Source organism: Streptomyces sp. WMMC500, assembly GCF_027497195.1.
Taxonomy (GTDB): domain Bacteria; phylum Actinomycetota; class Actinomycetes; order Streptomycetales; family Streptomycetaceae; genus Streptomyces.
Window position 1 is genome coordinate 4,733,014 of record NZ_CP114905.1, and the last position, 110,420, is coordinate 4,843,433.

Here is a 110,420-nt window from a genome sequence, read left to right on the forward strand (position 1 = left end):
TGCAGCGGGGTGGTGATGCCCGCCTGGTGCGGGCCGTGGAACGGCACGCCGTTCGCGCCGATCGACGTCAGCGGCGCGGGGGGCGCGTCCCGCAGCGCCTCGGCGGCCACCGCGCCGGAGGCGCCGCCGGCGACGAGCCCGGCCGCCCCGGCGGCCCCCGCCGCGCCGAGGAGGCGGCGGCGGGAGACGGGGTGCCGGGGGGCTCCGGCGGACGTGCCGGTGTCCGGTGCCGCGTCGGGCGCTGGGTCGGGTGCGGTGTCCGGTCCGGTTTTGCGGGTGGAACGTGTCGTACTCACGGGATCGTCAACTTCTTCTCTTCTGTCACCTGGTCGATGGGCGAGGTGCGCACGGTCATCCGGAGGGTCCACTCCCCGGCCATCGGGAGCTGCACGCCGGTGGCGGCCCAGTGCCCGTTCTCGACGGGGGTGGGCGTGACGTCGAGCGGGCCGACGTCCTTCTCCTCCAGGGTGAAGGAGAGCCGCAGCTCGGGGACGTTGAGGAGCTGGTTGTTGGCGTCCGTGAGGTAGATGTGCAGTTGGTTGTCGCCGGTCCGGCCGGGGTCGACGGTGATCTCCGCGGTGCCGGCGCCGCCCTGGCCGCCGGTGTCGTACGGGATCCTCACCTTGACCGGCCCGGCCGGCTGCTGCTGCGCCGACTCGGCCGCGGCCTGCTCGGTCTCGGCCCGGCCCGGCTGGGTGCCCGTCAGCAGGGTCACGACGGACAGCAGGACGACGGCGAGAACGGTCTCGACGAGGACGGACTGGCGCAGGCCCCGGCGCACGGGGTCGGCGTCGCGCTCCTTGCGCGCGCGGGTGGCGTCGACGGCGGCCCGCTGGCGGGCGAGCTGGGCGGCGCGGTCGGGGCCGGTGCCGCTGCCCGCCTCGGCGTCGCCCTTGCCCCCCGCCTCCGCGGTGGCGGCGGCGTGCACGAGCGGCGCCCCGGCCGCCTCCTCCGCCGGCTCCGCGCGCGCCGACAGACCGGAGCCCGCCAGCCGCTGCGTCCACCGCCGCGACGTCCAGCCCGCGGTGACCAGCACCGCGACCAGCCCGACCTTCACCAGCAGCAACTGCCCGTACGTCGTGTCCGTCAGCGCGGCCCAGGTGCCCAGCCCGCGCCACGCCTGGTACAGCCCCGTCAGGGCGAGCACCGTCACCGACGTCAGCGCCAGCCGCGAGAAGCGGCGGATGACGTACGACGGAACCCACGGCCCGAGACGCAGGCTCAGCGTGAGCGAGGCGAGGCCGCCGAGCCAGACGGCGACGGCCAGGAGGTGGGCCATCGTCATCGGCACGGCCAGCCACGGCTGGATGCCGGTGGAGGCGTGCTCGGCCATGCCCCAGGTCGCGGCGAGGCCGACGGCGACCACGCCGCCGCCGAGCCCGAGGCCGATGGCCAGGTCGCGGCTGCGTGCCTCGTCGTCACCGGTTGCGGCGTCGGCCGCCGCGCCGGAGCCGGAGTCCGGGCCCGTACCCGTATCCGCAGCCTCGTCGGCACCCGCGCCCGCGCCCGCAGAAGTGCCCGCCTTCGCGCGCGCGCCCTTCGCGCCGGGCGCGTTCTCCCGCGTGTACACCCCGAACAGCACCGCCAGCACCACCGCGGCGGCGCCCAGCAGCAGCAGCCGCGACAGCAGCGCCGTGCCCGGCCGGGTCTCCAGCACGTCGCGCATCGAGTCGAGCCCGAAGTCCGCGCCCGTGTACGGCCCGCGCAGCAGCAGCAGCGCCACGGTGGAGGCGAACAGCAGCGCCCACCCGCCGCTCGCCACCCGGCGCACGACCCGGCCCCGCCCGCCGCACACGCCCGCGAACACGCCGCCGCCGACGAGCAGGACGAAGCCCGCGTACGCCACGTAGCGCCCGGTGTCGTAGAGCGCCGTGGCGCTGCCGTTGTCCTCGCCCGCCTCGGACACCGCCACCTTCGTCTCCGACGGCTTGCCGACGGAGAAGGTGTACGCGCCGGAGATGGGGTGGCTGTCGGCGGACACGGCCTTCCAGACCACGGTGAACGTGCCGTCCGGCAGCCCCGGGCGCAGCGCGGTCGTCGCCGTCGAGGCATCGCCGTCGGCGTGGCCGCTGCCGCCCTTGGTGACGTCGTTGCCGTCCGGATCGAGGACGCGGATGGCGTCGTCGCTCAACTGCACGCCCTCGGAGAACTCCAGTGAGACGGCCCGCGGCGCCTCCTGGACGACCGCGCCCTCGGCGGGGTCGGTGCCGGTGAGCGCGGCGTGCGCCGCGGCCGGGGTGGCGCCGGGGACGAGGACGCACAGCACGGCGGCGACGGCGGCGCACAACGCCCCGAGCGCGCGCCCGCGGGATATCGAGCGCCGGCGCGTCGGTGCGCGGTGGGCTCGGTGGAGCTGTCCGGTTGCGGTCATGGCACGCCTCTCACTCCGCGGGGCGGTACGTTCTCGGCTGTACGGGCACGTCGACCTCGATCGGCTCCGACTCGGCGAAGTGCAGCACGAGGGAAACCTTCTCGCCGATCTCCGGTTTGCGCTCCAGCCTCTCCAGCATCAGATGGCTTCCACCGCGGGCGAGCTTCAGCTCGCCGCCCGCGGGCACGTCCAGGCCGTCGACGGCGCGCATCCGCTCACCTTCTGTGGTGTGCAGGGTGACGTCGTCGGCGACGTCGGTGCTGACGGCGGTGAGGCGGTCGCCGGCCACGCCGTCGTTGCGTACGGTCAGATAGCCGGCGGCGAGGTCCTTCAGCACCGGCTGCGGTACGAAACCCGCCTCGGCGCGCAGCCGCGGGCCGGAGCCGGAGCCGTCGCGGGACTCCGCCTTCGTACCCGTACCGGAATCGTCACCGGAACATGCGGTCAGGAACGTCAGGGCGCCGGACAGGGCAGCCGCAGTAACTACTGCGGCCCTCCGCGTACGCCTCACGGGTTCTCTCCCCTGACCAGCTTCGGCATGTCCTTCGCGTACTGCTCGGCCGTCACTCCGGCCAGATACAGCACGTGCGCCTTGTCGTCCTTGGGCGAGTACGCCAGCACCTCCGCGCCGTGGCTGACGGTGATGCTGCCGTCCTTCTCCTTCTCCGGCGCCTCCAGGTGGACGCCGACGCTCTTCGCGGCCGCCTTGACCGCGGCGAAGTCGCCCGTGAGGCCGACGAAGTCCTTGTCCTGGGCGTCGAGCCACGTGCCCATCCGGCGCGGGGTGTCGCGCTCGGGGTCGGTGCTGACCATGACGACCTGCAACTTCTCCTGCTCGGCGCGGGGCAGCTTCTGCTTGGCGATGGCGATGTCGCTCATCGTCGTGGGGCAGACGTCGGGGCAGTTGGTGTAGCCGAAGAAGAGGAGGGTGGGCTTGCCCGCGGTCTCGGCGACGAAGTCGTACTCCTCGCCCTCGGTGTCGGTCAGGACGAGGTCCGGCTTCGCCTTGGGGGTGTCGAGGACGACGCCCGGCTTGCTGTTGCCGCCGGAGATCTCGACGGCGGGCTTGGCGCCGTCGTCGGCGGCGTCGGAGCCGCAGGCGGTGAGGGTGAGGGCCGCGGCGGCGGCGAGGGCCGCGGCGGCGTAGAGGGTGCTCCTACGGGTTGTGCGCATGCTGTGTTTCCTTGCGTGCCCGGGTGGCCCGCCCGGCGCCGCCGGCCGGGCCACCGCTTGCGTATGACCTGCCGAGTGCCGTTACGCGGCGGACGAGCCGCCCGTGCCGCGCCGCCGCGACATCACGCCGAACGCGACGCCGCCGGCGCCGAGCACGATGCCGACGATGCCCAGCGTGCGGGCGGTGGTGTCGGAGGAGCCGTCGTCGTCGGCGGCCGTGTCGTTCGTGCCGTCGCCCTCGGCGGCGGCCGGCTCGGTGTCGTCGCCGTTCCCGGCGTCGTCGTCGGCGGCGTCGTCACCGGCGCCGCCGTGGCCGCCGTCCGCGGCGGGCGTCAGGGCCAGCACGGGCGCCGGCAGCTCCGGCTCCTCCGCGCCCTCCTCGGGGATCTCGATCCAGCGGACGACCTCGTCGCTGTCGTACGTCTGGACCGCCTTGAACACCAACTGGTCCGCGTCCTCGGGCAGTGCGCCCATGGAGACCGGGAACTGCTGGAACGTCCCCGGCTCGATCTTCCCGCCGGACCAGGTGACCTTGCTGGCAGCCTCGGTGATCTGCTCGCCGTGCGATTCGATCGGGGTGTCGAGCTTGGCCTTCTCCACCTTCACGTCCCAGCCGGGCACGGGCTGGGGCATGACGGACGTCAGCGGGTGTTCGGCCGGCAGGGTGACCTCCAGCTTGACCGTGGAGGCGTCGTCGCGCTCGTTGGGGACCTTGAAGTTGACGGTGGCGTAGCCGCCCTGCTCGGCCGCGTCGGGATCGACGGTGACATGTGCGGCGGCCGGCCCGGCGAGGAGCAGGACGGCGCCGGCGGCGACGGCGGTGGCAAGGGACATACGCCGCATACGGGATGACTTCATGACTGACACACTCCGGTGGCTGGTGATGGGTTGGGGGGTTGGCGCGCGTGCGGCAGCGGCGCGACCACCCGCTCACCCGAAGCCGACGCCGCCGCCCGCCCGTGCGTGTCGTACGGGGGCGTGCGGTGCGTGGGCCGAAGCCGGAGGGGTGCCGTCGCGTCAGGCCGCGAGGGCGAGCGCCGGGGGCCCGCGGCGTACGACGGTGTGCTGCAGTTCGCGTACGGTACGGGCGCTCCGCTCGTCGTACGCCGGCACCGCCCGGGGGCGCGCGACCGGCCGGCCGGCGCCGCGGAACCCGGCGTCGAGGGCCCGCACGTAGCGCACGGCGGCGCGCAGCGGGGCGAGGGCGGCGTCGCCGGCGGCGATGCGCAGCAGGGTCGTCAGGGCCGCGTCGCCGCGGCGCAGCAGCCAGCCGGCGGCGAGGGCGGCGAGGAGGTGGCCGAGGATCATCGGCAGCGAGTACGTGGACAGGTCGAACACGGTGCCGAGGCCGTCGCCGGCCCCGCCGCCGTGCGCGGCGTGCGTGCCCGCCGCGCCTCCCGCACCGCCGATGCCGGCGTCCGGGTCGAGGCCGGCGTCGGTGACGATCTCGCGGGCGCGGCCCTCGGTGAGGTGCATCCCGGCGTCGTTGCAGAGCAGCCGGCGGGCGAGCTCGACGGCGGCACCGCCGCCCTCGCCGCCCGCACCGCTCGCGCCGCCCGCGTGCGCGCCGTGGCCCGTAGCCGCCGCGCCGCCGACGGCGCACTGCTGCCCGAACCCGAAGACCCCGTGCAGCCCGGTCTGCCCCACCGCCAGCAGCGCCGCGATCCCCGGCAGCGACCGCTCCCGCCCGGCCAGCGGCACGGCCAGGGCGAACACCAGCGCCGCGGAGACGCCGAGGGACCACAGCGGCACCGTCTCGTTCGAGGCCAGCACGTGCCCGCCGGCGGACAGCACGACGCAGACCGCGGTGAACACCGCGGCCCGCAGAAGGCGCAGCTCCGTACCGGCGGAAGCGTGAGGGGCAGCCATGGCGGGCGCTATCATCTCACCGCACGGCCGTACGGACCCTGCCGGGGCGCCGATCGGCCGGATCCGGGCCATGTCATGTCCCACTCCATTCGGCGGAAGAAACCCCTCCGCCGAATGAGGGTTCTCACGCAACTCGCGTGCTTATGGTGCCGACACAAGGGTTATACGTACCGTATGTCGGGGTGGCGGCCAGGAGGCTGACAGCATGAGCATGTGGTGGTCCCTGCGCCTGCGCCGGGAGGCGGCCAGCGTCCCGCTCGCCCGCCGCCTGCTGGTCGGCGCCATGGAGACGGCCGGGGTGGACCCGGACGTCGCCTTCGACCTCTCTCTCGCCCTCACCGAAGCCTGCGCCAACGCCGTCGAGCACGGCGACGCCGCGGCCGGCGACGACTACCGCGTCACCGCCTGGTTCGACGGCGACCGCTGCCACATCGAGGTCATCGACTCCGGCCCGGGCTTCGCCACCGCCACCCCACCCGCCGACCCCTCCCGCACCCCGGCCGCGCCCCTGACCGACACCGGCGCGGAGGGCGGCCGCGGCCTGTTCCTGATCGCGGAGCTGAGCGACCACGTCGACATCCGCGACCGCCCGGGCCGCGGCGCGGTGGTGAGCTTCGACAAGATCCTCAAGTGGCGCGAGGACGCCCCGCTCCAGGCGGCGTGACGGGCAAGATGGCGCTCTGATCTGCTATTTTCCGCGGATTCCTGAGGCTGTAGGCCACATCGCGGTGCCGAGTTCGCGGCTGTCGACGGCCTTGGTCAGGACGTCGCCGCCGCCCGTGCGGAGATGGCGTCCGAACTGCGTGTGTTCACGCTCCCGGGTCTGGGGCGACAGCGCGTTGTACGCAGTCCCGGAGCAGGGCGCGCCGCTGGTCGTGCACGGCCGTGCTCTCCTCCGCGGAGGCGGCGTAGACGTTGCTCACCGGCGACCAGGCCATGGACATGGCGATGACCACGGCCATCATGTCGAAGGGGTCTCCCTGCCTGATGCGCCCAGCGGCCTGGGCCTCTGCGATGACACGGAGTTTGTGGTCGTCATAGCGGTCGTGGTCCGCCACGAGATTCCCGGTCGGGCGCCGCTCCAGGCGCGCCCAGGTCGCAAGCCGGATCAGATCCGGGCGGCTGAGGTACTCGTCATAGAGGCGCACCGCCCAGTCGGCGAGATCCGCGCCGTCGATGGGGACGACATTGGTGATCCGTTCCAGCGAGGCGAAGAAGATCGCATCGAAGAGCGCGTCCTTGTTGCCGAAGTAGCCGTAGAGCTGCGCCTTGTTGGTGCGTGCTGCGGCGATGATCCGCTCGATGCGTGCGCCGGCGATGCCGTACTGGGCGAATTCCCGGGTGGCCGCGTCCACGATGCGCTGGTACGTCGCGGCTCCGCGGCTGCTGGATGGCTGCTCAGGCATGTGCCGAATCTTACAGACCGACCTGTCTGTTTGCCCCCCTGTTCCCGTGCACGTATGGTGAAACAGACCGAACAGTCTGTCTGAGGAGATGGTGATGCGCCCTACGACCGGATGGCGGGCGGACAGCGCGACGCGGACCCTGCGCCGCACGGCGCTGGAGCGCCGGGACCTGCGCCCGGACGACATCGCGGTACGTGTCGAGTACTGCGGCGTCTGCCACACAGACCTCCAGGCGCTCCGCGCGCACGAGAGCGACGCGAACGGCGTGCTCGTACCCGGGCACGAGTTCACCGGCGTGGTCACCGAGGCCGGCAGCGCCGTTTCCGGCTTCTCCCCGGGCACCCCCGTGGCCGTCGGCAACATCGTCGACTCCTGCCGCATCTGCCGCATGTGCCAGGCCGGCCAGGAGAACTTCTGCCGTGAGTTTCCGACACTGACCTACGGCGGAGCCGACCGGCAGGACGGGACGACCACCCTGGGCGCATACTCCCGCGAGTACGTGGTGAGCCATCAGTTCGCCTACCACCTCCCCGCGGGCCTCGACGCGGCCGCCGCAGCCCCCCTGCTCTGCGCCGGGGTCACCGTCTGGGAACCGTTGCAGGCGCTCGGAGTGGGCCCAGGCAGCACCGTCGCCGTGGCCGGACTGGGCGGCCTGGGGCACCTCGCGGTCAAGATGGCGACCGCTCTCGGCGCCACGACCTCCGTCATCAGCCGGACTCCGGACAAGGCCGGCGAAGCGCGCGGCCTGGGGGCGCAGGGATTCGTCGTGTCCACCGACTCCCGGCAGACGGAAGCGGTCCGCGACCGGTTCGACGTGGTCATCGACACCGTCTCCGCCCCCCACGACCTGGCCCCTTACCTGCGGATGACCGCCATGGACGGCACCCTCAGCCACCTCGGCCACCTCGGAACGGTCACCGTGGACACCATGGACCTGCTCGTCGGCCGCAAGAAGGTCAGCTCCGCCGGCAGCGGCGGCCGCCCGTCCACCGCCGCCATGCTGCGCTTCTGCGCCGAACACGACATCACCGCAGACATAGAACTACTGCCGTCGTCCCAGGTGAACCGCGCGCTCGAACGCCTGGAGCGCAACGATGTCCGCTACCGCTTCGTACTCGACATGTCCGACCTGGACTGACCGACGGCGCGGCGGGACTCGTCTCAGCTACATGCGGACCTGGATCAGCGCGTGGGTGCCGCTGGTGCGCCACGCCGCACCGGACCGTTCCAGGGTCTCCAGGGTCTCCTGCTCCAAGCCCACGATCACATCGGACTTCAAGGTGCGGAGCGCCGCGACCGCCCCCGGGAAGTGGGCGGTGCGCTCCGCGAACGGCACCGTGGCGTCCCACTTCCGGTCGCCCACGAGGCGGCGGTAGTTGAGGTCGCCCTTGAAGACCGTGAGCGGGACGGCCTCGAACTCCCTCCGGAGGTCCTCGGGCATCTCCTCGTACGGCAGCGGAGCGCAGAAGAACGCGTGGGCACGTACCTCCAGGCGTCCCGTCGCCATGGCCGCCCACAGGCGAGCGCCGGTCCTGCCGGCTTCGCCGGGCGCCCGGGCGAGGCGGCGGAGGCAGTCGACGACGTCCGACGTCGTCGCGTCGGAGACGTAGTAGGGGTGGGGCTTGACGTGGAGCACGGCGTGCTCGGCGTGTCCGTGCTCAAGGAGGTGGTCGATGAGGACCAGGTCCGGGATCAGTTCGCGCCCCGCGTTGTCCGCCACCACGGCGACGCCGGCCGGGGCTCCGGCGGGCAGCAGCCTCCAGAGCGCGGCGCTGTCGTCGGCGACCAGGGCCTCGGCGGCGTCGGCTGCCGGCTCCGCCGCCGTGACGCGGAAGCCGAGGTCCGCGCGGTTTCCCCAGAGCGCGGCGTGGAGCAGTGCCGTGGCCCGCTCGGCGGCCGGGGCGTCGGCGAGCGCGTCGAGCGCCCGCAGTTCCTCGTCCACCGCCGCGTCGCGCAGTTCAGCCTGTTTGAAGGGCGCGAAGGGGTCGATTCCCTGCCACGGGCCCGGGCCGAAGTAGCCGACGGTGCCGAGGAGCCTGCGGTAGAAGTAGCTCTCGGCCCACAGGAACGGGATGTCGAACCACGATCGCCCGAAGTACTCCCGCCCCCAGGCGGACCAGACCTCGTGATCATGTGCGGAGGGGGCGAGCGGTTCGACGACACCGTCGGTGATCTCGTCCAGCAGGGCGTCGAGGGCGCTGTGCTGGCGAGGGCCGTACGGGAAGGCTTCTCGTACCCGCTGGATGAGGGCCGGATGGCGTTCGGCCAGGACGCCCCGGGCGAACGAGCCCGGCTCGTTGCTCAGGATGACCGGAGCGCTGCTTCCGGCAGGCGTCTCCCTCATGGTGTCCAAGCCTCCGCTTGTCGCTCGTGGCGTCCCACCTGACCTTAGCGATCTCGCGGTGAAGGCGGGGTGCCTGGCTTCAGGCAGGGGGTTTGCGGGCCACGGCGCCGAACTGCGGGACGACGGCCGGCGCGCCGAAGGCGTTGGGCTCCGGCCGCCACCGGGAGCAGGAGACGATGCCCGGGTCCAGCAGCTCCAGGCCGTCGAAGAACCGCGTGACCTGGTCGAGGCTGCGGGCGGTGATCGGCGGGGTGGCGTTCTCGTTCCAGAACTTCATCGCCGCCACGTTGCCCTCGCCGCCCAGTTCCACCGTGGGGTGGGTGAGGACCAGGTAGCTGCCGGGGGGCGTCGCCTCCATCAGTTCGCGCACGACCCGCTGTGCGGCGGCGTCGTCGAGGACGAAGTTGAGGATCCCCAGCATCATGACCGCCACCGGGCGGCCGAAGTCGAGGGTGCGCGCCGCCTCGCGCAGGATCGCCTCCGGCTCGTGGGCGTCGGCGGCGACGTAGGCGGTGGCCCCCTGCGGGGTGCTGGTGAGCAGGGCGCGGGCGTGGCTGAGGACGAGGGGGTCGTTGTCGACGTAGACGATCCGGGACGCCGGCGCCACCTGCTGGGCGACCTCGTGGGTGTTGTTCGCGGTCGGCAGGCCGGTGCCGATGTCGAGGAACTGGCGTATCCCCGCCTCGCCGGCGAGGAACCGCACGGCGCGGCCGAGGAACACCCGGTCGGCGCGGGCCACGTCGCGGATGAGGGGGAACATGCCCGCCACGTGGTCGCCCACCTGGCGGTCGACCTCGTAGTGATCCTTGCCGTTCAGCCAGTGGTTCCAGACCCGGGCGTTGTGCGCCACGCTCGCGTCCACCGGGCCGCCCGGCTCCTGGTCCTCCGCCATCGTCCGCCCCTCCCCGGCCGGCCCTCCTCGGCCGGACCCGCCGACGCCATTCTGCTCCGCGGGTCTTCCCGCCCTTCTCGCGGGGCGTACACCCGTCCGCTACGCCGGTCATGCGGCCGATTTGCCCTGAATATACGATTCTGGCGTTGCTGTTTCCTCCTGGAAGGAAGCCCGATGCCCCGTACGCGGAAAGCGACCCTCGGCGCCCTCGGTGCCACGCTCTGCGCGACCGCCCTGGTCGGCACCGCGGGAACCGCTCAGGCACAGGACGACAACGGCGTCGCGAAGAAGAGCGCCGCCGACATCGCCACCCAGGCCACGGACACCTTCAACGGCGCCAACTCCATGCACGTCACGTCCAGCAGGGACGGCTCCGGCCTCGACCGTACGGAGCCCGCCCGGCTGGAGGTCTCCGCCGACCGCTCCGACAACTGCGTCGGCAGCGTCGACTACGCCGCCGACGGCGGCAGCCTGGAGATCATCAGGCACGCCGACAAGGTGTGGGTCAGGCCGGACTCCGCCTGGCTGAGGAACAACCTTCCCTCCGGGGCGGAGGACCTGCAGAAGCTGGAGGGCAAGTACCTCCAGGGCACCGCCCAGGACCAGGGCCTGTCCGACCTGGCCAGGGTCTGCAGCATCAACGAGCACCGCGACACCCTCAAGGACGCCACCTCCGCGGGCCCGCTGAAGAAGGGCGGCGAGACGACCGTCGACGGCGTGCCCGTCGTCGAGGTCACGGGCACGCACGACGGGATGGACCTGACGCTCTCCGTCGCCACCCAGGGCAAGCCGTTCCCGGTACGGGCCACCTCGTCCGGCGACGGTGAGCAGCAGACCACGAACTTCTCCTTCGACCAGCCCGTCCCCGACCAGACCCCGGAGCCCGGCGACACCGTCCCCTGGGGCGGCTGACGCCGGCGCTGTCCGGCCGTCCCGGCCGTCCGCCCGCGCCCGCTCATTCGCGCCTGAGCGGGCGCGGGCGGGCGAGGGGTGCGCCGGGGCGAGAGGAGCCGCACCGTGGCCCTGCACCAGACCGACCGCGGCGTCGCCGGACCGTACGACGACGTCTACGCGATGCCCATCAGCGAGCACGCCCTGCCCAGGTACCGGATGCCGGAGAAGGTCTCCGACCCGCGCGCCGTCCACGCCCTCATCCGCGACGAGCTGGCCCTCGACGGCAACGCCGCGCAGAACCTCGCGACGTTCTGCACCACCTGGGCCGAGGCCGAGGTGCACGAGCTGATGGACGAGTGCCTCGGCAAGAACATGGTCGACAAGGACGAGTACCCACAGACCGCCGAGATCGAGAACCGCTGCGTGCACATCCTCGCCGACCTGTGGCACTCCCCGCACGGCGAGACCACCATGGGCTGCTCGACCACCGGCTCCAGCGAGGCCGCGATGCTCGGCGGACTGGCGCTCAAGTGGCGCTGGCGCAAGCGCCGCGAGGCCGAGCGCAAGCCCGCCGACCGGCCGAACCTGGTGTGCGGCCCCGTGCAGGTGTGCTGGGAGAAGTTCGCCCGCTACTTCGACGTCGAGCTCCGCCAGGTGCCGCTGGAGGCGGACGCCACCGGGCTGCGCCCGCACCAGTTGCGCGCGTACGTCGACGAGAACACCATCGGCGTCGTCGCCATCCTCGGCGTCACGTACACCTGCGACTACGAGCCCGTCAAGGAGATCGCCGCCGAACTCGACGCGATCCAGGCCGACACCGGCCTGGACGTGCCGGTGCACGTGGACGCCGCCAGCGGCGGCTTCGTCGCCCCGTTCCTCCGCCCCGAGCTGGAGTGGGACTTCCGCGTGCCGCGGGTGGCGTCCATCAACGCCTCCGGCCACAAGTACGGCATGGCGCCCCTCGGCGTCGGCTGGGCCATCTGGCGCTCCGCCGACCTGCTGCCCGAGGACCTGATCTTCCGCGTCTGCTACCTCGGCGGCGACATGCCGACGTTCGCGCTCAACTTCTCGCGGCCCGGCGGCGAGGTCGTCGCGCAGTACTACAACCTCCTGCGACTCGGCCGCGAGGGCTACCGCCGCATCTACCGCGCGGGGGCCGCCAGCGCCGCGTGGCTGGGCGAACAGATCGCCGGCATGGGCCCGTTCACGCTGCTGTACGACGGGCGCGGCGCGCTGCCGGCGGTGTCGTGGACGCTGACGGACCCGGCGGGCACGGGCTTCACGCTGTACGACCTGACGGAGCAACTGCGGCTGCGCGGCTGGCAGGTGCCCGCGTACCCGCTGCCGCCGCGGCGGCAGGAGACCGTCATCCAGCGGGTGCTGATCAGGCACGGGATCAGTCACGACAAGATCGAGCTGCTGGCGGGGGACGTACGGGCGGCCCTGGCGCGGCTGAAGGACGGGACCGGCACGCCGGCGCCGCACCGGCCGGGCTTCCACCACTGAGGCACGGACGGGGCCTCGACGGGGCCTCGACGGCGGCTCGCTGTCGGTGGGGCGGCCTACCCTGGGGCGGGCGTGCGGGCAGAGGTCAGGCCGGGTCGGGTCAGGCCGGGGGAGGCCAGATCAGCGCGGGTCAAGGCGGATCAGGACGGGTCAGGACGGGTCAGGACGGGTCAGGACGAGCGCATCGTGGGGGAGCGCCCGGTGTCCGCCGGGCCGACGCGCGCGAAGACCAGCGTCAGCACCGCCCCGCCCACCGCCCACACCCCCAGCACCAGCAGCGGACCCGCCACCGACCGCCCGTCGAAGTACGCGATCGACCGCGCCGTCCACGTCCCCGCGCCCGGGATCAGCGCCGGGCCGATCTCCCGCCAGAACGGCGGCAGCAGCGGATACGGATACGCCCCGCCCGCGCTCGGGTTGCCCGCGATGATGATCACCAGCAACGTCACCCCGATCCCGAGGACGCCCAGCATCGCCTGGAACGCGAACGTCGTCGCCCCCGCCGCGCACACCACCAGCGCCCCGAGCGCCGCCAGCCCCACCACGCTGCCCGGCAGCGCCCCCAGCACCGGCCCGATCACCACCGCGCCCAGCACCCCCAGCGTGATCGCGTACAGCACCAGCACCGCCAGCCGGATCACCGCACGCCCCTGGTCCGCGGGGCGGGCGCCGTAGCTGACGGCGAGGACCGCCGCGCACAGATACCCGCCCACGCACCAGCCCACGACCAGGTAGAACGCCGACAACCCCCGCGCGTCCCCCGGATCCGCCGGCGCCACGTCCACCGTCCGTACGTCCCGGCCCCGCTCCCGCTCCGCCGCCGCCACGACATCCCGCACCGCGTCCGCCAGCGACTGCCCCGCGCCGCTCGCGACCAGCAGCAGGTCCCTCGACCCCCGCGGGTCGACGACCAGCGCGCCGTCCAGCTCCCGGTCCCGGATCTGCCGCAGCGCCGCCTCCCGCGACGCCACCGCCCGCGCCGACAGCGGCGAGCCCCGCAGCCCGTCCAGCCCGGCGACCGTCTCCGCCCGCGTCTGCGCCGGGGCGACCACCCCGAACGGAACGTCCCGCGGCTTCGGCGCGTGGAAGGCACCCGCGTACGACGCGATGAACAACACCCCCAGCGCCAGCACCCCGAGCACCAGCAGCGCCGAACGCGGCGTCACCGCGTCCCTCACCTCCGCCCGGAAACTCCCCCCGCCCGCGCCGCCACCGTCACCGCCTCCGGGCACCCCGCCGTCGGCCGCCCCGCTGCCACCCAGGCCGTCCCCGCTGTCCAGAAGCATGACCTCAGCGTCCGCGACACCCCCCGCCCCCGCACCGCGGATACACCCGAACGAGCCGCACCCGGCTCACGGCATCACCGCCAGCACCAGATACGCGCAGAACAGCGCCAGATGCACCCCGCCCTGCTGCAGCGTCGCCCGCCCGTGCGTCACCGTCAGCGTCCCCACCACCACCGTCATCGCCAGCAGCACCAACTGGCTCTCGCCCAGCCCCAGCTTCAGCGGCCCCGCCAGCCAGATCGACGCGATCGCCACCGCCGGGATCGTCAGCCCGATGCTCGCGATCGCCGACCCGTACGCCAGGTTCAGGCTCGTCTGCACCCGGTCCCGGCCGGCCTCCCGCACCGCCGCGATCGACTCCGGCAGCAGCACCAGCAGCGCGATCGCCGCACCCACCGCCGACCGCGGCAGCCCCGCCGAGTCCAGCCCGTCCTCGATCGACGGCGACACCCCCTTCGCCAGCCCCACCACACACACCAGCGCCAGCAGCAGCAGCCCCAGACCCCTGCGGGCCGTACGCGCCGACGGCCGGTGCGCCGGGTCGTCCAGGTCGTCGATCACCTCGCCGCCCGGCGTCACCGGCAGGAACTTCTCCCGGTGCCGCACCGTCTGCGTCGCCACGAACATCCCGTACAGCGCGATCGACGCCAGCGCGGCGAACGCCAACTGCCCGGTCGCGAACACCGGGCCCGGCTCGCTCGTGGTGAACTTCGGCAGCACCAGACTCAGCCCCGCCAGCGTCGTCACCGTCGCCAACTGCGTCCCCGTACCCTCCGCGCTGAAGAACGCCTCCCCGCGGCGCATGGCCACCAGCAGCAGACTGAGACCGACGATCCCGTTACAGGTGATCATCAGGGCGGCGAAGACGGTGTCACGGGCCAGCGCGCTCGCCTTGGCGCCGCCGTCGGCCATCATCGTGACGATCAGCGCCACCTCGATGACCGTCACCGCCACCGCCAGCACCAGCGCCCCGTACGGCTGCCCGATCCGCTCCGCGACCACCTCCGCGTGATGCACCGCGGCGAGCACCGCGGCGATCAGGAAGAAGCCGACCACGCCGGTCAGCACCCCGGAGAGCGAACGCTGCCAGGAGAACACGAGCACCACGGCGGCGGCCGGCGGCACCACGGCCGACCAGTGGAGGCGCCGGGCGGCCGTGGGTACGGTCATCCTCCGACACTGGCACGCGGCACACACCCCTGCTCATCGTGCGCGGCCGGACGGCGGTCCCGCACGCCCGCGCCCGTACGCGCCCGGCGCCCGCGCCCCCACGCGCCAGCCCCGGCCCCGCCCTACGCCCCCGGCCCCGCCAGCCGGTGCTCCTGCGGGCTCACCCCGTGCATCCGCTTGAACGCCGTGCTCAGCGCGAACGGGCTCCCATACCCCACCCGCCGCGCCACCGCACCCACCGTCGCGTCCGGCTCCCGCAGCAGATCCGCCGCCAACGCCAGCCGCCACCCCGTCAGATACGTCATCGGCGGCTCCCCCACCAACTCCGCGAACCGCCGCGCCAGCGCCGCCCGCGACACCCCCGCCCGCGCCGCCAGCTCCGCCACCGTCCACGGATGCGCCGGGCTGTGGTGCAGCAACTTCAGCGCCCGCCCCACCACCGGATCCCCCTGCGCCCGGTACCAGCCCGGCGCCTGCGCCTCCGGCCGCGCGAACCACGCCCGCAGCGCCGCCACCGTCAGCAGGTCGAGCAGCCGGTCCAGCACCACCTCCTGAGCCGGGTCGTCCCGCACGATCTCCTCCTCCAGCAGCGGCAGCAGCGGGCAGTCCCACGTGTCCCGGCGCAGCACCACCAGCCGCGGCAGCGCGTTCAGCAGCCGCGCGCCGATCTCGCCGGTGTTCTCGTACGAGCCGATGAGCATCTTCGCCGCGCCGTCGCCGAGGCGCCCCCAGGTCCGTACGCCCAGGCCCATCTCCTCGGCGAGGCTGTGTCCTTCCGGCGTCTCGCAGCGCCCGCCCGGGTGGATCAGCGCCTGCGGCTCGGTCGCAGGGTCGTCGGAGAAGACGTACGGGTCGGGGCCGCGCAGGATCACCAGCTCGCCCTCGTGCACCGGCACCGGCTCCGCGTCGTCGTACGTCACCCACGCCGTGCCGCTCGCCAGCGCCACGACGCACAACGGCGCCCGGTCCACGATCCGCACCGACCACGGCGGGTCCAGGATCGCGCGCATCATGAACGCGCCGCGTGCGCGAGGGCTGTCGAGGAGTCCGGCGAGCGAGTCCATACCCAGCAGCGTAGACGCTCACGTATGCGAGCGAGCCTCTGAACCATGGAGCGTCCAGCCCGGCGCGGCTTCACTGGCCTCATGACACACCACAGCGCATCCACCGAGCCACACGTCCACCTCGTCGTCGGCGGCACCGGCAAGACCGGCCGCCGCGTCGCGGAGCAGTTGACCGCCCGCGGCCTCGCCGTCCGCGCCGTCTCCCGCCGCGGCGACGTCCCCTTCGACTGGCACGACCGCACCACCTGGGAGCCCGCACTCCGCGGCGTCCGCGCCGCCTACCTCACCTACGCCCCCGACCTCGCCGACCCCGCCGCCGCCCCCGCCGTCCGCGCGTTCACCGAGACGGCCGTGCGCGCCGGCGTGGAGCGCCTCGTGCTGCTCTCCGGGCGCGGCGAGCCCGAATGCCACCCGAGCGAGGACGCCGTCCGGGAGTCCGGCGCGCAGTGGACGATCGTCCGCTGCGCCTGGTTCATGCAGAACTTCGACGAGGACTTCCTCCTCGACCCGGTGCTCGCCGGCGAACTCGTCCTGCCCGCCGCCGACGTCCCCGAGCCGTTCGTCGACACGCGCGACATCGCCGACGTCGTGGTCGCGGCCCTCACCGAGGACGGGCACAGTGGGACCACGTACGAGCTGAGCGGCCCCCGGCTGCTCACGTTCGGCGAGGCCGCGGCCGAGATCGGCAAGGCCACCGGCCGCGACGTGCGGTACGTGCCCGTCAGCCCCGAGCAGTTCCGCGAGGTCGCCGCCGGACACCTGCCGCCCGACCTCGTCGAGCTCTTCGCGGACCTGTTCACGCGCATCCTCGACGGGCGCAACGCCCACCTGTCCGACGGCGTGCGACAGGCCCTCGGGCGCGCGCCCCGCGACTTCACCGACTTCGTCCGCGAGGCGGCCGAGAGAGGAGCCTGGAATGTCTGACCTCCGCACGGCGGTGCTGTTCGCGGCCGCCCTCACCACGGGCCTGAGCGCAGGGCTGTTCTACGTCTGGTCGTACTCGGTGATGCCGGGCCTCGCCCGCGCGAGCGACCGCAGTTTCGTCGAGACCTTCCAGCACATGAACCGGGCCATGATGAACGGCTGGTTCGCCCTCAGCTTCGGCGGCGCGCTCGTCTTCCTGCTCCTGGCCGGCGGCCTGCTCCTCGGCGCTTCCGGCGACGAGAGGTCGAAGGCGCTGCCGTGGCTGATCGCCGCGCTCGTCCTGTACGTGGCCATGCTCGTCATCACCTTCGCGATCAACGTGCCGATGAACGACGACCTCGACGCGGCGGGCGCCGTCGACCAGATCAAGGACCTGGCGGGCGTGCGCGAGCGGATGGAAGACAGGTGGGTGCGCTGGAACAACGTCCGCTCGGTCGTCACGGTGCTCTCCTTCGGCTGCGTGACCTGGGCGCTGCTGCAGTACGGACGCGCCACCGGCAAGGGGTAGCGGGTGGCGGCACGAGGCCGGCGCCGGGGGCACGGGGCTCCGGGGCCGGCCTCCGTCGTGCGGAGGGCCGAGCCGGGCGGGCCGGGAGGAGGGCGCGTACGGGGAAGCCCCCGGCGGGGCGCCTCCGCGCGACTGGGGAATGCCGCGGGGCGGCCCGCCGGGGGCCGGGGGGATGGTTTCGGGGGGATGCGGGGACCGGGTGTGCGGCGGTCTGCCGGCTGCCTCGGCCCAGGTGCCTCGGCCCGGTGTCAGCCGGGGCTCGGGATGCCGGGTCAGTCGTCGCCGCGGTCGTCGGAGTCGTCGCCGGAGTCGTCGCCGCCGCGGTCGTCGCCGTCGTCGTCGCCACCGCGGTCGTCGCGGTCGTCGGACGTGTCGTCGTCACCCCGGTCGTCCGTGTCGTCGTCACCCCGGTCGTCGGAGTCGTCGTCGCCGCGGTCGTCACGGCCGTCGTCGTCGCCGCGCTCCGCGACCACCTCACCGCTGTCGGCGTCGACCTTCACCTCGTACCACTTGCCGTCGTCGCCGAGGACGTCGATCTCCCACGTGTGGGCCCCGCCGCGGGCGTCGTCCCCGTCGAACTCGGCCGACTCCACCGTGCCGGCCCGCTGCTGCAGCGCAGCCGCGACGGCGTCGTCGACGCCCACCTTCGCGGCGGCGAGCGCCTCGGCCTCGGCGCGGTCGTCGGCCCGGTCGTCGCCGTCGTCGTCCCCGCGGTCGTCGCTGTCGTCGTCGCCGCCGCGGTCGTCGCGGTCGTCGCCGTCGTCGTCCCGGCCGTCGTCGCCGCCCATCTGCACGTCCGCCGGCAGCGCGGCGGCGTCCGCCCCGCCGTCGCCGTTCGAGACCGCGACCGCGGTCACCGTGCCACCCGTGACGAGCGCTGCGCTGGCGACGGCGGCGATGACGATGTTGCGCTTCATGAGGGTCCTCCCGTTTTCGGCGGCTCGTTCCGCTGTGTCCTGACGAAGACCAAGCTGCCTGAACGACCCTGAAGGCACCCTGAAGGAACCTGAAGGGTTCTTCAGCTTCCGTTTGCGACCCTTGGGGAATGCGACTGCTGATAGTCGAGGACGAACGACGCCTCGCCACCTCCCTCGCCCGCGGGCTCGCCGCCGAGGGCTTCGCCGTGGACGTCGTCCACGACGGCGTCGAAGGTCTGCACCGGGCCACCGAGACCGACTACGACCTCATCGTCCTCGACATCATGCTTCCCGGCCTGAACGGCTACCGCGTCTGCGCCGCCCTGCGCGCCGCCGGCGACGAGACCCCCATCCTCATGCTCACCGCCAAGGACGGCGAGTACGACGAGGCCGAGGGCCTCGACACCGGCGCCGACGACTACCTCACCAAGCCCTTCAGCTACGTCGTCCTCCTCGCCCGGGTACGCGCCCTCCTGCGCCGCCGGGGCCGCACCGCCGCTCCCGTCCTGCGCGTCGGCGCCCTCGCCGTCGACCCCGCGGCGCGCCGCGTCCACGTCGGCGAGACGGAGGTGACGCTGACGACCAAGGAGTTCGCGGTCCTCGAAGTGCTGGTGCAGCGCGCCGGCGAGGTCGTCGCCAAGTCGGAGATCCTCGACCACGCCTGGGACTTCGCGTACGACGGCGACCCCAACATCGTCGAGGTCTACGTCAGCGCCCTGCGCCGCAAACTCGGCGCCCGCACCATCCAGACCGTACGCGGCGCCGGCTACCGCCTCACCGACCCGGACGCCGGCGGCGGTGCCCGTGCGTAGCCCGTTCTCCTCCGTACGCGCCAAGGCCGCGGTCGGCGCGACGGCCGTCGTCGCCGTGGCGCTCGTCGCGGCGGGCGTCGCCGTCCTGCTCGTACTCCGCGCCAACCTGCACGACCAGGCCGCCCTGCAGGCCGAGGTCGACGCCCGCCGCGTCGCGGCCGAGCTGAGCAACGGTGCGCCGCTCGCCGATATCGACCTCCCCGACGACGAACCCATGGTCGTACGCGACGACCGGGAGAAGATCCTGCTCGCCAGCGACGACCTGACCATCATCAACGGCGCCGGCGGCCCCGCCGCCGCACCCCCGCCGGAAACCCGCGCGGAGCGCACCGCGACCCCGAGCCCGACACCGAGCGGTGCGGGGGACTCCGCGGACTCCGATGACGACGGCGGCGACGACGATTCCGGCGACGACTCGGGCGACGACTCCGGCGATGACGCGGACGACGACTCCGCCTCCGCGTCCGACGACTCGAACTCCGACAACTCCGATAACTCCGACGACTCGGATGACTCGGATGACTCCGGGGACTCCGGGGACGACGACCAGGCGCCGCGCCGCGGCGAGGTCGAGGACACACCGGACGTCAAGGACGGCTCGGCCGTACTCGACGGCGAACGCGCCGACTACACCTTCGCCGGCCTCAAGACCACCTCCCCCGACGGCCGGACCTACACCGTCTGGGCCGGCCACCCCCTCGCCACCGAGCAGAACGCCGTCGGCACCGTCGGCCGCGCCATGCTCGCCGGCCTCGTGCCGCTGCTCGCCGTCGTGGCCTGTGTGACCTGGCTGGTCACGCGGCGTGCGCTGCGCCCGGTCGAGGGCATCCGGGGCGAGATGGCCGCGATCACCGCCTCCACGGACCTGTCCCGCCGGGTCCCGGAGCCCGCCACCCGCGACGAGGTCGCCCGGCTGGCCCGTACCACCAACGAGACGCTGACCGCGCTGGAGGAGTCCGTCGAACGCCAGCGCCGCTTCGTCGCCGACGCCTCCCACGAGCTGCGCAGCCCCATCGCCTCCCTGCGCACCCAGCTCGAAGTCGCCGCCGCCCACCCGGAACTCCTCGACCTGGACGGCGCGGTGGCGGACACCGTGCGGCTCCAGCACCTCGCCGCGGACCTGCTGCTGCTGGCCCGGCTGGACGCCGGGGAGGAGCCGCTCGGCAAGCCGGTCGCGCTGGGCGGGCTGGTGCGGGAGGACGTGGCGCGGCGGGCCGGTGCGGATGGTGCGGACGGCGCGGGGGCCGGTGCGGAGGGCCGGGTGGCGGTCGTGGCCGGGGAAGTGGCGGACGCGACGGTGGCCGGTTCGCGGAGCCAACTGGAGCGCGTCCTCGGCAACCTGCTGGACAACGCGGAACGGCACGCCGCCGGCGGGGTCGACGTCCGTCTGCGCCGCGAGGGCACGTGGGCGGTGCTGGAGGTCGCGGACGACGGCGCGGGGGTGCCGCCGGCGGACCGGGAGCGGATCTTCGAGCGGTTCGTACGCCTCGACGACGCGCGCAGCCGCGACGACGGCGGCGCGGGCCTGGGGCTGGCGATCGTCCGGAACGTGGTCGTACGCCACGGGGGCTCGATCGAGGTCGGTGAGGCGCCGGAGGGCGGGGCGCTGTTCACCGTGCGGCTGCCGCTGAGTGGATCGACAGACAACGACTGACGGCTGGTGATTGACGGCTGACGGATGTCAAAGTCTGTCAGCCGTCGACCGGTCGAGCACGGCCGGCAGCCCACCACGCCCCCACGGGCGGCGGGCAGAACTCGTGCAAACCTTCCGCGCCCGGATTGCGTCTACTCCAGTGCACCGGCCGGTGTCCGCCCGTACGCACCGGCCGGTGCTCCGTGCCGCCCCGGCCGCACCCGCCCCGGCCTCACCCCCGCAGGCGGGCCATCCAGGCTTCCACCTCGTCCGCCTGCCGCGGCAGGTGGGCCGACAGGTTGCGGCAGCCGTCCTCCGTCACCAGGATGTCGTCCTCGATCCGCACCCCGATGCCCCGGTACTCCTCCGGCACCGTCAGGTCGTCGGGCTGGAAGTACAGGCCCGGCTCCACCGTCAGGCACATCCCCGGCCGCAGCGTGCCGCCCACGTACTCCTCCGTGCGGGCCGCGGCGCAGTCGTGGACGTCGATGCCGAGCATGTGCCCCGTGCCGTGCAGGGTCCAGCGTCGCTGGAGCCCCAGCTCCAGCACCTTGTCCACGTCCTCGACCTGGAGCAGCCCCCACTCGATGAGCTTCGCCGCCAGCACGCGCTGCGCCGCGTCGTGGAAGTCGCGGTACGCCGCCCCCGGCCGGACGGCCGCGATGCCCGCCTCCTGCGCCTCGTACACGGCGTCGTAGATCCGCCGCTGCAGCGGCGTGTACGTGCCGTCGACGGGGAGGGTGCGGGTGACGTCCGCGGTGTAGAGGTTGCGGGTTTCGACGCCCGCGTCGAGCAGAAGCATGTCGCCGGAGCGGACGGCGCCGTCGTTGCGTACCCAGTGCAGCGTGGTGGCGTGCGGGCCCGCGGCGCAGATGGAGCTGTAGCCGACGTCGTTGCCCTCGACGCGGGCGCGGAGGAAGAACGTGCCCTCGATGTAGCGCTCGCCGGTGGCCTCGGCCCGGTCGAGGACCTTCACGACGTCCTCGAAGCCGCGCGCGGTCGACTCGCACGCGTACTCCAGCTCCGCGATCTCGAACTCGTCCTTGATGAGCCGCATCTCGGAGAGGAACACGCGGAACTCCTCGTCCCGCTCCTTGGTGACCTTGTCGTGGAGCGCCTTCTCGACGCCCGCGTCGTAGCCGCGCAGCAGCCGTACGGGGCCGGTGGCCTCCGCGAGGTGCTCGGTCAGTTTGCGCACGTCCTTGACGGGCAGGCCGAGCAGCTTCTCGTTCTCGGTGAGGCTGTTGCGCCGGCCGACCCACAGTTCGCCCTGGCCGGAGAGCCAGAACTCGCCGTTGGTGCGGTCGGAGCGCGGCAGCAGGTAGGCGGTCGCCTCGTGGCCCGGTGTGCCGTCGTCGGCGGTGACGGGCTCCAGGACGAGCACGCCGTCCTCGGTCTGGTCGCCGGTGAGGTAGGCGTAGTCGGAGGAGGGCCGGAAGGGGTATTCGGTGTCGTTGGCCCGGACCTTGAGGTTGCCGGCGGGGACGACGAGCCGTTCGCCGGGGAAGCGGGCGGAGACCGCGGCGCGCCGGTCGGCCGCGTACCGGGCCTGCGGGACGGGCTGCAGGTCGTGGCGTTCGGTGTCGGCCCAGCCGGACTTCATGTTCTCGGCGAGCTCGTCCGAGAGGCCGCCGTACAGGCCGTTCTTGCGCTGCTTGACGGGCTGCTTCCCGGCGCCCTCCGCGCCCTCGGCGCCTTCCGCGGTCTCCCCGGCCGGGGTCTCCGCGGGCTCGGGCGTCCGGGTCTGCGGCTGCTCCTCGGTCACGGCTTCCTCCTCTGCGATGCGTCGGCCGCTTCCCAGCGTACGGCGGCATGCGCGGCGCGAAGACCCCGCGAGCAGTGACGTTTCGAACGACGGCGGACGCACTGCCGGCAGGTCGGCGCCCGGACCGCGGTCAGCCCGCGGTCAGTCCGCGGTCAGCCCGTGAGCTGGACGGCGAGCAGGACGACGTCCTCGGGGTGGCCGGCGCCGTCGTCGGGCCCGGCGGGCAGCAGGCGGGCGAGTACGTGGTCGGTGAGCGCCTCGGGGTCGTCGCGTACGGGGGCGGGGGCGGTGGCGGCGGCGTGGTGGAGGCGGTTCATGGCCTGGTCGGTGGGCCGGCCGGTGCGGTGGAGGAGGCCGTCGGTGTAGAGCAGGATGGTTTCGCCCGGGGCGGGGTCGATGGTGACGCTGGGCGCTTCCCAGCAGGTCAGCATGTTCAGCGGCGCGGACAGGGAGGTCTCCGCGTACTCGGTGCGCCAGGGGCCGGTGACGAGCGGCGGGCAGTGTCCCGCGCCGGCGACGACCATGCTGCGGCGGCCGGGTGGCGCGTACGCGAAGAGGGCGGTGGCGCGGCGGCCGGGTTCGGTCAGCCGCATGAGGAGTTCGAGGTCGGACAGGACGGCGACGGGGTCCTCGCCTTCCATGACGGCGTACGCGCGCAGCCCCGCGCGCAACTGGCCCATGGCGGCGACGGCGGCCGGGCCGCCGCCGCCCGCGGAGCCGACGGCGAGGCCGAGGGCGCCGTCGGGGAGGGGGAGGACGTCGTAGAAGTCGCCGCCGCCGAGGGGCCCGGTGCGGTGCCGGACGGCGACGCGGGCGCCGGGGACGCGGGGGAGGCGGGCGGGGAGCAGGGCGGCGCGTACGGCGTCGGCGGTGGTGCGGGCGCGGGCGAGGTCGAGGATCCGGGCGAGGTGGTCGCCGGCGTGGCGGGCGTAGAGGCCGGTGATGCGGCGTTGCCGTTCGGTGGGGCGGGCGGGCCCGTCGTAGAGCCATTCGACGGCGCCGAGGAGGGCGGGGGGCGGGCGTCTGCGCTGTCCGGTTCCCGTCTGGCCCGGTTGTGCCATACCGCCCTGGTCCGGCTGTCCCGGTCCCGGGGGTCGCGGACCGGCCGGTGCGCGTCCCGCCGGCCCTCCGCCGCCTGCCGGCCCGGCCCTGCCCGGAGCCCGCGTGGCGCCCGTCGCCGTGCCCGTGCCGGCCGCCGTGGCGGCGAGCGGCACCGCATAGCCGGCGGCGTAGCCGAGGCGCATGGCGACGTCGCGGTGGCGGGGGTGGAGGTCGGGTTCGGCGGCGAGGTCGGGGCGGCAGACGTCGGCGGGGCGGGTGGCGGCGGGGGCATCGAGGATGCGCCCGTACGACGTGGACGCGCGTGGCACGGTCTCCATGGCGCCGAGTTCCGCGGCGCCGATGCCGTACCCGACGCGGGTGTCGGGGCTGCGGCCGTCGGCGGGGTGCAGGACGGCGAAGCCGCGGCGCGCGCCGATGAGTTGTGCGCCGGCGCGCACGATCTCGTAGAGCGCCTGTTCCAACTCCGTCGTGCGGGCGAGACGTCCGGTCAGTTCGTGGAGTGCGGTGAGGTCGCCGGCCCAGGCGGAGAGGCGGTCGTACGAGGCCGCGGGGGACTCGGCGGGGTGGGCGATAGCGGGTCGCAGCAGTCGCTGCAGCTCAATTCCGGCCACATTCGGGAACGGTGGGGTGCTCAACGTCGGCGTCTTTCCGGCAGCGGTTCCGCACCCGCGGCCCGTGCTCCGGCGCGGCCCGTCGGTACGGGCCTGACCGGCGCAGGCATCGCGCTCAACAGCATCGCAGACCCCCATCTCATGCTGTACCACTCGCAATAGATCCACATTTACACGGACTGATGAGGCGATGTCCAGCGTTGTCGGCTCGCACAGGGTGGTGTCCGCGAGGCATCTGTGTTTGGCTGAAAATCGATGGGTGCTCTGTTCAACTGCGGTCGACTGGATTTCGACACGGAGGTCCCCACACAAGCCGGCAACGGCAGGAACCCGCCCAGGCGGCACTGCGTCCTACAGAACAGAGCCCGGGCCCCGCCGACGCGTGGCGCGCCATCGCACGACCGACGCACGCACCGACGCACCGAGAAGCGCACCGACGCAGCACAGACACCGCACCGAGACCGCAGTGACTGTATGACCCTCGCAAGGTGATCGGCCAGCAGACCCTGGTGCCACGGAAGGATGAGCGCTTATGCGCGAATATCCCGGAAAGCGGCGCAGGCGTAACGGGCAGCGGGCGCTGCCTGACGCGGCGCTGACGTTCGCTTCGCAGTGGCAGTGGCCCGTCGTGCCCGGAGCGGGCCTGGAACCGCGGCGGCCCGGCCGCCGCGACCGGACGCGGGAATCGCAGGAATCGCAGCATTCGCAGGAATCACAGGGATCCCTGCAACCGGCGGCCCGGCCGCATGACCGCGAGTGCACCTGCCCCTATGCGGAGTGCGCCGCGCCCGGAGCACATCCCTACGACCCCGGCGTGCTCGCCGCGACCACGGACCCGCGCATGGTCCGCTGGTGGTGGGAGCAGCGGCCGGACGCGCCGGTGCTGCTCGCCACCGGTGGCCGCGCGCCGAGCGCGGTGAGCCTGCCGGCGGTGACCGCCGCGCGGGCGCTGACCCGGCTGGACCGGCTCGGGGTGCGTACGGGCCCGGTGGTGGCCACGCCGGAGCGCTGGGCGCTGCTGGTGGCCAGCTACGGCTACGACGAGCTGGGCGAGCTGCTCGGCGAGCACGGCTGGGTGCCGGCGTCGCTCGGTTTCCACGGCGAGGGCGGCTATCTGGCCCTGCCGCCGTCGCAGACGGGCGCGGGGCGGGTCCGCTGGGAGCGGGCGCCGCGGCCGGACGGCGGGGCGCCGTGGCTGCCGCCCGTGGCGTCGGTGGTCGACGTGCTCGTGGCGGCGGTGGTGGCGGCCCCGGGCGAGGGCAGCAGGTTCGTCGGCTGAAGGTTCGCCGGCTGGTTCGCCGGCTGACGTGACGGCGAATCGTCCGCCGCATCACGGGCGGTTCGCCGGCGGAGGGACGCGCGGGGGTCGCGCGCCGCGTACGGGCGCGCGGCCCTCGGCCGGGACCTCGGGCAGACATGCCGTAAGGCGATCCGCGCGCGCCGCCTGACCTTTGCGTTCCGCGGCCCCGCGCCTTCGGCGGCGAAAGTCGCCGGGGCCGGGCATGTAATGACCCGGCCGCTGGCGACGGGGGATGCACCAGCGACCGGGCTACAGCGACCGTAACAACTCTTCGGCGTTTCGCAAATTCGAACGCCGGAATTCCCGTCAAATGATGGACCCGCCATACCGCACGGTATGCAGGTGATCAGCTCAGCGTCACCTGGCGGTTGGAGAGGCCGCCGCGGGCCTTGCGTTCCGCCCCCGTCAGCGGCTCGGTGACGGCCAGCGCCTCCGCCAGCCGCTCGCCGAACCGGGCGGCGGGCTTCTCGCAGTCCTCCGCCGTCATGGACGACGGGAGGTCCCACACCGGCACCACGAGTCCGTGCGCGCGGAAGGACCCGACGAGGCGGGTGTCTTCGGCGAGCGCGGAGCCGCCGGCGGCGTGCAGCCGGGCGAGGGCGTCGAGGAGCTGTTCCTCGGGGTGGGGCATGACCCAGCGCAGGTGGTTCTTCTCGGGTGCCTCGCACCAGTACGCGGCCTCGACGCCGCCCAGGCGGGCGGTGGGGATCGCGGCGGCGTTGGCCCGTTCCAGCGACGCGGCGACCTCGCCGGAGGCCGACTCCGCGTCGTCCAGCCAGAACTCGAACCCGTCGTGTACGACGGGCCGCAGGGCCTCGGTGGTGTCGAGGAGGTCCTGGAGCCGCGGGCCGTCGCCGGCGCCGGTGAGCGCGGCGGGTTCGACGGGGGAGCCGGGGGTGGTGGTCAGCGCGCGCTGCAGTACGTCGGCGAGGTCGCGGCTGATGTCGCCGGAGGAGGTGTCGTTCTGCAGCCCGAGGAGCACGGCGCCGTCGTCGCGGCGCAGCGCGGGCCAGGCCATGGGCAGCACGGTGGCGAGGGTGAGCGACGGTACGTCGTCGGGGAGGCCCGCGGTGAGGGTGAGGGGGGCGGTGCCGGCGGGGACGAGTTCGCGCAGCGCCACCCAGTCGCACTCGCCGGGCAGCCCTTCGAAGGGCCGGCGGACCAGCTCGGTGACGGCCTGCGCGGCGGCGCGGCCGTGACATGCCTTGTACCGCCGGCCGGAGCCGCACGGGCAGGGCTCGCGCGCGCCGACGACGGGGACGTCGCCGTCGGGCACGGTGGCGGGCTGGGATGCCTTCGTACGGGGGCGGCGCTTCTTCGCCATGGCTGGAATGCTCCGTTCGGGCGCGGACGGTGTCACGTGCGGACGGTGTCACGTACCGCACGGAGCCTAGTCGCAGGGGCCGCTGCGCGGCCGTGGACCCGCCTGCCGCCCGGTTTCCGCCCGGGGTTCGGGGGCGGGTGCCGCCCGCGTCGGTGCGGGTCGGTGCGGGTCCGGCCCGGGTCAGTGGCCGGGCAGGGACGCCCAGACCGTGACCTCGCCGAGGGGGCCGGCGTCGTAGCGCACGCCCCAGTCGGAGGCGAGGGAGGAGATGATGGCCAGGCCGCGGCCGCCCTTGGCGGTGACCGAGGGTGTGGCGGGAAGTGGCCGGGTGGGTCCGCCACCGTCGGTGACGGCGACGGTGACGCGGCCGTCCGGATCGATGTGCCAGTCGGCCCGTACGCGCGTGTCCGCGGTACCGGGGCCCGCGGCGGCGGGCGAGTCTTCGGAGTGCTGGACAGCGGCGGGCGCGGCTTCCGCGCCGGGCGCCGGGTCCTGGCCGGGGACGGCGGCGGGCCGGGCGTCGGCGCGGACGGGCACGAGCAGTTCGGCGTCCGCGGTCGCCGCCGGTGTGGCCAGCGGTCTGGCGTGCCTGCACGCGTTGCTGAGCAGTTCGGACAGGACGAGTACGGCGTCGTCGACGGTCGCCTCGGCGGCGCCCCGGGCGCGCAGGTCGGCGCGCAACCGGCGGCGCGCGAGCCCTACTCCGTCCGGGCCGTGGGGAACGGCCATGGACGAAGCCGGCGCCTGCTGTGCCACCACGAACATCACCACCCCCAGCGATCTCCTCGCCCCGCAACAGGGAGTCAATGCCCCCGCGGGGTGGATCGGAAACCGGCCAACCGCCCACCGTTGATGCACTCGTTACGTAACCGTACGCAGTGCGCGCGCCGCCGTACTACGCGTAGTCATGCATCGCCGGTCGGCGGTGTGTCGTAGCCGAGGCGGTCGAGCTGGGCGCGGACCTGGCGGGGGCGGTTGGTGATGACGGCCTCGACGCCGAGGCGGGCGCACAGCGCGACGTCGTCGGGCTCGTCGACGGTCCAGACGTGGACGCGGTGGCCGGCGCGGTGAAGTCGGGCGACATAGCCGGGGTTGGCGCGGACGATGCGCAGGCTCGGTCCCGCGATGCCCACGCCGCGCGGGAGGCGGCCGTCGCGGAAGCGGGGGAGGAGGAACTGCATGAGGAAGACGGTCGGGACGGCGGGCGCCGCGGCGCGGACGCGGTGCAGGGAGCGGGCGGAGAAGCTCATCACCCGTACGAGGGAGGCGGCGTCGTCGCCGTCGTCGCCGGCGGGGGCGGCGCCGGGGGCTGTACGGAGCGCGCCGCCGCCGCCGTGGGCGCCGGGCGCCGGCGGGCCGGCGAGGCCGAACCGGCGCAGCAGCTCGACCAGCTTCTCTTCCACCTGCCCGGCCCAGCGGGTGGGGTGCTTGGTCTCGATGGCCAGCTCCACCCGGCGCCCGGCGTCGGTCACCAGCTCCAGCAGGCGCTCCAGGGTGAGTACCGAGGTACGTTCCCAGTCGGGCTCCTCCGGCGTCTCGCGCTGGCGCCGGCCCACCTCGTCGCGGCGTGCCTCGCGGGCCTTCCAGGAGCCGAAGTCGAGGGCGGCGAGGTCGGCGAGTTCCAGAGCGGAGACGGCGCCGCGGCCGTCGGAGGTACGGTTGACGCGCCGGTCGTGGACGCAGACGAGATGACCGTCGGCGGTGAGCCGTACGTCGCACTCCAGCGCGTCGGCGCCCTCTTCGATGGCCGTGCGGTACGCGGCGAGCGTGTGCTCCGGCGCCTCCTCGGACGCACCCCGGTGCGCGACGACGGCGGGCGGTCCCGGCTCCGTACGCCCGTACGGCCGATCCGCTGGTACATGGCTCACCGGCCCATCCTGCCACCGGGCGCGCCGGTCGGCCCGGCCCTCGCCTGCCACCCAGGGGATGCGCCGGGAATGTCCGAAGTAAAGGATGTCAGCCAAAGACTAGGTCCGGTTTACCGTCCGCTGACAGGCCGTGCGGGACTCTGGTGGGGCGGGTAGGCGCAAACCTGCACCTGGTGAGAGACGCGAAGGAGAGAGCTGTGAGCACCGAGAACGACGGCGCGACGCCTCCGCGGCCGGACTTCCCGCCGCCGGATGCGGGAGCGAGGTCTCCGGTCGAGTCTCCCGAGCGCTCGCACCAAGCGGCCGGCGGCGCCTGGCCGGCGGGACCGGAGGGGCCGGGTGGTTCGGACGCTGCCGGCTCCCCCGGTGGTCCGGGTGCCGGGGGGCACGGTGAGGCGCGTACGGAGCAGTTCGCCGCGGTCGGCGCCGCGGGCGGCAGGGGCTCCGACGGCGACCGCACCGGGCCCGCCGGAGGTCAGACCGGGCCCAGCGGCGCCGCCGGCTCGTCCGGCGGCGCCGGCCCGCAGTGGCCCCCGCCCCCGCCGCCGGCGGGCACCTCCCCGGCGGGCGCCACACCGGCGGAACCCGCGGGCTCGCCGCCCCCCACCCAGCCGGGCTGGGGCAGCGCCCCGCCGCCCGGCGGCAGCGGCTGGGAGTCCGGCCCCCGGCCGCCGGGGAACGGCGGCCGGCGCGTGGGCACGGTGGTCGCGGCCACGCTCGTCGCCGCACTGATCGGCGGCGGGATCGGCGGCGGCATCGGGTACTGGGCGGCGGAGGACGACTCCAGCGGCACGTCCACGACCGTCTCGGGCACGCAGGACGGGCAGGAGATCGAGAACCCGCCCGGCTCGGTCGCCGCCATCGCCGACAACGCGCTGCCCAGCGTCGTCACCCTGGAGGCCGGCGGCGCGTCCGGTGACACCGGCACCGGCGAGGAGGGCGGCGCCGCCACCGGCACCGGCTTCGTCTACGACAAGCAGGGCCACATCCTCACCAACAACCACGTCGTGGCGGGCGCCGAGGGCAGCGGGTCGCTGACGGCGACGTTCTCCAACGGCAAGACGTACGACGCCGAGGTCGTCGGCCAGGCCAGCGGCTACGACGTGGCCGTCATCAAGCTGACCGACGCCTCCGACGCCAATCTGACGCCGCTGCCGCTCGGCGACTCCGACAAGGTCGACGTCGGCGACCAGACCATCGCCATCGGCTCCCCGTTCGGCCTGTCGGGCACGGTCACCACCGGCATCGTCAGCGCCAAGAACCGCCCGGTGGCCTCCGGCGACGCGAGCGGCCAGACGGACTCGTACATGAACGCCCTGCAGACCGACGCCTCCATCAACCCCGGCAACTCCGGCGGCCCGCTGCTGGACCACGACGGCAACGTCGTCGGTATCAACTCCGCGATCCGGCCGGCGGACAGCGGCAGTCCGTTCGGGGGCGGCCAGGGCGGCAGCATCGGGCTGGGCTTCGCCATCCCCATCAACCAGGCGGACCGGGTGGCGCAGGACCTCATCGACACCGGCGAGCCGGTCTACGCGATCATCGGCGTCTCCGTCGACAACTCGTACCAGGGCAAGGGTGCGAAGGTCAGCGAGTCGGGCAGCGACGCGGCCGGCGACCCGGTGACGCCCGGCGGCCCGGCGGCCGACGCGGGACTGCAGCCCGGCGATGTGATCACGAGGCTGGACGACACGATCATCGACAGCGGGCCGACGCTGATCGCCCAGTTGTGGGCGCACAAGCCGGGCGACACGGTGGAGATCACCTACGAGCGCGGCGGCGACCAGAAGACCGTGGACATCACCCTCGGCGAACGCGAGGGCGACGACTGACGGACCCCGCTTGACGCGAGCGGCCGGGCACCCCGAGGCGGGGTGCCCGGCCGTCGCGGTGCGGAGGGGGCGGAGTACGGGAGAGCGAGGGGCAGGGAACGGAGGGCCGGGAACGGGGGGATGGGGGGCGGCGCTACAGAGCGGGGGAGGTCCGGGCCGGGTGTCGGGGCCGTCCCTCATGCGGCCCCGCCCCTCACCCGACCCGGACCGGCTCTCGGCCGGAACCCGTCACTGCCCCGGCCGGAACCTCCCCGCACCCGGCCCGCCGGACCGGCCGTCGGACCGGCCTGCCCTCCTGACCGGCCCGCGCCGGGCCCGTCCCCTGTTCGGGCCCGGCCCGGTCGCGACCCGTACACCGGCCCGTACGGCATGCGTCTCCTCCGTACCTCCACCGGCCGTCATCCCCTGCGGGCGGCCTCCGCCCGCGCCTGCGCCCAGGCCGCTTCCTTGAGCGCCATCCGGGCGGACGGCAGCCGGCCGCCCGCCGTCTGCCAGTACGGATGCGTGGACACCCGCACCGACAGCCGCAGCAATCGCCGCCGCAGGACCGCGGTTTCGCTGGCGCTGTGCCGCGGCTCCTCGGCGAGCCTGCGGTACACCGCGTACCAGTCGCGCTGGGTCTGGACGAGGTCTTCGGGGAAGGTGTGGGTCACGGGAGTTATTCTGACACGTGTTCGATTTTCGAGTCACGCGTATTCCCCGGAACCCATCCCGTCACTTCTGCCCACCGCTCCGCCGCGATCATCAGGACCTCCGTCGCCGGCGCCTTGACCTGCCCGTACGCCCTCAGCTCCGGAAACCCGTCCGCTAGCCGCGACTTGAACTCGCCCCACGCCCGGCGCGCCGCGCCGTCCGCGCGCAGGTAGTCGCGGAAGAGCAGCGCGAAGCGGGCGTTCGGGGCGCCGTCCTCGCGTACGTGGACGTTGCACCGCCGCGCGCCGACCGGCGGCGCGAACACCAGCTTGCGGCACTCCCGCCCGCCGGAGACCTCGGTGCGGTTCCAGGGCTCGGGGCGGCGGCGGTAGCCGGCCGCGCCGAGCAGCCGGACGAGAGGCTCCTCGCCGAGCGGCGCGGCCACCCGTATCTGGATGTCCACGCAGTCCTTCGCCGGCAGCCCCGGCACGGACGTGGACCCGATGTGGTCGACGGCGTGCGCGTACGGGCCGAGGGCGGCCCGTAGTTCACCGGCCAGCCGCGCGAAGTCCCGCGGCCACGCGGGCCGGTACGCCAGCACGGCCGCCATCTGCGGTTCGTCAGGGAAAGGCATGCCGCCAGTCTGACGGCGGCCGGGCGCCGGGCGGGCGCGGCGGAAAACCGTTCGACAGCGCGGGCGTCCGGGGGATGGGATGAGGCGGACCGCAGGACGGGAGGAGAGTCGTTTGCCGTCCGAGACCACCGCCGGCGCCCCCGCGGCCGGCACCGCCGGCACTCCACCCGTCACCCCCGCCGTCGACGAGGCGCTGGCCCGGCGCCTGCTGGCATCGCAGTTCCCGCGGTGGGCGCACCTGCCGCTCCGCCCCCTCCGCCCCGGCGGCTCGGACCACGTGATCTTCCGGCTCGGCGAGGCCATGACCGTACGCCTCCCGCGCGGCGACTGGGCGGCGGGCCAGGCCCAGAAGGAACACCTGTGGCTGCCCCGCCTCGCCCCGCACCTGCCGCTGGCGGTGCCGGCGCCGCTGGAGGTGGGCGAGCCCGCGTTCGGCTACCCGTGGCACTGGTCGGTGTCGCGGTGGCTCGACGGCCGGACGGCGGCCCCCGGCGGCCTGGCGGACGCGGCGGAGGCGGCGGCCGACCTGGCCGCGTTCCTCGGCGCGTTGCGGAGTCTGCCGCTGCCGCCCTCCGACGCGTCGTACGCGCTGCTCTCGCCCGCGGTGCCGCTGCGGGACCGCGACCGTACGACGCGGGCGGCGATCGCGGCGGTGGGCGCGGCCGGCGCGTTCGACGCCTGCGCGCTGACGGCGGTGTGGGAGGCGGCCGTCGAGGCGGGTGACCCGGACGGGCCGCCGGTGTGGTTCCACGGCGACATGCACAACGGCAACATCCTCACCAGGGCCGGCCAGTTGAGCGCCGTCCTCGACTTCGGCGGCCTGGGCGTCGGCGACCCGGTCTGCGACCTGGTCATCGCCTGGACCCTGCTGGACCCGGGCCCCCGCGCCGCGTTCCGCGAGGCGCTGGGCGCGGACGACGCGGCGTGGGCGCGGGGGCGGGGCTGGGCGCTGACGACGGGGCTCAGCGCGTACACGGCGTACGCGGCGACGAACCCGCACGTGGCCCGCGCCACGACCCACCAGATCACCGAGGCGCTGGCGGACAGGACGCCGTAGCGGCGACGAGGGAGCGACGGCATGACCATCGAGGGCACGCGCATCGGGCCGGCGGACGCGGACGACTTCCACCGGGTGCTCGCCGACCACCCCCGCTACTGGGGCGAACGCGACCTCCGCGCGCTGCACCTGCTGGCGATGGTCCAGGAGTTCGGCGACACCTGCCTGGTCGCCCGCGCGGCCGACGGCATCCGCGGCTACGTCTTCGGCTTCGTCACCCCGTCCCGTACGGGATACGTCCACCTGATCGCCACCCGTGACGACACCCGCGGCACGGGCCTGGGCCGGGCGCTGTACGAGGCGTTCGCGGCGGCGGCGACCCGGCAGGGGGCGGAACGGCTGAAGGCGATCACGTCGGTGGCGAACACGGGCTCGCAGGCGTTCCACCGGAGGCTGGGATTCACGGCGCGGGTGGCGGAGGACTACGACGGAGCGGGGCGGACGATGGTGGTGTTCGACCGGGGGCTGCCGCTGTAGGGGTGCGACCTGCCCGCGACGGCGCCCGCACCACGTGAACCCGATCCACGCTCGGCACCGCGGCGAAGCGCGGTCACTCACGGCCGGTCATCACCCGGATACGGGGAGCGCGGGACTAGATTCGTCCCCACACGGCGAAGGATCGAGGCCTTCATGCTCACGGCTGTAGCCACCGCGGCCGACGCGCCGCTGACCCTCACCGAACGCGAGGTGCCCGAGCCCGGACCGGGCGAGGTGCTCGTCAGGATCATCGCGTGCGGCGTCTGCCACACCGACCTGGACCTGCTCCAGGGCCGCTGGCCGCTGGCCCGCTTCCCGGTCGTCCCCGGGCACGAGATCACCGGCGAGGTCGCCGCCCTCGGCCCGGGCGTCTCCTGGCCCGCGGTCGGCACGGCGGTCGGCGCGCAGTTCCTCGGCGACTCCTGCCGGCGCTGCGACCAGTGCGTACGCGGCGAGCAGATCCTCTGCCCCGGCAAGCGGATCACGGGCATCGTCATGGACGGCGGCTACACCGAGTACGCCGTCCTCAAGGCCGACTTCGTCACGCCGCTGCCCGACGGGCTCGACCCGGTGGCGGCGGCGCCGCTGATGTGCGCGGGGCTGACGGCGTTCAACAGCCTGCGCCGGGGCGGGATCACCGCGTCCTCCCGCGTCGCGGTGATCGGCACCGGCGGCGTGGGGGCGCTGGCCATCCGCTACGCCGTCGCCATGGGCGCCCGCGTCGCCGCCGTGGGCCGTTCGCGCCGCGGCGAGGCGGCGGCCCGCGAACTGGGCGCCGAACGTTACGTCGCCACCGGCGACACCGACCCGGCCGAGGCGCTACGGGCCTGGGACGGCGGCGCGGACCTGATCCTCAACGCCGCCCCCTCCACCGCCGCGGCCACCGCGGCGCTGACGGGCCTCGCCCCCGACGGCACCCTCGTCCTGTGCGGCTACGACGAGACCCCGCTGGTACTCCCCCCGGCCCCGATGGTCCTGAACCGCCTCCGCGTCATGCTCAACCCCTCGGGCTCCCCCCACGACGCCCGCGACACCCTCGCCTTCTCCGCGGCCCACGGCATCGTGCCGGACCACACCCCGATCGGCCTGGAGGGCGCGAGCGCCGCCCTGGAGGCGATGGCCAAGTCCAGCCCGCCCAACCGCTCGGTCATCACCTTCGCCTGAGGCCTCAGCCATCACCGGCGGGGCCTCACTGTGCCCTGTCTGCCCCCGTGCGACCCCCATCGCCCCCTTGTGTGCGCTTCGCATGCGTGTCACACCGTAAGTGACGCGCCATTGAGGGAGGGAACTACCGCATGACCTCGGACTGGGCGGTGGAGAGGTTTGGTGCGAAGGCGGGCCGACTCGCTGCGGCGGTACCCGAGCAACTGGCCCGGGCCCACGCCCGGGCTCACGCCGTGCACCTCACGGCCGGGCTGAAGAGGCGCAGCCCGTATGGAGTGACCTTGGCGCAGCTCGTACGTGAAAATCTGGCGGAAGCCGCACGGGAGCTGGGTGAGGACGTACGCGACCTGCGCGGGTACGACTACGCGGTGATCAATGATCACGCCCTCTTCCCCTTCAGATACTCGGATCGTCCGAAGCCGCTTGAGCGTGCACGATTCCCGTCCCAGACTTCCCCCACCCGTCGTCGGGTGTTCTGGGGCCACGGTCCGCCACCACGGGAAGGACTGTTCCCTCTCGATGACGATCTGACGACGGAGGAGTACGAGCAACTGCACGAGGTATTCGAGGAGTTGGGAGCCGCGACGCGGCTCGTATGCGTGTTCTTCACGTCGAACGCCGAAGAGGGGATTCACGCGATCCACTGGGGACAGGCCCGCCTCGAACCGGATCGCACCTTCACCTGGCTTTACAGCGAACCCCTTCCGGTCGCCCCTCAGCCGCTCGATTGACTGAGACGTTCTCGCACCCCGAACCGGAGGTACAGCGCCTACTCGGCATGGCGGACAAGTGGCGGCAGCAGGCGATATCGAACAACGAGAACCGAGGCTTGTGATCACCGCCTGAATCTCAGAACAGGGCTGCTCGTCAGAAGCCGTGTTCTCCAGCTCGGATCGATGCGGCGAAGTGACGCTACGCCGTTGGTGCACCGCGGCTGGCGGTTCGGGAGTAGGGCCGTACGGCATCTGGGCTCGCCCTCACTGCTGTACCAGACTGGCCACGCCCGAATCGACACCTCGTGTGCCGACGCCTACCCACGGGAGGATCCCAGTGGCCCCCAAGACCCGCTTGAGTACGGGAACACGCACGGTGTATATCGAGCACGGCGTGTGGTTCGATCCAACCACCAAGCACATACACGTCACATGTGGAGACTCGCACTGGTCGTATTCGGTGCACACCGATCCCAAGAAGTTTGCGATGTATCGCTCTCTCCTACAAGAGCACGACAGATGGCCCGAAAGCGCCGACTGAGCGAAGGCTCACTCCTCCCGTTCCCACTCTCGCAACGCCGCTGTGATCAACGCCCGGGCCTCCGCCCCGTAGACCGCCGACTGCTGCAACAGTGAGAAGGCCCGCTCGTACAAAGTGAGTTCGCGGGGTTGGGTGACGGTCAGCTCGGCGGAGTAGGTCTCGACCACGACCAGACGGTCGTCGAAGAGACTGAACGGGTTGCCGGGCCAGATCAGTTGTTCTGCGGTGCGCGGGATGATCCCCAGGCTCAGGCGCGGCAGGGTCATAACGGCCAGGAGGCGGTCGAGCTGACCGCGCATGACGTCGGCACCGCCGAAGTTGGTGCTGAGGGCTTGTTCGCCGAGGATGACGCTGAAGCGCCGATCGCCCTTGTAGAGGAACTGCTGCCGTTGCATCCGCAGGGCCACGGCGTCCTCGGTGTCGTCCGGAATCTGCAGGAAGTTGATGACCTGCCGGAAGGCGGCGGCAGCGTAGTCGGCGGTCTGAAGCGTTCCCCAGACCACGGTCGGGTGGTAGATGCGAAACGTCGTCGTTCGCTGGTACAGAGAGAGGGAGCGTTTCTGCGGTTGCCGGGCGCCAGCCGTGAACATACGCCGCCACTCCACCCACATGGCTTCGATGTTGCGCACGGTGGCGACGAGGTCGGGCAACTGCTCCTCGGCACCGACGATGCGGCACCAGACGCGCAGGTCACCTTCGCTGATGTTCTGTTTGCCGTGCTCGATCCGAGACACCTTGGACAGATGCCAGCCCGCCGCCGTGGCAAGCGCCCGGCCGGTGAGCCCGCCGTCCCTGCGGAGTTCTCGCAGCCGGGTGCCGAACGACTCGCGGGCTTGTTGAGCCTGGTGAGACACGGCGGAATCAGGGCCGGTAGTCGGCGTAAGGGAGGGCCAGCGACCACAGTCGGTCGCGCACCTGCACCGCTTCGCCGACGACAGCCGGATCGGTGATCAGCTCGGCACCGTCGAACCGTCCGTCAGCCCGGAAGTGGGTCACGGCCAGCGTGTCCTCGTCGAACAGCCACCAGTCATGGCCCTCAGCCGGAAACCGGAAGCCGTCCGGCAGCCGGCGGCGGGGCAGCCAGCGGATATCCTCGCCGGCCTCGTGGTTCATGGGGGTGAGTGCCAGCTCCCACCGGATGTAGTCGGTGACCGGCTCGCTCACCACCCGGACCCGGCGTATGGTCTTGCCGGTGGTGGCGAGCGCGTGCACCTGCTCCAGCCAGGGGCGGAACCAGGCGAAGTCGTCAGGTTCGCCGCTGAGCCACTTGGCGTACGGGCCGTCCTCGATGGAGACGTGATACTCGTCCTGCAGTTCCAGGTGGAACGCTTCCTGCTTGAAGGTCGAGAACAGTTTGTCTCGCTCTTCAGCCGTGATCAGGCTCATCGGCGGCTTCCTCCAAGAGCGCCTTGACTGCAGCCTTGCTGACCTCGACGCAATCCTCGTGATCGGGGATGCGCATCTGCCCCAGGGCCTCACGATCGCCGACGCGTGTGCCCTGCACGATGCAGGTGCCGCCACCCGTGACGTGCACGATGGGGTGCGTCCAAGTGCTCACCGTACCGGTCACACCGTCCTTCGCGAGGTGTGCGAACAGGGCGGCCGGCACCTCCACGACGGTCTGGCCGCTCGGAACGTCGAGCTTGTCGGTGATCTCCGGATTGGTGACCTTCCAGCCCTGCACGACGTAGGTGTCACGGTCCGAGGCGTACAGCGTGGGTGACTCCGTGGGGTTGGACTCCTTGCCGAGAAACGTTAATTGCATGATCGCCCTCCTGTCGGCGTCGTTGCGGAAGTTTGCGGACTCGGGTCAGCGTGTAACTCTCTTGTGGTCAGGTCAACTTGACCCGCAAACATGCGCAAACTCCTTGAACGGCCAGCCGGGCGATCCCTAGCGTCGATCACGGAGGCGAAGGAAAGCGGGGCGGTTCGGTCCGCAGTCCGACGACGCTCCCGGACCGCGGTCGGCCGGACCGCTGTCGGATCGGCTCCGGCGGCCTGCCCACTGACCGACCGAACTCGACGACGCAAGGAGGACACCCATGCAGTGGTGGCGCACGATGGCGGACGGCGGCAACCCGCAGGACGACAGCGACAGCGGGAACAAGCACGGTGGTGGTGGCTCAGACGAGGGCGGCAACACCAACGATGGCCAGGGCCCGGCGGACGGACGCTGAATGACCACGCACGAGAAGGCGGAGGCCGGTCTCCGGCGGCTGGCCTCCGCGCTCCTGGCCAAGGGCGCCTTACCTGGGGAGTGGCTGCCCGCCTTCGGGGCGGTGCCGCGGCACTTGTTCGTGCCGGACGTCATCTGGCCCGGCCAGGCCGGCATGAACCGACCTCGCGACCGAGTTATTCGCTCGGAAGAGCCGGACCTCTGGTGCGAAGCGGTCTACCGCGATGCCCCGATTACCACCCAGTGGGACGACGGCGCCTACACCGGCCCTGGCAGGGGCAAGATTCCCTCCAGCTCCAACTCCATGCCCAGCATGGTCTTCGCCATGCTGGACGCGCTGAGCATCGACGACGGTCACACGGTGTTGGAGATCGGCACCGGCACCGGCTGGAACGCGGCGCTGCTCAGCCACCGGCTGGGCTCGAACAACGTCGTCACGGTTGAGGTGGACGAGCCCAGCGCCCAGGCGGCGAGCATGCGACTCCAGAAGGCCGGCTTCCACCCGACCACGGTGGTCGCCGACGGCACCCAGGGCTACGCCCCACGCGCTCGCTACGACCGCGTGATTGCTACCTGCTCGACGGGCCGCATCCCGTCGGCCTGGCTGGAGCAGACCAAGCCGGGCGGCGTGATCGTGGCGCCGTGGGGGCCGACGTACGGCGGGGAAGCCATTGCCCGGCTGACGGTTGCTGACGATGGCACGGCTTCGGGCCGGTTCGCGGGGTCCTCGGCGTTCATGCGGCTGCGGTCGCAGCGTACGAAGCGTCCGCATGTCCGCGAATACCTCCGGGGCGAGCCCTGGCCGGCGGACGGTGTGAAGTCTCTGACCGGCCTCTCCCCGGATGCGGTGGGCGACTGGCCGGTGATGTTCGCCATCGGACTGCAGGTGCCGGAGGCCTTTCCCTGGATGGAGTCCTACCGGGACGGTTCTTACACCTTGTGGCTGCGGGATACGGCCGTCGTGTCCTGGGCGACGGCGGACTGCGAACCAGACCGCAGTGAGTTCGAGGTGGTGCAGGCCGGGCCGCGGCGGTTGTGGGACGAAGTCGAGGCGGCGTATGGCTGGTGGGTGGACCAGGGCCGACCGGGGTTTGAGCGCTTTGGGCTGACAGTAACGCCGGAGGGGGAGAGGGCGTGGCTGGACGGGCCGGAGCGGCCGGTTCCCACCGCGAACGAGTAGGGAATCATCCCCCTCGGCGGGCCGGTCGGGATGTGGGTGCGGATGAGGGTGTCCGGGGCCGGTGGTCAGCGTGCCGGGAACGGGACGGCCCAGGGTTCCTCGTCCAGGAGGAGTCCGTTGGCCAGGTAGCTGATGGTGCGGTACCAGCCGGCCAGCACCAGGAACTCCAGGAGTTGGGCGTCGTCGTAGTGGACGCGCAGGGCGTCCCAGGCAGGCTGCGGGAGGTGCGCCGTGTCGTGCAGTGCGTCGACCGCGTCGAGCAGTGCCGCGTGGCGTGGCGGCCACGAGGTGTTGGCCGCCGTGTCGATGTCGGCGGTGGCCCGGAGCTGTTCCGGGCTGAGTCCGGCCTGTGGGGCGAGGGTCGCGGCGTGTGCGCCCCATTCGTAGGCGCAGCCGGCGCGTGCGGTCACGCGGGCGATGACGATCTCGCGGTCGACGGCGGGGAGAAGCCCGTGCCCCAGCAGCCCGGCTCCCAGCACGAACATCCGTGAGGCCAGCTCCGGGTGGCGGTGCAGTACCCGGAACAGCGCGAGCGGCTCGTGCGGCACGCCGGGAGGCATCCATCGGCGGAGCGCCTGGTCGACGGGTGCGGGGTACGGCGGGGTGAGCGGCTCGATGCGCGGCATGGTCCCTCCTGCTTCGATTTTCGCATCAGTATGATGCTTCGAAAGTCGAAGCGCAAGGAGCCGGCATGGAAGCGAGAACGCCTCGGCCGGGCGTACCGGTACGGGGATCCGAGTCGGGTCGTCCCGTCATGGCCGCACTCGACCTGCTCGGGCGGCGCTGGACGCTGCGCATCCTGTGGGAGCTGAGTCAGGCCCCGGCAGGCTTCCGTGAACTGCAGCGCCGCTGTGAGCGCATGTCCTCCAGCGTGCTCAGCACCCGGCTCAGCGAACTCACCGGCGCCCGCCTCCTCGTTCTGCATGACGACGCGTATCACCTCACCCGGCTCGGCGAGGCTCTCGTCGAGGCGCTGAGCCCGCTGAACGCCTGGAGCCGGCGGTGGGCGGAGGAGACAGCCTCCGGCACGAAGGGAGGCCCCGAAGGGTGACAGCGCGGCAACGGCAGATCATGGGGGGCGGTCAGCGGCGGCCCGCGGGGCAGCCGCGTCCGGAAAGGGCTCGCTCCGGCACGAGACCGCGGTCATCGGAGGGGCGGTCGGGGGCGTGCGTGCCAGAGCGCGTCGGACTGTGCCGCGTCAGGTGCTTCGCGAGCGGGCCCGTCGTCGACCGGTGGCGGCGTTCTCGGTCACACCGGAGGAACTCACGGAGATCGCTCTACGACGTCGGCAGTCAGTCCTCGACGTCGCCGTTGATGTGCCGTTGCACGTACGCGTGGGCCAGGTCGCCGAACTGCTCGCCGAAGAGGATGGACCTCTCGGCCGTCTTCTTGAAATGCACGCCGCCCCACAGCCGGCTGATGCCGCAGTCCCGGTTGTAGTCGGTCCAGGTGGGCCAGTGGAGTTCGAGGCCCTTGGCGGGCGTGATCTCCGGCTCCACCACCGACGAGCCGGCGGAGAAGGGCTGCCGCCAGTCCAGGACGTCGTCGTCGAAGAAGCGCCGCGCCGCCTGTGCCTGGGCGGAACAGATCGTCGTGGAGCCCGACGGGTACTCGGGGTGGTCGCCCACTTTCAGGTAGCCGGCCCACTCGCTGGCGGGCATGTCGTCGACCGTCCCCCTTCCGGGACCGCCCCAGGCGGTCACCGGGCTGTCGCCGTACACGTGCGAGACCGCGCTGAACGGTCGCGCCGTGTCGTACTTCGCCTTGTAGTGCCAGGCGGCGATCAGTGCGTCGTATATCGCCACCGAGATCGCGGTCATGAGATGGATCCAGCCGTCCAGGTCCAGACCGCGGGTGTCGGCCGCGACCTGCCCCGCCAGGCCGACGCCCAGCAGCTTGTTGTCGAAGAACTCGGCCCTCACCTTCCGCTCGTCGGTGAGCGTGGCCGACGCCTCCAGGATCTCGTCCACCGAGCGCCGGTACGCCCTGGGCCGGGTGTGATCGACGTGGTCGGGCGGGGCGAGCCGGAACCGGCCGGGGTCGTCGAACGTGTGGGCCCTGGTCAGCCGCATCTGCGGGGTGACGAACTGCTGGACGGTGAAGATGCCCTTGTCACCCCGCCCCGGGATGGCGAGGCGGCGTTGATGAGGTCCCAGCACCGGCTGCCAGCGCGAGGGGTTGGTCAGGTCGTACGCGGTGTTCACGGGCCGGTAGCCGGTGTAGTCCGCGTAGGGCTGACCGTGGTACTTGCGGCCCTCGTCGCCGAGCTGGTTCATGCCGTCCCGCTCGGTGGCCGCGATGACGGCCTTGCCGGCCAGGTTGCCGATGCCGACCGGACTGGTCCTGTCCTCCGACGTGTCGTCGGGGTCCAGGCCCACCGCGGTCATCAGTTCCCGGAAGAGCGGCTCCCACGCCAGCTCCACGTCCTTGGTCACGTGGTAATTGGCGTGCAGGGCGGCGATGTTCTTGTTCCTGTTGGTGGCGGACTCGCTGGAGGGGCGGCGGCCGAGCCGCGAGTACACGCCGAGCGCGGTCGGGTGGTAGGGCGCCACCGCGTCGAACCACGAGATCATCGAGAGATGGATGTACCGCTGCGAGATGGTCACATCCATGGGGCCGACGATGTCCGCGTACAGCGGGTGAGCCGGCTGGAACCGGGAGATCACGTCCCGGATGAAGTTGCCGGTGTCCAGGTCGAAGTCGGCGACCGCCTCCGCCGCCGAGCGTCTGGACTGGCCGGCCGTGGCCGTCCCGCCGTGCCCCAGGGCGCCCAGCGCCGCCGTCGCGGCACCGCCGACTCCGCCGAGCAGTACCGATCTGCGCCGCGGGGATAAGGCTGAGACCGGAGAATTTCCGAACGTCTCCATCAGGTGCGTCCCTTTCTTGAGGAATTCGCTTGGTGGAGGGAATGGGTGCACGTGGCCCGGCCCGAGGGCGGCGCGCAGACTGCCGGCTGGAAATGAGGCTCGGCGAGAAAGGGCAACTGTCACACGCCACAAAGCATGACGCGCCCATGCCATTCCCCCGTGGTCCCGACCCTGCCTCGGAGGGTGGGATTCGGCCAGTCCCGTGACGGAGCACGAAGTTGCCACGACTCCGAGGTGCCGGACAGCGAGGAAGCCGAGAGGAACGGCCGCTCGCACGGGTCAGCGGTGGGAAGGCCGCGTATCAGGGTGAGACAGGCCGCATGCGGAAGCGGCGTCGTCGGGGCATGACGGCGCCGCTTTCGACCTGCGGGGATGGTGCTTCTCGGCGGAGAGTGTGGGATTCGAACCCACGGTGACGGGGTACGCCACGCCGGTTTTCAAGACCGGTCCCTTAGGCCACTCGGGCAACTCTCCCTGCCGCCGCCCGGCGGCGGCAGGGACCAAGGCTAGCGGGTCGCGTGGCGGCGTCGCGTGGGGGATGGGGGCGGGCTGCGGGGTGGGCTTCGGCGTGGTCGGCGGGGGTCAGGCGGGGGTGGCGGCGGCGGGGTCCATCCAGAAGATCTCCCACTGGTGGCCGTCCGGGTCGAGGAAGCTGCGACCGTACATGAAGCCCTGGTCGTTGGGCTCGTTCGCGACGCCGCCGCCGGCCGCCAGCGCCTTGTCGACGATCTCGTCCACCTCCGCGCGGGTGTCGACGCTCAGGGCGAGGATCGCCTCCGTCGCGGTGGTGGTGTCCGCGATCTCGTTCTTGGTGAAGCCCTTGAAGAAGGGTTCGGTGAGGAGCATCGCGTAGATGTCGTCCGTGATGACGAGGCAGGTGGCGTTCTCGTCGGTGAAGTTCTCGTCGAAGCGGTAGCCGAGGGCGGTGAAGAAGGACATCGAGCGGTCCAGGTCCTTCACGGGCAGGTTGACGAAGATCTTGTGCGGCATCGTGGTGGCCCCTCTCCGGGGTGTGGTCGTCGGCTCCTGGAGCGCGCTGTCTCAGGGGTAGACGGAGCGGGGGCGCGCGACTCATCGGTGGCGGGCCGGTCTCCGCAGATTTTTTCCGCGGCGGTGGGGGCGCGGGTGGGGCGGGGGCCGTGGGCGGGGGCTGGGCCGCGGGTTTCCGCCGTCAGCGCGGTGTGTGTCTCGCCGCCGACGCCACCGTCGCCGCCGCCTCCCGTTCCGGCAGCCCCGTCGCCACCGCCGCGCGGACGAGGGCCTCCGCCACGTCCCGGCCGTGGCCCGTCTCGTACGCGCGGCAGGCCGCCCAGAACAGGCGGGCGTTGCGTTCGCCGGGGTGGGAGGCGGCGACGAAGCGGATCAGGGCGTCCGCTCCGCGCTCGCCCGGGCGGGGGTGGTCGGCCGGGGGCGGCGGTGGCGGGTCCTGCGGGGGCGGGGTGAGGAGGCGGAGGAGCGCCCTCGGCGCGGGGGCCGGGGCGCGGGTCGAGCGGGGGGCCAGGCGGTACGTGCCGTGCAGGGTGCGGGAGCCGGGGCCCGCCAGGTAGCCGCCGGTGCCGCGGACGTCGACGCCGGGTGCCAGGCGGCCCACCGAGTTGGGGACCGTGTGGTCCGGATGGCCGGTGAGCCAGATGTGGCGGCCGCCGCCGGGCGTGAGTATCAGCACCGTCGGCGGCAGCACGATCCCGTGCGTGGCGAGCAGCGACTCGAACACCCCGAGCGCGTCAGTCCCCGATTTCACGTCCAGGTCCAGCCCGATCAGGTGATGCGGGGGCCGGCCGCAGGCGATGCCGTACCCCGTCGCCCAGGGGGCGGCGGCGAAGAGGGTGTGTACCGCGTCGGTGTCGGTCGTCGCGTCGTACACGCCGTGGCCGATGCGCCCGCACTCCCCGCGGCAGGGCACCCGTGGCCAGTCCGCGTGGTGCGGGGAGCGGACCGCGGGCTGCTTCGCGCGGGACAGCGGGAAGACGGGCAGGCCGCGGCGGGCGGCGGCCAGCGCGGCGGTGAGGGCGTGGCTGTGTACGGAGCTGTCCATGCCTCCAGTCTCGTACAAGTGTTCGATACGCGAAAGTGTCCCGCTGTGCGGGTTTACCCGCCGCCGATCACGCCTGCGGAGGAAATGGACACCGGCTCGCGAATCTCTCGGAGGGCGTGGGACACGATGCTCTCGCGACGTCGCACACCGCCGGAGAGGCGGCCGGGACCCCCGGTCGGCTCCCGACAACGGAACCGTCTTCCGTTACACAGGAGGAACAGATGGCACGCACTCGCACGGCCCGCATCCTGGCCGCGGCAGCTTCTCTGCCGCTCGCTGTCGCGCTCTTCGGAGGGGTCGCGCACGCAGACAACGGGGCGTTCGCCAACGACGACTCCCACTCCGCGGTCGTCGGCCAGGTCGGCGGCGTCGGTGACGACAACTTCGGCAACAACGCCCAGACCCAGCAGGTCAACAACGGCGACGGCGGCTACAACGAGTCCAACACCGCCAACGTCCAGGGCTTCGGCAACGTCGTCGACCAGTCGGACACGGTGCTCGTCTTCACCAACATCTGGTAAGGCGCACGCAGTCCGGGGTGCTCAGGGGATGGCCGCGCGGCCGCACCGTCACGGTGCGGCCGCGCGGTCGCGTGTGACCGCCGCCGGTCGTGGGACCCCGGACGTAGTACCCCGAAGGGTCGGCCGGCCGGACCTCCACCTACGGGAGGTCCGGCCGGCTCGGTACCTACTCCCTCGGGTGGAGCCCGCATCGCGACCTCCGGGCGATCCGCCGACCCGGGTACCGCTCCTAGCGTGGAGCCATGTCCACAGCCAGCACCACCGACGCCCCCGCGCCGGACACCGCACGACCGCCCCTTCCGACCTTCGCGGCGTACGTGAACCTGCGGGGGCCGGTGCTGCTGCGCACCGCGCGCTCCCTGACCACCAGCCCCTGGGACGCCGAGGACCTGCTGCAGACGGCGCTGGCGCAGACCTATCTGGCCTGGGACCGGATCGAGGACCCGCGCGCCCTCGACGGCTATGTGCGCCGCGCGCTGCTCAACACCCGCACCTCGCAGTGGCGCAAGCGCCGCGTCGACGAGTACGCCGCGGGCGACGACCTCCCCGAGCCCACCCCGGTGCCGGGACCCGACCCGGCGGAGCACCAGGCGATGCGCGACGCGATGTGGCGCGCGGTGCTGCGGCTGCCGGAGCGGCAGCGGGCGATGGTGGTGCTGCGGTACTACGAGGACCTGAGCGAGGCGCAGACCGCGGCCGTGCTGGGGGTGTCGGTCGGGACGGTGAAGAGCGCGGTCTCGCGGGCGCTGGCGAAGCTCCGGGAGGACACGGGGCTGGGGGAGATGGCGCAGGCGGCCTAGCCCTCTGCGCGTAGGTGCGGGAGCACCCGCGCGTAGGTGCGGGGGCGGGCAGACAGCCCTTCCCGAGGTAGTGACAAGGTGCGCGGCCACCAGCAGAATCAGCGCCACCGTCTACTGGCGCGTAACCGCTGCGTGTCTCTGCGTGTCTTACCCCAGGGAGGCCCTCCGTGCTGAGCACGATGCAGGACGTACCGCTGACCATCTCGCGGATCGTCACCCACGGCTCCACCATCCACGGCTCCGCCGAGGTCCTCACCTGGACCGGATCCGGCGAGCCGCCGCGCAGGCGGACCTACGCCGAAGTCGGCGCCCGCGCCGCGCAGCTCGCCCACGCGCTCCGCGACGAGCTGGGCGTACGGCAGCAGGAGCCGGTCGGCACCCTCATGTGGAACAACGCCGAGCACCTGGAGGCGTACCTCGCGCTGCCCGCCATGGGCTCCGTGCTGCACACCCTCAACCTCCGCCTCGACCCGCGCCAGCTCGTCTGGATCGTCAACCACGCCCGCAACCGCGTCGTCCTCACCAACGGCACCCTCCTCCCCCTCCTCGCCCCGCTGCTGCCGCACCTGCCCGGCGTCGAGCACGTCGTCGTCGCCGGCCCCGGCGACCGCGCGCTCCTCGACGGCACCCACGTCACCGTCCACGACTACGAGGAACTCCTCGCCGGCCGCCCCGCGTCGTACGACTGGGCCGTCCTCGACGAACGCGAGGCCGCCGCCCTGTGCTACACCTCCGGCACCACCGGCGACCCCAAGGGCACCCTCTACAGCCACCGTTCCATCTATCTGCACTCCCTCGGCGTCCTCGCCGGCGAGGGGTTCGGCATCTCGCCGAGCGACCTCGCGCTGCCGATCGTGCCGATGTTCCACGTCAACGCCTGGGGGCTGCCGCACGCCGCGTTCATGGCCGGCACGTCCCTGCTGATGCCCGACCGCTTCCTCCAGCCGGGCCCCATCGCCGAGATGATGGAGACCTGCCGGCCCACGATCAGCGGTGCCGTCCCCACCATCTGGCAGGCGCTGCTCAACGAACTCGACGCCAGGCCCCGCGACGTCTCCTCCATGCGCACCGCCATCATCGGCGGCTCCGCCTGCCCGGCCCAGCTCATGAAGGGCTTCGAGGAGCGGCACGGGATCCGCGTCGTGCAGGCGTGGGGCATGACGGAGACCTCGCCGCTGGGCAGCATCGCGCACCCGCCGCCGGGGCTGGATCCGGCGGCGGAGTACCCGTACCGGCTGACCCAGGGGCGCTTCCCCGCCAGCGTGGAGGCGCGGCTGCGCGGCCCGGACGGGAACCTGCTGCCGCACGACGGGGAGTCGGCGGGGGAGCTGGAGGTACGCGGGCCGTGGATCACGGGCGCGTACTACGGCGGCGCGGACGGGGAGCCGTTCCGGCCGGAGGACAAGTTCAGCGAGGACGGCTGGCTGCGCACCGGCGACGTCGGCACGATCACGGCCGACGGCTATCTGACGCTGACGGACCGGTCGAAGGACGTCATCAAGTCGGGCGGCGAGTGGATCTCGTCGATGGAGCTGGAGAACCACCTGATGGCCCACCCCGACGTCGCGGAGGCCGCGGTCATCGCCGTACCGGACGAGAAGTGGGAGGAACGGCCGCTGGCGGCGGTGGTGGTGCGCGAGGGCGCGGAGGTGACGTACCAGGAGCTGCGGGCGTATCTGGGGGAGCGGATCGCGAAGTGGCAGTTGCCGGAGCGGTGGGCGCGGATCGGGGAGGTGCCGAAGACGAGCGTGGGGAAGTTCGACAAGAAGGTGCTGCGCCGGCGGTACGCGGACGGGGAGCTGACGGTCACGCGGTTGTGAGGGGCCGGTGGGCGGTCCGGCGCGGTCCGGCGTTCCCGCCCTCGTGCGCGGCCGCGTCGGGGGCGCCGGTTACGTGGTGCCGATCTTGGCGAGGAGGTCGACGATCCGGTTCTGCACCTCCGCGCTCGTCGACCGCTCCGCCAGGAACAGCACCGTCTCCCCCGAGCGCAGCCGCGGCAGTTCGGCGCGGTTGATGTCCACGGCCGTGTAGACGACCATCGGCATCCGGTTGAGCATCCCGTTCGCGTTCAGCCAGTCCACGATGCCCGTACGCCGGCGGCGGATCCGCATCAGGTCCATCACCACGAGGTTCGGCCGGAAGCGCGTCGCCAGGTCCACGGCCGCCTCGTCCGACGTGGCGTGCATGACCTGCATGCCGCGCCGCTCCAGCGTCGCCGCCAGCGCGTCCGCGATGTCGGGGTTCTCCTCGAAGAGGAGCACCCGCGGCGGGTGCTGCTCGCTGTCGCGCGGCGCCAGCGCCTTCAGCAGCACCGCCGGGTCGGCCCCGTACGCCGCCTCCCGGGTCGCCTGCCCGAGGCCGGCCGTGACCAGCACCGGGACGGACGCCGCCACCGCCGCCGTGCGCAGCGACTGCAGCGCGGTACGGGTGATCGGGCCGGTCAGCGGGTCCACGAAGAGGCCGGCGGGGGAGACGGAGATCTGCGCGTCCAGCTCCTCGCGGGAGTGGACGACGACGGGCCGGTAGTTGCGCGCGGTCAGCGCCTGCTGCGTGGCGGCGTCGGGCTCGGGCCAGACGAGCAGCCGGCGCGGGTTGTCCAGCGGCTCGGGCGGCATCTCGTCGTCGAGCCGCAGCGGGGTCGTCTCGGGGTCCTGCGCGGCGACCTCGACCACGCCGTGGCGGCCGTCGAGGGGTTCGGGACCCTCGGCGGCGGAGGCGTCGGGTGCCCCTATGGCGAAGGCGCGCCCGATGGCGTCCCGCCGGGCGGAGGTGCCGGGGCGGGGCGGGCGGTGGGGTTGCTGCGGGGCGTGTTGCTGCGCGGCGTGCGGGGGCGTGCCCTCCTGGGGTGTGCCGGCGCCGAGGCGCCGGCGACTGCCCGTGGGCTCGTCGCCGATGTCGTACGGGTCGTGGGCGGGGTGGGCACCGCCCCGGCTCTCCCGGCCGCCTTCGGCGCTCGGGCCGTCCGGGATGTCCCGCCCGCCGTCGCCACCGTCGCCGCTGCCGTCGGCGTCCCGGTTTCCCTGGCCGCCGCCGGGTCCGCCCTGCGCGGGCTGACCGGAGGGCCGGTCGACGTAGGCGACGCCCTGGCCGAGGGTGCGCACGCTGATGGGGCCCGACTGCTGCGCCGGCAGCGCCGGCATCGCGGGGGTGGCGGCGGAGCGGGCGAAGCGGGTGGCGCCGCCGTGGGCCGCGGGGGCGGAGCCGGATGCGGCGGCGGGGGTGTCGGGGGAGTTCCCGGCGGGCTGCTGCGCGCGGGGGGCGGCGCGGCGCGGGTCGACGCCGCGGGCGGGGGTCTGCATCTCGTGCCGCGGGTCTACGGGCACGGGGGTGTGGCCGGAGACGCGGGGGTCGGCGCCGGTGGTCTGGGCGGCGGGCGTCTGGGCGGCGGGGGCCTGCGGACCGGGCTGCTGGGGGACGCCACCGTGGGTACGGGGATCGCCCTGCGTGCGGGGGTCGTTCTGCGTGCGGGGGTCGCCCTGCGTGCGGCCGTCGCCCTGCGTGCGGGGGTCGTGCTGGGCGGGGACGGCGGGAGCGGCGTCACCGCGGCGGGGGTGCCCGGTGTCCGGGGTGCCGTGGCCGGGGTGCGGGGTCTGCGAGGTGCGTACGGTGCGCACTTCGCCCGTGTCGTCGGCGGCGCCGGGGCCGCGGCCGCCCTCGTGGGGGTAGGGGCCGGTGTCGGGGTCCTGTACGGGGCGGCCGGTGCCGCGGCGCGGGCCGGGGGCGGCGTAGGAGGGCTCGCCGCCGGGGTTCTGGGAGTGGGGGTACGGGCCGGTGTCCGGGTCCTGGGCGGCGGGTCCCGGGCGGTGCCGGTCGCCGGGGGGCAGGGCGGGGGCGCCCTGCGGGGTCTCGGCGGGCGCGGCGGGGCGGCGGCGACGGCCGGTGGGGTGCTGCGGCTGCGCCGGCCCGGTGCCGGCGGGAGGCACGGGGGTGCCGGGTACGTTCCGTACGGCCGGGTCGGTGGTGCCCTGGGGCAACTGCGGCGCGGCGGAGTGCTGCGAGGCGGGCAGAGCGGCGGGCTGCCCCGCACCCGGCCGGTGCCCGGCGGGGTCGGCGGGCTCCAGTCGTCCTGCGGTCGCCGGGTCGTCGTACGCGCCGGCCGCGGGAGCACCGGCCCGCCCTGAGTCGCCCTGCGCACGGGCCCGTCCGCGGGCCGGGTCCGCGGCGTCGTCGTACGCGTCGGGGTTGCCGCGGGTACGGCCTCGGCCGTGGCCGGGTGTCGCCGGGGCGTGGTCGTACTCGCCTGTGGCCGGGTCGCCGGGGTCGCCGCGTCCGGCGTACCCGCCCGGGTTGCCCCGCGCGCGGCGGGCGGGGCCGGGCACGGCGCCGTCGCCGTACTCGCCCGCCGGTCCCTCGGGGTCTTCGTACCCGTCGCGGTCGTCCCGCGTACGGGACGGGCCGCGGCCGGCGTCGTCGTACTCGCCCGGGCCCGCCGGGTACGCGGGCCCGGTCCTGCCGCCCCGCGAAGGGGGCCCGCCAGGGGCCGCGTCGTCGTCGTACTCGGCGGGTGCCGGGGGTTCGGCGTGGCCGGGGGCATGGCCCGTACGTGAGGGGTGGTCCACCTGCTCCGCCCGGGCGCCGGTGCCGGTGTGTGCGACCGGGCCGCCGGGGGGCACGGGACCGGCCGGGCCGTGCGGGCCGACCCGCCCGGGGCCGCCGGGCGCCGCCGGTCCGAGGGGCCCGCCGGGCGCGCCGCCTCGGCCGGGTCCCGCCTGCCCACCGGGCCCGCCGCGTCCTCCGGGTCCACCGGGGCCTCCGGGTCCGGCCGGGCCGCCGGGGCCGATCGGCCCGCCCGGTCCCGTCGGGTCGTCCGGTCCTCCGGGACCCCCGGGACCGCCCGGACCGTCAAATCCGCCGGGACCGCCGCGTCCTCCGGGACCACCCGGGCCGCCCTGCCCGCCGTTTCCCTCCGGGCCGCCGGGGCCGCCCGGCGCGCCCTGTCCCTCGAAGCCGTGCGGGTCGGCGTGCCCGCCCCGGCCGCCCGGCCCGGGTCCTTCCGGTCCCGCCGGGCCACGTCCCACGGGCCGGCGCCGGCCGCCCGTCGCCGGCTCACCCGACTCGCCGCGGTCCTGCTGCGACTGGCTGCCCGGCCCCTGGCCCACGGGCCGCCGGCGCCGCCCGCGGCCCTGCGTACCGGGGAGGGCGTGCCCGAGCGCCGCGGCTCCGGTGTCCACGGCGCTGGCCTCCCCGGCGCCACCGGTACCGCCCATCGCGGTGCCGGCCTCGGCCTGCGCATCGCCCGTACCGCCCGCCGGCACACCGCCACCGCCGCCGTACGCGTCCTGCCCCTCGTCCGGCGCCGCCCGCCGCTGTCCGCCGCCCCCGCTCGCGCCGTGCGCCGGCGCCGGGCCACCGGGAGCCGCCTGCCCGGCGACGCCGCCGACCGCCTCGTGCGCCGCCGCACCCCGCGCCGTACCGTGCCCGGGCGTGGGCCCCGGCTCCGCCGCCGGTCCGCCGGCCTCCGCGGCACCGCCCCCGCGACCGCCCGCCGCACCCGGGCCACCGTGCCCCGTACCGCCGCCCGCACCCTGACCCGGCGGCAACCCCGCCGCCGCAACGCCCTCCGCGGACATCCCGGCCCCGCCGGGACCGTCGGCAACCGCGGGACCGTCGGCCCCCGCCGGCACCCCCGCGGGAGGCGTCGCTCCGCGCCGGCGCCGGCCCGTGCCCGTACCGCCCGTACCCGTGCCGCGCGGGGGCGTCCCCGCTCCGGCGCCGGACTCCGCCGAAGCGGGTGCGGCGCGGCGGCGCCGCCCGCCGCCCGTACGCCCGCCACCGGCCGTACCGCCCTCACTCCCGGCAGACCCGTCAGCGGCACCGGCCCCGCCGGCCCCGACCGGCTCGCCCGACTCCCCCGCCCCGGCCGACCGCCCGGAAGCCCGCGCGCCCCTCGACGCACTCCCCCGCATCGGCGGCTCCGCGCCCGGCATCACCGTCGTCTCGTTCCCGGTGTCCCGCCCGCGCCCCGCGGTCTCCCGCGCCCGCGCGGCCCGCGCCGCCGGCCCGGCGGCCTGCACCGGCACCTCCAGCAGATACGCGCCGCCGCTCTGCCCCGGCACCTCGTGCGTCTGCAGAATCCCGCCGTGCAGCAGCGCCACGCCCCGGGCCAGCGGCTCGTGCACCGCACCCGCACCGGTCCCGGCACCGGACCCGCCACCCGACCCCGAACGACCGGCGGAGCCCCCCACTCCGCGCGGCCCCTGCACCTCTATCCGCACCACGTCCCCGCGCAGCGCCGCCGCCACCACCACCGGCGCGTCCGACGCCCCCGCCGTCCGCCGCCCCGTGGCGTCGACCCCGGCGACCTCCGCGATCAGGTGCGCCAGCGCCAGCGCCAGCCAGCGCCCGTCCGCCTCGATCTCCACCTGCGGCGCGTGCACCACGAACTGCGCCCGGCCGGGCCCGATCAGCTCGTCCGCGCCCTCGGTCGCGGCGTGCACCACGTCCTCGACGTTCACCGTCTCCACCGCCAGCCGCTCCCTGCCGGAGTCCAGCCGCTGGAAGTCGAGCACGCTGTCGATGAGCGCGGTCATCCGCCCGTAGCCGGCGGAGAGGTGGCGCAGCGTCTGGTTGGCCTCGGGCCAGAGCTGCCCGGCCGGGTCGTCGACGAGCGTGTTCAGCTCCGCGCGTAGCGTGTCGAGCGGGCCGCGCAGCGCGACGTCGAGCACCGCCTGCACCTGCGCGAGCCGCGCCTCCGTCGCGTCGCGCCGCCGCCGGTCGGTGAAGGCGAGGACGGCGCCGACGAGTTGGTCGCCGTCGCGCACCGGGGCCGTCGTCATGTCCACCGGCACCGGCTGCCCGTCGCGTCCCCACAGCACCTGGCCGCGGACGCGGTGCTTGCGTCCCGAGCGCAGGGTGTCGGCGATCGGGGTCTCCTCGTACGGCAGGGGGGTGCCGTCGGCGCGCGAGTGGTGGATGAGGGGGTGGAGGTCGGCGCCGCCGAGTTCGCTGGCGCGGTAGCCGAGGATCTGCGCGGCGGAGGGGTTGACGAGGACGACCCTGCCGGTGGTGTCCGTACCGACGATGCCCTCGGCGGCGGCGCGCAGGATCATCTCGGTCTGCCGGCGCTGCCGGTGCAGTTCCGCCTCGACCTCGGCCGTGCCCGTGAGGTCCCGTACGACGAGCATGAGCAACTCGTCGCCCGTGTAGTGGTGCCCGGGCGCGTACGGGGACTCGCCGCCCGGGCCGTCCTCCAGGTCCGCGCTGGTGACCTCGGCGGGGAAGTCGCTGCCGTCGGTGCGGCGGGCGGCCATGCGCAGCGGCTTCGTCCGCTCCTCGTCGCGCGCGCCCGCGTCGGGGGCGACGGACCCGGTGGCGTCGCCGCGGGGGCGGCGCATGGAACCGGGGATGAGCTGCGGGTCGAAGTCCGGCAGCAGATCGAGCAGCCCGCGGCCGACGACCGCGGCGCCGGGCCGCTCGAAGGTCTCCAGCGCGACGCGGTTGGCGGCGACGACGGTGCCGTTGGTGTCGACGAGGAGCAGCGCGTCGGGGAGCGCGTCGAGTATGGCGGCGAGGCGAGCAGCGCCTCGGGATGGCCTGCTGCTCACGACGAACTTCCTCCTCGACTACCGTTCTTGCTGTGCTCCGCGGCCGGCCCTCGCGCCGTCGCGCCCCCCGAACGCACCCCGTATGCGCCCGGTGCGCGCGCCGGTGGGCCGTGCCACGAGAGGATTCTACGGTCCTCCGTTGCCCGGGGGACGGCGGATGAGAATCGTCACGCCGCCACCACAACTCGGCCGGGTGGCGGCAGGGTAGCGGCCAGGTGGCGGCCAGGTGGGCCGGGTATTCTGCGGTCCGCGACGATTCCGCGCCGATTCCGCGACGGTACGGGCCCCCCGGAACGGGCCCCGCACCGGCCGCGACCAGGGCGCCGGGCCGCTGCCCGGCACCGCGCCGGCGGGGTTCGTCGACGACACGCGGCTGACGGTGGGGGCGGGGCGGCATGACGACACAACACGACGATTCCGGCAGACCGGACAGCCGTCGGCGCGGGACCCCGCCCCGTACCGGGAAGCGCTCCGGGGACGCTTCCGCCCGCATCCCCGGCCCCACCCACCAGGTCCGCGTCCCGCGCCGCCGGGTCGTCTCCACGGGCGACGACCACCGCGTCACGCCCGCCGAGTTGTTCTTCGACCTCGTCTTCGTCTACGCCTTCATGCAGGTCACCGCGCTGCTCGCGGAGGACCCCACGCCCATGCGGCTGCTCGGCGGCGGCGTCGTGCTCGCGCTGCTGTGGTGGTGCTGGTGCTGCTTCGCCTGGCTGGGCAACGTCGTACGCGCCGACACCGGCCCCCTCCTCGGCGTGCTGCTGACGGCGATGGCGGCGGTGCTCGTCGTGTCGCTGATCCTGCCGGAGGTCTTCGCCGGCGGTGACGGCGACATCAACGCCCCGTTGATCTTCGTCCTCTGTTACGGCACGCTGCGCGTCCTGCACCTCGTCGCGTTCTGGGTGGTGGCGCACCCCGGCGACGACCGGCTGCGCACCACGATCCGCGCCACCGCCCTGACCTCCGTCGCGCCGCCGTTCGTGCTGCTGGTCGTCGGCAGTTTCTTCACCGGCTGGGCACAGATCCTGATCTGGCTCGGGGCCGTCGTCATCGACTACGCCGCCATCTACGCCGGCGGCGGCTCCGGTTCCGGCTGGCGCGTCACCTCGCCGGCGCACTTCGCGGAGCGGCACGGCTGATCGTGATCATCGCGCTGGGCGAGTCGATCGTGGCCATCGGCATGGCGGTACGGGGCTACACGACCACGTACGGCGTGCTGGCCGGGTCCGCGGTCGGGCTGCTGGTCTCGGCGGCGCTGTGGCGGCTGTACTTCCGCCGCCTCGGCGAGCCGGCGGAGGAACGGCTGGCGGAGGCGGAGGGCGACGCGCGTACGCCACTGGCGCGCGACGTGTACACCTTCCTCCACCTCCCGCTCGTCGGCGGCATCGTGCTCTCGGCGCTGGGCGTGAAGCAACTGCTGCACCAGATCGCCGACACCGAGCACTACGACCTCTCCGAACCGCTGCACGGCGTCGCCGCATGGGCGCTGGCCGGCGGCGTGGGGCTGTTCCTGCTGGGCGCGGCGGCGATCAGGCTGCGTACGGAGGGCCGGGTGTCGGCGGTGCTGGCGGCGGGCGGGGCGGTGTGCCTGGCGGCGGGACCGGCGGTGGAGCAGGTACCGGGGCTGGCGGCGCTGGGGGCGCTCGCGGTGGTGACGGCGGCGGCGGTGGGGCTGCACGGCAGGGAAGCGGGGTCGGCGGCGGCGTAGCGGGGGCTCCCGCACCCCCTCTGCCCAGGGCGAATCTGCCCCCGGCAAAGAACCCTCCCGCCGCGGCGCCTCCCCGCCGACCGTGGAAGCAACGCATCCACGAGGGAGGCACCATGACACCACCGCTCCGCACCACCGCCCGGGCGTCCACCGCCTGGGCCCCGGACCTGGCGCCGCGCGCCGAGGAAGAAGAGGCACCGCCCCCGTCGCGGTTCGACGACCACCTGGCCGCCCAACTCCTCGGGCAGCGCATCGTCCTCCTCGGCACCGAGGTCACCGACGCCTCCGCGAACCGCGTCTGCGCGCAGCTCCTCCTCCTCTCCGCCGAGGACCCGCGCACCGACATCGCGCTCTACGTCAACAGCCCCGGCGGCGCCGTCCACGCCGGCCTCGCCATCTACGACACGATGCGGCTGATCCCCAACGACGTGGCCACGCTCGCGATGGGTTTCGCGGCGAGCATGGGGCAGTTCCTGCTCACGGTCGGCGCGAAGGGCAAGCGCTTCGCGCTCCCGCACGCGCGGATCATGATGCACCAGCCCTCCGCGGGCATCGGCGGCAGCGCTGCCGACATCGAGATCCAGGCGGACAACCTGGAGTACAGCAAGACGCTCATGGAGCGCCTCCTCGCCGAGCACACCGGCCAGGACCAGGCGACGATCGCGCGCGACGGCGACCGCGACCGGTGGTTCACGGCGGAGCAGGCGAAGGAGTACGGGATGGTCGACCAGGTCGTGGAGTCGCTCGCCGACATCCGCCCGGCGGGGTCCAAGCGACGGATGGGGCTGTGACCATGAGCCAGTACACGATCCCGAACGTCGTCGAGCGCACCGCGCACGGCGAGCGCGCGTACGACATCTACAGCCGGCTGCTCTCGGAGCGGATCATCTTCCTCGGCACCGAGATCGACGACGGCGTCGCGAACGTCGTCATCGCCCAGCTCCTCCACCTGGAGTCGGCGAGCCCCGGCACCGAGATCTCGATCTACATCAACTCCCCCGGCGGCTCGTACACCTCGCTGATGGCGATCTACGACACCATGACGTTCGTCGGCGCCCCCATCTCCACGTTCTGCGTGGGACAGGCGGCGTCGACCGCGGCGGTGCTGCTCGCGGGCGGGGACAAGGGCCGCCGCTTCGTGCTGGAGCACGCGCGGGTGCTGCTGGGGCAGCCGGCGAGCGGGGTGCGGCGCGGGACGGTGTCGGACCTCAGCCTGGAGGCGAAGGAGATCCTGCGGATCCGGACGCAGATGGAGGAGGTCCTGGCGCGGCACACGGGGCACGAGGTGGCGACCCTGCGCGCGGACACCGACAGGGACAAGGTGTTCACGGCGCAGGAGGCCGTGGCGTACGGACTGGCGGACCAGGTGATCAGCAAGCGCCACCTGTGACGGAGCCGGGGACCCGGGCGGGCACAGCGGGGCGCCGCCCCGCTGTGCCGGACCCGCCCGCTGTGCCCACGCCGGCCCCTGTGCCGGACGCCGGCCGGATCAGGCGGCGAGCCGCACGTCGCCCGGGCGCGAGCGGGCGGTGGGCAGTTCGGTGACGGAGGAGAGGCCGGCGGCCCTCCCCCGGGCCCGCTCCCGCTCCCGGTCCCGTATGCCGGAGAGGCGGACGATCTCGCCGTGCGCGAGCACGAGGAGGTCGGCCAGCCGAAGCCCGAGCGCCTGCGCGGCGGCGGCGAGGACTTCGGACGAGGCCTCCTTCAGGCCGCGTTCGACCTCGGAGAGGTACGGCATCGAGATCCGCGCGGCGTCGGCGACGTCCTTCAACGTCCGCTCCTGGGCCAACCGCTCCCGCCGCAGCACGTCCCCGACGACCTGCCGCCAGAGGGGCTCGCGCCCGTCGGGCGCCTCGGGCGCCTCGGGCGCGGGAGGGCGCAGGGGGAGGACGCGGGCGTGGCGCTTCGGCGCGTGATTGGTCACGGTCTCAGCGTAAGTGGGCCGGGGACGAAGGGAAGGGGCGGGCGATCTGCCAACGGCAGAATCGCCGAAGGCGAACAGGCCGGAGCGTGGGCGACAGGGAACCCCAACCAGGAAGGGGAACGGTTCACCTGGTCTCCTTCGAGGATGCCCCGTCCTTTAGAGCGGGGAGGAACCGAAGCTCCTGCGGAGCAGGGCAACGGGCGGGGTTTCGCCGCCAGGGCGAAAGACCGTGCTTGTGCGGCAAGTTGACCTCCGGTGATCATCTCTATTAGGTTGTTCTGTGTGAAGATCGTCGCGCAGGTGAAGTTGTTGCCTGCGTCCGCGCATGACGCGGATGCACTGGCGGCGACTCTGCGTGCCTGCAACCGGGCGGCGAATGCGGCGTCCGAAGTGGCGTTCGCGAAGGACCTCAAGCGCCGGAACGTGTTGCAGGATGCCGTCTACCACCGGATCAAGGTTGACTTTGATCTCGGGGCGCAGGCCGCTGTGCGCACCGTCAAGAAGGTCTGTGACGCGTATGCCACGCTCAAGGCGAACCTGCGGGCCGGGAACTACGGTCCCGAAGATTCCAAGCGCCGGACCAAGGCGGAGTCGAAGCCGATCGGTTTCCGCGAGACATCGGCGCAGCCGTATGACGACCGGATTCTGACCTGGAACCTGGACGCGCAGACCGTCAGCATCTGGACGGTGGCCGGACGACTCAAGGGCATTCCGTTCGTCTGCTCGCCCGAGGCCGTGAAGCTCCTCGCCTCGCGCAAGGGAGAGAGCGACCTGGTGATGCGGGACGGCATGTTCTTCCTGATCGCCACCATCGACATCCCCGAGCCCGAAGTGTTCGAGCCTGACGGCTTCCTCGGCGTGGATCTCGGCATCGTCAACATCGCCACCACCAGCGACGGCAAGATCATGTCCGGCCGTCAGGTCAACCGGTACCGGCAGCACAAGCGTGACCTGCGCACCAAGCTCCAGAAGAAGCGCACCCGGAGCGCGGCCCGTGTCCTCAAGCGCCAGCGGCGCAAGGAAGCCCGGTACGCCACCCAGCGCAACCACATCATCGCCAAGAAGCTCGTGACCACCGCTGAACGCACCTCGCGGGGTATCGGTCTGGAAGACCTGACCGGCATCCGGCAGAGGGTTACGGCCAAGAAAGACCAGCGGGCACGGCTCTCCTCCTGGGCGTTCGCCCAACTCGGCGCCTTTGTCGAGTACAAAGCACGCCGGGCGGGCGTGCCCGTGGTCCATGTGGACCCGCGCAACACCTCCCGCCAGTGCTCGCAGTGCTGGCACACCCATCGATCGAACCGGGTGACACAAGCACGGTTCGTGTGCAAGTCCTGCGGCATCGTTCTGCACGCGGACCACAACGGCTCCCGCAACATCGCCCACCGGGCCGATGCTGTGTGGCAGCGGGGCGCAGTCAACCGCCCCAGTACCGCCTAGCGGTACCGGACGCAGGGAACCACAGTGGGACATCAGCTCTCACTCTGCCTGCAAGCCCGGCCCTTTAGGGCCAGGTAGTTGACTCCCTCCCCTGCGCCTCCCGGGCGGCGTCCTCGACCCCCCGCCGGTGGGACTCCCAGCGGGCGCGGTCGCGGGACGTCACGCCGGAGTTGCCCCGCCGCAGTCCGGCGGCGCCGTCGATCAGCTCGCGCACGATGTCGGCGTGCCCGGCGTGGCGGTGGGTGTCGGCGAGCATGTGGACGAAGATCCGGTGCAGCGTCACCTCGGCCCGGTCGTCGGGCCAGTGCGGCACGCGGCCGAGGTCGTCCAGCGCGAACGCGGCGATGGTGTCGTCGGCGTGCGCGCAGGCGCGCCGGTAGAGACCGACGACGCTCTCGCGGGACTCGTCGGCGGTGGCCCACATGTCGACGTCGGGGACGTCGGCGCCGGGGCCGTCGAGCCAGGGCACGAACTCGCCGAAGGGCCGCCCGAAGGTGGCGCCGAAGTACACGATCTCGCAGCCGCTCAGGTGCTTGACGAGCCCCAGCAGGTTGGTGGCGGTCGGCGTCAGCGGACGCCGTACGTCGTACTCGGACAGCCCCTCCAGCTTCCACAGCAGCGCGTCGCGGGCCATCTGCAGGGAGCGGTGGAGGTCCGCCTTCGGATCGGTGTCGGCCATGCGCACCAGCATCCCACCGCACCGCGCCGCCGCACGGGACGGCACCACCCGCCCGCGCCGCGGGCGCACCCGCCCGCGCCGCGGGCGCCGGGCGCACGCCCCCGTAGGATCGGGGGCATGTACTTCTTCCACCTGCGCTAGGGCGCCGTCGGCGAGGCGAGGATCCCCCGTCGTCGACGAGGCGGGGCGGCGTGGCGCCGTCCCGGGCCTTGGCGTGGGAGAAGAACAGACATCATGCGCGACGACGCACACTTCGTCGCTCGGTGCGCCCGCGGTCTGGAACCGCAGTTGGCGGCCGAGATCCTGCGGAACGAACTGGGCAGCATCACCGCGACCGGACACCGCTCCGTACACTTCCGGGCCCGGCGCCCCTACGACACGGGCGTCACGGAACTGCGCACGGCGGACGACGTGTTCCTGCCGGCCGCGCGCGGCCGGGACGTGGGAACGACCAAGGCGGGCCTGCCGGAGCTGGGAAGACTCGCGGGGAGGTGCGACCCGGCACGGCTGCTCCGCCACCGCAACGCCCTCGTCCCGCACCTCACCGGTACGCCGCCGGGGGTGGAGGTCTCGGCGTCGTTCCTGGGCAGGCGGAGCTTCACCAGGTACGACGCGGAGGACGCGGTCGGCCGCGCGCTCGCCGCCCGCCTGGACGTGCCGTACCACGCGCGCCGCACCGGGGGCGCGCCCCCGCCGGACTACGCGCCGTGGCGTCTGACGCTGGACGGCACCGAAGCGACGCTGATGCTCCGCATCACCCCGCGCCCGCTCCACCGCCGCCCGTACAAGCAGTCGACGGTGCCCGGGAGCCTGCACCCGCCGCTGGCGGCGGCGATGGCGGGGCTGGCGGCGATCGGACCCGGCCACACGGTCCTCGACCCCTGCTGCGGCGCGGGCACCCTGCTCATCGAGGCGGCGCTGGCCCACCCGGAGGCGGCGCGCTACCAGGGCTACGACATCGACCCGGCCGCGCTGGACGCCGCCCGCGCCAACAGCGCCACCGCGGCACTGGACCGCATCCGCATCCACCGGGCCGACGCGGGCAGACTCCCGCTCCCCGACGCCTCGGTCGACCGCATCGTGTGCAACCCCCCGTGGGGCACCCAGGTCCACCCCAGGGCCCGGCTCGCGGCGGCCCCGTCCGCCTGGTGGCGGGAGCTCCGCCGCCTCCTCACCCCCACCGGCAGCGCGGTGCTCCTCCTGCCGACCCCCGGCCCCCTGTCCCCGGCCATCCGGGCGGGCCTCCTGCCCACCCACACCCAGCGCGTCCACCTGGCGGGCTCCGTCACGTACCTGGTCAGACTGGAACTCGGGAGCGGGTGACCAGGTGGTCTGTGGACCCGGCGCCGGGCGCGGTGAGCGGATCGGCGGATCCGGCACAGGAGGACCAAGACGGAGGACTCGGACAACTTCCTGTCACTGCCCGCCGGCGGGGCCGCGGCGACGGAAGGGGCGACCGGATAACCGGGGCCATAACGGTCACAGGGGAACGGACCGGCCCGTACGCTCAAGCCTCGGCCGTCGTGGTGGACGGCACCGCCTTGTGGGGCAGGGTGGCGGCCACGACCACCGCGAGGAGGCACACCACGCCGGCGGTGAGCATGGCGGCGTGCACCCCGCCGAGGACGGCCGCCGGCTCGGTGGTGGACGAGGCGAGCGCGTCGGACCGCGCGGTCACGATGGCCGCGAGCCCCGCGACCCCGATCGCGCCGACGAACTGCGGCATCTGGGAGAGCGCGCCGGCGATGCCCTGCTCCGCGGGCCGCAGGCCGGAGGTGAGGGTGGTGATGAACGCGACCACCGCCAGAACGTGCCCGAAGCCCATGGCACCCGAGGTCACCAGCAGCAGGACCGGCCCGCCGCTGGCGGGCAGCCACACCATCGACGCGGTGCCCAGCCCCTGCACGACCAGACCGACGATCATGGTGACCCGGGTGCCCGTCGAGCCGATCAGCCGCGCGGCCATGCCGCCCGCGACGATGGCGGCTGCCCCCTCGGCCAGGAAGCCCAGGCCCGTTTCGAGCGGGGAGTAGCCGAGCACGTCCTGCATGTAGAGGCTCAGCAGCACCGTGGTGCCGCCGCACATGCCGAAGGTGCAGAAGCCGACGAGGAAACTCCATTTCACCGTGGGCCGGTTCAGCATCTCCGGCGCCACGAGCGGCGCCGGGTGCCGGGCCTCCACCAGCAGGAACGCGGTGATCAGCACGACGGCGGCGCCGAGCGACCCCAGGGTCGACCCGCTCGTCCAACCCCGGTCGGCGCCGGTCGAGATGCCGAAGACGAGGGCGAACAGACCGCCGCTGGCCAGGACCGCCCCGGGCACGTCGAGCCGTACGGCGGCGCGCCCGGTGTCCGCGGGCAGCAGGGCCAGCGCGCCGAGCAGGATGGCCCCGCCCATGATGACCATGATGAGCATCGTCCAGCGCCAGCTCAGGCCGCTGGTGACCAGGCCCCCGCCGATGGTGCCGACGACGAAGCCGAGGGAGAGCAGCACGCCGTTGACGGCCAGCGCCCTGGTCCGCCGCGGGCCTTCGGGGAAGACGGTGGTCAGCAGCGCGAGAGCGGTCGGACCGACCATGCCGGCGGCCACTCCCTGACCGGCGCGCGCGGCGATCAGCACGCCCGGCGCGGCCGCGAGCCCGGCGAGCAGCGAGAACGCCGTGAACAGCAGGATGCCGAGGACGAACAGCCGTCGCCGGCCCACCAGATCGGAGACCCGCCCGAAGAGCAGGAGCAGGCTCGCGGTGGGGAGCAGGCACGCGGTGGCCACCCACTGCAGCTCGCCCGTGCTCGCGAAGCCCAGGTCGGTGCCGATCTCGGGGAGCGCGACCGTGACGACGGAGAAGTCCATCGCGATCAGGAACGTGGCGCTGCACAGGGTGATCAGGGTCAGCAGTCCCCGTAGCCCGCCAGGGGCGGGGGTGCTGCGGGATGTCAGGTCGGGTACGTCGGTAGCCACCGTTGTCTCTCCCGGGCGAACGCGATGGGTGTGGTGCGACCCACCCTGAGGCGCCGGGGAAGGGGGACCCAGCCCTCTGCGATGCGTAGGCATGACAGGTGCAGGATCGCGGCGAGGGCCGGCCCGTCAGCCGATGTCCGCGCGCCGAGGCGCGGACGGGACCGCGGACAGCCCCCCGTCCGTCATGTCGGAGAGGAGAAGCAAGGCAGCTTCCGAGGACGAGCCGGGCTCGGCGTTGAACACCGCGACGCGCTGGCCGTGGTCGGACGTCAGCTCCATGAGCTCGTTCGTCAGCCGCAGCGGTCCCACGAGGGGGTGCCGGAAGTCGCGGGTGAAGCGCTGGGCGCACGGCCGTACGGCGTGGGCCGCCCACAACGAGGCGAACTCCGGGCTCCGCACGGTGAGTTCGCCAATGAGCGCGGTGAGGCGGGGGTCGTCCGGGTACCGGCCGGCCGTCTGCCGGAGGTCGGCAACCGTGTCACGGGCCTTCTGCCACCAGTCCGCGTACAGCTCGCGGGTGTGCGGATCGAGGAAGACCAGGCGCGCGACGTTGGGCCGCTCCGGGAGCTGCTCCGGCGCCCGTACGTCCAGATGACCGGCGAGCAGCGCGTGCGCCATCCGGTTCCACAGCAGGACGTCACCGCAGCGCCCGATCACCAGCGCCGGCACATCACCGAACGACGCGACCATCTGCCGCACCCCGGGCCGCACCCGCTCCACCCCGGGCCGGGACGACACCGCCCCGGCCGCCTTCCGCCGCGCGAGGCTGTACAGATGGGCACGCTCGTCCTCGTCCAGCCGCAGCACCCGCGCAAGAGCCCCGAGCACCGCATCGGACGCGTTGAGACTCTGCCCCTGCTCAAGCCGCGTGTAGTACCCGGCACTCACCCCGGCAAGCTGCGCCAGCTCCTCCCGCCGCAACCCGGGCACCCGCCGCCGCCCCCCGTAGTCCACGAGCCCCACGTCCTCGGGCCGCAACCGCCCCCGCCGCGACCGCAGAAACCTCCCCAACTCAGACCGACCCTCCATCCCCCCACTATGCCCACCCACCACCCCCGATGCCTGCCCCTACGGGGTGCACCCTGGCCCTTGGACGTCACCGCCGCACGGGACACGAAAACCAGCAGAGGACACCTGCGTGGTGTCGACCTGCGCAGTCGTTGCAGTCACGAGTGACTTGTGCACGTGCGGAGACGAGGGAGTGTCCGCGGCGGGAAATCCGCTGTGCCGACGCAGGTGCCGCTTGCCACAATCACCCGGTCGTGGGCCGTTGGGAGAAGGAGACGCAGTCTTGCTGGACTCCAGTGCCGAGCAGCGGAACCTCTGGGACCGTATCGCCGCCGATTACCACCCGAGCGACGTGGCGGACACCGAAGCGGTCGCGGGGACGGTCGACTTCCTGGCCGGGCTGGCAGGTGACGGTCCGGCGCTGGAGCTGGCGATCGGCGCCGGACGCATTGCCGTGCCGCTGCTGCGCCGCGGCGTCGAGGTGGCCGGCGTGGATGTGTCTCCGGCGATGATCGACGTCCTGCACGCCACGGTTCCCGCCGCTGACCTGCCCGCCACCGTCGGGAGCATGGCCACGGCCGACGCACCCGGACGGGATTACGCACTCGTCTACATCGTCTACAACGCGATCACGTGCCTGCTCCACCAAGACGAACAGATCGCCTGCTTCCACAACGCCGCCCGCCATCTGCGTCCCGGTGGCCACTTCGTCATCGAGGTCTGGGTCCCCCAGCTACGGCAACTGCCCCCCGGTCAGGCCCTGGTGCCCGGCACGGTCACCGACGACCTACTGATCTTTGACAGTTACGACCTGGTCACCCAGCGTGTGTTCTCCCACCGGTACCAACTGAGCAGGGGACAGGTGATCAGCGCGGGCGGCACGCCCCACCGCTACGTGTGGCCCTCGGAGATGGATGTGATGGCCAAGATGGCGGGACTCGGCCTGGTCCATCGGTACGCCGACTGGGATCGATCGCCCTTCACCGGCGATAGCCCCTCCAGCGTGTCCGTCTGGCAAAAGCCACACTGACCATCGGCGCCCGGGCGCGCTTGCGAGAAGTCCACGACACCTACGCGCACGCGCGTCGCATCGGCCCGCTCGACGATGACGCGGATGGACTCTCGCCGTGCGTGCTGGATCGCGTTCGTCACCAATTCGGAGACGACCAGGGTGGTGTCGTCCGCCAGATCGTCCAGACCCCAGCCGGCGCCCGCCAGGGCCAAGGTGTGGTGCCGCATCCACGTCGGTGCCACCCGGCGCAGTGACTCCAGCGTCTCCATCGCCGGGCGACGTGATCTCCTGCTCCGTCGCCCCCGGCCTGCGCCTGGCGTCGTGCCCATCGCCGCCGTTGCGGTCTCGGCCGTGGCAGCCCCGTGGTTGCCGTGGTCCTGTGCTCGTGCTCAGGGGTCGGACTCAGCAGCGCCACCGGGTCGGCGTGGGCGCGATCCGGTGATGCTCTCAACGAGTCGCTAGCCTCAGGGCATGAGTGAGTTCGTACAGGTCTACACGGCAACCGAGACGCGGGAGGCGGCGGTTGCGCTCGGTCGGAGTGCGACACAGGCGCGATTGGCGGCCGGCGTTCAAGTGGTCGGGCCAGTGGTCTCACTATTCTGGCACCTGGGCGAGTTCGGCGAGGGCGAGGAATGGCAGGTCATCTTCAAGACCACCGCAGACCGCTACGCGGAACTTGAATCGCATCTCCTGGAGCACCATCCGTGGAACAACCCAGAGATCACAGCCGTCCCGATCACCGCCGGCGCGCGGGGCTATCTGGACTGGGTACGTCGGACCGTGGCAGAGGAACTGGCCGACGGAACGGCCTGAGTAGTCATGCGGCTCGGCGCAACACCTCGGCGACGGCCCCCAACGACCGGTGAGGGTGCAAGCGGGTCAGGAAGGTGCGGGCGCGCTGCCGCGGACGGACGGAGCCGACACCGGCTGAGAGATCGATGACCCTGCTGATCACCTTCGCAGACTGCTCGACCTCCCCGGCGTCCAGATAGGCGTGAGCGAGCCAGGAGAGGTAGAGCGCCTTGTCCCGCGCATGCGCGTCATCGAAGTCGGCAAGCGCGGCCTCAAGCTCGGGGACGGCGCGCAGCGGGCGGCGCAACTCCGTCCAGCACCGGCCCTTCATGATCTGCAACTCACGCCCGTCGACCCACGATGCCCAATCGGGTCCTGGCTCGTCGGAGATGCCGCTCAGGGCCTCCTCTGCGTGGGCGAGCGCGCGCTCTGTCTCTGTCGCCTCCCCGGCACGCGCATGAGCCCAAGCCCGGCGCTCGTACAGCAGACCTAGGACGGTGGGCGGCACATCGGGTCCCGCGGCGTTGCACGAGGCAACCGCAGTGGCCACTCCCGACGCTGCGCTACTGACCTGCTGGTACGCGAGGAAGGCAAGGGCGTTGCCCTCAAGGGCCGTGTCCTTCGCCTCTCTGGCAGCATCGTGCGCTCGCCGGTAGAGAGCGGATGCCTCCCGCTGATCACCAGCATCGAATGCGGCCCAACCCGCCTGCTGCGCCTGCTCAGCGACAACCGTGAGCAACTGCCTGCCGGTGGTCTCCGAGTAACTGGCGCGGCGCATCAGGCGCACGGTGGCGTCCAACTCGGCGCGGTAGACATGGCGTGTGTCTGTCCCGCCTAGAACGTCGTCCAGGCGGCGGAGCCGGGAAGAACGTAACCGCAGGTGCTCTACGTCGCGATGGCCGAGCCGGGACCCTGCTCCGCTCTCGGGGAGCATGCCGACGACTCCTGCGAGTCCTGTTGTCGCGAGGAACCTCCTGCGCCGCACGTCGTCTCCTTCTTGATCGGCTGTTGCCGCTCTGCCGGGACAGGGGGCACCTGCCGCCTTCGAATGATCAGACAGAAGCAGCGCTTGATTCTCTTGGTCGCTCGGTGCCCGATCCTGTTGCGCTTGTTCCCACGGGCGTGGCGCCAAGCCGACGAGGTGACCGGGAACGGCCAGTGCGTCCGCGATGCGCGTGATTTTCTCGTAGGTGGTGATCGCGCCCTCGCCCCGGGCTAACTTCCCCACGCGCTCGGGCTTGATGTCGCAGGCGTCGGCGATCTTCACGAAACTGATTCCGCCCCATTGCCGGGCCAGCTTGAACACCTTGCCGAAATCATGACACCGCAGCGCGGCCTGCACATCGACACGGTTGAGGACGTGCGCCGGTAGAGCGGCTGGCGACATGCGGTCTGACATGCGACTTCCCCGTCATCTGTCTCTACGGAATCATCAGCCAATCCGTCACTGGAGTGTACCCATCATGGGTATCCCCCTCGCCGGGAATCGAGATCGGCATCTCTTCTCCCATCCTGTCGGTCATGCGGCTTCAGCAACTGGACACAGGCGGACAAGCGATGACGTGGCAGTGGCGGCGGCATCCCCGGTGTGTTGCGCTGGCGCGGTCGCAGATGCGTAAGGCGTTGGCCGGGTGGGGGCTGGTCAGGATCGAGGGACCGGCTGTGCTTGTGGTCTCGGAACTGGTCACGAACGCGGTCGTTCATGCGGGTGTGCAGGGGCGGGAGGTCTCAACGCGGTTTGTCCGGCTTGACGGCGGGGTGCGCATTGAGGTGCATGACGCCTCCGACGATCGGCCGGTGCGGCGTGTGCCGGACGGCAAGGGCGGCTTCGGGCTGCACCTGGTTGAACAGTTCGCGGCTCGGTGGGGGGTCGCAGAGCGTGCGATCGGCAAAACCGTGTGGGCCGTGGTGGTCGACCCGGAGTGGGTGCGGGGGGATCTCGGAGAGGGCAAGGGCGAGGTGTCATGCGGCAGAGGCTGATGGTCGTGCTGTGAGCGCGGTCTGCGTGCGAGGCGTGGTCTGGCCGGCAGTGCGGCCTACTCCGGTTGACCAGGGGGTTGTGGAACCGGCTGGCTCCCACAAGCCCGAGTAGGACGGTACCGAGCAGAGTGAATCGAGGAGGATGGGCATGAAGATGAGCGTGCAGCGGTGGTTGTTGATGGCGGAGGGTGGCAACCCGCAGGATGACAGCGACAGTGGGAACAAGCACGGTGGTGGCGGCTCGGATGAAGGCGGCAACACCAACGACGGCCAGGGACCGGCGGACGGACGCTGAATGACCAAGCACGAGTTGGCGGAGGCCGGTCCTGAACGGCTGGCCTCCGCGTTACTGGACAAGGGGGTGCTGACCTCCGATTGGCTGCCCGCGTTCGAGGCGGTGCCCCGGCATCTGTTCATGCCGGATGTCATCTGGCCCGGTCAGGCGGGTATGAATCGGCCGAACGACCGGGTGATCCGTTCTGCGGAACCGGAGTTGTGGTGGCAGGCGGTCTACCGGGACGCGCCGATCACCACGCAGTGGGATGACGGCGCCTACACCGGTCCCGGCAAGGGCAAGATCCCCTCAAGTTCCAACTCCATGCCGTCCATGGTCTTTTCCATGCTCAAGGCGCTGGACGTGGACGACGGGCACCACGTATTGGAGATCGGCACCGGAACGGGCTGGAATGCCGCCCTGCTGGCGCGCCGGCTCGGCTCCGCCAACGTCGTCACGGTGGAGGTGGACCCGGCCGCTGCGCAGGAGGCCGGTACCCGTCTGGAGGCAGCAGGGTGCAATCCGGTGACGGTGGTCGGTGATGGCGCCCAGGGGCATGCGCCGCGGGCTCCTTATGACCGGGTGATCGCCACGTGTTCCGTAAGCCGTATCCCCTCCGCGTGGATAGAGCAGACCCGGCCGGGTGGTGTGATCGTCGCGCCGTGGGGGCCGACCTACGGCGGGGAAGCCGTTGCCCGACTCACCGTGGCCGACGACGTCACCGCTTCGGGCCACTTCGTGGGCTCCTCGGCGTTCATGCGCCTACGCGCACAGCGGACGGCCCGCCCGCACGTGCGTGACTACCTCAAGGGCCGCCCTTGGCCAGCGGACGGGGACCGGTCGGTGACCTCGCTGTCCCCGGACGAGGTGGGTGACTGGGTGGTGATGTTCGCCATCGGTCTTCAGGTGCCGGCGGCGTTTCCGTGGATGGAGTCCTACCCGGATGGCTCGTACACGCTGTGGCTACGCGATGCCGCTGTCACCTCGTGGGCCACGGCGGACTATGAGCCCAACCGCAGTGAATACGAAGTGGTGCAGTCCGGACCCCGGAAGCTGTGGGATGAAGTCGAGACCGCCCACCGCTGGTGGGTCGAACAGGGCCAACCCGACTTCAACCGCTTCGGACTGACAGTCGGTCCTCAGGGCCACTCCGTCTGGCTCGACACACCGGACCACCAGGTCCCGCTGACTGTCAGGTAAGCCTCCGCCTGATTCGTCCCGTTCGGCGGTTGTTGTCGGAGACCCCCGCCAGAGCCATGGAAGAGCCCCCTGTCGAGTGAATGACAGAGGCTCCGAGCTGCTGCGCGCTCGGCAGGATTCGAACCTGCAACCTTCTAATCCGTAGCTCTATGTGGATCGGGCGCTGTCGGTCATCTGGGCCACTTCAAGGCTCCGGGATGGACGTGGAAGCTCGCTGACCGTTGCCGTGGTTACGGTACTTGGCTGCTGTACTGCTGGCCGCGAAGACCTATGGTTCGGGGCACTGTGACCACTCCCGACTGTCCCCCGTGGTTCCCCGCAGGATCTGGCACGCGAATGGCACGACCCGTTCGCCACAGGGAACGTGCTCGTTTCTCAGCGTCAGCCTCAACGAACTCACGGCCTGGTGAAGACCCGGCTCAAACCGATGCAATACCGCCCCGGCCTCATCAACCGTCTCCTCGCCAAACTCGGACTCGACCTCCAACCGCCGCAACCTCAGCCGTTGAAGATCTAGAACAGAGGCCAGAAGGCAGGGGATCGTCGATGAGGGTCCATCCCCGGTCTTATTCGTTTGACTACTTTCGCCTGGTGAATCGAAACCCGACCAACATTAGACGTTGGCGCTCGACTCCTTGACCTTTTGCAGCAGGGCCTCCTGGTTACGACGGCTGCGCACATCGTCCTTGCGCAAACTCCTGCCCTCGTTCAAGACCGGCTGAAACTGCTCGGTGGCAAGCTCGACTGCAGTAGTGATCGCTACTTCAATTTTATCCGAATCCGAAATCTTGAACTTCAGCTTCTTAGTGTCCCTCAGCTGCCGTCTTGCTGTCTCTATCTCAGAGGTTTCGAAGACAGGCACAAGTCCCGGCGTGATCAGAGCGGACACCATCATCGCGATGTGATACTTCGCGGCTTTGAGAGTGGTCGAATCGGGTGTTCGGGCGAAGAATCTTTCGACCCGATACAAGATCCAGGCCGCGTAGTAGTAAGCCTCAACGGAGTATTCACCCCAGACGAACGAACCCTCAGCCTCTAGCTCTTTCGGAGCGCCGATCGCTCGGAAAGAATCACCGAACAGTGTTGCAGCGACCGCTCGATTGAGTTCGGGAGTCGTGACAACGCGAGTCCGCGGGAAATCAAGAGACGCATGCTGGTTTTGCCGCAGATAACGTAGTCCGTTTACGCCCGACTGGTTGAAAAATTCTTCCACGTCTTTCGCCATCTGGGAACTCGCCTGTATGTCAGTTGAGCCGATGGGAGTTTGCAGGTTAGTAGCGATCGCCACGCTCGTTCGCACCCCAGCGTCACCTGAGCTGACGATCTTCACCGGGATCCAAAGGTCAGAGAGGAGGGACGGCTTGGTCTTAACCGCTTCGCTTGCCGTCCACCTAACGAGCTGGTGACTCGTCTGCCCGCCATTTACGATCTGATACCCAGAGATGAAGAATCTGTCACCCGACCCTCGGAGAGATGTCGCAATGATCGTGAGTCCGTTGTTGAGGAAGGGGAAGTGCTCGCGGTCGTCACTCTGAAGGGTCCTCGTGATCCGCGTATTCACTGGGTTTTGGCTACCGAGATCGAGACGCACGTTGTCGTCGAAGATCCCTGGTCTCATGGAGCCAGTCTCATCCGTCAGCAGCTTCATCACCTCCGCGCCGGACAGGAGACCGATGTAAGCCTCACTCACCCGCTCGGTCGCAGGGATGGTCTGCCGCTTCTCAAAGTTGAACCGGATATTCTGTGGTCCGTGACGCTCTTTCAGCTTTGCAGCTAGTGCATCGTGGCCATGAGTGTTGAGATTCAAAGGTTCTGCATAAATGCCGAGAGCTCGAATACGATCGATCGCTTCTGTGACCTGAAGCTCTTGCTGTGCGCTCTTCCCGTCGTTGCCGCTAGTGGTGACATAGAAGAGTTCGCACGGGATTCGCGTGTCTTGAAACTTGTCGCCGCTCTCTGCGATCCGATCGATCAAAGTAGCCAAGTCGACCAGCGCCGGAGGGAGCTCAACGCTCTTCGCCTTAATCGCGTACTTTGTCACGGCCTCGACGCCGTGGAGGAACTTCGCGATGAGTTTCGAGTCGTAGGACTCGCTTGTCTTAGCCTGAATAAAGATTACCCTCGCTGTGTTAGACGCCTGGTCTGAGATAAGATCGTCGATTTCTGAGGGTTCGAAGGCGATCTGTCCGTTGACTACGACTGCAGCGATGTCGATGCCCTCGTCAGTCCCGCCGCCGAGAACAGTGCTCTCAATCTGCTCGACATCGTCCCGTACATAAGGGAAGAGATAGTTGGCTGCGACGTACAGCTCGAACTGCTTCGCCTCGCTCCCCTCGAAGCCAAAGTCTCGTGCAAACTTGGCCACTCGCTTTCCCGTGAGCGTGTGCACTTCATCCCCCCAGCCAGCGCGAGCGCTGATCGTCATCACAGTGTGTTTGTCAGTGAGCGTAGCGCTTGGATTGCCGTCGACGTGAGTAAATGGTAAAGAAACCTGACTTGCTCCTCGGTAGCCTCGGTCGAGCTTCTTCCACCGGCGAGCCTCGATGTGATCAGTCAGGACGGTCCCTCGACCCGTCCTTCCCAAGTTCGGCTTCCGCTTCAGAACCGGGCGGACCGCCGATACACGAACACCGTGATGATGCGCACTCAGTGAGGGTTTTCAGACTGGCCACCGTGTGGGTGACGGGGGCGAGGCGCGTGACGGTCAGGGCACCTGTGCTGTTGGGAGAGGTGTTCGACGTCTCATCTCGCCAGCTCAGGAGCCCTGTTGGTGCCCTATCGTGCCGCACTTGACCTCCCACACACGCTCGTGGAGTGGGTCACCATGCTCATCGTCACCCGGGAGGGTGACCGCCGCTGAACACTACGCCCGTCCGGGCGTGCGCTGCTCGCGCTGGTGTACCTGCGTCGGCACGACACCCTCACCCAACTGGCCGCCGGTTTCCAGGTGTCCGTCGGCACCGCCCATGCCTACGTCACCACCGTCGTTGCGCACCTGGCGGACAAGGTGCCCGGGCTGCTGAAGTCGTGGAGAAGGTTGTTTCGCATGGGGCTCACATGCTGGTGTCTGCCTGGTTCGGAGGTGGGAGGTAGGGCACTGGTGTGACTGTCCAAGTAGCGTGCGTGGTGTGCTCCTTCAGGGTGAGGGTGTGGGTCTGGCCCTTCGCCGGTTCTCGGGTCGTCTCGGCTTGGCCGTGTTCGATCCAGTGGCGGGCTTCACGGTAGGGCTCGTCGTCCATGTTGATCGCGACCATCATCAGCGTGGCCTTGTGCCATCGCAGTGCTTCGTCTGTGCCGTGGGCGTTGAAGTCGGTTAGCCGGCGCTCGTTGACGTGGCACTCGCAGAGAAACCGGCGCTCCTCTGGGGGAGTTCGTAGGGTTATCGATGCCGCCCCTGCGTGCTCGGCCGCAGCCCGGTGGCCGACCTCGGCTGAGGTTCCGGGTCTTTCGTGCCGGGGTCCAGTTCGAACCATGACCGTGTAGCCCTCGTCGTCTCCGCTTACTTCCATGCGTTGGCCGAGGGCCGAGACGAGAGTGAGTCCGCGGCCGTGGGCGTCCCCTTCCGTCGCAGCTACTGCGTGGGGTTTCCTCCGACCGCCGCCGATGTCGGTGACTGCCAGCACGACCGATCCCGAGGTGCGGAGGAGCGAGATGCGCATGCTCCCGCTGGCCGCTCCGCTGGCGGTGTGCAGTAGGGCTTTCGTGCTCAGCTCGCTCACGATCAGTGCGGCCTCTTCCGCGCAGGTGGTGTCGCCGAGTCCGTCTCTCGTCCAGCGGCGGACGCGGCCGACTTCCTCCGGGAGTCCTGGGCGGGTGAGTTCCCAGGTCCGACGCGGCCGCGATGGGTTGTGGGTTTGAGCTAGACGAGTCTTACGCCGTCATGCGCCCGCACAGCCGGCGGCGATGCGGCGTTGAGTGCGTCCAGGACGCGGATCGCGTACGCCTCGTCGGCGAGTTCGGTGACCTCGGCGCGGGTGGCCCAGCGGAGGGCGTAGGTCTCATCGCCGGTGGTCGGGGTGCCGTCGATGGCCTCGCAGCGGAAGACAAGCGAGACGATCAGGCCCGTCATGTTCTTGTACACACCGGTGAGGAGTGCGGGCAGCGCGATCTTCAGGCCCGTCTCCTCCAGGACCTCGCGCTGAAGCGCTTCGGGGATCGTCTCCCCGGGCTCAAGGACTCCGCCGGGCGGCTCCCACTGGCCGTTGTCACGGCGCTGGATGAGCAGGGCCCGGCCCTCGTCGTCGACGATCACTCCGGCGACGCTCACGGAGTGAGGGCGCTCTGCGCTACTCACGGTCCTCGGTCCCCTCGGCTGGCTAGGCTCTCCACCGTAGCAACAAGCACTCAGCCTCTCGTCTAGATATCCAGAGGAGTACACGCATGGCGCCCGTTCCGGCCGGTGTTCTCGGGGCCGTCGACCCCACCAGCGACCGTGCCGTCTTCCGGCAGATCGCCGACGAGCTCCGGGAGGCCATCGACAAGGGCCGCTTCAATGAGGGGCTGATCTCCGCCGAGCACGGCAAGGGCGTCTTCGTCCGGCCGCGGCCTCCGGTGCGGCGGCTCGCTTCCGACCGGTTCGCGCGTCGGCACCGCGACCAGGGCAAGTCCGCGTTCATCGTGGAAGCGGACGCCGCAGGCTCCCGACCCGAGGTCGACAGCCTGGAGGTCAAGGAGGAAAAGCCCAGTCGCGACATCTCCGCCCGCCTGGGGTCACCTCGGAAGGTCCTCGCCCGCCGCCGGCGCTACCTGCTCGACGGTCGCCCCGTCGAGTTCGCCGTGTCGTACCTGCCTCTCGACCTGGCGCGCGGTACGCGCATCGCCGAGCCGAACCCCGGCCCCGGCGGCATCTACGCCCTGCTGGAGGAAGCGGGGCACCGGCTCGACCACTTCGACGAGGAGGTACGCGCCCGGATGCCCTCCCGGGGGGAGGCCAAGATGCTGCGGCTGGCGTCGGGCGTGCCGGTGATCCACCTGGTACGGACCGCGTACGACACCGAAGGGCGGGCGGTTGAGGTGTGCGACACCGTGATGGCCGCCGACGCCTACGTACTCGCCTACCAACTGCCCGCGACCTGAGCTGACTTCTGCAGGTCCCGATGCTTCATCAACGCCCAGGCGGCGGGATGTCCTGCTCAGTTGCCCCGGTCGGTCGGCGGCCTCGTGTCGTGCTTCTCGCCCCCGGTGCGATCTCCGCGGCGCCGTCGCCGTGGTCCTGCGCTGGTGCTCAAGCATCGGACTTATCGGCGCCACCGGGTCGGCCCTCGAGTGTGGCCCCGACGCCGGTGCCCTCAGCACGCGAAAGGCCCCGCAGGCGGTCTCCGCGGGGCCTTCGATCGGTGCGCGCTCGGCAGGATTCGAACCTGCAACCTTCTGATCCGTAGTCAGATGCTCTATCCGTTAAGCTACGAGCGCCCGCTTTCGGGCATTAACGGCCCGGCTGCGTTGCGGGAACAACCTTACATGACCCCCCGCGCCAGGTGAAATCCGATTCCTCCACCCCCGCTGACCTGCGGAAACGCCCACAGCCCGGCCCCGCGCGCGGCCGGGCGCCCGGCGTGCAGAGAGCCCGCGCCGGGGGCGCGGGCTCGCTGGGGGTGTGGCGGAGGCGGAGGGATTTGAACCCTCGATGGGCGGTAAAACCCAAACCGCATTAGCAGTGCGGCGCCATAGACCAGACTAGGCGACGCCTCCCGCACACCTGCCGGTCAGCAGGTGTGTGCAGATGATGGCACAGGCGCCGGGGCCGCTGCCAATCGCACCCACCGTACCGGTCACCGGGCCGCCAGGGCAAAGCCCTTGTCGCGCGGCGGGGTCGGGGCGAAGGGGAGGAGGCGGGGCGGAGCGGGCATAGCATCGGTGTACGGGCCGTTTCGGTTCATGGCCGATGGTCAGGGTGCGACAGCAACCGCTGGGAGGCGCAGGATGGCGTCCGTCCGCCGCAAGGTCCGCGGTGCCCGCGTGAGCATCTGGCTCACCGGGCGGCCGAAGGGACGGCGCAGGGGGCATGCGCCTGCCGCGCGGGAGGCCGACGGGCTGGATCTGGGGAAGATCGTCGCGGCCACCGTGCGGTTGCTCGACGCCGAGGGGCTGGGGCGGTTGTCGATGCGCCGGCTCGCGGCCGAGCTGGGGGTCACGGCCATGTCCGTGTACTGGTACGTCGACACCAAGGACGAGCTGCTGGAGCTGGCCCTCGACTGCGCGTACGGCGAGCTGGAACTCCCCCGGGAGGACGACGGCGACTGGGCCGCCCAGCTCCGTCAGCTCGCGCACGAGCACCGGCGGGTCCTCGTCGCCCACCCCTGGGTCTCGCGTCTGGCGGGCGAGTATCTGAACGTCGGGCCCCGCGCCATGGCGTGCGTCGCCGCCGCGCAGCGGGTGATGCGGCGGGCCGGGTTGCCGGAGGAGTGTCTGACGGGCGGGTTGTCGCTGCTGTTTCCGTTCTCGTACGGGTTCGGGGGCGCCGGCGGGCGCTGGGCCGAGCTGTGCCGGGCGGCCGGGGTGACGGAGGACGAGTGCTACGGCGAGTTCGTACGGACGCTGCGGGAGCATCCCGAGTACGTGCAGCCGCCGGCCGGGGCCGCGGTCGGTCCGGCGCCCGCCGTTCCGGCGCCTGCCACTCCCGCGCCCGCTGGTCCCGTCCGCGTGCCCGCCCTCTCCGGGCACGAGCAGCGCGACCGCGACTTCAACTTCGCCCTGGAGTGCGTCCTCGCCGGCCTGGCCGCCATGCGCGACCGGGTCGCGGAGCAGGTCCGGCCCACCATCACCCCCGCGTAGCTCCTACGCGTTCGCCTTCGCCGGGGCCTCCCTGCGCCCCGCGTCGCCGTCCGCCGGCGCGCCCCCGCCCGCCTGCTGCAGGCCGCTGCGCGTCCGCAGCGCCACCTCCTTGATGCACGCCACCATCACGAACGCCAGCAGCGCCGCCGGCGCCGCGTAAAGGAAGATGTCGGCCAGCCCGTGCCCGTACGAGCTCTCCACCACCGTGCGCACCGGCGCCGGCAGCTCCGCGAGGTTCGGGATCGCCGCACCGCCGCCCGCCTGGTCCGCCGCGCGGGCCGGCGGGATGCCGAGGTCGGCGAGGCCGTCGCGCATGTAGCCGGAGATGCGGCTGCCGAGGATCGCGCCGAGGGCGGAGACGCCGACCGCGCCGCCGAGGGAGCGGAAGAACGCGACCGCCGAGCTGGCGGCGCCGAGGTCGGCGGGGTCGACCTGGTTCTGGGTGCACAGGACGAGGTTCTGCATCAGCATGCCGATGCCCGTGCCGAGCGCGGCCATGAAGACCGCGATGTGCCAGTACGGGGTGTCGTAGCGCATGGTGCCCAGCAGGCTGAGCCCCGAGGTGAGCAGCAGCCCGCCGGCGACGAGCCAGACCTTCCAGCGGCCGGTGCGGGTGATGACCCATCCCGAGATCGTGGAGGCGAGGAAGATCCCCATGATCATGGGGATGGTGAGCAGGCCCGACGTCGTCGGGCTCTCGCCGCGGGCGAGCTGGAAGTACTGGCTGAGGAAGACCGTCGCGCCGAACATCGCGATGCCGACGAAGAGGGAGGCGAGCGAGGCGAGGGTGACGGTGCGGTTGCGGAAGAGGCGCAGCGGAAGCACCGGCTCCGGCACTCGGGTCTCGACCCAGACGAACGCCAGCCCCAGCGCGAGCGCGCCGCCGGTCATCGCGAAGGTCTGCCAGGACACCCAGGCGTACGACTCACCCGCGAGCGTGACCCAGATCAGCAGCAGCGAGACGGACGCGCTCATCAGCGTCGCGCCGCGCCAGTCGATCGACACCTTCCGGCGCACCACCGGCAGGTGCAGGGTCTTCTGGAGTACGACGAGCGCGAGGACGGCGAACGGGATGCCGATGTAGAAGCACCAGCGCCAGCCGAGCCAACTGGTGTCGGTGATCACGCCGCCGAGGACGGGCCCGCCGACGGTGGCGACGGCGAAGGTGGCGCCGAGGTAGCCGCTGTAACGGCCGCGTTCGCGCGGGGAGATCATCGCGGCGAGGATGATCTGCGCGAGCGCGCTGAGGCCGCCGACGCCGATGCCCTGGACGACGCGGCAGGCGATGAGCATGCCGGTGCTCTGGCTGAGGCCGGCGACGGCCGATCCGGCGACGTAGATCACGAGGGCGAGCTGGACCAGGAGCTTCTTGCTGGCGAGGTCGGCGAGCTTGCCCCACAGGGGCGTGGAGGCCGTCATGGCGAGAAGTGCTGCGGTGACGACCCAGCTATACGCGCTCTGCGTCCCGTCCAGGTCCGCGATGATCCGGGGCAGGGCGTTGGTGACGATGGTCGAGGAGAGGATCGCCACGAACATGCCGAGCAGCAGGCCGGAGAGGGCCTCCAGTATCTGCCGGTGGGTCATGCCGGGAGATTCGACTTTAGTTTGTTGCACTAAGCAACTGTATGACGAATGGTTGCCGAAGGCAATCGACGCCCTGCGGAAGGGAGGCTTCCCCCCGCTGACAGGCGTCGGGGACGTTCGCTAGTGTCCTGCTCCATGGCTCACAATCCGCAAGGTCAACAGCCCGATCCCAACTACGACCCGGCCCAGAGCACGCAGATGTTCCGCGCCTTCGTGGACGAGGGCGGCGGCCCGCAGGCGCGGGGTCCCCAGCAGCCGGCGGCCGCGGTGGCGAGTTCCGGGCCGCGGGTGGGACTGATCGTCGGGATCGTCGTCGCGGTGGCGGTGCTGGCGGGAGTGGTGTGGCTCGCCGTGGGGTGATCCGGGGTCCGCGGGCCCGGGTGCGGCGTCCGGGGCGCGGAGTTCCGCCGCCGTAGCGGCGCGGAGTTCCGCCGTCGTAGCGGTGCGCGGCCCGTCGCCGTAGCGGCGCGTGACTCCCTCGGTACGTCCCGTAGACGCGGCGTAGGGCGCCGTCTACGGCCCCCACGCGGTACGAACCGGGGCCGGCCCCGCGCCGGCCCCCGTCGTCAGTCCGCGATCAGCCCTGCCCGAAGCTGCGCCAGCGTGCGCGTCAGCAGCCGGGACACGTGCATCTGCGAGATGCCCACCTCGTCGCCGATCTGGGACTGCGTCATGTTCCCGAAGAACCGCAGCATGATGATCCGCCGCTCCCGCGCCGGGAGTTGAGCCAGCAGCGGCTTCAGCGACTCGCGGTACTCCACGCCCTCCAGCGCCGTGTCCTCGTACCCGAGGCGGTCCGCGAGGGAGCCCTCGCCGCCGTCCTCCTCCGGGGCGGGGGAGTCGAGGGAACTGGCCGTGTACGCGTTGCCGACGGCGAGGCCGTCGACCACGTCCTCGTCGGACACCCCCAGGTACTGGGCGAGTTCCGGCACGGTCGGGGAGCGGTCCAACTGCTGCGCGAGGTCGTCGCTCGCCTTGGTGAGCGCCAGGCGCAGCTCCTGCAGCCGGCGCGGGACGCGCACGGACCAGCTCGTGTCGCGGAAGTAGCGCTTGATCTCGCCGATGACCGTGGGCATGGCGAAGGTCGGGAACTCGGTGCCGCGCCGGCAGTCGAATCTGTCGATCGCCTTGATCAGGCCGATGGTCCCGACCTGGACGATGTCTTCCATCGGCTCGTTGCGGCTGCGGAAGCGGGCCGCGGCGTAGCGCACGAGGGGGAGGTTCAGCTCGATGAGGGTGTCGCGCACGTACGACCGCTCGGGGCTGTCTCCGGGGGGCAGCTCGGCGAGGCGGAGGAAGAGGGCGCGGGAGAGGGTGCGGGTGTCGATGCTGCCGGAGGAGACGGCGGCGTCGGGGTCCGCGGCCGCGTCGGGCTCGGGAGCGGCGTCGGGGTCCGGGACGGCGTCGTCCGTGGGGGCGGCGGGGGCAGGCACGGTGGGAGCCGCGACGGCCGGGGCCGCGACGGTGGGGGCCCCGACCGTGGGCGCTGCCGCGGTGGGGACCTGCACGGTCGGGGCGGCGGCGCCGGGCCCGCTCCGGGGCGCCGGGGCGGCGGCCCCGTGCGGTGGTGGCGGTGCCGGTGGTGCCGGGGCGTGGCCGTCCGCCGCCGGGTCGGGGTACGGGTCCGGGGTGCGGGCCGGGCCCTGGGCCGTGCCGGCCGGGGCGTCGGGGAAAGCCGCTTGGGCGCCGAGCGGCGCGATGTCGGTGAGCATCTGCGAGCTGCCCAGTTCTGCGGACATGCCACCCCCTTGAGGTCGCGGACGGTTCCTGACCGCCCCTCCCATTGAACCGGCCGAGACTCGACTCCCGCCGGACCGCCGAGAGAAGCAGCCTCCGACTGAGATACCGGGTGCCGGGGCATGCCAAACACCGTTCCAGCAGAATGTCACAAGTCGGCAACGCGCTGTAGCGTCAAGTCGACATATACGCGCAGATACGGAGCCTGGGTGTCACGGGTGACCTCGAAGAGTCCTACCCGATCCGGTTAGGAATCGATCCGGTTTGCGGATCGCAGCCGCGCGAAGCTGCGCGACAGCAGCCGCGACACGTGCATCTGGGACAGCCCGAGCTCGGCGCTGATCTGGGACTGGGTCATGTTGCGGTAGTAGCGCAGCATGAGGATGCGCTGTTCGCGCTCCGGCAGTTGGACGAGGAGATGGCGTACGAGGTCGCGGTGCTCGACGCCGGCCAGCGCCGGGTCCTCGTACCCGAGCCGGTCCAGCAGCCCCGGCATGCCGTCGCCCTCCTGGGCGGCTTCGAGGGAGGTGGCGTAGTACGAGCGCCCCGCCTCGCGGCAGGCCCGTACCTCGTCCTCGCCGACCTTCAGGTGCGCGGCGATCTCGGCGGTGGTGGGCGCGCGGCCGTGCCGTACGGTCAGGTCCTCGGTGGCGCCGCTGACCTGGGCCCACAGCTCGTGCAGCCGGCGGGGGACGTGGACGGTGCGCACGTTGTCCCTGAAGTAACGTTTGATCTCGCCGACCACGGTGGGCATGGCGAAGGTGGGGAACTGCACACCGCGGGCCGGGTCGAAGCGGTCGATGGCGTGGATGAGGCCGATGGTGCCGACCTGGAGGACGTCCTCCATGGGCTCGTTGCGGCTGCGGAAGCGGGCGGCGGCGTAGCGGACGAGGGGGAGGTTGGCCTCGATGAGCGCGGTACGGACGCGGGAGTGCTCGGGGGTGCCGGGTTCGAGGGTGGCGAGCTGGGCGAAGAGGGCGCGGGTGAGGGCGCGGGAGTCCGGTTTACGGGGCTCTTCGGGCTCGCCGGGGTCGCCGGGATCGGCGGCGTGGCTGGAGGGACCGGAGCTGCCGGTGCTGCCGGGATCGGCTGGGCCGCCGGAGTCGCCGGGGGCGGGGCCGGGCGCCGGAGCGGGCCCGGCCACGGCCGGGCGGCCGGGGGCCGGCGACCCGGGCGCGGGGGGCGTCGCGGAAGCCGGAGCCGGCGGCTGAGCCGGAGCCTGGGCCGGAGCTGTGGCCGGGGCTGGGGCCGGGGCCGCCTTCGGGACCGGCGCGGGGGCGGGCGGGGCGGTACGCGCGGAGAACGGCTGCACTGCACCACCACCCCTTCGCGACCACGTGACGTACGACCGGCGCCACGGCGCGTACCGCAAGCGAAACCGGCAAATCCGGAAAAGCGGTCATAGCATCACAAGAGATGCGCACCGTGTGCAAGCACCGTAATTTGCCGTGTTGGCGGCCAGTTGGCCGCCGCCGCGGGCCCGGGACGCGGGCCGTTCGGCCAGGCAGGAGGGCTGTGCGCGCACCCGCGTACGGGGCCGATCGCGTGGTCGGCGATCACCCTCGCGGACAGCCGCCCGGCGCCGGCCGGGCAGGGCCCGCGGGCCCCGGCGTCACTCCGAGGAGGAGGCGTCGTCGAGCAGGTCGGACATCACGTCGCCGATGCCCTTGGCCAGCTCCGAAATCCACTCGAAGACGACCTGCACGACGTCGGCCGCCTGCGAGGGGGAGCTGATGATGGAGTAGATCGCGAAGAGTCCGAGGACCCCCAGCCCTATCTTCTTGTAGTCCACGAGCGTCCATGCCTCCCCTGTGCGGCACACGCCCGAATCCCGCTCTCTCCCCAGGCGCAGTCTCCAGGATTCTATCCGCGCTTCGGACTTGTACCCATGCTTTATGGACTAAAGGCCCGGTCAGAGAGGGCTTTTGCAGGTCACGCCCGCGGTGGCCGGCCCTGCACCATGGACGGTGTGCCCGCCGGGCCCGGCAGGACCCCGGCGGGCTCGGGGCGGGCTCACTGCGCGTCCGCCGCGGCACCCCCCTCGCCGCAGCGCGGTCGTACGGCCCGTCCCTCGCGGGGGGAGGCGGCCGGTTCCCCCCAGAGCCGCCTCCCCCTCCGCCGCCCCGCCGCCCCGGGACCGGCCCGGGGCCCGCCCCGCGCGAACGGCGAGCGTTCGCCGGCAGCACGAAGGGCGGACCCGGTCGGGTCCGCCCTTTCGTCTCTGTGCGGTAGCGGTGGGATTTGAACCCACGGTGGAGTTGCCCCCACACTCGCTTTCGAGGCGAGCTCCTTCGGCCGCTCGGACACGCTACCGCCGAGCAGCTTAGCCCACGCGCCGCCGGGAGCAGAAATCGTTACGGGCGCGGGCCGTCCGCCGCCGGGCCGGTGCGGAAGAAGGCGGTGAGCAGGGCGGTGGAGTCCGGGGCGAGGACGTGGGGGATGACCTCGGGGCGGTGGTTCAGGCGGCGGTCGCGGAGTACGTCCCAGAGGGAGCCTGCCGCGCCCGTCTTGGGGTCGCGGGCGCCGTAGACGACGCGGTCGACGCGGGCGAGGACCGCGGCGCCCGCGCACATCGTGCAGGGTTCCAGCGTGACGACCAGCGTGCAGCCCGTCAGCCGCCAGCCGCCCAGCTCCGCCGCCGCGGCGCGCAGCGCCAGGATCTCCGCGTGGGCCGTGGGGTCGCCCGTCGCCTCCCGCTCGTTCCTGGCCCTGGCCAGGATCCGGCCCCGGGGGGGTGCCTCGATCAGGGCCTCGTACGAGGCCCCGGACGCGTCGACAGGGCCCACGACCACCGCGCCCACCGGGACGTCCCCCGTCGCCGGGGCGCGCTCCGCCTCCGCCAGGGCCGCCCGCATCGGGGGTGCCCACAGCTCCTCGTACGGGCCGCTCTCCCCTTCTCCGCCGGCCTCCGTCAGCGGACCGTCTCCAGCACGTCCGCGGCGCCGAGCAGCTCGGCGATCGCGTTGACCGCGTCGCCGTGCAGCGCCAGCAACTGCTTCTCCGAGACCCCGAGGTCCTCCAGCAGCTCCTTGTCGCCCACCGGGCCCGGCGGTGTGCCGGGCGGGGCGTCCGGGTCGGCGTCGGAGTCATCGTCGGCGCCGGTGTCGGCGTCCGGCTCGCCGTCCTCCGTGCCGTCCAGGTCCGTCAGGCTGTCCAGGGTGCTGTCGTCCTCCGGCTCCCGGCCGAGCAGCTCGGGGGTGAGCAGGATCTCCCCGTACGCGCTGCGCGCGGCGGCGGCGGCGTTCGAGACGAAGACGCGCGGGTCGTCCTCGCCGTCTATGCGGACGACGCCGTACCAGAAGCCCTCCTGTTCGAGCAGCACCAGCACGGTCTCGTCCTCGTCGGCCGTCGCCTCGCGGGCGAGTTCGGCCAGGTCGTCCAGCGTCTCCACGTCGTCGAGCTCTGTATCGCTCGCTTCCCACCCGTCTTCGGTGCGCGCGAGCAGTGCGGCGAAGTACACCGTGACTCTCCCACTGGTCCTAGGTGTGCCGGGCCGGGTGGTCGAGCTTGCCTGCTCTCTCCCCCCGACCTGGGGCGGGGGACCCGCCCTCACCGGAATCGTGACAGAAACCTGCGCTGTCTGCGGGGTCTTCCGCTGTGCGTCGTGAATTGGCCCGCCGCGAGAGGCGCGTTCGGCCGTCCGCCGGCCGTCTACCAGCGGAACGTCCGCATGCGGTGGACGTGCCGCCGCCGCGCCGCCCGGGCGCGCCGCGGCTGCACGCGGGCCCGCAGCTCCTCGGCTTCGTGCAGGTCGCGCAGGAAGGCGGCGCGGCGGGCGCCGCGGTCGTCGGTGGTCTCGGCCAGCGGATCACCACTGCGCAGATCACGATCCGGCATCACACACCTCCAGCTCGTCGTCGAGCCGGGCGGACATATCCACCTTGCACCCGGTTGGCGGTTGTGTACGCACCGCGGCCCGTTTCTGCTCGCCTACCCCCGGGCCCTCACCCGTATCCGTGCCCGGCCGGGACTCGGATAGATTCGGGAGCATGCGGATTCACGTGGTCGACCACCCCCTGGTGGCACACAAGCTCACCACGCTGCGCGACGCGCGCACGGACTCCCCCACCTTCCGGCGGCTGGCCGACGAGCTGGTCACGCTCCTCGCGTACGAGGCGACGCGCGACGTCCGCACCGAACAGGTCGACGTCCACACTCCCGTCGCCAAGACCACCGGCGTGCGCCTGGCGCGCCCCCGGCCGCTCATCGTGCCGATCCTGCGCGCCGGGCTCGGCATGCTCGACGGCATGATGCGGGTGCTGCCGACGGCGGAGGCCGGCTTCCTCGGGCTGATACGCGACGAGGAGACCCTCCAGCCCAGCACGTACGCGAACCGGCTGCCGGAGGACCTGTCCGGGCGGCAGGTCTACGTCCTGGACCCGATGCTGGCCACCGGCGGCACGCTGGTCGCGGCGATCCGCGAGCTGATCCGGCGGGGCGCGGACGACGTCACGGCGATCTGCCTGCTGGCGGCGCCGGAGGGCACGGAGGCCGTGGAGCACGAGCTGGCGGGCGCGCCGGTGACGGTGGTCACGGCGGCGATGGACGAGCGGCTGAACGACGTCGGGTACATCGTGCCGGGGCTCGGCGACGCCGGGGACCGGATGTACGGGACCGCCTAGCGGCGGGACCGCCTGGCGGCGGGACCGCCTGGCGGCGGGACCGCCTGGCGGCGGGACCGCTGGGGTGGGCCCACCGGGGTGGGCCCGCGGGGGCGGGCACGTGGGCCGGGCCGCCCGGCCCGCGCGTCTCAGTCGCACGCCTCCGGCTTCGTCACCGCAGGTGTCGCCAGCGCCTTCAGCGCCGCCTTCGCCTCCGCCGGCTCCGTCAGCCCGCGGAACTCGTCGCCGATGATCAGGTCGACCACCGCGCCCTCGCGCTCCACCGCCTTCGGCTCCGCCTGCGCCAGTTGCGTGCCCAGCACCTTCAGCTCGCCGTCCACCGTCCCCGGGGCGCCGAGCAGTATGCCGGCGCCGGTCACCCGCTTGTCGTACTCCGCGGGCGCGTTGGCCACCTTGCCGATCTTGAAGCCGCGCTTCTCCAGCTCGTCCGCGGTCTTCTGCGCGAGGCCGGATCTGGTGGTGGCGTTCAGCACGTTGACCTCGACCCGTGCGGGCGCGGGCAGCGCGGCCGGCTTCTCCTCCGGCTTCTTGCTCTCGCCGGACTTCGCGCCCGTGTCCCGCGCGCCGCAGTCCTCCGGTTGACGGGCCTGCACGGCCTTCTTCTCGTCGTCGTCGCCCTTGAAGACGTCGATGAGCTGCAGCGTGCCCCAGCCGACGACCGCGACCGCGAGCGCCGCACCGAGCAGGGCCAGCACCTTCCGGCGCCGACGGTTTCGCCGCATACGCGGATATTTGGTGCCCTTGATGCGGTACGGCCCGCCCATCTCGGGGGGCGTCAGCATGCTCATGGCGGCAGCGTAGTGGCCGGAAGGGCCCGTGCCTACTAGATGATCTACGGGGTGGACCGGGGTCCCCCCGAAAGAGTCAACGGACTGGTCAGTCCAGCTCAAGGACGCGCGCGTGCAGCACCTGGCGCTGCTGCAGCGCCGCCCGCACCGCGCGGTGCAGTCCGTCCTCCAGATAGAGGTCGCCCCGCCACTTCACGACGTGGGCGAAGAGGTCGCCGTAGAAGGTCGAGTCCTCGGCGAGCAGGGTCTCCAGATCCAGTTGCTGCTTCGTCGTCACCAACTGGTCGAGGCGTACCGGGCGTGGTGCGACGTCAGCCCACTGGCGGGTGGACTCCCGGCCGTGGTGGGGGTACGGCCTCCCGTTTCCGATGCGCTTGAAGATCACACGGAAAGCCTACCGGGGATGCGCCTCCGGGCGCAGCAGTGATGCACAGGAGCGCCAAGTCAGCGGCAAGCGCGAAGCAAGGCGGAGGCAAGGCGGGACCGGCAAAAGCAAGGGAGACCGGCACAGGCACGCGGGAGACGCGAAAGGGGCCCGGGCCGTCGCCGGCCCGGGCCCCTCCGCGTCCTTCGCTACGCCCTCAGGCGCTCACCGCTCCGCGTGGTCGTCGTGCGCACCGCCGCCGCTGCCCGCGTCGCCCTCGGTGGGCACGAAGGACACCGGCTCGCGCAGCGAGCTGACGTCGTGCGCGTACGCCCCGACCGCGTTGGCGATGACGTCGATGTTCGCGTCGAACGCCGGCATGCTGATGTTGTCCAGGTCGTCGCACGCCGCGTGGTAGCACGGGTCGTACGCCATGCCCGCCGTGCCGCCGAACTTCTCGGCCTGGGCCTCGGTCTTCGTCCCCTCCGCGCCCGTGAACGTGCCGCCGGACGGGATGCCGACCGCGATGAACGGGCCGTAGTCGGAGCGGCCGGTGAAGTCGGTGCCCTCGTGCGGCATGCCCCTGCGGTCCATGAAGTCGGTGATCTGCCGCTCCAACTGCGCCGAGCCCTCCGGGCCCGGGCCCTCGCCGACGCCGTCGGAGTCGTCGCCGTCGTAGACGAAGAGGCCGTAGTTCGGCGAGGCGACCATGTCGAAGTTCAGGTAGAGCTCGATGTCCCGCAACTGCCGCGGGGTCAGCCGGCTCACGTAGTCCGTGGAGCCGACGAGGCTCAGCTCCTCCGCCGACCAGAACGCGAAGCGCACCTGGTTGCGCGGCTTCTTCTCGGCCTTCGCCAGCTCCTTCGCGACCTCCAGCAGCGCCGCCGAGCCCGAGGCGTTGTCGTTGATGCCGGGGCCCTCGGGGACCGAGTCGAGATGCGCGCCGAGCATGACGGTGCGGTCCTCGGCGCCGCGCTTCGTCTCGGCGATGACGTTCCGCGTCGTGCGCGGCTCGACGATCATCTGGATGTCGACGTGGACGGTGACCTCGCCCTGCGCCAGCAGCGCGGTCAGCGCCTCGCCCTCGGCCTTGGAGATGCCGCCGGTGGGCACCTTGACGGCCTCGGCGTCGCCGAGGGTGCCGCTCAGCGAGCCCTCGGTGTTGTTGTAGATCACGGTGGCGACGGCGCCCGCGTCCGCGGCGTTCGCCTGCTTGACGGAGAAGTTGCAGCCGCCGCGCTGCACGAGCGCGACCTTGCCGGTGTAGTCGCCGCCCGCGAAGTCGCCCGGCTCACAGCCCGAGGTGCCGTCGGCGTCGACGGGCGCGGCGGCCAGCGGCGCGTCGAGGCCGCCCTCGGGGGTCGACTTCGAGAAGGTCATCGCGTGGATCTCGACGTCCCGCGCCTCGGGCGAGACGACCGCGAACTCGTCCTTCACCGTCTCGGAGTAGGTGAAGTCGAAGTAGTCGTACGAAACGTCGTAGCCGGCCTTCTTGAGCTGGTCGTAGACGTACGCGGCGGACGCCTCGTAGCCCGGCGAACCGGCCGCGCGGTGGCCGCCGTTGCGGTCGGCGAGCCGCTGGAACGCCTTGAGGTGCCTGTACGCGTCCGCGGCGCCGGACGTGCGCACCAGCTCCCGGGCGAGCTGCGCGCCGTCCCGCGCCGGGGACGCGGCACCCGCGGGCGCCGAGCCGGCCAGGAGCAGGGGGACGGCGAGGGCGGCCGCGCCCAGCGCAGCCGTGAGTCTTCGAGGGAACACAGGAGTCCTTCCGACGTCATAGGTGGGCGAACCTGTCCGGCGTGTGGGGTCTCCTGTCCGCAAGGCGGACGGGGTGCGAGCAACCTAGCGACTCGAACGGCGTTGCGGAATGGGCCGGTGGCCGACCCGTCCGGTTCAGGGCGTCTTCCTCTTCGGCGCGGCCTTCGCCGCCGCCTTCGCCTCCTGCTTGAACGCCCGTACCTCGGACAGCGTGCCGGGTCCCGTGATGTCCGCGACCGACCGCCGGCTGCCGTCCTCGCCGTACGCGCCCGCCGCCTCGCGCCAGCCCGCGGGCGTGACGCCGTACTGCTTGCCCAGCAGCGCGACGAGGATCTGCGCCTTCTGCTTCCCGTACCCGGGCAGCGCCTGGACCCGCCGCAGCAGCTCCCTGCCGCTGTCCACGCCGCGCCACAGGGCCTCGGCGTCGCCGTCGTGCTCCTGCACGAGGTACGCGCAGAGCTGCTGGATGCGCTTGGCCATGGAGCCGGGGTAGCGGTGCACGGCCGGCTTCTCGGAGAGCAGCGCGGCGAACGCCTCGGGGTCCTGCGCGGCGATGGCGTGGGGCGTCGAGGTCGTCGCCGCCCATGCGGTGGGCGATCGTGTACGGGCCGGAGAACGCCCACTCCATGGGCACCTGCTGGTCGAGGAGCATGCCGACCAGGACGGCCAGCGGGCTGCGGCCGAGCAGCGCGTCGGCCTCCGGCTGCTGCGCGAGACGCACGGTGACGTTCATACGAGCATCATGGCGCAGCGGGTCGCGGCCCCGCGGGGCAACACGCGGACCCCCGGCGCGCGCCCTTGCGCGCCGGGGGCGTACGGGGCGTCCGGCTCGGGCGCCGGCCACGCGGCGGGTACGGCCGCCGGCCGGGCCGGCACCGGCGTGGGGCCGGACGGGTGACCTGTACGCCCGCTCCTCAGCCCCGCTCCAGCTCCTCCGCGAGCACCGGCACGTGGCTGCGGTCGACTTCCTTCGTGCTGGTCACCAGCGTCAGCGGGCCCTGCTCGTACAGCTCGCGCAGATGCGCGAGCGCCGCCGCGCGCTCGCCGTCGGACAGCTCCGCGCGGTAGCGCTCGGCGAAGTCGGGGAAGCGGTCGAGGTCCGCGTGCAGCCAGTGGCGCAGCTCGTCCGAGGGCGCGACGGCCTTCAGCCACTCGTCGACGCGGGCCTTCTCCTTGGCGATGCCCCGCGGCCAGAGGCGGTCGACGAGGACGCGCGTGCCGTCGTCGGGATCGGGGGCGTCGTAGACGCGCCGTATCCGTGGGGGTGCGTGCTTTGTAGCCATACGTCCACGGTAGCCGTGCGGCGAGCCCCCCGCGCCCGCCGCACGGCCCCGCTCACTCCTCGTCGGCCCCGTGTCCTTCCGCCGCCACCGCCCGGAGCAGCCCGCCCGCCGGCGGCACGTGACCGCCCGCCGGGGAGCCGGCCGTGAGCCGGGGGAGCAACTGTGCCGTGAGGAGGGTCGAGAGCGCCGAGACATCACCGCCGCCCGCGCCGCCGTCCGTGCGGATGACGGTGGGCCGCGGCGCGCTGCCCGCGAGCACCGCGCCCACCTCCAGCCGCCGCCGGGCCAGCTCGTACCGCAGCACCGCGCGGTTGTCGCGGTACGCCCGCGCCAGCCGCCGCTGCGCCTTGGCCTCGTTCTCGGCGGCGATCAGGCCGCTGCGCCCGCGGGTCTCGATCTCGAAGCGGACCTTCTGCGCCTCGGTCTCCTGCTGCTCCAGCAGCCGGGCGACCTCCTCGCGGGCCCGGTTCAGCGCGGCCTTGACCTCGACGAACCGCGCGTCGCGCGCCTTCTTCGCCCGCTCGATGTCCATCTGCAGGTTGTCGATGCGGCGCTTGCGGGTCAGGCCCCACTCCTGCTCGTACGCGGTCCGCTCCTTCGCCACCCGCTCGCGGGTGGCGAGGTGCTGCTGGTACTGCGCGGGCAACTGCACGTCGGGGATGTTGGCGCCGGTGATGCGCACGCCGTAGCGGGCCAACTGGCGGTTGAGCAGGTCCTGCATGTCCGCGACGTCGGAGCCGCGCAGGTCGTACGCCCGCTCCGTGCGCACCCGGCGGGCGCGCTGGCGGATCGCGTCCTGCACGGCGCTGGAGAGCACCAGGTCGAAGTTGCCGGCGCCGATGGTGCGGACGAAGAGCACCGCGTCGTTGATGCGGAACTTCAGGAAGAACTCGATCGAGCGCAGCGGCACGTTCTCCTGCGTCGGGCATGCCATCACCGGCGCCGAGTACGGGATCTCGGTGGCGGTGTCGACGACGAAGTCCACCCGCGACCAGGGGTGCCAGACGAAGTGCCGGCCCGGGCCGAGCGTGCGGGAGATGGCGCCGTAGCGGGTGAGGACGCCGTTGGTGCCCTGCTCGATCTTCACGATCGACGAGCGCCACCACCACAGCACCCCGGCGATCAGCAGGAGGACGCCGACGACGTACGAGGTGGCCGCCAGGGTGTCGTACGCGCCGTCGCTCCAGCCGTCGCCGCCGCCGCTCTGCATCCCGGCCATCACGCCGGTCGTCAGCGCGAGCAGGGAGAGCCACAGCGGGACCATCCACCACAGCCGGCGGCGGTGGCGCGGGATGATGACGGGGATGAGGGTGCCGGCCTCGCCGCCGCGCAGCAACTGGGGGATGTCGCCCCAGGCCGCGACGAGTTCGGAGATGACCGACCTGCGCTTCATGGCCGCCGTGCTCATGCGCCCGCCTCCTCGTGCCCGTAGCTCGCGGGCCCGAAGCCCTCGTGTCCGTAGCCCTCGTTCGCGACGGCGACCGCGGTCCCGCCGCCGGCCGGCGACGGCGCCCCCTCCGCGCCGCCGCCCGCCGGCACCGGTGCCGGCCGCTCGGCATCGCGCAGCGCCCGGATCTCCGGCTCGCGCTCGGCGATCCGCGCCGCGACCTCGGCCAGCCGCTCCCGTACGGCCGTCATCTCGGCCGCCGAGAACAGGTCCCCGCCGCGCTCGCCGACCAGCTCCCGGGCGAGCGCCAGGAAGTCGACGCCGGCCCCGCCGCCGTCCGCGCCGTCGGCGGAGCCGCCGATGCGCAGCAACTGCGGCAGGTGGTCGGCGACCTGCTCCAGGGTGTCGAGGACCTCCTGCTGGTAGCGGTACTCCAGGATCTCCGGCGCCTCGGCCGTCGTCACCGCGCGGATGTCGAGCGCCTGCGCCTCCAGCAGCGCGGCGTTCGCCCGCGCCTCCGACTCGGCCTGGACGTACCGCTGGCGGGCCAGCGCCTCGGCGCGGTTGGTCTCGCGCTCGACGGCGGTGTCCATCTGGGCCTGGTACTGGGCGATGTCCGCCTGGATCGCGGACAGTTCCTCCTCGCGGGCCGCCAGCTCCTTGCTCAGGTCGCCCTCGTCCTGCTCCTTGCGCAACTGGAGCGCGTACTCGTGGGTGTACGCCTCCTTGGCCATCCGCACCATCTCCGGCGCCGCGAGGTCCATGCGGTACGGCTGGTCGGAGGGCTCGGCGCTGGTGATGTTGGCGTTGGTCAGCTCGACCGCGGGCCGGAACTGATGGTTCAGCGCGTCGAGCAGCCGGGTGGTGTCCTCGCCGACCATGTCGTAGATGCCGGCGGCCTCCTGCTCGTAGATGAGGCTGCGGATCGTCTCGCTGACGGCGTTGTTCAGCTTCTCCTGGAAGCCGCGCACCGCGCCGAGGGTGTAGACGAACTCCACCGGGTCGCTGATCCGGAACTGGATGAACAGGTCGATGGACGCCTTCACCCCGCCCTTCGTCGGGGCCTCGCGCACGGGCGCGTTGAAGGGGTACTCGCGGGTGGTGTTGAGGATGTACGAGACCCGCTTCCACGGGTTCAGCAGGATCACCCGGCCGGGGCCGACGACCTGCTCCAGCTTGCCGAACTTCGTGATCAGTGCATGACATCCATCGGGAACCATCACCATGCCCTGCCGCCACCACACGAACCCGACGGCGAAGACCGCCAGCACCCAGTAGTGCGCGCCGAACAGCGGGTGGGTGACCACGTCGTCGCCGGCGGCGGCCACCGCGATCGTGCCGACGGCGCCGACGACGAGCAGCAGCGACACCGGCAGCATGCTGAGGAACGAGCGCCCGCGCGGCAGCACCATCGGGCAGATGGCGTGCACCTGCTCAAGACCCTCGCGCTTCAGGTCGCTGCGGTTCAGCGCCTCCCCGGCCTCGTCCAGCGGCACGGACTGCTGGGTCATGACGGTGTCGAGGCTGCCGCCCTGGTCGCGGGCGGCGGGGAAGTCGGCCGGGTCCATGCCGTCCTCGCGCGGCGCCTGCCACCCCCGGCCGCCGCCCCCGCCGTAGCTCTGCTCACCTTGGGTGAGCACGCCGTGGCGGCGCAGTTCGTCCTGGGCCATCTGCCGCGGGTCGTTCCCCTGCATCACGGCCTGCGCCGCGCTTCTGATGCTCTGCGCACGCGAACGTGCCATGTCCCCCTCCTTCGGTCGTGCGATCACTCTCCGCAGTCAGAACCCTTCCGCAGCGGCGCGCACAGGGACAGGCGCGGATCGTGACATCACGGGTACGCGGTCGTTGCGCGATCCCGGCAGGGAGGAGGTTTGCTGGAGCGGCTGCTCTACTATTGCGGCATGGACACCCAGACTCTCCAGGCGCAGCAGAAGCTCCTCGTGCGGCAGCGCGCGCGCCTGATGGTGAACCAGTACGAGGTCTTCGCCGCCGCCCCCGACGGCTCGGAAGGTGAGCTGCTGGCGTTCGCGCAGCAGAAGCGGATGGCGTTCAAGGAGCAGGTGACGCTCTACGCGGACACGGAGAAGCAGCACGTCTTCGCCGGCTTCAAGGCCCGCAAGGCGCTGGACGTCGGCACGACGTACGACGTCACGGACGCGGCCGGCGCGGCGCTTGGCACGTTCCGCAAGGACTTCAAGCGCTCCCTGACCCGCTCCACCTGGCACCTCGACCAGCCCGGCACCCAGACGGCGACGGGCACCGAGCGCAGCAGGAACGTGGCCTGGTTCCGCCGGTTGTGGAACCTGATCCCGATCGTGAACGACCTGCCGTTCGCGATCCCGTACCACTTCGACTTCACGGTGGCCGGGAAGCCGGCGTTCTCGGTGACGAAGAAGTTCTCGCTGCACGACCGCTACGTGGTCGACATCGCGGACCCGGCCCTGGACCGCCGCCTGGTCGTCGCCCAGGCGGTGGCGCTGGACGCCCTCCAGTCCCGCTGAGGGGCGGCCGAATTCGGGTGCGTACGGGCCGGGGGCCGGTGTGCAATCGGGGGATGGGGATCAGGTGCGGTACGCCGCGGGCCGGCGAACTCGACGGCGTCGTCCGGGTGCTGGGCGCGTGGCAGGACGACACTGGGCCCGTGCAACTGCACCCCGGTGACCTCGGGTGGTTCTGGCGGTTCGGCGCGGAGCGTACGGCGGCGGCCGTACGGACATGGCGCCGCGCGGGGGAGGTGCTGGCGGTCGGGCTGCTGGACGGGGCGGAGTTGCTGCGGCTGGCGGTCGCGCCGGGGGCGCTCGGAGACGGCGAGCTGGCGCGGCGGATGGCCGCGGACGTGGCCACGCCGGAGCGCGGGGTGCTGCCCGCGGGCGAGGTGTACGTGGCCGCACCGCCCGGCGCGCTCGCGGAGGAGCTGCTGACGCGCGGCGGCTGGGAGACCGCCGAGCCCTGGACGCCGCTGCGCCGCGACCTCGGCGGGCCCGTACCCGATCCCGGCGTGCACGTCGAGGTGGTCGGGCCCGGGTCGGCGGCCGAGCGGGCCGCGGTCCAGCGGTCGGCGTTCGGCAGGTCCACGTTCACCCGCGCACGCTGGCACACGATGGCGGCGGCCCCGCCGTACGCCGACGCCCGCTGCCTGCTCGCCCGCGACGACCGGGGGGCGCCGGTGGCCGCGGTGACCGTGTGGTCGGCGGGCGAAGGCAGGCCGGGGATGATCGAGCCGATGGGCGTCCACGCGGACCACCGCGGCCACGGCTACGGCCGGGCGATCACCCTCGCCGCGGCCCGTACGCTCCGGGAGCTGGGCTCCTCCAGCGTCGTCGTGGACACGGCCGCCGCGAACACCGCCGCCGTCGCCACGTACGAGTCGGCCGGACTCCGGCGGCTGCCGGACATGCCGGACCTGCGGCGGGGCTGACTAGACCTCGATGCCCATGCTGCGGTGCATGGTGGCGAAGGTGTGCCGCACGCACCCCGGCAGTTCCCCGGGGGAGCAGTCGGGCAGCCACTCGTCCAGCGCACACCGCCATGCGGCCACGCAGCACTCGACGAGCAGCCGCGTCTCCAGGCCGTCCGGGGCGCCGAGCCGGCGGGTGATCTCCGCCTGGATCTCGGCACAGTGCCGCAGGGAGTGCCCGTTCAGGGACGGCGACTGCTCGATCAGTCTCAGGGTGGCCGCGAAACGCGGGTACCAGTCCTCGTCCATGCGGTCGAGGGTGGTCAGCATCGCGTCCCGGAACACGTCGGTCAGCCGTCCGGACTTCTCCGTCTCCTCCAGGGCCGGCACGTAGGCGCTCCAGAGCTCTTTGACGGCCGTGAGCGTCACGTCCTCCTTGGAACGGAAGTTGCGGAAGAAGGTCCGCCTCGACACCTCCACCGCCTCAAGGAGCGCATCGAGCGGCGTGCCGTCGAAGCCCCGCTCGGTGAACAGCGAGACGGCCGTTTCGGCCAGGGCCTGGCGGGTGCGCAGCTTCTTGCGGTCACGCAACGAGGCGGGCTGCCGGACGGTCGTCATCCGCCCCAGCGTAGCGGAAACGCCCCCTTCGCGCATGTGCTTCAATTGAGCAAACGCCACAGTGTGGCACTTTACTGGAGAGGAGACGGGCATACCCATGCGCGCACTTGTTGTGGACCACGGCGCGGAAACGCACCTCTCGCTGGTCGAGGTGGCCGATCCCGTACCCGCACCGGGCGAGGCCCTGGTGCGGATCGAGGCGGTCTCGCTGAACTTCGGCGAGGTCAAGGGCGCCGCCGACCCGAAGACTCCGGACGGCGCGGTGATCGGCTGGGACGCGGCGGGCGTCGTGGTCAGGGCGGCGGCCGACGGATCGGGGCCGGCCGAGGGGGCCCGCGTGGTCACCCTGGGCGAGGCGGGCTGGGCGGAACTTCGCGCGGTCCCGGCCCACCTGCTCGGCGTGGTGCCGGTGGACGCCGACCTCGGCGACGTCAGCACCGTCCCGGTCGCCGGGCTGAGCGCCCTGCACGTGCTGCGCCGCCTGGGCCCGCTCCTCGGCCGCCGGGTGATGATCACCGGCGCCTCCGGCGGGGTCGGCCGCTACGCGGTGCAGCTCGCCGCCCGTGCGGGGGCGGAGGTCGTGGCGATCAGCCGGAATCCCGCCGAGGCGGACTCGCTGCGCTCGCTGGGCGCGCACGAGGTCCGCACCGATCCGGCCGCGGTGGACCGGCCCGTACACGGGGTGCTGGACAACGTCGGCGGCCGGCAGCTCGTGGACGCCTTCGCCGCTCTCCGGCCCCACGGCGTGCTGGTGAGCGTGGGCCGCTCGTCCGAGGCCGACACGGTGCTGTCACCCGAGGCGTTGCGGGGCGACCAAGGCCGGCACGAGCGGTCGATCCGCACGTTCTACCTCTTCGGCGATCCGGTCGCGGACTTCTCCACCGACCTGGCCTGGCTGGCCGCCGAGGTCGCCGCGGGCCGCCTCGACCCGGGAGTCCGGTGGCGTGGCCCGTGGACCCGCTACGGCGAAGCGGTGCAGGCCCTGCTGGGCCGCCGCCTGCACGGCAAGGCGGTACTGGACGTCGGCTGACGTAGAGGAAGAGCCGCCCCGGAGCCGCCCTACCCCGTCCGTATCGGGCCGCCGGTGAGCCAGGCCGTCACCTCGCGCAGCTCCGCCGCGTGGGCCTGCGGGTCGTAGCCGTCGTCCGTGGCCGCGAGGTAGGCGGCGTCGATGACGGTGACGAGCCAGCGGGCCGCCCGCGCCGGGGGGAACGCGGGGTGGCGGCCCTGGGCTGCCAGGCGGTGCAGGAGGGTGGTCAGGGCCGCCAGGGTCCGGGCCTCGTCGTCGCCCAGCAGGGCGGCGAACGTCGCGTCGCGGTTCGCCTGGAGCAGCGCCGCGGCGGCCAGGCCCGGGGTCAGGGGGTCGGCGAGGTCCGCGGCCAGGCGGTCGAAGAGGAGGGCGAAGCCCTCCGCGGGGTCGTCCACGGCCAGGGCGCGGTCGCGGATCTCGGCGGTACGGGCCAGGTCGTCGGCGAAGAGGGCGTGGAAGATCGCCTTCTTGGTGGGGAAGTAGTGGAAGAGCGTCCCCGAGCCGATGCCCGCCCTGCGGCAGATGCGCGCCGTCGACGTGCCGTCGACGCCGTTCGCCGCGAACTCCTCGGCCGCCGCGGCGAGGATGCGGGCCCGCTTGCGGGCGTGCTGCTCGGGGTTGACGGTACGCATCACCGCCGAATATACGGTGTGGGGCGCGGGGGTGATCGGCGTAGGGTCGCGCCCATGTCTGCTGCCCGGATGCACGCCGACGAGGCCGAGATAGACGCCGGCCTCGTACGGCGCCTGCTCGCCGCCCAGTTCCCGCGGTGGGCCGCGCTGCCCCTCGAACGGGTCGCCTCCGGCGGCACCGTCAACGCCGTCTTCAGGCTGGGCGACGAGCTGGCCGTGCGGATGCCCCTGACCGCCGCCGGCGCCAAGGACGTGGATCTGGAGTACGCCCATCTGCCCCGGCTCGCCCCCCGCCTGCCGCTGCCCGTGCCCGAGCCGGTCGCCATGGGGGAGCCGGGCGAGGGCTACCCCTGGCCCTGGACCGTCTGCCGCTGGCTCCCCGGCACGATCCTGCCGCCCGACGCCGGCGTCGCCGCCCCCGGACCGCTCGCCGGCCAACTCGCCGGCTTCGTCACCGCCATGCGCGCCACCGACCCGGCCGGCGGCCCGCCCTCGTACCGCAGCGAGACCCTCGCCGACCGCGACGCCGGCACCCGCGCCGCCCTCGCGCAGCTCCGCGCCGACGACGGCGTGGACGTGCCCGCCGTGACCGCCGCCTGGGAGGCCGCCCTGCGCGCGCCCGCGTACACCGGGCCGCCGGTGTGGCTGCACGGCGACCTGTCCCCCGGGAACATCCTGCTCAACGGCGACGGCCGCCTCGGCGGCGTCATCGACTTCGGCTGCATGGGCCTCGGCGAACCCGCCGTCGACCTGATCGCCGCTTGGAACCTCTTCACCGGCCCCGCGCGCGAGGCGTTCCGGGCCGCCGTGGCGGACGGGCGCGGCGGCGCCGACGAGGAGGCGGCGTGGGCGCGCGGGCGCGGCTGGGCGCTGTCGATCTCGCTGATCCAGTTGCCGTACTACCGGCACACCAACCCGGTCATGGTGGCCAGCTCGAAGTTCGTCATCGACGAGGTGCTGGCGGATGGGTAGGGTGGCCGGCATGACCCGTCGACATTGATGCGTGCGTGCCGGCCGTCCCGAGCGGCGGCTGGCGGCCTGCTTCTACGCGTACTCCTTCCTGGACGACTTCGTCCTGCTCTACCCCGTGTACGCGCTGCTCTTCGCCGACCATGGGCTGTCGCTGTGGCAGGTCTCCTCCCTCTTCGTCGTCTGGTCGCTGTCGTCCGTCCTCCTCGAAGTCCCCTCCGGGGCCTGGGCCGACGCGTTCTCCCGCAAGGTGCTGCTGTGCGCCGGCCCGCTGCTGACGGCCGCCGGGTTCGCGCTGTGGGTGCTGGCGCCGTCGTACGGGGCGTTCGCGGCGGGGTTCGTGCTGTGGGGCGCGAAGGGCGCGTTCACGTCGGGGGCGCTGGAGGCGCTGGTCTACGAGGAGTTGGGCCGGGCGGGCGCGGCGGACCGGTACGCGCGCACGCTGGGGCGGGCGCGGGCGGCGGGCACGGTGGGCGTGATGGCGTCGATGGCGGCGGCGGCACCGGTGTTCGCGGCGGGCGGGTACGCGGCGGTGGGGGCGGCGAGCGTGGCGGCGTGCCTGCTGGGGGCGGCGGTGGCGACGCGGTTTCCGGAGCACCGGGGGGCGGGCGGGGGCGGGGGTGCCGGCGACGCTGATGCCGGTGATCCGACCGGGTCGGGTCATCCCGCCGAGTCCGCCGAGTCCGCCGAGTCCGCCGAGTCCGCCGGGTCCGTGGAGTCCGTGGAGTCCGTGGAGTCCGTTGATCCTGCCGAGGCCGACGGGCTCGGCTGGGCCGGCACCCTCCGGGCCGGGCTCGCCGAACTCCGCGCCGATCCCTCCGTCCGCGGCGCCGTCCTCCTCGTCCCCGCCGTCTTCGCCGTCTGGGGCTCCCTCGACGAGTACACCCCCTACCTCGTCCGCGAGTCCGGCGTCGCCGACCCCGCCGTCCCGCTGTACCTGCTGCTCGTCTGGGCCGGCGCCGCCGCCGGCGGGCTGCTGGCCGGGCGGGTCGAGGAGCGGGGGCGGGCCGGGCGGACGCCGGCCGGGGTGCTCGCCGCTCTGCTCGCCGGGGCGGCGGTGGCGCTGGCCGCGGGCGGGCTGCTGGGGACGGTCGCGGGGATCGCGCTGGTGGGCGTCGCGTTCGGCGGGTTCCAGGTGGCGACCGTGCTCGCGGAGGCCCGGCTCCAGGAGCGGATCACCGGCCCCGCCCGGGCGACCCTGACCTCGCTGGCCGGCGTCGGTACGGACCTGGGGACGATCGCGGTCTACGGCGCGTACGGCCTGCTCGGCTCGGCGGCCGGGCTCGGGCACGGCGTCGCGTTCGCGGTGTGCGCGCTGCCGTACCTGGTGGTCGCACCGTTGCTGCTGCGCGGCCGGCGGCGCAGCGGAACGTAGTGCCGGTGCACAGGCGCGGCGGAGGTCGGGGGGCGAGTCGCCCTGCCTGGTGGGTGAGTTGGGCCCGGGGCCGGCGCGCGGGGCGCGTCAGCGGGCGGCCGGCTCCTCCGTGCCCGTCGCCGTGCCGGGCAGTGCCTCCGCCAGCACCTCGCGGTGCGTCGGCCTGGCGTCCTCGTACAGCCGCCGGCCCTTCTCCGTCAGGAGTACGAAGACTCCCCGCCGGTCCACGTCGCACATCGCCCGCTGCACCAGCCCCGCGCGCTCCAGCCGGGCCGTCAGCCGCGACGTCGCGCTCTGGCTCAGGTGCGCCGCTTCGGCCAGCTCGGCGGCGCGGCACTTCTCGTGGTCGCAGGTCGCCAGGCCCTCCAGCGCCTCGAACTCGCTGACGCCGATGCCGTGCCTGCTCTGCAGCTCGCGCTCCAGCGCGCCCCACACCGCCGCGTGACAGGCCAGGAGGCCGTGCCAGCGGTCCACCAGGGCGCGTTCGGCGCCGACGTCGCTCACGCTCACGTAGGCCAAAGTAACATGCGCGTGAACCTAATGCTACTTCATTAAATGCGTTGGCATTAGATGTCTCTGCATGTAGTGTCGTCCCCCATGAGCTCTTCCGCACCACATCTGTCCACGACCTCGACCAAGTGGGACGCCCGCCTCTGGGGCATCCTGCTGACGGTCTCCCTCGTGGTCGGCCTCGACGCTCTCGACGTGTCGATGGTGGGGGTCGCCCTCCCCTCCATCCAGGCCGACCTCGGGCTGTCCACGAGCACCCTCCAGTGGGTCGTCAGCGGGTACGTCCTCACCTACGGCGGTCTGCTCCTCCTCGGCGGCCGCACCGCCGACCTCCTCGGCCGCCGGCGGGTGTTCCTCGTCGCCGTCGCGGTGTTCGCCGTCACCTCGCTCCTCGGCGGGCTGGTCGACGACGGCGGGCTGCTGATCGCGACCCGGCTGCTGAAGGGCGCCGCCGCGGCGTTCACGGCACCCGCGGCCCTCTCCATCATCACCACGACCTTCGCCGAGGGCCCGGCCCGCAACAAGGCGCTCGGGATCTTCGCCGTCTTCGGCGCCAGCGGCTACAGCGCGGGCCTCGTCTTCTCCGGCCTGCTGACCGAGGTCGGCTGGCGCTGGACGTTCTTCCTGCCGTTCCCCGTCGCCCTGATCGCGCTCGTCGCGGCCTTCCGCGTGCTGCCGAAGGAGGGCCGGCCGGAGCGTACCGGCGGCTACGACTTCCCCGGCGCGGTGACCGGCGTCGGCGCGATGCTGCTGCTCGTCTACACCGTCGTCGAGGCGCCCGAGGTGGGCTGGGGCGCGTCCCGTACGCTCCTGCAGTTCGCCGCGGCCGCCGTGCTGCTGGCCGCGTTCCTCGTCATCGAGCGCCGCAGCAGCCACCCGCTGATCCGGCTGGGCATCCTGCGCTCCGGCCCGCTGGCCCGCGCGAACCTCGGCGCCGCGGTGTTCTTCGGCGGCTATCTGGGCTTCCAGTTCCTGGTCATGCAGTACCTGCAGTCCGTGCTGGGCTGGTCCGCGATGGAGACGGCGCTCGGCTTCCTGCCGGCGGCGCTGATCGTCGCGTTCGGCTCGCCGCGGATGGAGCCGCTGATCGAGCGGTTCGGCACCACGGTCACCATCGCGGCCGGCGTGGTGGCGCACCTGCTGGCGTACGTGCTGTTCCTCGCCCTCGACCGGGACGCGCCGTACCTGGTCGGCACGCTGCCGAGCATGGTGCTGCTGGGCCTCGGCTTCATGCTGGCCTTCGCGTCCTTCAACATCCAGGCCACGGCGGGCATCCCGGACCACGAGCAGGGGCTCGCGGGCGGCCTGCTGAACACCTCGCTGCAGGTCGGCGGGGCGATCGGGCTGGCCGTCGTGACGGCGGTGCTCACCGCCAACGCGGAGGGCGAGACCGGCTCGCGGGCGCTGCTCAACGGCTTCGACCCGGCGCTGTACGTGGTCGCGGGCATGGCGCTGCTCGGCCTCGTCATCGCCCTCGCGGGCATCCGCGGCCGGCGCCCCGCGGCGCCGGAGCCGAAGCCGGTGGCGGACCGCGAGTTCGTCTACGCGGCGGACTGACCTCTCGGACCCACACACCACGGGGAACCGGGGGACGAGCGGACCCGGGCCGGCCAGGCCCGGGTCCGCTCGTGTGCCGGAACTGCTGGCGCGGGCTCACATGTCGTCGGGGAAGAGCCGGTACGCCCCATGCGCCGTCAGCGGGCGGAGCGTGCGGAAGTGCTTGCGGTCGAGAGTGAGCAGCACGTCGGTGCGGAACTCGGCGGCCAGCGCGGCGTTCATCGCGTCGGTGAGGCCGATGTCCGGGTATCTGCGCATGACCGCGCGGGCCGCGGCCAGGTGCGGCTCCGTCTCCGGGATCTCGAAGCGCCGTACGGCGACCTTCTCCAGGACGTAGTCCAGCGCCCGCTGGGCGGGGTCGGCCCCCAGGGCGGTGGTCAGCATGTAGTCCAGCTCGGCGAGGACCATGGGGGAGACGACCGCGTGGCTGACGACGGCCATGGCGGCCCGGCAGCCTGCGTGTTCGGGCTCCTTGCGGTCGAAGAACGCCAGCAGCGCCGACGTGTCGACGACGGCGACCGGCGCCGCGGTGGGGATCCCGGTCACCGGCCGAACCCCTCCATGTACTCGTCCGTACGCGCAACCAGGTCGCCCGGGCCGTCGAAGACGGGCGCCGTCGGGTCCTCGCCCATCGCGTCCAGTGGGTACGCGGGCAGCGGGTCCTGGTCGGCCGGGATGACGGTCGCGACGTGCCGCCCGTTCTTGAAGACTCTTATGGTCCTGCCGCTTTCGGCCGCCGCAAGGATATGTGAGGACCGCTGGTTGAACTCGCGCGCCGTGGTGGTATCCATGGCCGTCATGTTACTACATGTACTACACCGTCCGGGTCCACCCCCAGGCTGTGGAGGAACGCCGCCGCCGCGGGTGACGGGCGGGTGCGGGGCCAGATGAGGCGTTCCTCGCGGGTCGGGCCGTGCGCGATGCGGACCGTGGCCAGGCCCGGGAGGCGGGGGGCGAAGGTGCCGGGGAGGAGGGCCACGCCCAGGCCCGCGCGGACCAGATCCGCCATGAAGTCCATCGACGACACCTCGAAGCCCACCGTCCGCCGCAGCCCCGCCGCCGCGAACGCCTCCTCCGACTGCGCCCGCGCCGCCGTGCCCGCCGCGAAGTCGACGAACGTCTCCTCCGCCAGCCGCGCCAGGTCCGTCTCCCCCGCGTCCGCCAGTGGGTGGTCCGGCGGGACGACGGCCAGGTGCCGGTCCCGTACGAGGATCCGCTCGCGGACCCTCGCGGTCCGGAAGCCCGCCGGCACGCCGAGCAGCGCCAGGTCGTACGTGCCCTCCGCCACCGCCCGCACCAGGTCCTCGCTCGCGCCGACCGCCAGCCTGATCCGCACCTGCGGGTACGCGGCGTGGAACTCCCGCAGCGCCGCGGGCAGGTCCACCGCCGCCACCGTCGGGATCGTCCCGATCGCGAGCCGCCCGCGCACCTCCCCCGTCGCCGCCGCGACCTCCGCGCGGGCCCGCTCCGCCGCCGCGAGGGTCGCGCGGGCGGCGGGCAGGAACGCCTCGCCCGCGCGGGTGAGGCGCACCTTCCGGCTCGTACGGTCGAACAGCCGGGCGCCCAGCTCCCGTTCGAGCTTGCCGATCTGATGGCTCAGCGCCGACTGGACGACGTGGCAGCGCTCGGCGGCCCGGGTGAACCCGCCGGTGTCCGCGACGGCGACGACGTAGCGCAGTTGCTGCAGCTCCATGCGATCCATCGTGATACGAGATGGATCAGATGACAACTATGTGTTGGACTCATCGATGGCGCTGGGCGGAGTCTGGGTGCATGACAACGGACTCGGTACCCCGGCAGGAGCCCGCCGCCCTCGGCCGCGGACTGCTGCTGCTCATGGCGACCGCCACCGGTCTGTCCGTGGCGGGCAACTACTTCGCCCAGCCCCTCCTCGACCTCATCGGCCGCGACCTGCACGTGGGCAGCACCCTGGCCGCGCTCGTCGTCACCGCCGCGCAGACCGGGTACGCGCTGGGCCTCATCCTCCTCGTCCCCCTCGGCGACGTGACCGACCGGCGGCGGCTGTCGGTGGCGCTGTTCGTCGCCACCGCCGCGTTCCTCGCGCTCACCGCCGCGGCCCCCAACGGGCCGGTGCTGCTCGCCGGTACGGTCCTCACCGCGCTGGCGTCCGTCGGCGCGCAGGTCGTCGTGCCGTACGCGGCCGGGCTCGCGGCGCCGGAGGAGCGCGGGCGGGTCGTCGGCGTCGTGATGTCCGGCATCCTGCTCGGCGGGCTGCTGGCCCGTACGGCCTCAGGGGCGCTGTCGGAACTCGGCGGCTGGCGCACGATCTACTGGGTCAACGCCCTGCTCATGGCCGGCATGGCGGTTCTCCTCCACCGCCACCTGCCGCGCCTGCCGGCGGCCCCGGGCACGGGCATGTCGTACCCGGCGCTGCTGCGCTCCACGGTGGCGCTGCTGCGCGAGGAGCCGGTGCTGCGGCGGCGGTCGGTGCTCGGGGCGCTGTCGCTGGCCTCGTACAGCGTGCAGTTGACGGCGCTGACGTTCCTGCTGGCCCGGCCGCCGTACGGCTGGTCGGAGTCGGCGATCGGGCTGTTCGGGCTGCTGGGGGCGGTGGGCGTGGTGACGATGACGTTCGCGGGCCGGCTCAACGACCGCGGTCACGTGCAGGCGGTGACCGGCGCGGGCGTGGTGCTGCTGACCGGCTCGTGGGTGGTGCTCGGCGTGGCGGGCGGGTCGCTGCCGTGGCTCGTCGTGGGGATCGTCGGGCTGAACGCCGCGCAGCAGGCGGTGCTGATCAGCAACCAGGCCGTCGTGTACGCCCTCCGCCCCGAGGCCCGCAACCGCATCAACTCCGCCTTCATGACCAGCTTCTTCGCGGGCGGGGCGGTCGGCTCGGCGCTGACGTCCGTGGTGTGGGCGCGGGGCGGGTGGCCGGCGGTGTCGGCGCTGGGCGCGGTGCTGGCGGGCGGGACGGTGGTGCTGTGGCTGGCGGAGCTGGTGGGGGCGGCGCGTCGGGCCCGGGGCTCCGGGCAGGGGACCGCCCCGGGCGCGCCGCGGTCGGATCACGGCCCTGCGCCCTTGTCGGCCCCAGCCCCGGACCAGGACCCGGACCCGGACCCTGCGTCGCCGGCCGCCGCGCAGCGTGCGCCGTACGGTGCCGGCACGACTGCCTCCCCTCCCGCACGGCAGGGGAGCGCCGCCTGATGCGTATGCGTGTCACCGTCTTCGGCGCCACCGGCCAGATCGGCAGCCGCATCGCCGCCGAGGCCCGCGCCCGCGGCCACGAGGTCACCGCCGTCGTACGCACCCCCCGGCGGCCCGGCGCCCTGCCCCCCGGCGTCAGCGTCCGCACCGGCGACGCGGCCGACGCGGCCGCCGTCGCGGCGCTCGGCGCCGGGCAGGACCTGATCGTCGGCGCCACCCGCCCGGCGCCCGGCGCCGAGGACCAACTGCCCGCGATGGCGCGGGGCCTGCTCGCCGGGGCGGCGGCGTCGGGGGTGCGCCTGATGCTGGTCGGCGGGTCCGCCACGCTCACGCTGCCGGGCAGCGGCGGCGTCGCGGTGATGGACGGCCCGGACTTCCCGGCGGAGTGGCTGCCCATCGCCCGCGCCTGCGCCGTCCAGTTGGCGGTCTGCCGGGCGGCGGGGCCGGACGCGGACTGGACGTACGCCAGCCCGCCGCACCTGATCCTGCCGGGCGAGCGCACCGGCCGGTACCGGCTGGGCGCGGACGAACTGGTCGTCGACGACGCGGGCGAGTCGTCGATCTCCATGGAGGACTTCGCGGTGGCGCTCCTGGACGAGGCGGAGCAGCCGAAGCACCACCGCACGCGCTTCACGGTGGGCTACTGAGAAGATCGGCATGCCCGACCCACGAAGCAGGAGCGTGCGTGCCCATGAGACTCGACGACCACCGCGTGGTCATCACCGCCGCCGGCCGTGACTTCGGCCGTACCCTCGCCCTCCGGCTCGCGGACCTCGGCGCCGAGGTCTTCCTCTCCGCCCGGGACCTGGCCGCCGCCGAGCGGGTCCGCGACGAGATCCGCGAGCGGGGGCAGCGGCACGTGCACGCCTTCTCCTGCGACTTGACGGACCCCGCCGCGATCCGGGAGTTCGCCGCCGGCGTCGGCCGTCACACCGACCGTGTCGACGTGCTGATCAACAACGGCTCCCGCTACCTCGAAGGACCGGACCTCGTCTCCGCCTCCGACGCCGACATCGTCGACACCGTCGCGTCCGGCGCCACCGGCACCCTCCTGACCGTGAAGAACTTCCTCCCCCTGCTGCTCAACTCGGCAAGGCCGGACGTGGTGACCATGGTCTCCGCCTGCGGCACGGCCGGGCACCACCGCTCGGACGCGCACGACGCCTTCTACGCGGCCAAGAGCGCCCAGGCGGGGTTCGCCGAGATCCTCTCCAAGCGCCTGCGGCCCCGGGGAGTCCGGGTGATCTCCCTCTACCCGCCGGACTTCGACAACCCCGATCCGCTCGCGGAGGAATGGGAGACCACACCGCGCGGGGCGCAGGACGCACTGACCGCGCAGTCACTCGTGGAGTGCGTCCTCTTTGCGGTCTCCCAGCCCAGGGACTGCTTCATCAAGGCGTTCCACTTCGAGCAGGTATGACGGGCGCCTAAGCGCCCCCGCCCTGCTGAAGCGGCGCCAGCGCCGCGGCGATGTGCGCCTCCGTCGCCGCGCGGTCGACGCCGAGCCGGGACAGCACGCCGTCGCCGTTCTCCTGCTCCAGCAGCGCCAGCAGGATGTGCTCCGTACCGATGTAGTTGTGGCCCAGCCGCAGCGCCTCGCGGAACGTCAGCTCCAGCGCCTTCTTCCCCTCCGCGTTGTACGGGATCAGGTCCGGGACCGTGCCCTCCGCCGGCGACGGCAGCGCCGCCGCGGCCTCCTGCCGCACGGTGTCGAGCAGGATGTCCTGCGCGGTGATCGCCGCCGCGCCGACGGCGGTCGGCTCGGCGAGCAGCCCGAGGACGAGGTGGGCGGGGCCGATCTCGGTGTTGCCCGCGGCGTGGGCCTCGCTCTGGGAGGCCATCACCACGTTCTTGGCGCGGGGGGTGAAGCGGGCGAAGCCCTCGCTCGGGTCGAGGGTGAGACCGCCCTCCGAGCCCTTGGTCACGAACCGCTTCTGGGCCGCCTGGCGGGTGACGCCCATGCTCTTGCCGATGTCCGTCCAGGAGGCGCCGGAGCGGCGCGCCTGGTCGACGAAGTGGCCGATGAGGTGGTCGGCCACCTCGCCGAGGTGGTCCGCGGCGACGACGGCGTCGGTGAGCTGGTCGAGGACGTCGGTGTGGACCTTCTTGATCGCCTCGATCAGGTCGTCGAGGCGTACGGGATTCGTCGTGCGTTCCGGTTCCGTCATGCTGACAACCGTAGGTTGACACTCGACCTTGCGTCAACCTTCGGTTGACATCACCCGGTAGTGGGTGGTCAGCCGGTGGTCCTCGTCCAGCACGTGGAACGCCAGGGCCGGCGGCTGGTCGAGATGGACGTGGTGGTCGGCGTGCGCGCGCCGCTCCCAGGGCAGCCGGACGGTGTTGACGACCCCGGGCGCGACGAGCAGCGGTCGCCCGGCGAAGGTGGTGGCCGCGGCGGTGTGCGCGTGCCCGGCGAGGAAGGCGGTGATCCGGGGATGCCGCCCGGCAAGCTCCGCGAGCCGCGCCTCGTCGAACTGCCGGATCCCGTCGACGTACGGCACGTGCAGCGCCACCGGCGGATGATGGAACGCGACGAGCACCGCATCCCCCTCCGGCGCCCGCCCCGCCTCCTCCTCCAGCCACGCCAGCGTCCCGTCCCCGAGCCACCCCTCCGGCTTCCCGGGCACCGACGAGTCACACGCGAGCACCGTGAACCCGGCCCCCCGGTACACCTGGTCGACGGGGTCCGCGGAATCCGCCTCCCCGAGCAGCCCGCGCCGGAAGGCGGCACGGTCGTCGTGGTTGCCGGGGCAGACCAGGACCGGATGCCGCAGGTCGAGCAGCCGCCGCGCGGCGGCGTACTCCTCGTCCGTCCCGTGGTCGGCGACGTCACCGGTGACGAGGACGAGGTCCAGGTCGTACGGCAGGCCCTCCAGGTAGTCGGCCACCGCGCGGGTGCGGCGGACGCTGCGGTCGTCGTCGATGTGGATGTCGCTGACATGCGCGATCACGGCCATTGCGTATCCCCTCCGCCGCAGACGCTACGGTCCGGCCGGCGCGGCGGTGAACGGCCAGTTCGGCCCCGGTGGCCTCGGCGTGGTGTTACTTGCTTCGCCAAGCAAATAGACTCCGCCGCGTGAGCCACGTGATGCCCGAGCCCCGAAGTCCCCGAGAGCCGCGTCCCGCCGACGATGCGCAGGACGACCGGTGGTGCATGGCCGTCCGGCTGCTCGGGCGGGTGGAAAAGGAGTTGGACAGGGCCCTGCAGCACGAGCACGGCCTGCCGCTGTCGGAGTACCGGGCCCTGTGCGCGCTGAGCCGCACGGACGGCGGTTCCGCCCTGCGGATGGGGGAGTTGGCCGATCGGATCGGGCTCAAGGACAGCACGGTGACCCGGCTGGTCGGCCGGCTGGAGGACCGCGGGCTCGTGGCGCGGTCGTCCGGGGCCGGCGACGGGCGGACGGTCACCACGGGCATCACGCCGGCGGGCGCGCGGCGCTACGCGGCGGCGACGCCGACCTACCGGGCCGCCCTCGGGGACGCCCTGGAGGGCGCCCGGGCGAACGTGTACCTCCGCGACCTCGCCGCCTGGGTGCTCACGGGCGAGTCGGCCGTACGCGACGGGGACGCGCCCTCCCCCACCTGATCGATCCGTTCCACGAAAGGACCCGCATGGCCACCGCTGCCGACCACTACGACAGCCTCCTCGCCGAGCACTACACCTGGATGCTCGGCGGCGACGTCGGGGAAGCGGCGGCGGCGCAGGCCGACCTCTTCCGCGAGCTGGGGCTGGCGGCTCCGGCGCAGGAGGAAGCCGCCGTGGACCTCGGCTGCGGCCCGGGCCCGCAGACGCTCGCCCTGGCCTCGCTCGGGTTCGCCTCCGTGACCGCGGTGGACACCAGCGCCCGCCTCCTGGAGGAGCTGACGGAGCTGGCCGGGCGCTCCGGTCACGGCCGGGCCGTCCGCACCGTGCACCGGGACATCCGCGGGGCCCTGCCCCGGCTCGCCTCCCCCGGCTCCCTCGCCGTCGTCGCGTGCATGGGCGACACGCTCCCGCACCTGCCCGCCCGGCGGGACGTGCGGGAGCTGATCGCGGACGCCGCCGAGGCGCTGCGCCCCGGCGGGAGCTTCGTGGCCACCTACCGGGACCTCACCCGCGAACTCCACGGTCCGGAGCGGTTCATCCCGGTCCGCGCCACCGGCGACCGGATCCTCACCTGCTTCCTCGACTACCGGGACGAGGACACCGTCCTGGTCCACGACCTGGTCCACACCCGCCGCGCCGACGGCTGGGAACTGAACACCGGCAGCTACCCCAAGCTGCGCCTGTCCCCCCGGTGGCTCACCGACCAGTGCCGCGCGGCCGGCCTCGACGTACGGCACCACGCGGTCCACGCCCGCGGCCTGCACCTCCTGCACGCCGCCAAGCCGTGACCCGGTCCGACCCGGGTCCCCGGGGCCCGGGCCGTTTCCCGAAGGCCGCCGCCTGCTCCGGCGGAGAAGAGGGGCCGTAACTCGCGGTAACCCGCCCGCCGAACCGGGGCAATTCGCCCACCGGGGTCGAGTTTCGCCCCGCGGCGTGCACGTGCCGGACAGGCGGTGGCGACAGGCTGAGGGCGGCCTATAGTAGGGCTATGGCTACGACGACGATTCAGGTCCCCCGGGAGGTCCGCGATCACTTGGCGGAGCTCGCCAAGGAGCGGGGGGTGAGCCTGGGGCAGCTTGTCGAAGCCCTCGCCGCTGAGCAGCCGACGGCGGCACAGCGGGCTGAGCGCCTGGCAGCCGATCGCGAGGTCGCCCGCCGTCTGATCGGCATCGACCTGAGCGACGAGGAGTTCGACGAGGCACCCGACGTCCTCGGCAACATCTACAAGATGGCCGCCGAGAAGGCCCGAGCCGCGCGGGGCGCCGCCGCTTGATCATCCTCGACACCGGCGCGGTGCCCTCTCGTCGACCCGCTCGACACCATGGCCGCCGCCTCGGTCGGCACGATGATCCGCGACGGCTACGGCGCCTCCGACACCTGCCACGCGCTGTACTGCGCCCTGCCCCGCGCCGAGTTCACCGGCATGTCGATCCTGCTGACCGCGGGCGAGGGTCACTACCCGCCGGGCGTGGTCACCGTCGACATCGACTCGCCCGGCATGCTCGGCTTCCCCTGACGGGCGGCCCGGGGGAGTGAAGGCCGGGCCCGCCGTGGGTCAGCGGTTCGCCAGCTCGTCCAACGCCAGGTTCAGTTCCAGGACGTTGACCCGTTCGTTGCCCAGGAAGCCCAGGTCGCGGCCCTCCTTGTGGGCGTTCACCAAGTCCTCGACCTGGGGCTCGGACAGGCCGTTCTCCTTCGCCACCCGGTCGATCTGGAGCTCCGCGTACGCCGGGGAGATGTGCGGGTCGATCGCCGAGCCCGAGCCGGTCACCGCGTCCTTCGGGACGTCCCCGACCGGCACGTCGTTGAAGGCCGCGACCTGCTGCCGTGCCTCCTTCACGGACTTCAGCAGGGTCGGGTCGGAGGCGCCGAGCTGGGAGGAGCCGGTGGTCAGCGGGTCGTAGGCGCTGTTGGAGGGGCGGGGCTGGAACCAGTGGGGGTCCGGTTTGTCCGTGCCCTCCAGGTTCCAGCTCTGGCCGATGAGCTTCGAGCCGACCGTACGGCCCTCGTGCTCGGCCTTCGAGCCGTTGGCCTTGTCGGAGAACGCGCCCTGCGCGATCCCCGTGACCACCAGCGGGTAGATCACGCCGGTGACCACGGTGAGGACGAGCAGCGCGCGCAGCGCGCTGACGAGCAGGCGGGCGGTGGAGCGTGCGGAAGTGTTCATGTGTTCTCGGCCTCCGTCAGCCGATACCGGGGATGAGCGAGACGACGAGGTCGATCAGTTTGATGCCGGCGAACGGGGCCACCAGGCCGCCGAAGCCGTAGACCCCGATGTTGCGGCGGAGCATCCGGTCGGTGCTGACCGGCCGGTACCGCACGCCCCGCAGGGCCAGCGGCACCAGCGCGACGATGACCAGCGCGTTGAAGACGACCGCGGAGAGGATCGCGGACTCCGGCGAGGACAACTGCATGATGTTGAGCCTGTCCAGGCTCGGGTAGGCGGCGGCGAACATCGCGGGGATGATCGCGAAGTACTTCGCCACGTCGTTGGCGATGGAGAAGGTGGTCAGCGCGCCGCGGGTGATGAGGAGCTGCTTGCCGATCTCCACGATCTCGATGAGCTTCGTGGGGTCGGAGTCGAGGTCGACCATGTTCCCGGCCTCCTTCGCGGCGGAGGTGCCGGTGTTCATGGCGACGCCGACGTCGGCCTGGGCGAGCGCCGGGGCGTCGTTGGTGCCGTCGCCGGTCATGGCGACGAGCTTGCCGCCGGCCTGCTCGCGCTTGATGAGGGCCATCTTGTCCTCGGGCGTGGCCTCGGCGAGGTAGTCGTCCACGCCGGCCTCGGCGGCGATGGCCTTGGCCGTCTTGGCGTTGTCGCCGGTGATCATGACGGTTCTGATGCCCATCCGGCGCAGCTCGGCGAAGCGTTCGCGCATGCCTTCCTTGACGACGTCCTTGAGGTGGATGACGCCGAGGACGCGCGCGGGGCCGTCGGCGGCGCGTTCGGCGACGACCAGCGGCGTGCCGCCGGACTCGGCGATGGCGTCGACGACTTCGTCCACCTCGGGGTCCACCCGGCCGCCGTGTTCGCGGACCCAGGCGGTGACCGCGCCGGCGGCGCCCTTGCGGACCTGCCGCCCGTCGACGTCGACGCCGGACATGCGGGTCTGGGCGGTGAACGGCACCCAGGTGGCGTGGGCGAGTTCGCCCCGCGGGCGTTCGCGGAGCCGGTACTTGTCCTTGGCGAGGACGACGATGGAGCGGCCTTCCGGTGTCTCGTCCGCGAGGGACGAGAGTTGTGCGGCGTCGGCGAGGTCGGCGACCTCGGTGGTGCCGACGGGCCAGAACTCGGCGGCTTGGCGGTTGCCGAGGGTGATGGTGCCCGTCTTGTCCAGCAGAAGGGTGTTGACGTCGCCGGCGGCTTCGACGGCGCGGCCGGACATGGCGAGTACGTTGCGCTGCACGAGCCGGTCCATGCCCGCGATGCCGATCGCGGAGAGCAGCGCGCCGATGGTGGTGGGGATCAGGCAGACGAGCAGCGCGGCGAGCACGACGAGGGACTGCTCGGCGCCCGCGTAGACCGCGAACGGCTGGAGCGTGACGACGGCCAGGAGGAAGACGACCGTCAGCGACGCGAGCAGGATGTTCAGCGCGATCTCGTTCGGGGTCTTCTGCCGGGCCGCGCCCTCGACCAGGGCGATCATGCGGTCGATGAACGTCTCGCCGGGCTTGGCGGTGATCCGGACGACGATGCGGTCGGAGAGCACCTTGGTGCCGCCGGTGACCGCGGAGCGGTCGCCGCCCGACTCCCGGATCACGGGCGCCGATTCGCCGGTGATGGCGGACTCGTCGACGGAGGCGACGCCCTCGACCACGTCGCCGTCGCCGGGGATGACGTCGCCCGCCTCGCAGACGACGTGGTCGCCGACGCGCAGGCCGGTGCCGGGGACCCGTTCCTCGCCGTGGGCCGTACGGCGGCGGGCGACCGTGTCGGTCTTCGCCTTGCGCAGGGTGTCGGCCTGCGCCTTGCCGCGGCCCTCGGCGACCGCCTCCGCCAGGTTGGCGAAGATCACGGTGAGCCAGAGCCAGGCGGCGATGACCCAGCCGAACCAGTCGCCGGGGTCGGTGACCGCGAGGACCGTGGTCAGCACCGAGCCGATCTCGACCACGAACATGACCGGCGACTTCACCAGCGTCCGCGGGTCGAGCTTGCGCAGCGCGTCGGGTACGGACCGGAGCAACTGCGCGGGGTCGAACAGCCCGCCGGCGACCCGGGGTGCGGGCGCGTGCCGTACGGGATCCGGGCCGGCGGTGTGCGGCGCGGAAGGGGGTGTCTGTGTCTGGAGGGTCATGCGGCCAGTCCTTCGGCGAGCGGCCCGAGCGCGAGCGCCGGGAAGAAGGTGAGTCCGGCGACGATGGCGATGCACGCCACCAGCACGCCGGTGAACAGCGGCTTGTCGGTACGCAGCGTCCCGGCCGACGCCGGTACGGGCCGCTGCGCGGCGAGCGAGCCGGCCAGCGCCAGCACGAACACCATCGGCAGGAACCGGCCGAGGAGCATGCACAGGCCGAGCGCGGTGTTGTGGAACCCGGTGTTCGCCGCGAAGCCCGCGAAGGCGCTGCCGTTGTTGTTGGAGGCGGAGGTGTAGGCGTAGAGGACCTCGGAGAAGCCGTGCGGGCCGGTGTTCGTCATCGACGACTCGCCGTTGCCGGTGCCCATCGCCAGCGCCGTGCCGGTCAGCACCAGCGCGGGGGTGACGAGGATGAAGCAGGCCGCGAGCTTCATCTCGCGCGGCCCGAGCTTCTTGCCCAGGTACTCGGGCGTGCGGCCCACCATCAGCCCGGCGAGGAACACCGCGACGACGGCCATGACCAGCATTCCGTACAGTCCGGAGCCGACCCCGCCGGGCGCGATCTCGCCGATCATCATGCCGAACAGCAGCACGCCGCCCGACAGTCCGCCGAAGGAGTCGTGGAAGGAGTTGACCGAGCCGGTCGACGTCATCGTCGTGGAGACCGCGAAGAGCGACGACGAGCCCTCGCCGAACCGCTGTTCCTTGCCCTCCATCGCGCCGCCCGCCAACTGCGCGGCGGTGCCCGGGTGCGCGGCCTCCAGCCAGGTCACGGCGACCACGCCGGCCAGCCAGATGCCGGCCATGGCGGCCACGATCGCGTAGCCCTGCCGGACGCTGCCGACCATCTTGCCGAAGGTGCGCGGCAGGGCGAACGGGATGACGAGCAGGAGGAAGATCTCCAGCAGGTTGGAGATCCCGTTCGGGTTCTCGAAGGGGTGGGAGGAGTTCGCGTTGTAGTAGCCCCCGCCGTTGGTGCCCAGGTCCTTGATGGCCTCCTGGGAGGCGACGGCGCCGCCGGTGAGGTGCTGCGTCCCGCCGGTCACGGTCGTCACGGACTGCGTGCCGGAGAAGTTCTGGATCGCGCCGCACGCGACCAGCAGCACGGCCGCGACGGCGGCGAGCGGCAGCAGGATG

General features: G+C 72.6%; 105 protein-coding genes, 4 tRNA genes and 5 pseudogenes (2 of these 114 only partly in view). 48 read left to right on the plus strand and 66 right to left on the minus strand.

The features are described 5' to 3' along the window. From efeB to O7599_RS20330, 6 genes are all read right to left on the minus strand, one after another. On the minus strand, nucleotides 1-296 hold the 5' portion of the coding sequence (gene efeB / locus O7599_RS20305; protein WP_281617024.1) for an iron uptake transporter deferrochelatase/peroxidase subunit. The gene continues 1,036 nt to the left of window position 1, outside the view; only the first 296 of its 1,332 coding nucleotides appear in the window; the start codon lies at nucleotides 294-296; the stop codon falls past the left edge of the window. Further along, nucleotides 293-2,371 (minus strand): copper resistance protein CopC, encoded by a 2,079-nt coding sequence (locus tag O7599_RS20310; RefSeq protein ID WP_281617025.1) that lies wholly within the window; start codon nucleotides 2,369-2,371, stop codon nucleotides 293-295. The genes efeB and O7599_RS20310 overlap by 4 nt, the downstream gene beginning before the upstream one ends. Before the next feature lie 10 nt (nucleotides 2,372-2,381). Continuing rightward, on the minus strand, nucleotides 2,382-2,882 hold the full coding sequence (locus O7599_RS20315; RefSeq protein ID WP_281617026.1) for a copper chaperone PCu(A)C: 501 nt from the start codon (nucleotides 2,880-2,882) through the stop codon (nucleotides 2,382-2,384). Further along, nucleotides 2,879-3,544, minus strand: coding sequence for an SCO family protein (locus O7599_RS20320; RefSeq protein ID WP_281617027.1), 666 nt, complete (start codon nucleotides 3,542-3,544; stop codon nucleotides 2,879-2,881). The genes O7599_RS20315 and O7599_RS20320 overlap by 4 nt, the downstream gene beginning before the upstream one ends. Before the next feature lie 81 nt (nucleotides 3,545-3,625). Next, a complete protein-coding gene (locus tag O7599_RS20325; protein ID WP_281623451.1) occupies nucleotides 3,626-4,387 on the minus strand; it encodes a YcnI family protein in 762 nt (253 codons plus the stop codon). A gap of 174 nt (nucleotides 4,388-4,561) precedes the next feature. Then, nucleotides 4,562-5,485: a hypothetical protein gene (locus O7599_RS20330; RefSeq protein WP_281617028.1), complete on the minus strand. Its 924-nt coding sequence runs from the start codon at nucleotides 5,483-5,485 to the stop codon at nucleotides 4,562-4,564. A 133-nt stretch (nucleotides 5,486-5,618) separates the two neighbouring features. On the opposite strand from O7599_RS20330, the gene O7599_RS20335 reads away from it, so the two are divergent. Continuing rightward, entirely contained in the window at nucleotides 5,619-6,077 is a 459-nt protein-coding gene (locus tag O7599_RS20335; RefSeq protein WP_281617029.1) for an ATP-binding protein, read from the plus strand. A gap of 145 nt (nucleotides 6,078-6,222) precedes the next feature. On the opposite strand, the gene O7599_RS20340 is transcribed toward O7599_RS20335, so the two are convergent. Continuing rightward, nucleotides 6,223-6,819, minus strand: coding sequence for a TetR family transcriptional regulator (locus O7599_RS20340; RefSeq protein ID WP_281617030.1), 597 nt, complete (start codon nucleotides 6,817-6,819; stop codon nucleotides 6,223-6,225). A 94-nt stretch (nucleotides 6,820-6,913) separates the two neighbouring features. Between O7599_RS20340 and O7599_RS20345 the strand changes: the two genes are divergently transcribed. Beyond that, nucleotides 6,914-7,957, plus strand: a complete 1,044-nt coding sequence (locus O7599_RS20345) for an NAD(P)-dependent alcohol dehydrogenase (protein ID WP_281617031.1) — start codon at nucleotides 6,914-6,916, stop codon at nucleotides 7,955-7,957. Nucleotides 7,958-7,984: 27 nt separating this feature from the next. Here O7599_RS20345 and O7599_RS20350 read toward each other — a convergent pair whose 3' ends face one another. Together O7599_RS20350 and O7599_RS20355 are read right to left on the minus strand one after the other, a co-directional pair. Beyond that, on the minus strand, nucleotides 7,985-9,163 hold the full coding sequence (locus O7599_RS20350) for a damage-control phosphatase ARMT1 family protein (protein ID WP_281617032.1): 1,179 nt from the start codon (nucleotides 9,161-9,163) through the stop codon (nucleotides 7,985-7,987). Nucleotides 9,164-9,242: 79 nt separating this feature from the next. Then, nucleotides 9,243-10,055: an SAM-dependent methyltransferase gene (locus O7599_RS20355; RefSeq protein ID WP_281617033.1), complete on the minus strand. Its 813-nt coding sequence runs from the start codon at nucleotides 10,053-10,055 to the stop codon at nucleotides 9,243-9,245. Nucleotides 10,056-10,229: 174 nt separating this feature from the next. On the opposite strand from O7599_RS20355, the gene O7599_RS20360 reads away from it, so the two are divergent. Next, nucleotides 10,230-10,967, plus strand: coding sequence for a hypothetical protein (locus O7599_RS20360; RefSeq protein WP_281617034.1), 738 nt, complete (start codon nucleotides 10,230-10,232; stop codon nucleotides 10,965-10,967). Between the two features lie 162 nt (nucleotides 10,968-11,129). Further along, a complete protein-coding gene (locus tag O7599_RS20365; RefSeq protein WP_281623452.1) occupies nucleotides 11,130-12,455 on the plus strand; it encodes a glutamate decarboxylase in 1,326 nt (441 codons plus the stop codon). Between the two features lie 170 nt (nucleotides 12,456-12,625). Here O7599_RS20365 and O7599_RS20370 read toward each other — a convergent pair whose 3' ends face one another. The 3 genes from O7599_RS20370 to O7599_RS20380 form a co-directional block, all read right to left on the minus strand. Next, the gene (locus tag O7599_RS20370; RefSeq protein WP_281617035.1) at nucleotides 12,626-13,741 is read right to left on the minus strand and encodes a DUF3533 domain-containing protein; all 1,116 of its coding nucleotides are present in this window, start codon (nucleotides 13,739-13,741) and stop codon (nucleotides 12,626-12,628) included. 66 nt (nucleotides 13,742-13,807) lie between these two features. Then, nucleotides 13,808-14,911 (minus strand): ionic transporter y4hA, encoded by a 1,104-nt coding sequence (locus O7599_RS20375; protein ID WP_281617036.1) that lies wholly within the window; start codon nucleotides 14,909-14,911, stop codon nucleotides 13,808-13,810. A 122-nt stretch (nucleotides 14,912-15,033) separates the two neighbouring features. Next, nucleotides 15,034-15,975 (minus strand): AraC family transcriptional regulator, encoded by a 942-nt coding sequence (locus O7599_RS20380; RefSeq protein ID WP_281617037.1) that lies wholly within the window; start codon nucleotides 15,973-15,975, stop codon nucleotides 15,034-15,036. An 81-nt stretch (nucleotides 15,976-16,056) separates the two neighbouring features. On the opposite strand from O7599_RS20380, the gene O7599_RS20385 reads away from it, so the two are divergent. Next, nucleotides 16,057-16,899, plus strand: coding sequence for an NAD(P)H-binding protein (locus O7599_RS20385; protein WP_281617038.1), 843 nt, complete (start codon nucleotides 16,057-16,059; stop codon nucleotides 16,897-16,899). Next, complete coding sequence (locus O7599_RS20390) at nucleotides 16,892-17,407, plus strand: DUF1772 domain-containing protein (RefSeq protein WP_281617039.1); 516 nt, start codon at nucleotides 16,892-16,894, stop codon at nucleotides 17,405-17,407. Before O7599_RS20385 ends, O7599_RS20390 begins: the two co-directional genes overlap by 8 nt. Nucleotides 17,408-17,679: 272 nt before the next feature. On the opposite strand, the gene O7599_RS20395 is transcribed toward O7599_RS20390, so the two are convergent. Then, nucleotides 17,680-18,324, minus strand: a complete 645-nt coding sequence (locus O7599_RS20395) for a PepSY domain-containing protein (RefSeq protein ID WP_281617040.1) — start codon at nucleotides 18,322-18,324, stop codon at nucleotides 17,680-17,682. Between the two features lie 128 nt (nucleotides 18,325-18,452). Between O7599_RS20395 and O7599_RS20400 the strand changes: the two genes are divergently transcribed. Further along, entirely contained in the window at nucleotides 18,453-19,136 is a 684-nt protein-coding gene (locus O7599_RS20400; protein WP_281617041.1) for a response regulator transcription factor, read from the plus strand. Further along, nucleotides 19,129-20,790 (plus strand): HAMP domain-containing sensor histidine kinase, encoded by a 1,662-nt coding sequence (locus tag O7599_RS20405; RefSeq protein WP_281623453.1) that lies wholly within the window; start codon nucleotides 19,129-19,131, stop codon nucleotides 20,788-20,790. Before O7599_RS20400 ends, O7599_RS20405 begins: the two co-directional genes overlap by 8 nt. 211 nt (nucleotides 20,791-21,001) lie before the next feature. Here the strand turns inward: O7599_RS20405 and O7599_RS20410 are convergent, their stop codons facing one another. Both O7599_RS20410 and O7599_RS20415 read right to left on the minus strand, forming a co-directional pair. Next, nucleotides 21,002-22,534, minus strand: a complete 1,533-nt coding sequence (locus O7599_RS20410) for an aminopeptidase P family protein (RefSeq protein WP_281617042.1) — start codon at nucleotides 22,532-22,534, stop codon at nucleotides 21,002-21,004. 152 nt (nucleotides 22,535-22,686) lie between these two features. Continuing rightward, nucleotides 22,687-24,207: a PP2C family protein-serine/threonine phosphatase gene (locus O7599_RS20415; RefSeq protein ID WP_281617043.1), complete on the minus strand. Its 1,521-nt coding sequence runs from the start codon at nucleotides 24,205-24,207 to the stop codon at nucleotides 22,687-22,689. Between the two features lie 532 nt (nucleotides 24,208-24,739). On the opposite strand from O7599_RS20415, the gene O7599_RS20420 reads away from it, so the two are divergent. Beyond that, nucleotides 24,740-25,486, plus strand: a complete 747-nt coding sequence (locus O7599_RS20420; RefSeq protein WP_281617044.1) for a bifunctional DNA primase/polymerase — start codon at nucleotides 24,740-24,742, stop codon at nucleotides 25,484-25,486. Between the two features lie 367 nt (nucleotides 25,487-25,853). Here O7599_RS20420 and O7599_RS20425 read toward each other — a convergent pair whose 3' ends face one another. From O7599_RS20425 to O7599_RS20435, 3 genes are all read right to left on the minus strand, one after another. After that, nucleotides 25,854-26,831 (minus strand): DUF5926 family protein, encoded by a 978-nt coding sequence (locus tag O7599_RS20425; protein ID WP_281617045.1) that lies wholly within the window; start codon nucleotides 26,829-26,831, stop codon nucleotides 25,854-25,856. Nucleotides 26,832-27,011: 180 nt separating this feature from the next. Next, on the minus strand, nucleotides 27,012-27,602 hold the full coding sequence (locus O7599_RS20430; RefSeq protein ID WP_348652554.1) for an ATP-binding protein: 591 nt from the start codon (nucleotides 27,600-27,602) through the stop codon (nucleotides 27,012-27,014). A gap of 134 nt (nucleotides 27,603-27,736) precedes the next feature. Continuing rightward, nucleotides 27,737-28,699 (minus strand): glycerophosphodiester phosphodiesterase family protein, encoded by a 963-nt coding sequence (locus O7599_RS20435; RefSeq protein ID WP_281617047.1) that lies wholly within the window; start codon nucleotides 28,697-28,699, stop codon nucleotides 27,737-27,739. Nucleotides 28,700-28,896: 197 nt separating this feature from the next. On the opposite strand from O7599_RS20435, the gene O7599_RS20440 reads away from it, so the two are divergent. Beyond that, entirely contained in the window at nucleotides 28,897-30,531 is a 1,635-nt protein-coding gene (locus tag O7599_RS20440) for a trypsin-like peptidase domain-containing protein (protein ID WP_281617048.1), read from the plus strand. A gap of 398 nt (nucleotides 30,532-30,929) precedes the next feature. On the opposite strand, the gene O7599_RS20445 is transcribed toward O7599_RS20440, so the two are convergent. Next, on the minus strand, nucleotides 30,930-31,184 hold the full coding sequence (locus O7599_RS20445) for a hypothetical protein (protein WP_281617049.1): 255 nt from the start codon (nucleotides 31,182-31,184) through the stop codon (nucleotides 30,930-30,932). A gap of 5 nt (nucleotides 31,185-31,189) precedes the next feature. After that, nucleotides 31,190-31,798, minus strand: coding sequence for a GrpB family protein (locus O7599_RS20450; RefSeq protein ID WP_281617050.1), 609 nt, complete (start codon nucleotides 31,796-31,798; stop codon nucleotides 31,190-31,192). Between the two features lie 193 nt (nucleotides 31,799-31,991). Between O7599_RS20450 and O7599_RS20455 the strand changes: the two genes are divergently transcribed. The 4 genes from O7599_RS20455 (at nucleotide 31,992) to O7599_RS20470 (ending at nucleotide 35,227) form a co-directional block, all read left to right on the plus strand. Beyond that, entirely contained in the window at nucleotides 31,992-32,855 is an 864-nt protein-coding gene (locus O7599_RS20455) for an aminoglycoside phosphotransferase family protein (RefSeq protein WP_281623454.1), read from the plus strand. 21 nt (nucleotides 32,856-32,876) lie between these two features. Next, entirely contained in the window at nucleotides 32,877-33,332 is a 456-nt protein-coding gene (locus O7599_RS20460) for a GNAT family N-acetyltransferase (RefSeq protein ID WP_281617051.1), read from the plus strand. Nucleotides 33,333-33,485: 153 nt separating this feature from the next. Continuing rightward, nucleotides 33,486-34,496, plus strand: coding sequence for an alcohol dehydrogenase catalytic domain-containing protein (locus O7599_RS20465; protein WP_281617052.1), 1,011 nt, complete (start codon nucleotides 33,486-33,488; stop codon nucleotides 34,494-34,496). Nucleotides 34,497-34,777: 281 nt separating this feature from the next. After that, nucleotides 34,778-35,227 (plus strand): hypothetical protein, encoded by a 450-nt coding sequence (locus O7599_RS20470; RefSeq protein ID WP_281617053.1) that lies wholly within the window; start codon nucleotides 34,778-34,780, stop codon nucleotides 35,225-35,227. 531 nt (nucleotides 35,228-35,758) lie between these two features. Here O7599_RS20470 and O7599_RS20475 read toward each other — a convergent pair. From O7599_RS20475 to O7599_RS20485, 3 genes are read right to left on the minus strand one after another with little or no spacing between them, the layout of a single operon-like run. After that, nucleotides 35,759-36,604, minus strand: a complete 846-nt coding sequence (locus O7599_RS20475; protein WP_281617054.1) for a helix-turn-helix transcriptional regulator — start codon at nucleotides 36,602-36,604, stop codon at nucleotides 35,759-35,761. 7 nt (nucleotides 36,605-36,611) lie between these two features. Then, entirely contained in the window at nucleotides 36,612-37,136 is a 525-nt protein-coding gene (locus tag O7599_RS20480) for a DUF6879 family protein (RefSeq protein ID WP_281617055.1), read from the minus strand. Further along, nucleotides 37,117-37,515, minus strand: coding sequence for a hypothetical protein (locus O7599_RS20485; RefSeq protein ID WP_281617056.1), 399 nt, complete (start codon nucleotides 37,513-37,515; stop codon nucleotides 37,117-37,119). The genes O7599_RS20480 and O7599_RS20485 overlap by 20 nt, the downstream gene beginning before the upstream one ends. A gap of 277 nt (nucleotides 37,516-37,792) precedes the next feature. Between O7599_RS20485 and O7599_RS20490 the strand changes: the two genes are divergently transcribed. Further along, nucleotides 37,793-37,927, plus strand: a complete 135-nt coding sequence (locus tag O7599_RS20490; protein ID WP_281617057.1) for a hypothetical protein — start codon at nucleotides 37,793-37,795, stop codon at nucleotides 37,925-37,927. Continuing rightward, a complete protein-coding gene (locus O7599_RS20495; RefSeq protein ID WP_281617058.1) occupies nucleotides 37,928-39,106 on the plus strand; it encodes a methyltransferase domain-containing protein in 1,179 nt (392 codons plus the stop codon). A 65-nt stretch (nucleotides 39,107-39,171) separates the two neighbouring features. Here the strand turns inward: O7599_RS20495 and O7599_RS20500 are convergent, their stop codons facing one another. Continuing rightward, nucleotides 39,172-39,732, minus strand: coding sequence for a carboxymuconolactone decarboxylase family protein (locus O7599_RS20500; RefSeq protein WP_281617059.1), 561 nt, complete (start codon nucleotides 39,730-39,732; stop codon nucleotides 39,172-39,174). A 65-nt stretch (nucleotides 39,733-39,797) separates the two neighbouring features. Here O7599_RS20500 and O7599_RS20505 point away from each other — a divergent pair, with 65 nt between their 5' ends. Next, nucleotides 39,798-40,157, plus strand: a complete 360-nt coding sequence (locus tag O7599_RS20505) for a helix-turn-helix domain-containing protein (protein WP_281617060.1) — start codon at nucleotides 39,798-39,800, stop codon at nucleotides 40,155-40,157. Between the two features lie 241 nt (nucleotides 40,158-40,398). On the opposite strand, the gene O7599_RS20510 is transcribed toward O7599_RS20505, so the two are convergent. From O7599_RS20510 to O7599_RS20525, 4 genes are all read right to left on the minus strand, one after another. After that, nucleotides 40,399-41,973, minus strand: coding sequence for a vanadium-dependent haloperoxidase (locus O7599_RS20510; RefSeq protein ID WP_281617061.1), 1,575 nt, complete (start codon nucleotides 41,971-41,973; stop codon nucleotides 40,399-40,401). Between the two features lie 386 nt (nucleotides 41,974-42,359). Continuing rightward, a tRNA-Ser gene (locus O7599_RS20515) sits at nucleotides 42,360-42,447 on the minus strand. 108 nt (nucleotides 42,448-42,555) lie between these two features. Continuing rightward, the gene (locus O7599_RS20520) at nucleotides 42,556-42,963 is read right to left on the minus strand and encodes a VOC family protein (protein WP_281617062.1); all 408 of its coding nucleotides are present in this window, start codon (nucleotides 42,961-42,963) and stop codon (nucleotides 42,556-42,558) included. 181 nt (nucleotides 42,964-43,144) lie between these two features. Then, on the minus strand, nucleotides 43,145-44,008 hold the full coding sequence (locus tag O7599_RS20525) for a bifunctional DNA primase/polymerase (protein ID WP_281617063.1): 864 nt from the start codon (nucleotides 44,006-44,008) through the stop codon (nucleotides 43,145-43,147). Between the two features lie 221 nt (nucleotides 44,009-44,229). Between O7599_RS20525 and O7599_RS20530 the strand changes: the two genes are divergently transcribed. The 3 genes from O7599_RS20530 to O7599_RS20540 all read left to right on the plus strand — a co-directional run bounded on the left by O7599_RS20530 (nucleotide 44,230) and on the right by O7599_RS20540 (nucleotide 47,149). Further along, a complete protein-coding gene (locus O7599_RS20530) occupies nucleotides 44,230-44,529 on the plus strand; it encodes a hypothetical protein (protein WP_281617064.1) in 300 nt (99 codons plus the stop codon). 242 nt (nucleotides 44,530-44,771) lie between these two features. Beyond that, a complete protein-coding gene (locus tag O7599_RS20535) occupies nucleotides 44,772-45,329 on the plus strand; it encodes a SigE family RNA polymerase sigma factor (RefSeq protein ID WP_281617065.1) in 558 nt (185 codons plus the stop codon). A gap of 167 nt (nucleotides 45,330-45,496) precedes the next feature. After that, nucleotides 45,497-47,149 carry a long-chain fatty acid--CoA ligase gene (locus O7599_RS20540; protein ID WP_281617066.1) on the plus strand — a complete coding sequence of 551 codons (1,653 nt, stop codon included), beginning with the start codon at nucleotides 45,497-45,499 and terminating at the stop codon, nucleotides 47,147-47,149. Between the two features lie 69 nt (nucleotides 47,150-47,218). On the opposite strand, the gene O7599_RS20545 is transcribed toward O7599_RS20540, so the two are convergent. Next, nucleotides 47,219-52,873 (minus strand): PAS domain-containing protein, encoded by a 5,655-nt coding sequence (locus tag O7599_RS20545; protein ID WP_281617067.1) that lies wholly within the window; start codon nucleotides 52,871-52,873, stop codon nucleotides 47,219-47,221. A gap of 608 nt (nucleotides 52,874-53,481) precedes the next feature. On the opposite strand from O7599_RS20545, the pseudogene O7599_RS20550 reads away from it, so the two are divergent. The 3 genes and pseudogenes from O7599_RS20550 (at nucleotide 53,482) to O7599_RS20560 (ending at nucleotide 55,971) form a co-directional block, all read left to right on the plus strand. Continuing rightward, nucleotides 53,482-54,581: pseudogene (locus O7599_RS20550) on the plus strand (low temperature requirement protein A). A gap of 113 nt (nucleotides 54,582-54,694) precedes the next feature. Beyond that, on the plus strand, nucleotides 54,695-55,372 hold the full coding sequence (locus O7599_RS20555; RefSeq protein WP_281617068.1) for an ATP-dependent Clp protease proteolytic subunit: 678 nt from the start codon (nucleotides 54,695-54,697) through the stop codon (nucleotides 55,370-55,372). Nucleotides 55,373-55,374: 2 nt separating this feature from the next. Next, nucleotides 55,375-55,971, plus strand: coding sequence for an ATP-dependent Clp protease proteolytic subunit (locus O7599_RS20560; RefSeq protein ID WP_281617069.1), 597 nt, complete (start codon nucleotides 55,375-55,377; stop codon nucleotides 55,969-55,971). A gap of 99 nt (nucleotides 55,972-56,070) precedes the next feature. On the opposite strand, the gene O7599_RS20565 is transcribed toward O7599_RS20560, so the two are convergent. Beyond that, the gene (locus tag O7599_RS20565; protein WP_281617070.1) at nucleotides 56,071-56,505 is read right to left on the minus strand and encodes a helix-turn-helix transcriptional regulator; all 435 of its coding nucleotides are present in this window, start codon (nucleotides 56,503-56,505) and stop codon (nucleotides 56,071-56,073) included. 282 nt (nucleotides 56,506-56,787) lie between these two features. Between O7599_RS20565 and O7599_RS20570 the strand changes: the two genes are divergently transcribed. Beyond that, the gene (locus tag O7599_RS20570; RefSeq protein WP_281617071.1) at nucleotides 56,788-57,945 is read left to right on the plus strand and encodes a transposase; all 1,158 of its coding nucleotides are present in this window, start codon (nucleotides 56,788-56,790) and stop codon (nucleotides 57,943-57,945) included. 64 nt (nucleotides 57,946-58,009) lie between these two features. On the opposite strand, the gene O7599_RS20575 is transcribed toward O7599_RS20570, so the two are convergent. Further along, a complete protein-coding gene (locus O7599_RS20575; protein ID WP_281617072.1) occupies nucleotides 58,010-58,624 on the minus strand; it encodes a DinB family protein in 615 nt (204 codons plus the stop codon). Between the two features lie 234 nt (nucleotides 58,625-58,858). Here O7599_RS20575 and O7599_RS20580 point away from each other — a divergent pair, with 234 nt between their 5' ends. After that, on the plus strand, nucleotides 58,859-59,947 hold the full coding sequence (locus O7599_RS20580; protein ID WP_281617073.1) for a methyltransferase domain-containing protein: 1,089 nt from the start codon (nucleotides 58,859-58,861) through the stop codon (nucleotides 59,945-59,947). Between the two features lie 184 nt (nucleotides 59,948-60,131). Here O7599_RS20580 and O7599_RS20585 read toward each other — a convergent pair whose 3' ends face one another. Continuing rightward, nucleotides 60,132-61,583 carry an MFS transporter gene (locus O7599_RS20585; RefSeq protein ID WP_281617074.1) on the minus strand — a complete coding sequence of 484 codons (1,452 nt, stop codon included), beginning with the start codon at nucleotides 61,581-61,583 and terminating at the stop codon, nucleotides 60,132-60,134. A gap of 126 nt (nucleotides 61,584-61,709) precedes the next feature. Then, nucleotides 61,710-62,612, minus strand: a complete 903-nt coding sequence (locus O7599_RS20590) for a helix-turn-helix transcriptional regulator (RefSeq protein ID WP_281617075.1) — start codon at nucleotides 62,610-62,612, stop codon at nucleotides 61,710-61,712. A gap of 262 nt (nucleotides 62,613-62,874) precedes the next feature. Between O7599_RS20590 and O7599_RS20595 the strand changes: the two genes are divergently transcribed. Further along, nucleotides 62,875-63,621 carry a class I SAM-dependent methyltransferase gene (locus tag O7599_RS20595; RefSeq protein WP_348652555.1) on the plus strand — a complete coding sequence of 249 codons (747 nt, stop codon included), beginning with the start codon at nucleotides 62,875-62,877 and terminating at the stop codon, nucleotides 63,619-63,621. Between the two features lie 17 nt (nucleotides 63,622-63,638). On the opposite strand, the pseudogene O7599_RS20600 reads toward O7599_RS20595, so the two are convergent. Further along, a pseudogene (locus O7599_RS20600) lies at nucleotides 63,639-63,872 on the minus strand (ATP-binding protein); the annotation flags it as partial. A 202-nt stretch (nucleotides 63,873-64,074) separates the two neighbouring features. On the opposite strand from O7599_RS20600, the gene cutA reads away from it, so the two are divergent. Further along, a complete protein-coding gene (cutA, locus tag O7599_RS20605; protein ID WP_281617076.1) occupies nucleotides 64,075-64,416 on the plus strand; it encodes a divalent-cation tolerance protein CutA in 342 nt (113 codons plus the stop codon). A 4-nt stretch (nucleotides 64,417-64,420) separates the two neighbouring features. Here the strand turns inward: cutA and O7599_RS20610 are convergent, their stop codons facing one another. Next, nucleotides 64,421-65,794 carry an XRE family transcriptional regulator gene (locus tag O7599_RS20610; RefSeq protein WP_281617077.1) on the minus strand — a complete coding sequence of 458 codons (1,374 nt, stop codon included), beginning with the start codon at nucleotides 65,792-65,794 and terminating at the stop codon, nucleotides 64,421-64,423. A 122-nt stretch (nucleotides 65,795-65,916) separates the two neighbouring features. On the opposite strand from O7599_RS20610, the gene O7599_RS20615 reads away from it, so the two are divergent. The 3 genes from O7599_RS20615 (at nucleotide 65,917) to O7599_RS20625 (ending at nucleotide 67,849) form a co-directional block, all read left to right on the plus strand. After that, the gene (locus tag O7599_RS20615; protein WP_281617078.1) at nucleotides 65,917-66,375 is read left to right on the plus strand and encodes an ATP-binding protein; all 459 of its coding nucleotides are present in this window, start codon (nucleotides 65,917-65,919) and stop codon (nucleotides 66,373-66,375) included. 148 nt (nucleotides 66,376-66,523) lie between these two features. Then, on the plus strand, nucleotides 66,524-66,670 hold the full coding sequence (locus O7599_RS20620; protein WP_281617079.1) for a hypothetical protein: 147 nt from the start codon (nucleotides 66,524-66,526) through the stop codon (nucleotides 66,668-66,670). Then, nucleotides 66,671-67,849: a methyltransferase domain-containing protein gene (locus O7599_RS20625; protein WP_281617080.1), complete on the plus strand. Its 1,179-nt coding sequence runs from the start codon at nucleotides 66,671-66,673 to the stop codon at nucleotides 67,847-67,849. It abuts the gene before it with no gap. A 613-nt stretch (nucleotides 67,850-68,462) separates the two neighbouring features. Here the strand turns inward: O7599_RS20625 and O7599_RS20630 are convergent. Beyond that, the gene (locus O7599_RS20630) at nucleotides 68,463-70,274 is read right to left on the minus strand and encodes an AIPR family protein (protein ID WP_281617081.1); all 1,812 of its coding nucleotides are present in this window, start codon (nucleotides 70,272-70,274) and stop codon (nucleotides 68,463-68,465) included. Nucleotides 70,275-70,616: 342 nt separating this feature from the next. Here O7599_RS20630 and O7599_RS20635 point away from each other — a divergent pair. Beyond that, a pseudogene (locus O7599_RS20635) lies at nucleotides 70,617-70,883 on the plus strand (transposase family protein); the annotation flags it as partial. A gap of 19 nt (nucleotides 70,884-70,902) precedes the next feature. On the opposite strand, the pseudogene O7599_RS36910 reads toward O7599_RS20635, so the two are convergent. Both O7599_RS36910 and O7599_RS20645 read right to left on the minus strand, forming a co-directional pair. Then, nucleotides 70,903-71,589: pseudogene (locus tag O7599_RS36910) on the minus strand (ATP-binding protein); the annotation flags it as partial. A gap of 119 nt (nucleotides 71,590-71,708) precedes the next feature. Then, on the minus strand, nucleotides 71,709-72,116 hold the full coding sequence (locus O7599_RS20645) for an NUDIX domain-containing protein (RefSeq protein WP_281617082.1): 408 nt from the start codon (nucleotides 72,114-72,116) through the stop codon (nucleotides 71,709-71,711). Nucleotides 72,117-72,229: 113 nt separating this feature from the next. Here O7599_RS20645 and O7599_RS20650 point away from each other — a divergent pair, with 113 nt between their 5' ends. Beyond that, the gene (locus O7599_RS20650; RefSeq protein ID WP_281617083.1) at nucleotides 72,230-72,925 is read left to right on the plus strand and encodes a UTRA domain-containing protein; all 696 of its coding nucleotides are present in this window, start codon (nucleotides 72,230-72,232) and stop codon (nucleotides 72,923-72,925) included. Between the two features lie 263 nt (nucleotides 72,926-73,188). On the opposite strand, the gene O7599_RS20655 is transcribed toward O7599_RS20650, so the two are convergent. Beyond that, nucleotides 73,189-73,261 (minus strand) — tRNA-Arg (locus O7599_RS20655). A gap of 185 nt (nucleotides 73,262-73,446) precedes the next feature. Then, nucleotides 73,447-73,540: transfer RNA gene (locus O7599_RS20660), tRNA-Ser, on the minus strand. Between the two features lie 231 nt (nucleotides 73,541-73,771). On the opposite strand from O7599_RS20660, the gene O7599_RS20665 reads away from it, so the two are divergent. Further along, nucleotides 73,772-74,623, plus strand: coding sequence for a TetR/AcrR family transcriptional regulator (locus O7599_RS20665; RefSeq protein WP_281617084.1), 852 nt, complete (start codon nucleotides 73,772-73,774; stop codon nucleotides 74,621-74,623). A 3-nt stretch (nucleotides 74,624-74,626) separates the two neighbouring features. Here O7599_RS20665 and O7599_RS20670 read toward each other — a convergent pair whose 3' ends face one another. Then, nucleotides 74,627-76,207, minus strand: coding sequence for an MDR family MFS transporter (locus O7599_RS20670; protein WP_281617085.1), 1,581 nt, complete (start codon nucleotides 76,205-76,207; stop codon nucleotides 74,627-74,629). 135 nt (nucleotides 76,208-76,342) lie between these two features. Here O7599_RS20670 and O7599_RS20675 point away from each other — a divergent pair, with 135 nt between their 5' ends. Next, nucleotides 76,343-76,567: a hypothetical protein gene (locus tag O7599_RS20675; RefSeq protein ID WP_281617086.1), complete on the plus strand. Its 225-nt coding sequence runs from the start codon at nucleotides 76,343-76,345 to the stop codon at nucleotides 76,565-76,567. Nucleotides 76,568-76,773: 206 nt separating this feature from the next. Here O7599_RS20675 and O7599_RS20680 read toward each other — a convergent pair whose 3' ends face one another. The 7 genes from O7599_RS20680 to O7599_RS20710 form a co-directional block, all read right to left on the minus strand. Next, nucleotides 76,774-77,640, minus strand: coding sequence for an RNA polymerase sigma factor SigF (locus O7599_RS20680; protein ID WP_281623455.1), 867 nt, complete (start codon nucleotides 77,638-77,640; stop codon nucleotides 76,774-76,776). Between the two features lie 551 nt (nucleotides 77,641-78,191). Continuing rightward, nucleotides 78,192-79,256, minus strand: a complete 1,065-nt coding sequence (locus O7599_RS20685; RefSeq protein WP_281617087.1) for an RNA polymerase sigma factor SigF — start codon at nucleotides 79,254-79,256, stop codon at nucleotides 78,192-78,194. Between the two features lie 300 nt (nucleotides 79,257-79,556). Beyond that, the gene (locus O7599_RS20690) at nucleotides 79,557-79,766 is read right to left on the minus strand and encodes a hypothetical protein (protein ID WP_281617088.1); all 210 of its coding nucleotides are present in this window, start codon (nucleotides 79,764-79,766) and stop codon (nucleotides 79,557-79,559) included. 404 nt (nucleotides 79,767-80,170) lie between these two features. Continuing rightward, nucleotides 80,171-80,257: transfer RNA gene (locus tag O7599_RS20695), tRNA-Ser, on the minus strand. A 41-nt stretch (nucleotides 80,258-80,298) separates the two neighbouring features. Then, a complete protein-coding gene (locus tag O7599_RS20700; RefSeq protein ID WP_281623456.1) occupies nucleotides 80,299-80,859 on the minus strand; it encodes a nucleoside deaminase in 561 nt (186 codons plus the stop codon). Then, on the minus strand, nucleotides 80,856-81,404 hold the full coding sequence (locus O7599_RS20705) for a hypothetical protein (RefSeq protein ID WP_281617089.1): 549 nt from the start codon (nucleotides 81,402-81,404) through the stop codon (nucleotides 80,856-80,858). Before O7599_RS20705 ends, O7599_RS20700 begins: the two co-directional genes overlap by 4 nt. Nucleotides 81,405-81,595: 191 nt before the next feature. Next, entirely contained in the window at nucleotides 81,596-81,781 is a 186-nt protein-coding gene (locus O7599_RS20710) for a hypothetical protein (protein ID WP_281617090.1), read from the minus strand. A gap of 152 nt (nucleotides 81,782-81,933) precedes the next feature. Between O7599_RS20710 and upp the strand changes: the two genes are divergently transcribed. After that, the gene (upp, locus tag O7599_RS20715; RefSeq protein ID WP_281617091.1) at nucleotides 81,934-82,566 is read left to right on the plus strand and encodes a uracil phosphoribosyltransferase; all 633 of its coding nucleotides are present in this window, start codon (nucleotides 81,934-81,936) and stop codon (nucleotides 82,564-82,566) included. Nucleotides 82,567-82,694: 128 nt separating this feature from the next. Here the strand turns inward: upp and O7599_RS20720 are convergent, their stop codons facing one another. The 7 genes and pseudogenes from O7599_RS20720 to O7599_RS20750 form a co-directional block, all read right to left on the minus strand. Continuing rightward, on the minus strand, nucleotides 82,695-83,348 hold the full coding sequence (locus O7599_RS20720) for a LytR C-terminal domain-containing protein (RefSeq protein WP_281623457.1): 654 nt from the start codon (nucleotides 83,346-83,348) through the stop codon (nucleotides 82,695-82,697). 94 nt (nucleotides 83,349-83,442) lie between these two features. Further along, a complete protein-coding gene (locus tag O7599_RS20725; protein ID WP_018836497.1) occupies nucleotides 83,443-83,739 on the minus strand; it encodes a type II toxin-antitoxin system VapB family antitoxin in 297 nt (98 codons plus the stop codon). 204 nt (nucleotides 83,740-83,943) lie between these two features. Next, nucleotides 83,944-85,476: a M28 family metallopeptidase gene (locus O7599_RS20730; RefSeq protein ID WP_281617092.1), complete on the minus strand. Its 1,533-nt coding sequence runs from the start codon at nucleotides 85,474-85,476 to the stop codon at nucleotides 83,944-83,946. Nucleotides 85,477-85,611: 135 nt separating this feature from the next. Then, nucleotides 85,612-86,209 (minus strand): annotated as a pseudogene (locus tag O7599_RS20735) (HhH-GPD-type base excision DNA repair protein). Nucleotides 86,210-86,390: 181 nt separating this feature from the next. After that, nucleotides 86,391-86,759: a DUF488 family protein gene (locus O7599_RS20740; RefSeq protein ID WP_281617093.1), complete on the minus strand. Its 369-nt coding sequence runs from the start codon at nucleotides 86,757-86,759 to the stop codon at nucleotides 86,391-86,393. 52 nt (nucleotides 86,760-86,811) lie between these two features. Then, nucleotides 86,812-88,167, minus strand: a complete 1,356-nt coding sequence (locus O7599_RS20745; protein ID WP_281617094.1) for an SPFH domain-containing protein — start codon at nucleotides 88,165-88,167, stop codon at nucleotides 86,812-86,814. Continuing rightward, complete coding sequence (locus O7599_RS20750) at nucleotides 88,164-89,888, minus strand: SPFH domain-containing protein (protein WP_281617095.1); 1,725 nt, start codon at nucleotides 89,886-89,888, stop codon at nucleotides 88,164-88,166. The genes O7599_RS20745 and O7599_RS20750 overlap by 4 nt, the downstream gene beginning before the upstream one ends. Before the next feature lie 159 nt (nucleotides 89,889-90,047). On the opposite strand from O7599_RS20750, the gene O7599_RS20755 reads away from it, so the two are divergent. Both O7599_RS20755 and O7599_RS20760 read left to right on the plus strand, forming a co-directional pair. Further along, nucleotides 90,048-90,647 carry a hypothetical protein gene (locus tag O7599_RS20755; RefSeq protein ID WP_281617096.1) on the plus strand — a complete coding sequence of 200 codons (600 nt, stop codon included), beginning with the start codon at nucleotides 90,048-90,050 and terminating at the stop codon, nucleotides 90,645-90,647. A 53-nt stretch (nucleotides 90,648-90,700) separates the two neighbouring features. Beyond that, the gene (locus O7599_RS20760) at nucleotides 90,701-91,564 is read left to right on the plus strand and encodes a GNAT family N-acetyltransferase (RefSeq protein ID WP_281617097.1); all 864 of its coding nucleotides are present in this window, start codon (nucleotides 90,701-90,703) and stop codon (nucleotides 91,562-91,564) included. Here the strand turns inward: O7599_RS20760 and O7599_RS20765 are convergent, their stop codons facing one another. Next, complete coding sequence (locus O7599_RS20765) at nucleotides 91,565-92,161, minus strand: TetR family transcriptional regulator (protein WP_281617098.1); 597 nt, start codon at nucleotides 92,159-92,161, stop codon at nucleotides 91,565-91,567. A 97-nt stretch (nucleotides 92,162-92,258) separates the two neighbouring features. On the opposite strand from O7599_RS20765, the gene O7599_RS20770 reads away from it, so the two are divergent. Further along, on the plus strand, nucleotides 92,259-93,191 hold the full coding sequence (locus O7599_RS20770; protein WP_281617099.1) for a zinc-binding dehydrogenase: 933 nt from the start codon (nucleotides 92,259-92,261) through the stop codon (nucleotides 93,189-93,191). A 29-nt stretch (nucleotides 93,192-93,220) separates the two neighbouring features. On the opposite strand, the gene O7599_RS20775 is transcribed toward O7599_RS20770, so the two are convergent. After that, nucleotides 93,221-93,823 carry a TetR/AcrR family transcriptional regulator gene (locus O7599_RS20775; RefSeq protein WP_281617100.1) on the minus strand — a complete coding sequence of 201 codons (603 nt, stop codon included), beginning with the start codon at nucleotides 93,821-93,823 and terminating at the stop codon, nucleotides 93,221-93,223. Nucleotides 93,824-93,892: 69 nt separating this feature from the next. Here O7599_RS20775 and O7599_RS20780 point away from each other — a divergent pair, with 69 nt between their 5' ends. Further along, nucleotides 93,893-94,795 (plus strand): aminoglycoside phosphotransferase family protein, encoded by a 903-nt coding sequence (locus O7599_RS20780; protein ID WP_281623458.1) that lies wholly within the window; start codon nucleotides 93,893-93,895, stop codon nucleotides 94,793-94,795. Nucleotides 94,796-94,910: 115 nt separating this feature from the next. Beyond that, nucleotides 94,911-96,167 carry an MFS transporter gene (locus O7599_RS20785; protein WP_348652630.1) on the plus strand — a complete coding sequence of 419 codons (1,257 nt, stop codon included), beginning with the start codon at nucleotides 94,911-94,913 and terminating at the stop codon, nucleotides 96,165-96,167. A gap of 87 nt (nucleotides 96,168-96,254) precedes the next feature. Here the strand turns inward: O7599_RS20785 and O7599_RS20790 are convergent, their stop codons facing one another. After that, nucleotides 96,255-96,671, minus strand: a complete 417-nt coding sequence (locus O7599_RS20790) for a MarR family transcriptional regulator (protein ID WP_281623459.1) — start codon at nucleotides 96,669-96,671, stop codon at nucleotides 96,255-96,257. Nucleotides 96,672-96,764: 93 nt separating this feature from the next. Here O7599_RS20790 and O7599_RS20795 point away from each other — a divergent pair, with 93 nt between their 5' ends. Next, entirely contained in the window at nucleotides 96,765-98,234 is a 1,470-nt protein-coding gene (locus tag O7599_RS20795; RefSeq protein ID WP_281617102.1) for an MFS transporter, read from the plus strand. A 96-nt stretch (nucleotides 98,235-98,330) separates the two neighbouring features. On the opposite strand, the gene O7599_RS20800 is transcribed toward O7599_RS20795, so the two are convergent. From O7599_RS20800 to O7599_RS20810, 3 genes are read right to left on the minus strand one after another with little or no spacing between them, the layout of a single operon-like run. After that, nucleotides 98,331-98,780: a PIN domain-containing protein gene (locus O7599_RS20800; protein ID WP_281617103.1), complete on the minus strand. Its 450-nt coding sequence runs from the start codon at nucleotides 98,778-98,780 to the stop codon at nucleotides 98,331-98,333. Further along, complete coding sequence (locus O7599_RS20805) at nucleotides 98,777-99,025, minus strand: type II toxin-antitoxin system prevent-host-death family antitoxin (RefSeq protein ID WP_281617104.1); 249 nt, start codon at nucleotides 99,023-99,025, stop codon at nucleotides 98,777-98,779. Before O7599_RS20805 ends, O7599_RS20800 begins: the two co-directional genes overlap by 4 nt. A 5-nt stretch (nucleotides 99,026-99,030) precedes the next feature. Further along, nucleotides 99,031-99,927, minus strand: coding sequence for a LysR family transcriptional regulator (locus tag O7599_RS20810; RefSeq protein WP_281617105.1), 897 nt, complete (start codon nucleotides 99,925-99,927; stop codon nucleotides 99,031-99,033). Between the two features lie 80 nt (nucleotides 99,928-100,007). Here O7599_RS20810 and O7599_RS20815 point away from each other — a divergent pair, with 80 nt between their 5' ends. The 3 genes from O7599_RS20815 to O7599_RS20825 are packed head-to-tail and all read left to right on the plus strand — an operon-like array spanning nucleotide 100,008 to nucleotide 102,819. After that, complete coding sequence (locus tag O7599_RS20815; protein ID WP_281617106.1) at nucleotides 100,008-101,399, plus strand: MFS transporter; 1,392 nt, start codon at nucleotides 100,008-100,010, stop codon at nucleotides 101,397-101,399. Further along, the gene (locus tag O7599_RS20820) at nucleotides 101,399-102,046 is read left to right on the plus strand and encodes an NAD(P)H-binding protein (RefSeq protein ID WP_281617107.1); all 648 of its coding nucleotides are present in this window, start codon (nucleotides 101,399-101,401) and stop codon (nucleotides 102,044-102,046) included. Before O7599_RS20815 ends, O7599_RS20820 begins: the two co-directional genes overlap by 1 nt. Before the next feature lie 44 nt (nucleotides 102,047-102,090). Then, nucleotides 102,091-102,819, plus strand: a complete 729-nt coding sequence (locus O7599_RS20825) for an SDR family oxidoreductase (RefSeq protein WP_281617108.1) — start codon at nucleotides 102,091-102,093, stop codon at nucleotides 102,817-102,819. A gap of 7 nt (nucleotides 102,820-102,826) precedes the next feature. Here the strand turns inward: O7599_RS20825 and O7599_RS20830 are convergent, their stop codons facing one another. Both O7599_RS20830 and O7599_RS20835 read right to left on the minus strand, forming a co-directional pair. Beyond that, the gene (locus tag O7599_RS20830; protein ID WP_281617109.1) at nucleotides 102,827-103,567 is read right to left on the minus strand and encodes a Clp protease N-terminal domain-containing protein; all 741 of its coding nucleotides are present in this window, start codon (nucleotides 103,565-103,567) and stop codon (nucleotides 102,827-102,829) included. A gap of 33 nt (nucleotides 103,568-103,600) precedes the next feature. Next, nucleotides 103,601-104,359: a metallophosphoesterase gene (locus O7599_RS20835; protein WP_281617110.1), complete on the minus strand. Its 759-nt coding sequence runs from the start codon at nucleotides 104,357-104,359 to the stop codon at nucleotides 103,601-103,603. Between the two features lie 119 nt (nucleotides 104,360-104,478). On the opposite strand from O7599_RS20835, the gene O7599_RS20840 reads away from it, so the two are divergent. The 4 genes from O7599_RS20840 (at nucleotide 104,479) to O7599_RS20855 (ending at nucleotide 106,504) form a co-directional block, all read left to right on the plus strand. After that, entirely contained in the window at nucleotides 104,479-104,988 is a 510-nt protein-coding gene (locus O7599_RS20840) for a MarR family transcriptional regulator (protein ID WP_281617111.1), read from the plus strand. A gap of 26 nt (nucleotides 104,989-105,014) precedes the next feature. After that, complete coding sequence (locus O7599_RS20845) at nucleotides 105,015-105,776, plus strand: class I SAM-dependent methyltransferase (RefSeq protein WP_281617112.1); 762 nt, start codon at nucleotides 105,015-105,017, stop codon at nucleotides 105,774-105,776. A 200-nt stretch (nucleotides 105,777-105,976) separates the two neighbouring features. After that, complete coding sequence (locus tag O7599_RS20850; RefSeq protein WP_281617113.1) at nucleotides 105,977-106,261, plus strand: hypothetical protein; 285 nt, start codon at nucleotides 105,977-105,979, stop codon at nucleotides 106,259-106,261. A 48-nt stretch (nucleotides 106,262-106,309) separates the two neighbouring features. Next, nucleotides 106,310-106,504, plus strand: coding sequence for a hypothetical protein (locus O7599_RS20855; protein ID WP_348652556.1), 195 nt, complete (start codon nucleotides 106,310-106,312; stop codon nucleotides 106,502-106,504). Nucleotides 106,505-106,543: 39 nt separating this feature from the next. Here O7599_RS20855 and kdpC read toward each other — a convergent pair whose 3' ends face one another. The 3 genes in view from kdpC to kdpA are tightly spaced (at most 16 nt apart) and all read right to left on the minus strand, a layout consistent with a single transcriptional unit that may run on beyond the window. Next, nucleotides 106,544-107,155 (minus strand): potassium-transporting ATPase subunit KdpC, encoded by a 612-nt coding sequence (gene kdpC, locus O7599_RS20860; RefSeq protein ID WP_281617114.1) that lies wholly within the window; start codon nucleotides 107,153-107,155, stop codon nucleotides 106,544-106,546. Nucleotides 107,156-107,171: 16 nt separating this feature from the next. After that, on the minus strand, nucleotides 107,172-109,283 hold the full coding sequence (gene kdpB, locus O7599_RS20865; protein ID WP_281617115.1) for a potassium-transporting ATPase subunit KdpB: 2,112 nt from the start codon (nucleotides 109,281-109,283) through the stop codon (nucleotides 107,172-107,174). Next, a protein-coding gene (kdpA, locus tag O7599_RS20870) for a potassium-transporting ATPase subunit KdpA (protein ID WP_281617116.1) crosses the window boundary here: on the minus strand, nucleotides 109,280-110,420 show its 3' portion. 524 nt of this gene lie beyond the right edge of the window; the window shows 1,141 of its 1,665 coding nt (coding positions 525-1,665); the start codon falls outside the window, past its right edge; it ends in the stop codon at nucleotides 109,280-109,282. The genes kdpB and kdpA overlap by 4 nt, the downstream gene beginning before the upstream one ends.

What these genes read in the sequence shown, in the direction of transcription:
- O7599_RS20310 (WP_281617025.1), bottom strand. Translation starts at nt 2,371, where the DNA reads ATGACCGCAACCGGACAGCTCCACCGAGCCCACCGCGCACCGACGCGC.
- O7599_RS20320 (WP_281617027.1), bottom strand. Translation starts at nt 3,544, where the DNA reads ATGCGCACAACCCGTAGGAGCACCCTCTACGCCGCCGCGGCCCTCGCC.
- O7599_RS20325 (WP_281623451.1), bottom strand. Translation starts at nt 4,387, where the DNA reads ATGCGGCGTATGTCCCTTGCCACCGCCGTCGCCGCCGGCGCCGTCCTG.
- O7599_RS20330 (WP_281617028.1), bottom strand. Translation starts at nt 5,485, where the DNA reads ATGGCCCGGATCCGGCCGATCGGCGCCCCGGCAGGGTCCGTACGGCCG.
- O7599_RS20335 (WP_281617029.1), top strand. Translation starts at nt 5,619, where the DNA reads ATGAGCATGTGGTGGTCCCTGCGCCTGCGCCGGGAGGCGGCCAGCGTC.
- O7599_RS20340 (WP_281617030.1), bottom strand. Translation starts at nt 6,819, where the DNA reads ATGCCTGAGCAGCCATCCAGCAGCCGCGGAGCCGCGACGTACCAGCGC.
- O7599_RS20345 (WP_281617031.1), top strand. Translation starts at nt 6,914, where the DNA reads ATGCGCCCTACGACCGGATGGCGGGCGGACAGCGCGACGCGGACCCTG.
- O7599_RS20350 (WP_281617032.1), bottom strand. Translation starts at nt 9,163, where the DNA reads ATGAGGGAGACGCCTGCCGGAAGCAGCGCTCCGGTCATCCTGAGCAAC.
- O7599_RS20355 (WP_281617033.1), bottom strand. Translation starts at nt 10,055, where the DNA reads ATGGCGGAGGACCAGGAGCCGGGCGGCCCGGTGGACGCGAGCGTGGCG.
- O7599_RS20360 (WP_281617034.1), top strand. Translation starts at nt 10,230, where the DNA reads ATGCCCCGTACGCGGAAAGCGACCCTCGGCGCCCTCGGTGCCACGCTC.
- O7599_RS20365 (WP_281623452.1), top strand. Translation starts at nt 11,130, where the DNA reads ATGCCCATCAGCGAGCACGCCCTGCCCAGGTACCGGATGCCGGAGAAG.
- O7599_RS20370 (WP_281617035.1), bottom strand. Translation starts at nt 13,741, where the DNA reads ATGCTTCTGGACAGCGGGGACGGCCTGGGTGGCAGCGGGGCGGCCGAC.
- O7599_RS20375 (WP_281617036.1), bottom strand. Translation starts at nt 14,911, where the DNA reads ATGACCGTACCCACGGCCGCCCGGCGCCTCCACTGGTCGGCCGTGGTG.
- O7599_RS20380 (WP_281617037.1), bottom strand. Translation starts at nt 15,975, where the DNA reads ATGGACTCGCTCGCCGGACTCCTCGACAGCCCTCGCGCACGCGGCGCG.
- O7599_RS20385 (WP_281617038.1), top strand. Translation starts at nt 16,057, where the DNA reads ATGACACACCACAGCGCATCCACCGAGCCACACGTCCACCTCGTCGTC.
- O7599_RS20390 (WP_281617039.1), top strand. Translation starts at nt 16,892, where the DNA reads ATGTCTGACCTCCGCACGGCGGTGCTGTTCGCGGCCGCCCTCACCACG.
- O7599_RS20395 (WP_281617040.1), bottom strand. Translation starts at nt 18,324, where the DNA reads ATGAAGCGCAACATCGTCATCGCCGCCGTCGCCAGCGCAGCGCTCGTC.
- O7599_RS20400 (WP_281617041.1), top strand. Translation starts at nt 18,453, where the DNA reads ATGCGACTGCTGATAGTCGAGGACGAACGACGCCTCGCCACCTCCCTC.
- O7599_RS20420 (WP_281617044.1), top strand. Translation starts at nt 24,740, where the DNA reads ATGCGCGAATATCCCGGAAAGCGGCGCAGGCGTAACGGGCAGCGGGCG.
- O7599_RS20425 (WP_281617045.1), bottom strand. Translation starts at nt 26,831, where the DNA reads ATGGCGAAGAAGCGCCGCCCCCGTACGAAGGCATCCCAGCCCGCCACC.
- O7599_RS20450 (WP_281617050.1), bottom strand. Translation starts at nt 31,798, where the DNA reads ATGCCTTTCCCTGACGAACCGCAGATGGCGGCCGTGCTGGCGTACCGG.
- O7599_RS20460 (WP_281617051.1), top strand. Translation starts at nt 32,877, where the DNA reads ATGACCATCGAGGGCACGCGCATCGGGCCGGCGGACGCGGACGACTTC.
- O7599_RS20465 (WP_281617052.1), top strand. Translation starts at nt 33,486, where the DNA reads ATGCTCACGGCTGTAGCCACCGCGGCCGACGCGCCGCTGACCCTCACC.
- O7599_RS20480 (WP_281617055.1), bottom strand. Translation starts at nt 37,136, where the DNA reads ATGAGCCTGATCACGGCTGAAGAGCGAGACAAACTGTTCTCGACCTTC.
- O7599_RS20485 (WP_281617056.1), bottom strand. Translation starts at nt 37,515, where the DNA reads ATGCAATTAACGTTTCTCGGCAAGGAGTCCAACCCCACGGAGTCACCC.
- O7599_RS20490 (WP_281617057.1), top strand. Translation starts at nt 37,793, where the DNA reads ATGCAGTGGTGGCGCACGATGGCGGACGGCGGCAACCCGCAGGACGAC.
- O7599_RS20495 (WP_281617058.1), top strand. Translation starts at nt 37,928, where the DNA reads ATGACCACGCACGAGAAGGCGGAGGCCGGTCTCCGGCGGCTGGCCTCC.
- O7599_RS20500 (WP_281617059.1), bottom strand. Translation starts at nt 39,732, where the DNA reads ATGCCGCGCATCGAGCCGCTCACCCCGCCGTACCCCGCACCCGTCGAC.
- O7599_RS20505 (WP_281617060.1), top strand. Translation starts at nt 39,798, where the DNA reads ATGGAAGCGAGAACGCCTCGGCCGGGCGTACCGGTACGGGGATCCGAG.
- O7599_RS20510 (WP_281617061.1), bottom strand. Translation starts at nt 41,973, where the DNA reads ATGGAGACGTTCGGAAATTCTCCGGTCTCAGCCTTATCCCCGCGGCGC.
- O7599_RS20520 (WP_281617062.1), bottom strand. Translation starts at nt 42,963, where the DNA reads ATGCCGCACAAGATCTTCGTCAACCTGCCCGTGAAGGACCTGGACCGC.
- O7599_RS20525 (WP_281617063.1), bottom strand. Translation starts at nt 44,008, where the DNA reads ATGGACAGCTCCGTACACAGCCACGCCCTCACCGCCGCGCTGGCCGCC.
- O7599_RS20530 (WP_281617064.1), top strand. Translation starts at nt 44,230, where the DNA reads ATGGCACGCACTCGCACGGCCCGCATCCTGGCCGCGGCAGCTTCTCTG.
- O7599_RS20535 (WP_281617065.1), top strand. Translation starts at nt 44,772, where the DNA reads ATGTCCACAGCCAGCACCACCGACGCCCCCGCGCCGGACACCGCACGA.
- O7599_RS20555 (WP_281617068.1), top strand. Translation starts at nt 54,695, where the DNA reads ATGACACCACCGCTCCGCACCACCGCCCGGGCGTCCACCGCCTGGGCC.
- O7599_RS20560 (WP_281617069.1), top strand. Translation starts at nt 55,375, where the DNA reads ATGAGCCAGTACACGATCCCGAACGTCGTCGAGCGCACCGCGCACGGC.
- O7599_RS20575 (WP_281617072.1), bottom strand. Translation starts at nt 58,624, where the DNA reads ATGGCCGACACCGATCCGAAGGCGGACCTCCACCGCTCCCTGCAGATG.
- O7599_RS20580 (WP_281617073.1), top strand. Translation starts at nt 58,859, where the DNA reads ATGCGCGACGACGCACACTTCGTCGCTCGGTGCGCCCGCGGTCTGGAA.
- O7599_RS20590 (WP_281617075.1), bottom strand. Translation starts at nt 62,612, where the DNA reads ATGGAGGGTCGGTCTGAGTTGGGGAGGTTTCTGCGGTCGCGGCGGGGG.
- cutA (WP_281617076.1), top strand. Translation starts at nt 64,075, where the DNA reads ATGAGTGAGTTCGTACAGGTCTACACGGCAACCGAGACGCGGGAGGCG.
- O7599_RS20610 (WP_281617077.1), bottom strand. Translation starts at nt 65,794, where the DNA reads ATGTCAGACCGCATGTCGCCAGCCGCTCTACCGGCGCACGTCCTCAAC.
- O7599_RS20615 (WP_281617078.1), top strand. Translation starts at nt 65,917, where the DNA reads ATGCGGCTTCAGCAACTGGACACAGGCGGACAAGCGATGACGTGGCAG.
- O7599_RS20620 (WP_281617079.1), top strand. Translation starts at nt 66,524, where the DNA reads ATGAAGATGAGCGTGCAGCGGTGGTTGTTGATGGCGGAGGGTGGCAAC.
- O7599_RS20625 (WP_281617080.1), top strand. Translation starts at nt 66,671, where the DNA reads ATGACCAAGCACGAGTTGGCGGAGGCCGGTCCTGAACGGCTGGCCTCC.
- O7599_RS20630 (WP_281617081.1), bottom strand. Translation starts at nt 70,274, where the DNA reads ATGACGATCAGCGCTCGCGCTGGCTGGGGGGATGAAGTGCACACGCTC.
- O7599_RS20650 (WP_281617083.1), top strand. Translation starts at nt 72,230, where the DNA reads ATGGCGCCCGTTCCGGCCGGTGTTCTCGGGGCCGTCGACCCCACCAGC.
- O7599_RS20665 (WP_281617084.1), top strand. Translation starts at nt 73,772, where the DNA reads ATGGCGTCCGTCCGCCGCAAGGTCCGCGGTGCCCGCGTGAGCATCTGG.
- O7599_RS20670 (WP_281617085.1), bottom strand. Translation starts at nt 76,207, where the DNA reads ATGACCCACCGGCAGATACTGGAGGCCCTCTCCGGCCTGCTGCTCGGC.
- O7599_RS20675 (WP_281617086.1), top strand. Translation starts at nt 76,343, where the DNA reads ATGGCTCACAATCCGCAAGGTCAACAGCCCGATCCCAACTACGACCCG.
- O7599_RS20710 (WP_281617090.1), bottom strand. Translation starts at nt 81,781, where the DNA reads ATGCCGGATCGTGATCTGCGCAGTGGTGATCCGCTGGCCGAGACCACC.
- upp (WP_281617091.1), top strand. Translation starts at nt 81,934, where the DNA reads ATGCGGATTCACGTGGTCGACCACCCCCTGGTGGCACACAAGCTCACC.
- O7599_RS20720 (WP_281623457.1), bottom strand. Translation starts at nt 83,348, where the DNA reads ATGCTGACGCCCCCCGAGATGGGCGGGCCGTACCGCATCAAGGGCACC.
- O7599_RS20740 (WP_281617093.1), bottom strand. Translation starts at nt 86,759, where the DNA reads ATGGCTACAAAGCACGCACCCCCACGGATACGGCGCGTCTACGACGCC.
- O7599_RS20745 (WP_281617094.1), bottom strand. Translation starts at nt 88,167, where the DNA reads ATGAGCACGGCGGCCATGAAGCGCAGGTCGGTCATCTCCGAACTCGTC.
- O7599_RS20750 (WP_281617095.1), bottom strand. Translation starts at nt 89,888, where the DNA reads ATGGCACGTTCGCGTGCGCAGAGCATCAGAAGCGCGGCGCAGGCCGTG.
- O7599_RS20755 (WP_281617096.1), top strand. Translation starts at nt 90,048, where the DNA reads ATGGACACCCAGACTCTCCAGGCGCAGCAGAAGCTCCTCGTGCGGCAG.
- O7599_RS20760 (WP_281617097.1), top strand. Translation starts at nt 90,701, where the DNA reads ATGGGGATCAGGTGCGGTACGCCGCGGGCCGGCGAACTCGACGGCGTC.
- O7599_RS20765 (WP_281617098.1), bottom strand. Translation starts at nt 92,161, where the DNA reads ATGACGACCGTCCGGCAGCCCGCCTCGTTGCGTGACCGCAAGAAGCTG.
- O7599_RS20770 (WP_281617099.1), top strand. Translation starts at nt 92,259, where the DNA reads ATGCGCGCACTTGTTGTGGACCACGGCGCGGAAACGCACCTCTCGCTG.
- O7599_RS20775 (WP_281617100.1), bottom strand. Translation starts at nt 93,823, where the DNA reads ATGCGTACCGTCAACCCCGAGCAGCACGCCCGCAAGCGGGCCCGCATC.
- O7599_RS20780 (WP_281623458.1), top strand. Translation starts at nt 93,893, where the DNA reads ATGCACGCCGACGAGGCCGAGATAGACGCCGGCCTCGTACGGCGCCTG.
- O7599_RS20795 (WP_281617102.1), top strand. Translation starts at nt 96,765, where the DNA reads ATGAGCTCTTCCGCACCACATCTGTCCACGACCTCGACCAAGTGGGAC.
- O7599_RS20805 (WP_281617104.1), bottom strand. Translation starts at nt 99,025, where the DNA reads ATGGATACCACCACGGCGCGCGAGTTCAACCAGCGGTCCTCACATATC.
- O7599_RS20810 (WP_281617105.1), bottom strand. Translation starts at nt 99,927, where the DNA reads ATGGAGCTGCAGCAACTGCGCTACGTCGTCGCCGTCGCGGACACCGGC.
- O7599_RS20815 (WP_281617106.1), top strand. Translation starts at nt 100,008, where the DNA reads ATGACAACGGACTCGGTACCCCGGCAGGAGCCCGCCGCCCTCGGCCGC.
- O7599_RS20820 (WP_281617107.1), top strand. Translation starts at nt 101,399, where the DNA reads ATGCGTATGCGTGTCACCGTCTTCGGCGCCACCGGCCAGATCGGCAGC.
- O7599_RS20825 (WP_281617108.1), top strand. Translation starts at nt 102,091, where the DNA reads ATGAGACTCGACGACCACCGCGTGGTCATCACCGCCGCCGGCCGTGAC.
- O7599_RS20830 (WP_281617109.1), bottom strand. Translation starts at nt 103,567, where the DNA reads ATGACGGAACCGGAACGCACGACGAATCCCGTACGCCTCGACGACCTG.
- O7599_RS20835 (WP_281617110.1), bottom strand. Translation starts at nt 104,359, where the DNA reads ATGGCCGTGATCGCGCATGTCAGCGACATCCACATCGACGACGACCGC.
- O7599_RS20845 (WP_281617112.1), top strand. Translation starts at nt 105,015, where the DNA reads ATGGCCACCGCTGCCGACCACTACGACAGCCTCCTCGCCGAGCACTAC.
- O7599_RS20850 (WP_281617113.1), top strand. Translation starts at nt 105,977, where the DNA reads ATGGCTACGACGACGATTCAGGTCCCCCGGGAGGTCCGCGATCACTTG.
- O7599_RS20855 (WP_348652556.1), top strand. Translation starts at nt 106,310, where the DNA reads ATGGCCGCCGCCTCGGTCGGCACGATGATCCGCGACGGCTACGGCGCC.
- kdpC (WP_281617114.1), bottom strand. Translation starts at nt 107,155, where the DNA reads ATGAACACTTCCGCACGCTCCACCGCCCGCCTGCTCGTCAGCGCGCTG.
- kdpB (WP_281617115.1), bottom strand. Translation starts at nt 109,283, where the DNA reads ATGACCCTCCAGACACAGACACCCCCTTCCGCGCCGCACACCGCCGGC.